Consider the following 115,343-nt stretch of genomic DNA (forward strand, 5'->3'; position numbering starts at 1 on the left):
AATTAGGTTTGAGTAAGCGAATCAGCCACTTAGTCTTACCATTAGGGATGTCACTGAATAGTAACGGGTCAGCAATGCACATGGCGCTCACCGTAATAACGATTGCCCAGATGTACCAAATCGATTTCAAATGGACGACCATGATCTATCTTGCAATCTTGGCCACTTTTATTTCCTTAGCCAATGCAGTAGTTCCTGGCGCAGGATTAGTTTCTTTAGCCATTATCGTCCCACAAATGGGGTTACCCATCGAAAGTATTGCTATTTTTGGTGGTGTCGAATGGCTAGTCGGGATGTTGCGGACGATCTTGAATGTCAATTCTGACGTCTATTCCGCAATCCTAGTGGCGAAATCAGTGGATGAAATTGATTATGAGGTTTTTGAACAGACATGAGTACGAAGAGATGATAAAAAACTATTAAAATAGATAAATATGTAAAAAAAATTATTCTATAGTTAAACCCCCTTGTGTTAGTTCCAAAATCTAACCTAGGGGTATTTTTGAAATGAGTCGTATGGGCTCGCTTTTTATTCGTAAATAAAATTCATCCCACCCCCACCATGAATTAAAAACAACATCGTTCAAATATTCACATCTCGATCAACAAAATTATATAACTGTACCAATTTAAAAAATTAACTAAAATAATCTCTGTTATATATGAAAAACTACTGAATTTTAGTGTATAATGTTGCTTAGTGCAATACGAGATTCCTTGAGTACCATGCTATAAATAAAAGATAACGCTTTTATTCGTGAATTTTCAATCAGAGTATTTGAAATAACGACAGGTAAATGGGAAAATGAAGCAAGGAAATGATTTAAATAATCGATAAATCATGGATAGTCACTAGATATTGTGAATGTTTGAATTATTTTATTTAGAAAATTTTTTGTGGATTGTTTGTATTGTCAAAAAAAGGGGGAGAACAAAGAAATGAAGATAGCAATTGCTGGAGCAGGTGCAATGGGGAGTCGTTTTGGACTCATGTTGCAAAAAGGTGGAAATGATGTAACGTTGATCGATGGGTGGAAAGACCACGTAGAAGCGATCAAAGAGAACGGATTGAAAGCAAACTTTAACGGAGAAGACATCGTTGTTGATATTCCAGTTGTCCTTCAATCAGAAATCAATGATGCAGAAAAAGTTGATTTGATCGTCTTATTCACTAAAGCAATGCAATTAGAAAAAATGCTGGAAGATATTCGCCCAATGATCAAAGACGATACAAAAGTTCTTTGTTTATTGAACGGGATCGGCCATGAAGATATTATTGAGAAATTTGTACCAATGAAAAATATTTTCATCGGGAATACGATGTGGACAGCAGGCTTAGAAGGTCCTGGTCGCGTGAAATTATTCGGTAGTGGTTCAGTAGAACTACAAAACTTAGGAGATGGACAAGAAGACGCTGCGAAAGCATTGGCTGATACGTTAGCTGAATCTGGGTTGAATGCGAAGTATTCAAGCAATATCCATTACTCGATTTACCGTAAAGCATGTGTCAACGGAACGATGAATGGCTTGTGTACGATTTTAGACGTCAATATGGCGGGACTTGGCAGCACTTCTACCGCTCATGAGATGGTTGTTGCAATCGTAAACGAATTCGGTCAAGTAGCTAAAGCAGAAAATATTGATCTAGATGTGGAAGAAGCAGTCGCACATTGCGAAACTTGTTTTGATCCTGAAACAATTGGTATGCATTTCCCATCCATGCACCAAGACTTGATCAAAAACAATCGTTTAACAGAAATCGATTATATTAATGGAGCAATTTCTCGTAAAGGGAAAAAATATGGAATTGCCACTCCTTATTGTGACTTCTTAACAGCGCTCGTTCATGCAAAAGAGCAGATTTTAAAGGCGAAATAGGAGGAACATAAGAATGGAAACGACAAACAAATTAACCCCAAAAATTTTCTTGAATAAAGTATTAGCCGGAACAGCAACTGGAATCATCGTAGGGTTGATCCCGAATGCTGTACTTGGAGCAATTTTAAAGTATTTTAGTGATTATCCTGTTGCAGTAACAATTTCACAACTTGCTGTGATTTTCCAATTAGCGACTCCTTTGATTATCGGCGCATTGATCGGTTTACAATTTGGATTGAACCCGATGCAAATGATGGTTGTGTCAGGAGCAGCGTTTGTCGGATCAGGTGTTGTACGCTTTATGCCTGATCTTGGCGAAGGTGGCGTTTATGTCGGCTCTGGAACTGGTGATATCATCAATACGATGATCACTGCTTCGATCGCTGTTGGGATGATCTTATTGATCGGAACGGCCTTTGGTTCAGTAGCAATCGTCTTAACACCGATCGTCGTTGGTGTAGGTGCAGGTCTGATTGGTTTCTATTTATTCCCGTTTGTGACATCTATCACATCAGCGATTGGTGAAGGAATCAACAACTTTACGACATTACAACCTATTTTGATGTCAATTTTGATTGGTTGTTCATTTGCCTTCTTGATTATTTCACCAATTTCTACCGTGGCAATCGGATTGGCGATCCAATTGAATGGCGTTTCTGCCGGAGCAGCAGCGATGGGTGTTGCTGCAACAACATTTGTCTTGATTGTTAATTCTTGGCGTGTCAACAAATCAGGTGTGACGATCGCTATTGCGTTAGGTGCAATGAAAATGATGATGCCTAACTTGTTCCGCAAACCGATCATTTTAGTACCATGTCTGATCAGTGCGGTCATTACTGCAATCCCTGTAGCAGTGTTTGAAGTTTCAGGAACACCTGCTTCAGCTGGATTTGGTATAGTTGGCTTGGTAGGACCATTAGCTTCTTTAGATGCTGGATTAAATATCGTGATGGTACTTGTGTGCTGGTTAGTTATACCAGTAGCAGCTGCACTATTCACACAATTTTTATGTGAAAAAGTCTTGAAACTTTATGACCGTGAAGAAGTCTTTAAGTTCTTAGGATAATCAAAAAAAAAGATCAAATAAGAAAGCCGCAAAGCAGAGAAATTTCTGCTTTGCGTTTTTTTCTTGAGAAGGATCTGCTGTAATCTGCTATACTGTCACTAAATGAAAGCAATGGATGAATGGGTCCAATAAGAAGGAGAATACATGAGAAATATAAAATTAACGATTGAATATGATGGGAAAAGATATTCTGGTTGGCAACGATTGGGGAATGACGAAAAAACGATTCAAGGAAAAATTGAAGCAATCATTTCGCAAATGACAGGTGAAACGATTGAAATCATTGGTTCTGGCCGTACAGATGCTGGCACACATGCAAGAGGACAAGTGGCTAACTTCAAAACGGCGAGTACGATGAGTCGAATGGAGATGTTAGATTTCCTTAATCGTTATTTGCCTAGAGATATCGTGGTGAAAGAAGTCGAAGAAGTGCCTGAACGCTTCCATGCCAGATACAATGCAAAAGGCAAAAAATATAGTTATTATGTCTGGAATGCACCAATCCCAACAGTCTTTGAACGGAATCACAGCTTTGACTATCCAAAACAGCTTGACCTGCAAAAAATGGAAGAAGCTTGTCAAAAACTAGTAGGCAAACATGACTTTATTGGTTTTTCAGCATTGAAGAAAACAAAAAAATCAACGGTACGTACGATTGAAGAACTGTCCATCCAACAAGAAGGCAATATGCTTCATTTTACATTCGTGGGGGATGGTTTTTTATATAAAATGGTCCGGATATTGATGGGCACGATTTTAGATATCGGTTCAGGCAAAGCAGAGTTGTCATTGATCGATACGGTTTTTGAAACGAAAATCAGACAGCAAGCAGGCGAGACAGTTCCCGCACACGCACTTTTTTTAGATGAAGTGTATTATTAAGATAAGCTAACAACAATTCAAGCCAGATGAGGTTGTATTTGGAATACCATTCAAGCAATTGGGCTTCCAATCGGACGAATGACACAACCTCTCTCTTGGATAGATAGCGGACGCTTTGAGAGGGGGAAACCCGATGAAGAAAGATGAGGAAATCACGACGCTCTATAATTTGATTTTAAACCCTAACACACGCGACTGGGAGCGAGAACAGCTAATCAAGGCGAAAGAAGAATTAGCAAGTTCTGGTTCTTTGAAAGAAGTTCTTGACCGATTAGAAGTCTCTTTCCGACCACTGGCATTAAGACAAAATCTGACGCCAGACGTCATGGATTTTTATTTGCGTATGGTAGGTGATCCGTTAGGTGAAGCGCAGTATGATTTTGCTCAACATGAGATAACCGATGCGACTGTGCAAGAACGAGCAGTATTTGCTGGCGGTTGTTTTTGGTGCATGGTGGAACCTTTTGAAATGCAAGAAGGGATTATTTCTGTCTTATCCGGCTACACAGGAGGGGATGTCGCACAGCCAAATTATGACCAAGTCAGTGGTGGCTACACTGGACATGTCGAGGCTGTGGAAATCATTTTTGATACTCGGAAAATCAGCTATCAGGACTTGGTCGAGATTTATTGGCAAGTGACTGATCCCACAGATGAATTTGGCCAATTCCAAGATCGTGGTGTCCAATATCGTCCAATCATCTTTGTCCAAAATGAAGAGCAAAGAAAAATCGCTGAAGCATCAAGAAAAGCGCTGAGTGAATCTGGGCGGTACGCAAAGCCGATTGTTACATCTATCTTGCCTGCAGAACCTTTTTGGCCAGCAGAAAATTATCATCAGCAATTTTATCGTAAGCAACCAAAACGCTACAAAAAAATAAAACAGACGCGCCATCAATTGGCATTTATGCAAAAATTAACGAAGGTGTGGAGAAAAACAAAGAATTGATGCAAAATGTAGTACAATTATGATAGCGTTTTCTGATCATAAGAGATTGTGTCTTTGAAAGAAAAACTATGCGGTATAAGCTATAAAATAGCAGAAAGTTATGTGATGTATTTTATTGATCTATTATAAAAGGAGTGAATGCGATGTACGTGGCGGATAAAACACGTTATGATAACATGCAGTACCGAAAGAGTGGACAATCAGGCTTGAAGTTGCCCTTACTATCATTAGGATTATGGCAAAATTTCGGCGACTATGATCCAATCAGTAAGCAACGTGAAATATTGCGAGGAGCTTTTGATTTAGGGATCACTCATTTTGACTTAGCCAACAACTATGGTGGACCTGCTGGGGCAGCGGAGAAAAACTTTGGGCAGATTTTTAAAGAGGACCTCAAACCGCATCGTGACGAATTGATCATTTCGAGTAAAGCTGGCTATTATATGTGGGAAGGCCCTTATGGCGATTGGGGTTCTCGGAAATCGATCATTGCCAGCTGTGATCAAAGCTTGCAACGGATGGGCTTAGAATATGTTGATATTTTCTATCATCATCGCCCAGATCCGGAAACACCCTTGGAAGAAACTGCTGAGGCGTTGATGCAATTGGTCCGCCAAGGGAAGGCCCTTTATATCGGTATCTCTAACTATAATGGGGCTGATACACAACGTATGACGGAGATTTTACGTAAGAAAGACGCCCCATTTGTCATCCATCAAATGCGCTACAATATGTTTTCAAGAGAATTGTTAGAAAACGATTTAGCGCCAGTTCTTGAAGAAAATGGTTTAGGAGCGATCACGTTCAGTCCATTAGCACAAGGCTTGTTAACGAATCGCTACTTACATGGTATTCCTGAAGACTCGCGCGCGCACCGAAAAGAAATCCCATTTCTTTCAGAGGAACAAATCGAGCCGACCTTACGAAAAATCAGTCGCCTGCAAGAAATTGCAGAGGCGAGAGGACAAACATTGGCACAAATGGCATTGGCTTGGAATGTCCGACAACCATCCGTTACGAGTGTATTAGTTGGTGCAAGCCGTCTCACTCAATTACAGGAAAGTGTCAAAATGATGGACTGTCTAGGATTTTCGACTGAAGAAGAAGCAAAAATCGAAGCAATTCTAGCAGAGTAATTAGAAAAAAATGAAGTCGGTCAACAAGAGAGAAAAAAGACACTAGCCTAAGTCCTTAGACTTTGGCTAGTGTCTTTTTTTCGGGGAAGATTTCCAGATATTTTACGTTTTTCGTATTAGCTATTTACCAGGATTTTTTGCCTGATATAAGAGCTTGCCTTCATGTGGTTCTAAGGTGAAGGATTCACTGTTCTGCAAGTTTTCTTTGGTTTCGTCTTGTTTCGCACTTGTTTCGGGTCGAAGCGGACTTGATTTAACATATAAAATAGGCGCAGCATTTTCAGGTTCTGTTGAACCTTCAAGAAAAGAGGCAGGTCTATCTTCTTCTTTTTTTATTTCTGGTATTTCTAAATCATTCACTGTAGGCAAGTCACTGGTTTCAATGACGTATTCCTGTAATTCTTGTTCATTTTCCAAGTCGATTTCTTTTTCGATCGGGATTTGATAGATTTCATCTAATAAACTTTTTGAAAAAAACCACCCGTCTTTTTTTTGTTTACTCATACTATTCCACACGTCCTTTTAATAAAAGAATAATTTTTCCCTAGGTAGCACCGATAACTAACAAAGCGCTACAATCAGCTATTTCATAAATATCGATCATGTTGTTCAAATCTAAATAGGTTTTTACTGGATATTTGCTTATTCAACTGCATTTAACTCTCGGATACGTTCGACTAAATTGAGAATGGTTCGGTGATCGTTGATTCTAGCATTTTGTAGTTCAAATAACATATAAATACAAAAGACTAACGCAATAGTGATCAAGCAATTGATGACTAAGAGATAAAAAAATTGTTTTTTTAAATAATTTCAGTTCATAAATACTGATTTTTTTGTATAAGTCCGGTTGATCAACAGCATTCTTTTTCAGTGAAATCAGTCTAAGCTGTTTGATGATCTGAATACTTAAGAATACTAAAAGTGTTAACACAACAAGAGACAAGATACTATTCACAAGCATAAGTCACGCCTCCTTTTTAAACTAGATAGTGATGGATCATCAAAAGATCTCCATGATTTTTTGTGAATTTTTTAGATTTTTGAAAAAAGCAAAGAAATGAATCTTTTCTGCTTTCGAAAATATAAAAAAGATGAATGGAAGGTTGAAATAAGTTAGAAATTCACAAAAATCATGGATTGATTTTTGTGAATTTCTGCTTATTTTTCAAGCTGAGTCTTTCGTTTCAGCAGGTCTAAGGTTTCTTTTTCCTTTTAGGTCTAAAATTAACGATTACGACAATACCAAGCAAAACAATAAGAGCAATCGTTAAATAGATCGGAAAAAGTGAACTGAGTGCACCACCTGTTTGTGGAATCCTTTTTGGGGAAGTTTGGCCCGCTCGAGCTGGACTCGTTGGGGGATCGATTCCTTCAACAGGGGAAACGAGTACACTTGATTTTGGATAAACAAATAATTCTTCTAAGCGAGTTCCTTCATCTGTAATGGCTGGCAATTGTACAACGACTGGTTCAGCTGGGGAAGCTAATTCATCATTTGCCAGTTCTGTGATCTCGTACAACCCTTCAGATAATGAAATAGTCGCTTGACCATTTGTTCCTGTAGTTATTTCGATTGGTTCGACTCCCGAAATTTCAGTAAAAGGGTCAGAGCTGTTATTACTAGGAGTAACCTTAACGATCCGATAACGAATACCAGGAAATGGCGCCAACGCTTGTCCACTTTCGTCTGTGATATCCGTTTCCAATTTGTCTGTTGGTTCAGCAGGTAAGAGATCCTTGTCGATATCTTGTGCTGAAAGTTTATATTTGACAATAGTCAGTTGAAAGTTGCCATCTTCGGCGTAGACAGGAATAGTCAAACCATTGAAAATAAATAGTAGAACGAAAAGAGAAATAAATAAAATAGAGTATTTGTTTTTTCCATTACTCATCTTTTTTCCCTCCTCCTTTTTTTCGCTCCATTCCTTCTCGAGAATACTTCACGCCTACACCAATCAACCCGACGAGCGCTAGACTTGCAGCGATAATCAATAGGAGCTGCATGATCGAGTTGTTACCAGCAAATGGCAATTCAGTGATCAAGTCATCTTCAGCGAAAAGGTGAACGACCATGTTGTCCGCATCTACCGTGACATCAATTTGTTGTTTCAATAATTCATAGCCATCCGGTGCTTTGGTTTCAATCAATTCATACTCTCCAAATGGAACATCTTCAAAGTAGATGCGGCCATTGGCATCGGTTGTCATCGTCTGAACAGCATCGCCTGTTTCTTTCTCTTGCAAGACGAATTCAGCACCTGCAAGCTTCGTCCCACCGACCAACTGATTTTCTTCATCGATATCTGGCTCTCCATCATTATTCTCATCTTGTGTTGTACCTGTTTCAAATTTGTACAAGTAGATATCCCCTAACGTGCTAAGGATCCCTAGATTTAAATGAGGAATATGGAAGACCGGATCTTCGCTTGTGGTCATTCCAGGGAGATTTTCTAAAGGTTCCGCAAGATATTCATTGGTCTTAAAATTCGTTTGGTGCGCTTTCGAATTGATTGCAGGATCACTACCGACCATCGGTGTGGTTACTGCAATCTCTCGCCGTTGGATTTTATCTTCGATTTGGAATTCAACCACATAGATTCCTTCTGGGAGATGTTTAAAGATGTATTTACCTTCAGCATCTGTTGTAATCGTTGAATTCCCTAATTCGTCAATCAACACATTGCCTTTAAGATCATGTTCCACAAGGACATCAGTGATTTCATCGGGATGTAATGAACTCGTGCGATAAAGTTTTACCGGAATATCTGGTAATAGCACCTCATCATTATTGAATAAACCGTCCCGATTTGTATCTTCCCAAACAATGCCGCTTAGATCACGTCCGTACACATGAGTGACTGTTTTTTGTGAATGGACAGGCAGATCAACGAGCGCATTCATGGTTGCAATATTTTCATAATGGTCTCCGGCTAGTTGACCGTCTGGCTGAACAGTGATTGACAAGGTCACTGTTTCTCCGACGGCTAGATTATCTTTCGTCAGCATGATCGCTCTAGCTTGCTGGATTTCATTTGGTGAACTACTTCCGGGCATATATTGCGACCAGCCCGACAAATCGACTGCATTCGGATTGATCGTATCGTCGAGTTCACTAGTTGTGTAGTAGAGTTGATACACACCTGTTGTGTCAACAGAAACGGAAGCAACTTCTAATGTACCATTGAAGGAAGAACCACGAGAATCCCCATTATACGGTAAGACATCCAACAAGCGGAAATCCTGCGCCAGCTGTGCGGCACTATTGGTTGCTGCAATCGTATAAGTGAAAGCGGTCTCCGCATCAGCTGAGGTCAAAGGCGCCATCTCATGATTGCCTTCCTCAATGGCTAACTTATCCACTCGCTTATTGATTGACAGGATCTGGATCAGTTCTTCGACAAACTGATCCTGGGAGGAACGGGATAACTCTGAGCGAGTATCTTGTAGGGACGGATCATCAGAAACCCACATTTCTCCGACGGTTCGTACAACAAGTGGTGGAGTGATCCCTAAATCATTAAAGGTGAGTTTGGACATATCGCTTTCTGCCAGGAAATTGACCTCTGTACCCGTAGCCAAGGGAGAATCTGGGAAGACCCAGCGCAAGGTTGTTGTCCCATCTTCATTTTCTGTAATGTATGGATCGGGTAACGGTTGGTCATGAGCATCTTTGGCTGAACCGGCTAGGTAATTGATTCCTACGGGTAACGTGGTGTTCAGTGCAGTATCATAGCTGATTTCTTCCGAGCCTTCCAAAGATCCTCGAACTTTTATAGCAATCGGCTCTGTTGTTTGGTACAAGGATTTTTCTACTTCCGTACTTGTTGTAATACCAAAGTCTTGAATGAAGGCATTGGTACCAATAACGAATGCTTGAGGTGCAGTTGTGGTATTATAAGGAACGGCAATGTCACTGCCATCTGCTTTCCAAACAGCAGGAATAAAAGTAGTCCCCGCGCTGCCAGGAAGGGAGCGAATAATTGTCCCATCGGCTTTTTTGAGTCCTGCCGAACTTAAAACAACGTAGGGATCTCCATTGGCATCTTTTGAACCAGGATCCCCAATAACGGTCACTGGTACCCCATTCCAATTGGTGAACCCTATTCCAAAATTCAGTGGAAATTGGAAGCGAACAGCTCCAATTTCCCCTGCTGTTTGAGCTTCTTCTACCGTAGGATACCAAGTATATGCTTCAGCAAGTTGAGTAGTAGTAAGGACAGTTAAACTAGGCATTGCCTCGCCATTATTTCTAACGCCATAGGTCAAATACGACCGTGTCGAATTATCGGGCTCTGTTCGTTGACTATAAGGTTGGCGCGAATCATCGTATCTGTACCCATTGGTATTCCACTGAATAATCTGATCCGCTTTCGAGTTATCTGGTGGACTGTTTTGTATGTGCCACCCACCAATATACGTCTTCTGTCCACGCATCAGCAGCGGTTTCCCAATGTTATTAGCCCAGCTATCAAGGCCAATATCTTGGTTTATCCCTACAGAACGTATATTAGTCACAGGATCAGGCAAAGGAAAATCAACGATACTTGGTCCAGAAGTCATCCCTCCAGGTGGGATATAAAAGCTACTGAAGTTCAAGGAGGCATTATTCGTTACTGTGTTCCCGTCATAAGTGAGTGATGGGATATTTAGATTCAACGTATAATACTCCCATTGATTGTCAACCATTAATTGCTTTAATTTAGTATCATCCCAATTGTAGATAAATTCAGCACTAACAAACGATTGATTGGTAAACGTATTTCCGGCAGTCGTATAGGTATATGGATTTTTGATTCCAACATAATTATCGATTTGCCAAGTTTCTTGATAGGTTCCTAAGCTAACTGTTATATCGCCAGAATCGAATACCCCAATTTTCGTTCGATCTCCTACTGGTTCGTTATAATAGATCATTTCGGTTTTCCCATGTGGCACAGCTAACGAATCTCTTAGTAGAGATGGATCAAAGGTATTCACATAGGGACTACCTGCGGAGGTTGCTTGCCAATTGGCATCAGATCGATCCGCATTTGTTACTGAAAAGAATCGCGTTTGAGCTGAGTCATATAGATTTGAAGCAACTGGAGAAATCGCTCCATTTTTTGTACTGGTAACGCTTTGTTTGAGATCAAAGCTGATTGGTCCTTCCGGATAGGCAGAGCCACGGATATCTCCTGGGATACGATCAGATAAATTATTTAATCGGATGACCAAACCAATATTATAAACGAGATCATCTTCTGTAGCATTAGGATCGTAGATTTGATAGTCCGTTGTTTCTCCTCGGATCAATTGAGCAGCAATCGATGAAGTAGAAGAGACGAGTGTTTCAGGAGCATCTAATGCAGGCAGTTGTTCATGAGTATAACTTTGATTAAATGTTTCGATTTGGCCAGTCGCTTCATTAAACGCATCAATGAGTTGTAATTCAAATGTCGGTTTCAACACTGTTCCGTTTTTTGCTGCGAAAGTGTTGATAGAGACTGGGACAAAGACTTGACCAGACTCATGGATCGTCGACTCGATCGCACCTTGAGAAATAACTGTACCATCGCCTTGCCCTGAATCAATAAAGGTTCCGTTGCTGATTTCGCCATTGATAAAAGGGGCACCATCTACTAAAGTGGATGTATTCGGCAAGGTACTGATCACCCGGTAACGAATGTTGGTATAGTTACTTGTCGGTAACGCTTGGATCGAAAAACCGAGACGATAGAAAATTTGATCATTTGAGCGGACAATGTTATTGTCCGGAGAACTATCATAGCCAGGATCATCATTGCTATCGAAGCTTGCGGTTCCTGTCGCCACCGTTAACTTTGCATCAGAGATCGTGACTGGATTCGTCGTTGTCGCATTGATTTCTTCAGCAGCATCTGCTGCTAATCTCGGTGTGACTAAAGAATCTTCTTCCTGATAATCACGTGCTAAAAGCTCATCTAGTTCTAAGTCTGTTTCTTCTGTTTCTACAACTAAGATATTTTCATTAGATGTATCTGCTTCAAATGGTGGGGGAGAGGAGTTACTAGGCGCTTCTTGATCAGGCGCTTCTGTTGCTTCTGTTTGTTCTTCTTGATCAGGCTCTCCTGTTCCCTCAGTCGGTTCTTCCTCAACCACACTTTCTTCAGAAGGCGGCTCGTTTGTCGTTATCGTTTCGTTCGTAGGCTCTTCTGGTAGCAACCATTGGAACAGGGTTTGATAATTTTGTGAGTAGACATCCGTCAAGACGATACTCATATCTTTAGCCGGTTCACGAAAGACAAGAGTGACGGGTTGATCTTTCACTAGACGCAAGTAAGTCATTGCTTGTGAATCGTCTTCGGCGGACGCTACCTGAATGACATCACTGGCTGTTGCTAATTCAACTGCTTCAGCTGTTGTTTCACTAGTGGATTCTGTTGTCTCATCGGTAGTGTGATCCGTTGCATCTTCTCCCGTGTCAGCCGGCAGGTCGCCGATGCCTAAGCGAAGTAATTCTTCGTCCTGCACAAAGGAATCAGCAGGGTAGAGAGGAATCGGTTGTTCTCTACCACTTTCGGAAAGGGAAATCGCATAATCTTCACTCGCTGGAAGAACGAGTAGGCGATTTTCGCTACTTCTAATCGTGATCATTGCGGGATCATCCGAAATTTGGGTATCTTTGGTCATCATTGTTTGGTCACTATTGGTGACTTCAACTAAAGTTGCATCTTCTTGGGCTCGAAGTAGTCCCCCTATAATAATGAGTTTAACGATTATACCAAGGATAACCGCTAAAGCAACGACTATTAACATCGGAGGTTTTACTTTGAGGCTAGAAAATCTAGAATTCATAGTAATCTCCTTTCAGTATGACTTTATGCTTGCTTCCATTTTTTGTAGAGAAAGCTTACTGTTGCACCAGCCACAATGGCGATAAGTGCAACTGAGATCAAAGCAGTTCTTCCCGTTCCGCCTGTAAAGGGTAAGCTTGTTTGTGGCCGGTTGAGAACAGTCAGCTCAATGGTGGCATCATCTGCGGTAGTTAAGTCAACGGTGACTTTTTGTGCTTCTTTTAATAACTCGTAGCCTTGTGGAGCGGTTGTTTCGACTACCCAGTAATCCCGTGAGACTTCACCATTTTCCACATAGTTATTGTCATTCGCATCTGTCCAATCTAAGGCTAATCCATCAAACGTAGCGTGGCCATTTTCATCGGAAGTCGTTGTTAAGAAGGTGACTCCTGTTGGTAGATTGGCATCTTCCGCATAACTATTTCCGTTACTGGCAATAAAGATTTTATTGTTTGCATTGCTTTCTGATATGGCAAGTTTGAACTCTGCACCAGCTAAGCCTTCTTCGCTATTTTCTTCAATTTTTTCAATATCAAAACCGCCGGTATAGTACTTTGGATTTGTCGTTTCTGGAGGCGTCGTACTTTTTGGGCGCTGCCCAGGAATCTGGTGATTGACGGTAAAGGTGTTTTCAACAATATTGTTCCAACCTTCAGGAACATGGGTACTCAATAAGGTCCGAATATCCGTATAACCGTTTGCTACCGCCCCTACTTTGCTCAACCCTGCCTCTGTCAAGGTAGTGGTTACTGTATTTGTACTACTTTCAAATGAAACGGTGTAATCCTCAGATGCCAAATCGATCCATTCTCCGCCAGCTTGTCTTACTTGCATTTTGGCGCTGTCAGGAATATAGGTCAGATCACTGTTCAGTTCGTCCACCATCGAAAAATTTGGTTGTACTAAATTGCTACCATTACGATAAACGATGGGTTGTCCTGCGACCATCTCAACCGAATCCACCGCATTCCCGGTTTCATCTAAAATGTCGATAGTACCTGCTTGACTTGCGATTTGCCAGAGACCGGCAGGGAGGTTCGTCGTTAATTCCCATCTAAAAGTCTGGCCAGCTTGTACCGAATCACCTTTTTTATCATTGATAGTCTTGTCTGGGTGAAGCAAATCTTCCAAAATGTTTTTGGGCTCAACTTGAACATCATAAATCAACGAAGATAGATCTGAACGGCTGGTTTGTGGAATATACACAAAGAATGGATAAACAGGCGTTTCAATCTTTTTTCCATCGGTAGCGGCTAAATCAGCACCTGTACGATTATCTGGCAATTCAGTAACTAAATAGATCCCATCATTGGCACGACCGGTGCCTAAATCAAGTATGGCTTTTCCTGTACTATCTGTTGTGATCGTCTGTGCAGTAAAAGTGGAATCGATTTCATAATCCGTTCCTAAGGTTTGTACTTTTGGATCGGTCAAAGAAGCGCCACCGTTTATCTTGTTCACACGCTCTACTTTAAACTGGATTCCAGGGATCAACTCTCGACTTGGATTGGTGACGGTACCGTCACCGCGAGGCTCTAGTTGGCTGAAATCAGTAATTGCGTATTTCCAAATCGTTAATGTACGCTGGGATGTTTCATTTGCTATTGCATTGTCCAAGGTTTCGGCATGGATGATTTGGTTATCCTGTAATAACAAATTGCTACCTGAAGATAAACCAGCGGATAATAACAAAGTGGTAAATAATAGCTTAGATAATTGTTTTACTGAAAAAAATTTTTTCTTCATGTTCTCCCTCCTCAACGATTAAGTATTGAATATTTGTTACCGGTTTTGCGCATCTATAGATAAGTGTATCGATTGAATGTCACTCCTTTTTTGTTTTCCATACATAGTTTAAGAGTAGTTGAATAAAGACAAATGATTCATAAAAGTTTCATAGATGACACTCTTATTATTAGAAAAAGATTAATTTTGCATGAGTAAATAAATATATTATAATGAATATAAAGTGGTGATTTAAAACCCCTCAAGAAAAAAAGAATCGATCTAAGCTTGTTTTCGCTTAGATCGATTCTTAAAAAAGTACGTACTTCAAGAACAGAAATTCATCGATAGAGTGAAAGGGGGGAGTCGTTCATGTGGTGCCTGTTTCAGACAAGTTTTCTTGATGAACGATGACCTGAACCTTTTTCCACATTTCTTGCAGTGCATTCAATTCAAATTCTCCTGTAAAATCTTCTTTAAAAATATAGACGATGATTCTTTGCAGTTGTTCAAATTTTTTTAAGCCGAGATCGTAATCTTTAGTTAAGGAAATTCTGGCTGCATGAACGAATAATCGCCAAATTCTAAAGCGATAATTATGCCTGTTAGGTTTTCTTTTTAAAACAAATCGAGTCGCACGCTCCACATTCAATTTGTTTTTTGAATTCAATGCTGTGTCATAATAACCGAAATAAAGTAGATCTAATACGATCGGATCAAGTTGTTCTTCGTGGTTTTTACGACGCAGTAAAAACTGTTTGAAAAAATATTCATATTCTTCGTACGATAAAGTTTCGGTGATCGAGGAGAAAAGCAGGAGCTCACCATTTGTCCATAAATCAATACTGTCTAAGTAATCTTTGATTTGCCTAATGACTAGAAGGAGCTGTTGGCCATTGCCTGTCCACTTGTTATACATAATTTCAGCACGTAAAAAAATATATCGATACTTCAGTTCATTTGTTTCTTTAAATCTTAATAACGCCTTCTTTTTTATTTTTTTTAAGGCTGTAGCATCCATTGCAGAGATTGCATCGGTCAGTTCATTCTCTAAGAGGCGTGTTTCAGGCATAAGTATAGGGATCACCGCTTCTAATTCACTCAACTCAATGCCAAGAATATGCAATAGTTTAAGAAAATTGATCAAGTTGATTTCTCCTTCGCCACGAACAAATCGGTAATACGTTGGACGTGTGATTCCAGCAGCGAAGATCGTTTTAGTCGATATTTTTTTCTTTTTCCGAATGGTATTTAAAATTTGACCTACATGTGCATAGTTATTCGATGTCTGGCGCATTGATCCCGCTCCTTTCTAGTAGCTATTGTGTGAGGAGTGTCCTTATTTTCTGAGGAAGTTGAATCTGGAACACCTTCGTTTGTTTTGAATAGAGAGTTGAGACTAAAGGTATAAATTGTTTTTTTCAGGAAAATTAAAAGAGTTGTGATACAAGGAGTAATAAACTTTTTGAATCAAGACAAAAAATAGACCCCATCACTTGTAGGCAATTTAATATTTTTATAGGATGTGAGCGACTGATTTCTTGGTCTCAAATTGATAGATGAAGAATGCCAGAGACATCTCTTTAAAGAAAAATCAGTCTATGGCATCTTTTTGAAAGCGCAAACATTTGTTTAATTATACATGAGAAAATGAGAAAAAAATAATAAGTGTCAAATCTGATACTTTTTAAGTTGTGATAAAATCAAATGTTTTTTTGAGCATTCCTTCAACGTTGAGCGACTATTTTTTGCTATTGACTCAGATAATAATTGAATACCGTAAAAAAAAAACTTAACAAAAACTTATATTGATTTGACGTTTGAACCGATTTCTTTTGCTTTTTTTAGAAAAGGAGTTTCAAATATGATACTAATTTCTTTTTTTGGAAAAAATGAGTATAAAGTACTAGAAAATGTAACTGTAAAAAAGGATGAACGCGATGGAAAAAAAATCCTCAGATAGAGACTTAAATTTAGGTAGTGTGCTGAACGAGATACGTAAAGAAAAGAAAATTTCAACAAAGGTGATTTTTAATGCAGGAATCACTCGTCCAACTTATTATCGTTTTGTACGTGGTGATAATGATTTGACTGTAACAAATTTTTTTAAAATCATTTCTATTTTGGGTTTAGAATTATCCGAGTTTCAAGGACTTTCTCCGATTTTTACAGAAGGATACAAAGCATTAGAAAAAAATTTGGCACAAGCAACTTCAAGGTTGGACTATAAAGAGATTGAAAGAATAAAAAATGAAGCACTCGACCTATTTAGAAAAACAGATGTACTGGGGTATCAATATGTGTATTGGCAAGGAATGGTCACCTTGACACATTTAAGGAATGAAAAGTCCTTGCTTTTGGACATCGCTAAACAAATCAGAGACTATCTCAATTCGATCGATCTATGGACAAACGTAGAATTAAAATTATTTGCTGCAATTGCAGAAACGTTAGATTTTGAAGAATACGATTATTTTTTCAAAAATTTTCTCAAACGTAGAGAAAATAAGTTAGAGGAAATCGATTTTGTTGTGCTGGATTTATTATATTTAGGATACTTTGAGACCGCATTAGATAGCAAAAATATCAAACATCTTGAAGAAGCGCTTGCGTTTATAGCAGCGCGTAAAACGAATCGATACAACTATCGATTTAGAGTATGGAAAATTTTTATTCGGGTAACACGCACTTATTTAAATAAAGATTATCTACAAGCGATTGAAGAATACAACGAATTACGGAGAATCGTTGAGTTGATTTTTTTTGAAGAACATATTGTTGAATTTGAACTGAAAACTTTAGAAAACTTATGGGTCAAGGTCAATGCTATACCTACAAAATTGTTGGACTGAAAAGCAATATAATTTGTAACTAAAAGGACGATATTCATGTGAATATTTTAGTTATGTCAGAAGTCAAAAAAGTAAGTGGAGCTAACAGAACTAGGGGTGAAGAGATGAAAACGGAAAAAATCCTGTTTAAAAATGAACGAATGATCGTGTTGGGAAGTAAGGAGCGAAAGAAGCTATTAAAAACAAAAAAAATGGTTGGAACAGTTATTGTTGCGAGTACATTTATAAATTATTTTGGCAATGCGATTGTTTTGGCAGATGAGTTAGGCAGTGAAATCAGTAGTCAGACGGAACAAGGATCGAATCAAGTGAATACCGAAGTGCCTGGAGAAACATCTGTAGAAACACCAGAAGTAGCGACAGATAACCCCGTACCAGTAACACCGGAAACACCTAAAGAAACGCCGGCACCAGTAACACCGGAAGCACCTAAAGAAACGCCGACACCAGTAATACCAGAAGCACCTAAAGAAACGCCAGGACCGGAAACACCAGAAGCACCAGAAGCACCTAAAGAAACGCCGGCACCAGTAATACCAGAAGCACCTAAAGAAACGCCGACACCAGTGACGCCAGAAGCACCTAAAGAAGTGCCGGTACCAGTAACGCCGGAAGCACCTAAAGAAACGCCGGCACCAGTGACGCCGGAAGCACCTAAAGAAATGCCGGTACCAGTAACACCAGAAGCACCTGGAGAAACCATTCCACCGGTGTCATCGTCAGCAACCACTGGTACACCAGAGCTGAACGATCGATTATCGAGTGAGACTACGTCAAATCCCATTGATTTTGAGAAAAGTGAGACCACTGAATCATTTATTGAAAAAATTGGGGAAGATGCTCGCGAGATTGCCAAAGAAAATGATTTGTACGCCTCGGTAATGATCGCCCAAGCGATTTTAGAATCTGGTAGTGGGACAAGCCAATTAAGTCGTACCCCCTATTATAATTTATTTGGGATCAAGTCAGATTCACCCAATCATTCTGTCGTATTTGAGACACAAGAAGATAATGGTCATGGGGAACTTTCAACAATCCAAGCAAGCTTTAAAGTCTATGATTCTTATAAAGAGAGCTTAGTCGATTACGTGAAACTCCTAAAAGAAGGATTGACATATGATCCTGAATTTTATTCGGGCGCATGGCGTAGCAATACGGAAACGTATCAAGATGCGACACTTTTTTTAACTGGGAGATATGCAACCGATATTTCATATAACGAAAAATTAAATGCGTTGATCGAAATGTATGAATTAGAAAAATATGATTCTGAAGCGACGGATGCCATTGATAATGCTGGCGATTACATGAAACCGCTAGAAGAGTACGTAGTAACCAGTAATTTCGGTATGCGAGGAAATGAATTTCATCGTGGGATCGATTTAGCTGCGCCGGCTGGCTCGCCCATTGTTGCAAGTCAGTCTGGAAAAATCGTTACGGCAGAATACCATCCATCATGGGGGAACTATGTAGTGATTGCTCATGAGGATGGAAACTTCACCTTATACGCACACCAAAGCTTATTTATTGTAAAAGCTGGACAAGAAGTGGCAAGAGGTAGTGTCATTGGCTATGTTGGTTCGACAGGGAATTCCACTGGCCCACATTTGCATTTTGAGTTTTCAACTAGTGTGAATATGACTCAATCTGATTTGGTGGATCCACTAAAAATATTTAATCAGTAAAGAGGTGTTTTATGAAATTTAAAGCAGAACAAGTCAGAAGGATCACTTTTCCAACCGCATCTTTATCTGGGTACAAAAAACAAGATGTCGATGATTTTTTAAAACATGTAGCAGATGATTATACAATAATGGAATCTGAAGAAAACTTGTTGGATAGTAAAATACAACTTGTTGAGATCCAAAAAAAAGAGCTGGCTCAAGAATTTGAAGAAAAAGAGAAACGCTATTTAGAAGAACTTGCTGGGAAAGATAAAGAAATCTCACAAATGTCAGCTAAGTTAAAAGAGATTGGTGAAGATGAAAACGAAATCAATTCGAAAAAAAGAAGCTTTGAAGATACGTTGATCATTGCACAAGATGTCGCTTTTAAAATTGAACAAAAAGCGAAAGTCGAAGCCAAACAGATCGTCACAGACGCATTAATCGAAAAAGATAGAATCGTTAAAGATGCGAATATTGAAGTTGTTAGAGTGAAAGAAGAGGCCTTTAATCTTTTAGCTGAAGCAAATGCAAACTTAAATGATGCGGATCGTCAGTATAAAAAACAAATGAAAGAGCTTGAATTGGAGAAATCTAAAGCAGTTGAAGATACCGCGAAAGAAATCGAGTATTTAGAACAAAAGAAGCAAATGATGTTGAAAGAAATCGAGGGGCTTGAAACAGATGCTAAAAATGTTCGTTTCCAAATCATTTCGGAATATCAACGTGCAATAAATAATTTATCAGATGAAAAGTGGCAACGTTGGATGAGCTCAGTAAAAAATTCGATCGATAATGTAGGTGAATGATTTGGAGAATGAAATGAATGGATCAAATGTAAAAAATATCACGTTTAAAACAAGTCTTTTTGGTGGTTATGCAAAATCAGAAGTCAATGTTTTTTTGGAGAGTTTTCAACAAGAGGTTGCCCGGTGGAATAAACAGGTTGAGGACTTAAAATCAGAAAATGAACAACAATCGAAAGAAATCGAAAATCTGAAGCAAGCCAATGAAATAGCTTCAGGGATTTTAACGGAAAAACTAAATATCATTGAGACTTTAAAAGAACAACTTTCTGAGCAAAAAGAGCTTGAAAAGACGCAAGAAATTATTAGACAAACGCTTGAGGAAGCTGATTTGTTCGCTCAAAAGCTGATTAAAGAAGCAGAAGAAAAACGCGACTTACTGTTGAAGAAAGCAGAAAATGAGCTTCTGCAAATGTATGCGCAAGAAGTTGAAGCGCAGGCGCAAGCAGAAAAAGAACTTGAGGAACAAAAGCGTCAACTGGCGAAAGAAGAGGACCGATTAAAAGGGATCAAAGATAGTTTGATCGACGCATTACTAGAGTTTGGAGAATTCCAAAAAAATGCCGTGCGTGAGTTCAATGACAATATCACGAAGTTAGATGGAAAACCAACAGTTGAAAAAAAAGCGATAATCAGAGAATTAAAACGAGTTGAAGGAAAAAAACGAACGATCAAGAAAAAAGCATAGGAGGGAGGAACGATGAGAAGCCCCAATAGTGCTTTTTGGAAAGAAAGAGTCGCAGAGTTAGAGGAATTGACGAATGAAAAAGTGGTATCCTTACAAATTTTAAAGGAATTAAGTTTTTTGAAAAAAATGGCTGAGTTTGAACTTAACGTAAGGAAATCCGAAAAATAGAGTGACATTTTATTCAAAAAGTCGTTTAATCGAACAGAATGTATGTTAGAAACCTTTTACATCGATAATTGACAGAAGCTGTTGTCAGTCAAAGAGGGAACCACCAGTTTATATTGGTGGTTTTTAATTTTGTCTGAAATCAAGACAAGGAATCAAGTTGATAAAACATAGTATTTCGTTATTTTATTAAGTGGGGATCACATCTATAGAAGTACAGATTTCAACTAAGTTTAAACAGCTGATAAAAGATTTATTTTTAAGCGTTGAAGTGAGTGCTTAGGAAACTGTCGTTTATCCTATCAGTTGGAAGCTCAGGAAATTTGTTGGGGATATTTGACTAGTGACTCCGCCAATAGAAAATAATGAAACAATATTTCTTTAAATATAACAAATGTATAAATAACTGATTCATTCGTGGTTTTTATATTGGGAGAAAATGAAAAAATAACCTTTAAAATAATAAAAAATAAATGAAAATTCAATGAAAATAAAACATAATTCTCAATTATATGCTTTTATTATGTTTTTTAACTACAGAAATCTAATCGAAACAAATGTTATTTAAACTGTTTTTACCATATTTTATCATTGTTTTTGCGGTATTAGTAATATTTGAACTTTTTTATAATAGTTATTTATATGTAAAAAGTATCATTTGCGAAACTTTCAAGAACGTTACGTATTTTATATATTATTCTTACCTCAGTTAGGAAATATAGCATCATCAAAAAATCTTAAAATGACAAGCGACTAAACCTAACACGATTAAATTTTTTTTGTATAAGTAGGAGGAAGAAGATGGATATGAAGAAAAATTCAAAAAGAAAAGTGTTATCAGGTTTATTGTTTGCAACGACATTATTATCAATCGGGGTCACTGCTGGGGGAGCAGTTCACTTTTTAGATGGAGAAATAGTAGCAGCAGAAACAGTAAATAATCCAGTAGCAGATACAACTTCAAAACGCTCATTAACGATTTGGAAGTACGCAGTAACAGATAACAGTGAATTAGGTACTCCAGGAGATGGGACAGCTACAAATCCAGAGAAAGATGTTATTCCAGGGATCAAATTCAAAGTGGAACGTGTCAAGAATGTTTCGGGGAAAGCTTCCTTGACCGATCCAAAAAAACAAGTATTAGGCACTGATTATACAATCGATAGTACCTTTGCTGCCCAAACGATCACAACAGATTCCAATGGTCAGGCAGTACTTGATTTAGGTACAGGAAAAGCAAATGATGGCATATACCTAGTCACAGAACTAGCTGATGACCGCACAGGTTCAGATCTAGCTGCAACTAACGGTAAAAAAGTAGAAACACCAGCAGCACCATTTTTCGTGTATGTACCTCAAACAAGCAGAACAGATTTGTCTTCATTGATTTATGATGTACAAGTTGAACCAAAAAATATTTTAGAGGATCTAATCGAGCCGGTTAAGATGATCAATGATGAAAAAGGTGATTCTGTACGAGCTGGAGAAGATTTTGAATGGGAAATGACGACAAATGTTCCTGCGGGATTATGGCAAGTAGCTAGCCAAGATGGCACGCTCGATATTTTAGATGCAAATGGGAATGTAGTTGATACCGTTGACATGGTGAAAGGCCAACCAATTATTTACCGCGATGCTTCAGGTGTATTAGAACCAAACTTTTCAATGGTCGATACCTTAGACAAGCAATTAACTTATCTGAAAGATAGTGCAAAAATGCAAGTACGCAAAGATGATGCAAGCGAATGGGTTGATTTAGCTGCAGCTGATTATACTGTTGCGTTTGACGAAGCAAGCAATACGCTAACAACGACTTTGACTGAAACGGGATTACAAAAAGTTGGAACTGCAGCTAATGGCTATACACAAATCCGCACGATCTTAGAAACGCATGTAGCGGAAAATTGGAACGGTATTTTAGAAAATACCTTCACGGAACATCACCAAATTCCTGGCCAAAAACCAAAAACAACTACACCACCGCCAACAACAAATCCAAAATACTATACAGGTGGATTTGACTTGAACAAAACAGCCGAAGATACAAAAGCGGCTTTGGCAGGTGCAGAATTTAAAATTGCATTAACTGAAAGTGATGCAAACAATAAGATCTTTTTAGCAGACGATGGCAAATCCTATGCAGAAGATGCAACATTACCAGCAGGCGTCAGCTATTTGACTTCAACTTCAGATAAAGACGGCAAGGCACAATTCAACGGATTAGCGTTAGATTGGGTAGATGCGAACAACAACAACTACGTGGAAGAAAATGAAGTAAGTCGTGACTACTGGGTAGTGGAAACGAAAGCGCCAGAAGGTTACGAATTACTAAAAGAAGCCCAAAAAGTAACAGTTACGTTGACAACAGAAAATGATGGAAATGTTGAATTAGATGTCGTTGACAAGCCTAAAACAAAGTTGCCATTTACTGGGGGACAAGGAACAACGATGTTAGTTGCGATTGCGCTAGGTGCAATTGTGATTGGTGCTGCAGTAGTTGTCATTGATAAAAAACGTCAAAAAGTTTAGTAAGCGCCATGGAAAGGAGTAATCAATGAATACTAGATTTTTTAGTTTTAAATTTAAGACTCCTCTGTTGGTAATCATTTTAGCGATTATACTTAGTATAGTCGCTAAAATTGCTATAGGGGGTCCACTTCTAGCAAAAGAAAATGCAAATTTAGTTGAAGTTATCAATAATGATCAGACCGTATTGACAAAAGACAGTCGACTGACAGAAGAGATGGCAACAGTCACCATCAAAAGTAATGAGAATCGTTTGCTTGTTTTACCAGCGAATGGGGATTATACAGTGGCGCTGTTTGAAGACGATCAAGAAAAGCCGCTTCAGACAACATCAGCTGATACGTTTAATCAAAACGATGAACTTCTTCGTTTGGGCATTGGGCAAACAGTGTCATCGACCACTGAACAAGCAAGTGAAGGACAAGTAGAAGTAACTACAAGTGATGCCGTCTCAGTCGTGCCACAGGAAGATCCCACTCATTCCGAGATCTACTTGCGTTTAGTCAAAGATGAGCCAATCACACTTGTTTTCCGAGACTTGAAAAAAGATCTCAGCCTTATAGCGACAGATGTCTATTCGCAAGAGTATCAGACAATGTTCCAATGGCTGAAACCAGTGGAGAACATTGAAGCGACGGTTGAAACTGAACAAAGCAGTCAAGTTGCTAATAGTAGCGAAGCAAGTAGCCAAGCAAATAGCAAAGAAGAAACGATCCCTTCTTCAACAACAGAGAATACGGAGAGCGTGACTAACAAAGAGGCGACAGAACCGGTATTAGAAGACATCGATTACAACAATGTCATCGTAGCAGATACGAAACCAACGAAAATGTCTTTGAATCAATTGTTAGAAAAAGCTTATCCTGCTGAAGATTCTTTAGTAACGCCTAAATTAATATCAGCAACCGCAGCTGATGCAGCAACATCAGGTGAAGGAATTATCATCTCGAATGCGAAGCTGGCTGTAAATACGGGGACAGCTACGTTTGATACAAATAATAATCCTGGTTACGACAGCTCTGCAACGAATAATATTGTTCGCTCGAATGACCAGATCTTGTATAAAATCGGCTTTTCTGTTCAAACATTAGCAAACAAAAATTATACGGATATTCGGTATCGTGTCGTTAGTGAGTTGCCGAACGCAGTGACTTTAGTGAATGGGAAAACCTTCATGAATGCTGAGATCGCTAATGGTAATTTACTTGATACCGCTGCGAATGATGGAACGAAATATTCGGAAGGTGTTATGGAGTCGACGATCAGTGATTCAGGACAAATTTTTGTACCTGTAGTGGTGAACACATTCGGCGCTGCGAATGGGACAAAGTTCAAACCAACTTTCAAGTTACAGATCGTGGATGCGTTAAACCAAGATACTGGAGAAGTCGAAACGTTTAATAAAAGTTACACGGTTGAGCAATTTAGTGTGCTAGATGTACTAGAAACAATCGTTTCATCTAAAGCATCAGTATCAGCTAGTTTGGTTCGTGGCGAACAAAGTGATTTTCAACTTTACAAACCTGGAGCAACGAACACTGATTTAGTTTATGATCTAGGGTTGACGATCCAGCTGACGAATTTAAAAGATCGAAGCAATGGTGATTTGAGAGGTTCGACGTATCCACAAGGCGAAATTTCGTTCAACATGAACCAAAAAGTCACGAGTACAAAAAATGGGACAATCACGACAGTCGATAAGAGTCTGTACGATTCAGCACAAACCCGCTTTTATTCAGTGACAAATGCAAATCGTTCGGCAGCGAGTTGGCAAACTACAAATCCTGGAGCAGCCTATGCAAGCACATTTACGCCTACAAGATTGAAAAATGCACTGGCTGTACCGCATGGAAAAACACAACAAGTGTACTATGCGCAACCGTCAGGTGATCGCACGAAGATCGGTGTATTCAATTCTGGCGATCTATCAGTCAGCTTAGGATCTTATCAAGAAACTTGGAAAGTCAAGAATTACGCTGGTATCAAAAACCCGTATACCTATACGACTGTGGGGAATGAGTATACCAATCAAGCGTTTGTCAGTGCTGAATTTATCTTCAATTGGTATGATGCCAAGCTGAAACAATTGATGGTTGATAATCAATGGGAACATTATACGTTGAATCTAAGTATTCCTTCGATAACCTATGATGGGAATACAGTAGCAAACGATGCAAACTTGAATTTCAGCAGCTATTATATCCCTCCTGGGGCGATGACAGCTGGGCCAAATATCGTTGATTTAGATTTGCCTGACCCTGTGACTAATATCCGTCCGCCGGGCTACAATCAAGATATTGGTTTTACTGACTGGGCCAATAATATGGGGAAACCTTTGTTGATGCGCGGGCAGAAGACATATATTGGTGGTTGGCACATTCAACAATATCTACCTGAAAATACGAAATCAGACCAAATATTTCAGTGGAATACTAATGGGTACAAGTATGATAATTCCCGGCAGCCTTATACGCAACGAACGGAGCCTGATAACTCTGCACGTTCGTATTTGACTTATGGTGTCAGGAAAAACGGCAATGCTATGCCTAGTTTGACGTTGACCAATACGACTAAACTTGCTGAGGCATACACCTGGTATCCTACGGTAGAAAAAGCACAAGCAGCTGGCGTGATCGGTGCAGTAAGATTCCAGTATCCGCTTGGTGACGTAACTTCCCTTAGTACTTGGAATGGTGTACCAGTTACAGTGATTGGAACCCCTGGATCAAAAGATAGTAATGGGAATCCTTATGTTGTTTTAAATGCAGCAGCGTTAAAGAAAGCCGATGATACAATCATTCGAAATCTACCTAATGGTGATAGTACGACTTTTATTCCTGCTTTTTGGAAAGCAGATGGCAGTGATGTGGAGGTTCCCTATAATACTAAGGGTGACACATTAGCCTTTAATATTGGAACCAATGCCTTTATCCAAGATTTTGGTATTACGACAAGTACGGAAGTTGCAAAGTCCTTGTACCAGACAACAGAGACCATTGATGTCAAAGTGCGAGGTTCATTGAAAGGCTCAACCGCGAATAATTATGATACTGCATTGAACACCACCCTGCCTAAAGGAATCAACTATATTGCGGGTTCGGCAAATGATGCAAGTGGTAAACCAATGGCTGATCCTGTAATCACTCAAAAATCAGATGGCACAACTGTCTTACGTTGGGTATTTCCAAAATCTTCGCTGGCAGTAGGAACAGAAGTCAATTTTAAAGCAGATAGTGATATTTCCAAACTGACGTTCAATGAGATGGGAATGGGGCAAGCGTTGAAGGTCGTCACAGTCGGTGAAATGTGGATATCTGATGACCCTAGTCTCAAAGATACGCGGTCAGAATTTTCACGATCTTCTCAAGATCAATTCAGCGAACAACTGCTTCAAGTCTTGACAGTTGATAAACGAGTGGATAAAACCGCTATCGAGACAGGAAATGCTGAGATGTCTCCATTAACGGAGAAGGATGCACAGACTGACTTCACTTATTCTATTACTTCAACGAATAATACAGTTGAAGAGGCACAGAAATATCGCTTGATGGATGTCTTGCCTTATGATGGCGATTCTCGTGGAACAGTCTTCCACGGTTCGTTGGAAGTAACAGACGTTTCGGTAGATAAAGCAGGCTATGAGATCTACTATACGACTAAAAAAGTCGATGAAAAAACGAATCCGAATAGCATTGATCTAAGTACTTGGACTAAATATACGCCAGGTACGACAGCTGTTGCCAATATCAAAAATGCCACAGGCTTTATGGTAACGAAGGATCGTATGGCACAGGGCGAGAGCGTTGAATTATCTATTCATGTCCGACCGGTGGATCAGTTGCCAGGGGATATTTATAAAAATGCGGCGACAATGAATGCCAAAATCGATCTGCCAGTTGAATCTCAAACAACGATGACTAAAGTATATGGACGTAATGTGACTGGTTTTGCCTGGGAAGACCTTGATCGCAATGGCTTATATAACTCAGAAGAACCGAAGAAAGCCGGTATTCCTGTGAAATTATATCGTACGAGTCTTGCAAAGCCCGACAAAATCACAGATCAACTGGTTGAGCATAACTTAAAAGGAACGAGCTTTGTTGACGAGAAAGGAAATTCAACTGTTTTAACGGATGCTGATGGCAAGTATGAATTTATGTATTTACCAGAAGGAAAATATGTCGCAGAGTTCCAAATTGGCGACCAAGTAGAAAAACATGAATTTTCTGTTACGACACCGATGGTCGGAAACGACCCATCCATCAATTCGAAAGCTAGTCAAACGACCTATCGAACGGGCGAATATGTCGCGGAACAATTGAGTAACTTACCAGGCATGATCACTTCAAAGGATAGTATCTATCATTTAGACTACTTGAACTTAGGGATCGTTGAAGCGAATTGTGATATTTATCTTTTCAAATATGAATCAGGTACAGCAGTAGATCAAGATAAAGATGGACAACCAGATGTTGATGGGGAGCATCAACTAGCCTCTGGCGTTTTACTAGACGGCGCAGAATTTGAGCTACATGAAAAAGCAACGGATAAATTGGTCCAAACGAATACAACAGATTCAAAAGGCCGAATCCACTTTTCAAAAATTCCTTATGGTGACTATTATTTGATCGAGACAAAAGCACCTGAAGGGTATGAGCTGTTAAAAGAAAAAATCGATGTAACTGTTGGGATCAAAGATCAAATCAAGTATGTTTTTGCAGAAGATGATGTTGTGACAAAATTACCGTTTACTGGTAGCACGGATATCATCCAAGGGTTATTGATCATTTCTGCAAGTTTGACATTAGTTGGTTTAGTAGGCTTAGGTGTGAAATATCAGTGGGATGAAATGAATCGCAAGAAAGCAAGGAGGAAATGATCATGAAACGATTAAGCAACTTACGTATATCTATTCGTTCACTTTTGCTTTTAAGTGTGATTTTCAGCAACTTGCTAAGCTATGGGTTCACCTCCCCTGTATTTGCAGATGAAGGGACTTATCAGCTGACCGTTGTTAAATATAAACTCTCTGCTAAAGAACTAGATAATGGATTATTGCCATCTGAGCCAAGTGATTCATTGACGACAGAGGTGAAAGGTGAAGATGGACGTACCTTAGACCCGTTTGCTGGGATAAGTTACCGTATCGTAAAAGTGACACCAAGTAATAATCAGGATGATCCTTTTACTGAAGTCGAAGGATTCCAACCAGTCGAAATCACTACTGATGCAAGCGGTCAAGCAACGGTTACATTGCCAAAGGGATTATATGAAGTCACCGAATTAAGTAATAAAGGATTGACGGTACCTGCGAAGCCGGTCGTAGTAGAATTGCCAATGGTGACAAAGGAAGGAAATCAAATCGATCACTTGTTTATTTATCCGAAATCCAGTGTGGTTGTGCCACCTACCAGTACAACGCCACCGGGAGCGAATCCGCCGGGTTCAAACCCGCCAACAAGTGAAACGACTAAAACGAGAATCCCGCAAACTAGTGGCAATATCGGAGAGCTATGGCCTGTCTATTTAACACTAGGATTTACTTTAATGATAGGGTTGATTGGAATAATGAACTTCCAACCACACAAAAAAGTAAATAAGGAAAGAAGAGGCTGAGCAATCTGCTGATAGTTATTTGTTAGGTGGATCGCTTTACGCAACGATTTCTAGTGATAGATAGAGGTTCCAGCACTTCTATAAGAATGATTTGAAAACTGTTGATGTAAACATATAAAGAAAATTGTATACACGAGGTACTAAGTAAAGAAAACGAAGAATGATCGATTCATGGTGTTTCTCTACCTAGTACCAGTGTATTCATATCGTTTAGTTTTTGTGTTTTTGAAAATGCATTAGAGAAAATGAGCGGCTAATTTATTTTCCAAAATATAAAAACAGGTGAAAAAGGAGGGGAAATAATGAATGAAAAGAAAAAAATCTCAGTGGCTTTTATTTTGGCGATTGTTTTGATTGTCGGTGGGACACTTACATTACTCTATCCAATCGTGGGCAATTATCTTGCAAATCGTGAACGTAGCTCAGCAACGATTGGTTATGATCACGCACTAGAGAAGTTGACCGAAAAAGATATCGAAAATGAGTTCGAACGAGCGAAAGTATATAATGAACGACTATTTCAACAACAACAAGGAAAGGCAGTCAATTTAAATGAACTAGACTATAAGACACTCGTGAATTCGGCTGGTGTCATGGGAACATTGGATATTCCTTCCTTGGATATCGAAAAAATGCCTTTTTATCATGGGACAGATTATCTTACATTGGATCGAGGTTTGGGACATTTTGAGAAAAGCTCGATTTCAATTGGTGGTGAAAACACTCGATCAGTGATTACAGGTCATAGTGGCGTACAAAACCAAGTGCTCTTTACGGATATCATCAATCTAAGAGTCGGAGATTTATTTTTTATCAATGTTTTAGGCAAGCGATTGGCTTATCAAATCGAATCTTTCGAAGAAGTTTTACCGACAGAAGTGGACAAAGTCAAAATCCAACCGGGCAAAGATATGGTTACTTTATTGACTTGTACCCCACCAGGAGTCAACACCTATCGTTTATTAGTGAATGGCGTAAGAGTTCCTTATGAAGAAGCATTGAACAAACCAGTCGTTAAACGAAACTTTTGGAGTTATCAAAACGTTGTATTAGGGTCATTGTCATTATGTTTCCTGATATTCGCATGCCTCGTTTTACGTTATCGTTACTTAGTGAAACGATTTCGTTCAGATAATCCAGAAAAAGTTGAAACAGCCCGTAAAAAATTACGGCGCTTATACCTACTTACAAAAGGCTTTTTCGTTACGCTAGTCCTGGCAATGACTGTTTTATTAGGCGTAGCAATTTATGGGTATACACAAATTCAAAGACAACAAGAAATCGGAACGATCAATATCGGAGAAAATAGTGAATTAGCTGACTATAATCTGAAAAAAATATCCGAAGCTTCCTATACTGAAGAAGATATTGCTAGTGTGAACCTTGGGAATTATTCCAATGCTAAAATCAACTTCCAACAGACCGTCAATGATTGGGGGATTGGTAAATTGATGATACCAAATGTTCAGATCGACTTACCTATTTTAGCAGGAATGAACAATGAGAATCTTATGAATGGTGTGGCAACGTACACAAAAAAGCAACAGTTGGGAATGGATAACTATGTACTGTTAGCACATAATATATTTGATCAAGATGTTTTGCTCAATCGTATTTCACAGTTGAATATGAAGGACAAAATCTATGCGACCGACTTCAAGGATCTTTACATCTACGAGGTCAGTTATAATGAAGTGGTAGAAGATACACAAGTAGAGTTGCTTGAATTGAAAAAAGCAGGAAGCAAAGCAATGATTACATTAGTGCGATGTGAAGGAGATATTGGTACGCGTTATCGCCGAGTCGTTCAAGGGAAATTGGTCAGTGTCAGAGGCATCAATGAGATGGATGAGACAGAGTTAGACGAAATCGGATTTGAGAAAAATAGTGAAACCATCGATGGGACAATCGTAAAAAATTCACCGATCGAGCCATTCAATGCAACAAGTATGATCGTGGCTTCCAGAGTCGTTTCAGACCCATTGCAAACGTTGATTCCCATCGTTTTTTTCTTACTTGTACCTGTGATCCTATTTAATATTGTTTAGTGGAGAGGGCGAGCTGTTAGACCTGAACCTATAGTATAAGGAGAGAAATAAATGATGATTAATGGAGTGATCCTGGTGATCATACTGGGGAATTTGTCTTATTTGACGTTTATCTTGATCAAGCAGATCCGATTATTGAATTTGAAACGTCGTGTGGCTGATCAGCCTCTTACACTGAAAAAGATAGGCATCTATCAAGACCAACTAATAAGAAAGCACATGTTTTCTTTAATAGTCGTTAATCTATTGATGAGTATTGCATTGGTTTTATGTGTGTATATGAATTTTGAAATACAAAATACCAGAATCAATGATCATAAAATGACCGTTGATTTATTAGAACGTATAAAAGAGTTGACGGATACATGAGAATAGTACTTCGATCGTTGTAAAGGAGGTCTGTTTAGGTGCTGATTTGGTCAAAAGGGGAACTGAAAGAAAAGAAAAGTAGAACACTTTATTTTTTGATTATCCTATTGATGCTAGGGGTTATTTTGTATGGAAGCATGCGCTATCGAATCCACAAAGTGCAGGGAGACTCAATGGATACAGCACTTCATTCAGGCGAGATGGTCATTGTTGATCGGATGGCGACGATTGGTCGATATGAGATTGTGGCTTTTGAAAATAAAAACTCAGATCAGTTAGTGAAGCGAATCGTGGGGGTTCCGGGGGATCTAGTTGTCATAGATGATCTAAATCTAACGTTATATCAAGGAAATACAAATAAAGCACCTGCGTTGAATTTTTTGATCAGCCCAGAATCGGCAAGTGAAATGAAAAATATCGAGTATATACCTGCGGACACATTTTTTGTTTTAGGCGATAACAGTAGTGTCTCGGAGGATAGTCGAATTTTTGGACCCATACATCGTAAAGAACTTGAGGGGCGAATTCTCTTTAAATAGAGAAATTTTAAAGGAGTTAAGGTTGAACATGACGAAAAAAAAGAAAGATGGTTGGTTTTTCTCGAAAAGTTTATTAGATGAAATCCATCAAATCGACATTGAAGATGAAGAGATAGCAGAAGAAACGGAGCAAAACCAGAAAAGCAACACTGAAGCAACAATTGGGTATACTTTTTTTACTGAAGAAAATAGATCGCTACAACGCTCGAAAGTTGAGTCGCCAAATCCACCAGAGGAGTCAACATATATTGATAAAAAACAAGCAGTATCTGCTGAATCTTTGGTGGCTTATCAATCGGTAAAAAGCGAAACAGTTAAGGAACGAGTTGATAGTAGCCATACAAATAAAAAACTTGAGGTCTTGCTGGATATTGATCGGTCAACAGGGGATAAACCACTTGGCCAAAGAAGGGTAGACCGCCATGTTGTAGCACAAGCAAATGTTAATAATGAATCAAGTGATGCAAAGCAAACAACAGCACATGTGGTTGAGCCTGCATCATCAGTTGAAACGAGTTTAGATACTGCAACTCGGCAAAAAAGAAGAAACAAACATGAGCAAGAAATCTTTTCTTTAACAGAACAAAATGGAAAACTTGTATATCGTAAAAAATAAGTTTTTCAGCAGTAACTCAAAGAGAATAGTTACTTCTATAGTATAGAAGGTTGAGGATCCCACGTGTGATTACAACCTTCTATTTTTTTGTTTATTTTAAAATACTATTTCTTTAGTTTTAGGGTATAAAAAGATACCGACTTCCTATGTCTATAGAATATGCAAAAAGCACATCGTCTTTTAAAATCAAAATCGCTTGGTCATAAAAGACGATGTGCTTTTCATATCTATAAAGAACATGCGCAACTAAATGACTCTACCGTAACTTTTTGTTGTACAGCAATCCCATCCTCAGTTGATCGAATAGGCTGAGGATGGGAATGTACGCTATTCTACAGGCATGAGAACGATTCGCCATACTTTATCCCATAACGTATTCAATCGATTGATTTCTAAAACGATTTTGTGCTCATCTTTAAAGATATAGATAATCATTTTTTTCAGTTTATCATACTTTTTTTGTCCATATTCATGACTGCCCTCAAGTACATGGGTAACGGCCACTAGAAACAAACGCCATAGTCGAAATCGATAGTTGAATCTGTTAGGGTTTCGATTTAGGATGAAATTTGTTGCAGATTCAACATGAAGGATGTCTCTAGAGTCTAGCGCTGTTTCATAATAACTAAAAAACAATGAATCAAGAATCCATGGGTCAAATTCATCTTCAAATCTTTTATGACTTAATAAAAAATTTTTGAAAAAATGATCGTACTCTTCAAATCGTAGTGTTTCTTCAATAGAAGAAAACAACCTCAACTCAATATTTGTCCATAAATCAATACTTTCCAAATGCGTTTTTATCTGTTGAACAACTTGTTCAAACTGTGCAGTGTCGTTCAGTAGACTTGCATAATTCAACGTTGCTTGCCAATGGATATAGAGATAGCCTAATCCATCTGTCTTGTTGAACATTTCCAACGATTCCTCTTTTATTGCCTTCACATCATGGCTATTTTTTTTTGATACAGCCACTGCTAACTTATTTTCTAAACTTTTATGTCCTTGTTTGATCAGGGGGATCAACTCTTCAAATTCAGTTAGTTCTATTCCAAGGATTTCAGTGATTTTGAAAAAATTGACAAGACTGATTTCACCTTCCCCTCGAACAAAACGATAGTATGTGGGACGTGTGATTCCTGAAGAAAAGATTGTTTTTGTCGATATTTTTTTCTCTTTCCGTATGTCGTTCAGTAGCTCACCGAGAGTAAAATCTTGATAACCATTGTTAGTCACTGATTATAGCCTGCCTTTCATCCCTGTATTTACGTAACAGTTATTTTCTTTTCATGATAAAGTTATTCAAAAATCGAGTATAGACGATGTTTATCACAGATGACCTGTTAATTATATTATATTTACCTTATCTATTAGTAATCTTATTTTACTTGAAAATTAATCAAAAATTAATAATAAGGTAGGTATTTCAATAGTTACAAACGTTATGTTTGACAAACGAAGTGAGATCAACAAAAAAGTCGCCACTTAGAGAGTCTAGAGTAGATGTTTTAAAAATAAAAAATCTAAGGTTCTGAAACAATTTAATCCCGCTATATTTAGGAAAAACAGCTGGAAAACGGTTGTTAGAAGGAGAATTTGTACGAATAGAAAGGAAAGAAGGATAAAAGCGTGGGCAAACAGGAAGATAAGGCAGGTAAGGTGATAAGTGAAATCTATTTCTATGATTCAAATAAACGCACACTAAAATTAGTGTGCAGAAGAAAAATCAGTGTGTGTTGAAACCGTTCTCTTTGAAAACCCTTTATTTATCAAGGAATTGAGTAATTTAAAAGTTGGCACGGTAATTGCTTATATAAAAGTGTAAGAATAAGAAAAGGAAGTGTTCGAAAATGGAAAAAAGAACAATCATGCTTGTCTGCTCTGCAGGAATGAGTACAAGTTTATTAGTGACAAAAATGCAAAAAGCAGCAGAAGAAAAAGGTGTAGAAGCAGACATCTTTGCAGTCTCAGCATCAGAAGCAGATAGCCAATTAGAATCAAAAAATGTAGACGTTTTATTATTAGGCCCACAAGTACGTTTCATGCAAAGTCAATTTGCTGAAAAATTAGCACCAAAGGGAATTCCATTAGATGTCATCAATATGCAAGACTACGGAATGATGAATGGTGCCAAAGTCTTAGAACAAGCAGAAACGTTGATCAATAAATAATAGAAAAAGAGGGAAGAAAATGGAAGATCAAAAAAATCTAGAAGCCATCATGGGATTGATCATGTTTGGCGGGAACGCAAAAAGCGATGCAATGGAAGCGATTGCTGCTGCGAAAAAAGGCGACTTTGAATTAGCAGATGCAAAAATCAAAGATGCAGAAGAGTCACTTGTTCAAGCGCATCATTCACAAACTGGCTTACTAACACAAGAAGCGCAAGGCGAACATATGGAAGTGACATTATTGACTGTCCACAGTCAGGATCACTTGATGACTTCGATCGCTTTTACTGATTTAGCGAAAGAAATCATCGATCTATATCGTCGAATTGAGGCGTAGATTTTAAAAAAGAAAAGAGGAGAAAGATATGGATAGCTTTGTAGCATTTATGGAAAAACATTTTATACCAGTCGCATCGAAGATCGGTGCGCAACGTCATTTAGTGGCAATTCGTGACGCGTTTATGGTCAGCATGCCATTGATGATTTTAGGCGCTTTAGCTGTTATGATCAATAACTTGCCAATTCCTGGTTTCCAAGAATTGATGAATTCGATTTTTGGCGGCGAAGCATGGAAAGGATTCGGTGCAGCTGCATGGAACGGAACGTTCGCGATTCTTTCTGTATTGATTGCTTTCTTATTAGCATATCATTTAGCAAATGGTTACCGTAAAGACGGCGTATCTGCCGGAGTGATTTCTTTAGGTTCATTTTTCGCACTAGGCGGCGCTCTAGGTATGAGTTCAAACGGATTATTTATTGCAATTATTGTGGGTATTATTTCAACAGAGATTTTTGTACGTTTAAGCGGAAATGAAAAATTGATCATCAAAATGCCGGACGGCGTGCCACCAGCAGTTGCGAAAGCATTTGCTTCATTGCTACCAGCAATGATCACGATCTCAGTATTTGCACTAGTCGCTGCGATCTTCGCTGCATTTGGTGTTGCTGATATTGTCGGTGCATTCTACACAGTAGTTCAAGAACCATTTATGGGTCTTGCTAACTCTTATCCATCTGCATTATTACTTGCATTTATTACACCGTTCCTTTGGTTCTTCGGACTTCACGGAGCAAACATGGTCGATCCATTGATGCAAACAATCAATGCACCAGCGATCCAAGCAAACGTAGAAGCGATTGCTAATGGACAAAACGCACCATTTATCGTCAACAAACCTTTCTTTGACAGCTTTGTCAACTTAGGTGGTACAGGTGCGACACTAGGATTATTGATTGCGATCTACTTAGTAGGACGTAGAAATAAACCTTATATGGTCGTAACAAACTTATCGATTGCACCTGGTATTTTCAACATCAATGAGCCAACGATGTTTGGTTTACCAATCGTGTTGAATCCAGTGATGTTCATTCCATTTATTTTAACACCAATGGTTTTAGTAACTGTTGCGTACTTTGCGACATCAACAGGACTTGTACCAGCAGCTACAGTAATGCCACCATGGGTAACACCACCAGTGATCGGCGGATTCTTAGCAACAAACAGTTTATCTGGCGCAGTATTATCTGCGGTCAACTTATTGATCTCAATTTTGATCTACCTACCGTTTGTTAAAGTAGCAACGATCCAAGAGATGAAAAAAGAAACATTAAAAGCTTAATAAAAAAGCGGAGAGCCAGTGCGTGCTCTCCGTTTTTTGCATTACTACTGTTATCGTTGCTATTTTTGGGAAAGCAACGTATAGTTTTTGTAAGCATTTTATTTCGTTAGGAGGCTAGTGTATGAATACTTTAGATATCCAAAAAAGGATCGAGCGATTCCAAGAATATGGTCGTTCTTTACCGGCTGCAAAAGTGTATTTTCGTGAAGACTGGGAGACGCTTTATTTTGATTTATTAGGCAAGCAGTTTGGGATGATGAGCCCAGAAGCAAATGAAAAAGCACTGATCACGCTAAAACATTTTCCTGAAAAAAATGAAGAATTGCGGAAGCTATATCCTGAGATCATTATTCCTGGTTACTATGCGAATAAGAAACATTGGAATTCGATCATGTTAGCTAAAGATGAGCTATCAGATGAAGAAATCGAAAAAATGATTTTGATTTCTTATGAATTAGTGCTAGCGAAATTCTCTAAAAAACAACAAGAAGAAATCAAACACTCAGTGATAGAAAAGGATTGAATCCTTGAATCGGCAGAAATCATATTTTAGTTGATAAAAAAGGTCTGGAAATAGGGGAAACCTATTTCCAGACGCTTAATAAGATTTGGGTATAGCTAGACTAGTTGATATCGATGATGTGACTCTACATTTTTGTCACAGAAATGATCAGCATCATCGGACGTCGTAATTCCTCTTTCATACCAGGCAAATCTAGCATGTGAGTAGGTGGCATAGGTTCCAACACATGGTTGATCTGAAAACCATTCGACAATAAAGTCTCAAGATAACTGGTGATTGTTCGATGATATTTTTTTACAGGAGAGCCTAAGAAATTCGTGTGGCGCTCGCTTTCGTCAAAATAATGATCAACCGGAAAGTGCATGATCTGGTCCTCTTCGCCATAAATCCAATCTTGTCGACCGTCTGCTGTAAAAACAGGATGTTCAACGGAAAAAAGAAATTGTCCATGCGGTTTTAGAAAATGATGGACATGTTTGACGAGTTGCGCCCAATTCGCCACATAATGGATAGCCAAAGAGCTGAATACGAAATCAAACGAGTCTTTCTCAAATTGAATCGTTGAAATATCGTCTTGTCGATAACTGATCTTGGGATCGTTGGTTCGAGCGCGTGCTTCTTCTAGCATTTTCTCAGATAAATCGACACCGATGATTTTTTTTGCTCCCTGTGAAGCGGCGTAACGACAGTGCCAGCCGTAGCCACATCCAAGATCAAGGACTGTTTGGTCATGAAGATCTGGAAAGATACTAGCAAGCGTTGGCCATTCGCCAGCACCTTGTAATCCTTTTTTGCTGCGAGGCATTTCTTTGTATTGGTCAAAAAATTGTTGATCGTCGTAAATATTTGTCATGATTGATTCCTCCATGTAATTTTTTAGTTGCTTAAACTACATGGAGCTCATCTCTTTTGTGTGCAATCATCTCGCTCACTCCTTTGACCCCTATTTTAGCTTAGCTCAGAAAAAGAAGCAAAAATTCAAAATCAATAAAAAATGATGAATCATTTATTTGTCGAACACATGGATAACGAATGGAGGGTGAAAAAGTTGAATACGTATAAATGGATCAGATTAAGTGAACATCCAGAACTGTTAAAAGAAACTGCCCGCTGGTTTTCTTCGAAGTGGGGGATTCCTGTTGCTGTTTATGAAGAAAGTATTCATGCGGGTATCGTTAAAAAGGACAGCATTCCACAATGGTACGTGGTTCTAGATGAAAATGAAGCAATTGTTGGGGGTGCCGGTGTCATCGAAAATGATTTCCATGATCGTCCTGATTTGGCTCCTAATCTTTGTGCCTTGTACGTTGAGCCAGAAAAACGAAAACAAAGGTTAGCGAAGTGGATACTAGAACAAAGCAGAAAAGAAATGTATCGATTAGGATTCAAAAAACTGTATTTGATCACAGATCATACGTCCTTTTATGAACGATACGATTGGTCGTTTTTGACCACGGTCAAGGAAGAAGGCGGAACATCCACCCGTTTATATCAAAGTGACACCATTGGATAAAAAGAGAAACGAGCCTGAAATAGTAGTGCCTTTGTACTTCCTATAACCGTATAAATGGTGTTCCAGAAGTAGCTCCTACAGAAATAAGCGTGAACCCCCAAAAATTTGAAGAACAATTTTTTGGGGGTTCACGCTTATTTCTCGGAGCTGAGCACTTCTGTCACAACCTCTTTGCTTGTTCTCTCCGTTGTTTCTTTTCATCGTAAATAAAGATATTCCGCACGATACGCAAGATGGGACGAGTGGTCAAAAAGATAGCACCTGCCAAATATAGGTAATTGCTGTAATAATCAGGGATTTTCGTGATCAAAGCAATACTTCCTAAGACATAAAAGATTCCTGTGAGTAAATCAACCGCTAAGGAAATCAATGTATAGCGGTTTTGGAAATACAGACGAAAACGCCGCCCACGAATCTCAATATCTTCTTCTTTGCCAATCTCGACATCATGGGTATTTCGTTTGATTTTTGGCATGTAAATCACCTAACTAATTTTTGTTCTAAGGTTTCAAGACAACTTTGATGTTTTTATCTTCTTTTTTATCAAAAATCTCGTATGCGCGAGCCGCTTCTTCTAATGGCATAGAATGAGTGATGATTTGCGTTGGATCAAATAATCCTTCTGCGATCATGTCATAAATTTTCGGCATCAAATGAACGACTGGTGCTTGTCCATGTTTTACATCGATATTTCGCATAAAGAATTCTTGAAGCGGATACGACGAAGCAGGTGTCATATATACACCAGTGATTTGAACCGTACCAAATTTTTTCACCGCTTTCGCTGCCATTTGGATTGGTGAAATCGTGCCACTTTGTAGACTGACTAGATTTTTAGCTTTTTCTTTTGTGGGTTCTAGACCATCCATTCCGACACAGTCAATGATGACATCTGCGCCACCACGAGCTAATTCGTATAAGTCATCTCCAGCTTGGTTGATATCATCTAATAGATATGTTTCGATTTGGTTGTAACGAACTGCTTTGTCTAATCGGTGTTTCACTGGATCAACAGCGATGACACGCTTTGCTCCTGCCATAACAGCAAATTTTTGTGCAAATAAACCGACTGGACCTGAACCCAAAACGACAACAGTGTCATCTTTTTTCACGCCAGCATTTGCGACACTCCAATAGGCAGTTGGCAAAATATCAGATAAAAATAAGACTTTTTCATCGGGCAAATCATTATCTGGAACGACAAATGACGTAGAATCGGCGAAAGGTACGCGCAGATACTCTGCTTGCCCGCCCCAGTGATTCCCATTCAATTTACCGAAACCGAATAAGCCACCGTACAATTCTTCTTGATTGGAATTGTCACACTGACTTTCCATGTGGTTTGCACAAAAATGACAATGACCACAACTAATATTAAAAGGAATAACGACACGTTGTCCTTTTTTCAACTTCTTCACTTCAGAACCAACTTCTTCAACGATCCCCATAGGTTCATGTCCAACGACGTAACCTTTTTCCATTACGGATTCCCCATGGTGATAAAGATGGAGATCAGATCCACAAATCGCTGTTGCAGTGATACGGATGATTGCATCCGTGGGTGCTAAAATCTTTGGATCATCGACATTTCTAATTTCCATTTTTTGCTTTCCTTGCCAAGTAACTGCTTTCATCGTAGTGCTCCTCTCCTGTTTTCGTTCATAATGCTAACAATAGTTATTTATAAATTCATTCTAAGGGAATCTCACTATTTTTCACAATGATACGCGCTTTTAGCTTTTGGAAAAAAGAGTAAAATAACTGTTATTAAAAAAAGAAAGTTGTAGATTTATCCAGTGAAAGTTATAATTATAGTAGTTGATTTTTAGTAAAATCAATCGTAAAACAACACTTTTTGTTGGAATAGGAAAGGAGAGAAATGAGAAATAATCGAATCATCAAAATAATTATAGGATTCATATGTACAGTTCTGTTGTTTTTTTTATCTATCGGAGGTAGTTTTTATACGGCTTTAGCCAACGAAGAATTCATGAATGAACAAATGAAACAAGCAAACTACATAGAAAAAGTAACGAGAGAGATCAATGGGCGTGTCCAGAGCTACCACCAAGAAGCTCGAGTTGCCCCAGAGGTACTTGCGGACAGTGTGTCCGAAGACTTGGTCAAAAAGAATATTGAATATTTTGTGAAAGAAACCTATCGGGACGGACAGCCAGAGTTGATCCAAGTGACCGAATTGGAAGAACACATCAAAGAGATGATCCATACATATAAAACAGAACATGACATCGATATTGAAGAAGGGGTCGCAGGTGAAGAATTAGCTTTACATATGATTATTGGCATTTTTGAACGAAGTGTGCAACCAAGCTATCTGTATCTTTTCATTCGAGGGATCAATGAGTTGAGGGAACAAGTCCATACCTATGCTTGGGTCATCGCTAGTGTGAGTGTTTTGATTTTCGTAGGCTTCATTTATTTGAATCCTGGTTCTATACGCTCGCGAATCAAGAAATTTTCGTTTAGTTTGGTTGGGGCAGGGGTGATAAGTTTAGCGTTTGCCGCCACTTTATACTATGCGCAAATTTTGCAGATCGAAGAACAGATGGATTCACTTCAAGACTTGATGAGAACGTATCTTACTAATTTTGCATTTGTTTTATTATTCATCGGCGGAAGTGAGATCTTAGTTGGTGGTTTCGCTTGGATCATTACGAAAAGAGAAAAAAAGAAAGCGAAGCAATGAGATATCAATAGAAAAAAAGATGAAACACCAAAAGTCCGCCACCTAGTTAAACAGGTGGCGGACTTTTTTAGACTGAAGCGGCTTGAAATAGCTATTTTTGAGGGACTATACCATACCCTCAATCAAACATTTTTTTCGCTGCACGCAACAATGTAGGGATATCTTTGTCATAGCGTGGTGTTTTCACCAAACGTGACATAGGAATACCTGCAAAATGGAATGCGGCAATTTCGCCCGAGCGGACAGCACTTTGTTCAGTAAAGATCATTTGATAAGGCTGTTCAACGAACTCACCAGTAAAGGCAAGGTTTGTTGAATGTTTAGGAATGACTTTTGGTCGATCACTTTTCGCACGATTGTTGAACAAAGCAGAAGCGTACGGCATGTAGACTGGGATATTATTGATGACACTATCGTAGATCTCAGTTTCCTTTTCACGAATATTCACTGGACCAGGATCAACTTTTGATAGCTGGCCAAGCAATTCTTCCAGCATTTCTTTCCCGTTCATTTTAATATATTCTTTGTCAACAAATTCACCACGACGTCTTGGGTATAAGAAGTAACCCCAAATAACTGTTTCATTCGGTTTTTGTGAGGTGAAATGTGGTTGGTGATGCACGACGACCGACATATTGACATCTTTATGACCAAGCGGGGTGATCGGTGTCGTTGAAATAAATGAATTCAACGCATTACCTGGTTCTTGTGTGGTGATACGTGTGATTTCGTTTAGCAATACATGATTTTTCGTTGTCAACGTAAAGCTGACCCATTCACTTGCGTCTCGGTCGGCGAAAAATTTATCTGGATTACCAAGATTATAAAATTTTTCACTGGCTTTTTTCCATAAACTTGAAGCAGCACCATAATCCATATTTTCCGCTGCTGGTGTTTCATAGTCGCCAAGTGTGGCAGAATCCGTAATTGACCCATTCGTAAATAATACACCCGTATCTCCGTCGACTACGACATGTTCTTCTTCTTGTGTTTTCGTATTGATCATTTTCAAACCTGTGACTGTGATTTCATCTTGCATCGCTGTTTCTTTGAATTCCCAATCAACCACGCGACGATTCAAAATGATTTTACAGCCTTGTTCTTTCAAATAGTTGATCAATGGTAACATGATACTTTCGTATTGATTGTAGCGTGTTCGATTAACACCGACTAAATGCTCGATTTGAGTAAATTCATAAATCATTTGGTGCATATAGCGACGTAATTCTTGTGCGGAGCTACGTGTCCGAAAAGCAAAAGTGGTTTCCCACATAAACCAGAAATTTGTTTCAAAGAAATGAGGATCGTCTTTGAAATATTCAGCGATAGTCACGTTATCCAATTTTTCTTCTTCTGAATCCGGCATAGCGATCAGTTTTGTTAGTAATACGCGATCTTTATTGTTAAAGCCTAATTTACCGCCATCAATGATTCCTTTACCGCCTTCCAATAACCGTGCTTTATCGAAAGTCGGATGTTTTGCATCAAAATCACGTGTATCTTCTTCCGCAGTCATGCCCGGTTCTGTCGCAGAAGGGATACGACTGAGTAAGTCCATCAAATCGACATACGTCCGGTAGTTCAACATACGTCCACCACGTGCCACGTATCCTTTTTGATTTTCTAAAGGATGATTTTTGTTCCAATATTCATCGGTAACAGTATCAACAGGAGCACCATCATTTGATCCATGATCATCCAAGGAGTAGAAAGTGATTTGGTCTCCCCGCCATTTTCCTTCTTGGATCAAATAAACAGCCGCTGCCATATTTGCGATACCTGCGCCAATCATAATTGCTTTCTTTTTTTGCATTGTCCGTTCCTCCAATATCTCCTCATTCATTGCGTTCAAGCGATGGGTCTAGATTGATTCGAATTCATCATAAAGGTGACTATCATCTTCTAGTAAGCCTGTTTTTTTGCCAAGATAAACAGCCCCTAAAGCGACTAATCCTAAGCTAATGCCTACTTTTAACCATTTTTTGTTCATCAAAAAAACCTCCTTTTGGTTTGTGAACTATTTCTACTTAAAAGCATAGAGCGTTTGAAAAAATATGCCAAATGATAGGGTAAGTGAGTAGCTAGGATTTTTGACAGTTTGCAGGAAGTGTCTGTTTTTCAGTGTGTTTTGTAATAGATTCTTAAGAAAGAGGGAAAGAAATTTTTTTGAAGACAAGTTATAATCTATTTGAATCAGAAAGGTGTGGGAAAAGATGAAGAGTCCAAAGGTAAGAAAAATAGGAAACAGTGTCGGTGTCATGTTGCCTAAGGAACTTGAGTTGCATGAGGATGCCATTTTGAGTTATCCGACAGAGGGCACAATTTTGATGATCGAAGCAAAGGAAGTGGTGAGAGACCGAGAACGTAAAGAAATAGAAAAAGCATTTGCTGATTTTTCAAAAGGCTTAGTAGTTTCCGAGACTGAAATGAAAGATACTTTTAGTACATATGGTTGGGGTGAGTAGATGAGTTGATCAATGAAGGGGAAAATGAATTATTTTTATCTGAAGAAAATATAAGTCATTTTGTCAGTACGATCTATCAAGCAATAGAAGTTATCTATCGGGTGTCAAGTTTTAGATCTATAGCAAATGAACTACCACTACAATCTACACTATATCTAAAAAAAGAAAACACAAGCATCCGTGTTTTCTTTTTTACTTAAACTGGACGAAACTCCTTACTCTTAGTAGGATAGGAGTAGAAGAAAAAGTGGGGTGTCAGGATGTTTAATGAAACGTTAGTCCATTTGTTGGAATGGTTGATTGCGGTTTTGAATGTTTTCTCGATTTTAGTCTTGCTTGTAGGTATTTTTTTAGTTTTAAAAAATTTGATGATGGAGCGTCCCTTGATCAAAGATTATGCGACACGTAATCGGCGGAATGCAGAGGCTCGAAAACTGCTTGCTAGTTATATTTTATTGAGTTTAGAGGTGTTGGTTGTTGCCGATATCATTGAATCTGTGATCAAACCAACTTGGACAGATATTTTGAAATTGGCATTGATCATCATCATTCGCACGATTATCTCTTATTTCTTGAATTTAGAAATAGCAGGACATGTATCGGATGAAAGAAGGGAAGTATGATGGAAATTAGCTGGATGACGCTTCTTTATCCATACCTTGAATGGCTCGTCTTGATTTTAGATATTTTCGCTATTGTGATTTTATTATGGGGAGGATTTCTTTCAATCAAAGATTTTTTGAAAGATTCCTTGAACCGGTCATTTAAACAGAATGAACGAGTCCATCAAAACAATGGGATCAAAAAAATGTTAGGTGGCTATATCTTGTTGAGTTTAGAGGTCTTGATTTCTGCTGGGATCATTGAGTCGATCATCAAACCAACATTACAGGATATTTTTCAGTTGGCTGCATTAGTGGTGATTCGTACGATCATCTCTTATTTCTTGAATAAAGAAATCGGCCCAGCGGATGTCTGAGAGTAATGGTCAAATGAAGAGAAAAGACAAGAGAATAAAGCTGTAACAGAAGAGTTCAGCGTCAACAATAAGCGCTAATCCCCAAAATCAGATGAACGATTTTCGGGACTTAGCGCTTATTTTTTAAAGAGTTGTATATTACTAAGACAATCGCCTAATGATGATTATTCAAACCAGCATTAGCTGTCCGATCTGTTTGACTTAATATAAGCCAAAACTAGCTAACCAAGCTAGGATCACTGCTAAAGGACCAGTTAATAATCGAGAGAAAAGAACCGCAGGTACACCAATTTCAACGGTATAAGGTTCTGCTTCGGCAAGGGTCAAACCAACTGGTGTGAAATCTGCGCCTGCTTGAGAGTTGATGGCAAAAAGGGCAGGCAAGGCCATCGCAGGGGCGATCGTTCCTTTGCCGATCTCCACACCGAGCAATACGCCAACGACTTGAGCAATAACAGCTCCAGGACCTAGAACGGGTGATAAAACAGGAATCGAACAAATCAGCGAAAGAATCACTAAACCGACGACACTGCCAGATAAAGGTTTGACACCACTTGCAATGATATCACCGATACCTGTGTAGTTGATAATTCCTACTAACATACTGACAAATGCCATAAAAGGCAAGATATTTTTGATGACGATATCAATCGTGTCACGACCTGCTTGATAGAAAATTCCGACGACATTCCCGACGGATCGACCGAGTCTATTGATCAGCCCTAAAAAGCCGCCTTGGGTTTCAGCAACTTTAGCTTTTGCTTCAGCTACCTGTTCTTTTTTCGTTGGCACAGGTTCTGCTACGGGTGCTACAGGAGTAGCGGTTTCGTCACCTGCGATCACGATATCTTCTAGTGTGACACCTGAAACAAAGTTCTTTTCGTTGATGAATTTCATTAGAGGGCCAGAAGGTGTGGTCGGATGCAAATTAACGGTCATCACATTCAACTTTGGATAGACGCCACAACGAGCTGTTCCTCCACAGTCGACAACCGCACAAATCATTTTTTCAGGTTCGACTTTTTCTTTAAAACCGTCAACGGCCTCTACACCTAGTAAATCAGCGATTTTTTGAGCAACTGGATGGACGCCGCCACCAGTGACTGAAGCGACCACGGTTTTTTCTTCTGTTGGTTGTAAAGTTAATGGACCTCCCCAACCTTTCGTACCTTGACTTACAATGACTTTATTGGACATAAATTTTCCTCCCTTTCGATGACAGTTTATTCAGCTGTTTCTTTCCACATGATTTTTGTCAATAATTCTGTAACGATACCGCGAATCGTAATGACAACCATTCCCACTAAAAAGTAGCGAACAGCTAAAGGCATCACGGATAGACCTAAAGTTGTCAATCCTGAAGCGATTCCCGTCCAGACAAAGAGTTCTCCAGCATTTGCGTGGGGAAATAGTCCAGTGATCGGGTGAACCAATGAAACAGCTGAATCATAGAAAGCGGGTTTTTGTTTCTCTTTTAAGAAACGTCCAAAAGAATAACACATTGGATTTGTTAAGAAGAAGACAGCTAAAAGGGGAAAGACGCTATAACGTAAAATAATATTTTTTGTACAGAATTGAGCGAATGCTGATACACGCTCTTCACCAACTAGAGCGATGAGAGCATTTACAAATGTCAATAAAACAATTAGGGTTGGAAGAATACCAGTGATCAACCCCATAAAGTTCTCGCCACCAGCATCAAAAACTCCGATAAAATTTTCTGCAATCGATACTAAAAAATCCATTACACTACCTCCAGTCTATTTTTTTCAATTTGGATCAATTGAAGTGCTTGTTCAAATGCTGCTTTTCTTTGCTTATTAGAAAGTAAGCTAAATGTTTCATTTGTTTTCTTTCCAATAAACTCTTTTTTCTCTTTGAATCGAGCGAATATTGTGATCCCTGACATTTCCCTACAGGATAGGATCAGGCCGTTTTGATCCGTTACTAATAAAAGAATCACGCCTCTTCCTAAATTAAACTTCGCTTTTGCGACTCCTACGCCTAAAAAAACAGTGTGGCGTTTTTTGATCTCGTTTAACTCTTTACGGTAGTTGATATGCTGCAAATAAGATAATAGGATCTGGATCACCCAACAAGCAGCGAGCAAGAAAATAAGTGATTTATATTGGAGCATCAGATAAATCTCCTTCCCTGTGTTATTTGTAAGCGCTTTATAAGTAAAATACTAAATTGCTAAATTGTGAAAGTCAACCATTAATTCACATATTCTTTATTATGGAACAAATGTGAACTTTGTGAATTTTGAGGAACATTAGGTAAAGATGAGGGTGTACACACTTTATTTTAATGTAAGCGTTGACAATTGGTAAGCAAACATTTTACTATTGGATTGTATCAAATGTTACGTCAAGTATATTTTGTTAAGGGAGAGCTGAGAATGACTATTTATCAACAATTATTAGAAAGAGAGAACCAAGGAGCACCAATAAAAATCGGAGTGATCGGTGCAGGTCAAATGGGCTTTGGTATGATTGCACAAATCGCTACGATTCCTGGAATGGCTGTAACAGGTATCAGTGATATTCGTCTAGATTTTGCACAAAGTGCAGCGGCGGCTTACCAAGCTTCAAGCACACGCCAACATAAAGTTTTAACAGTCACTGATTTTAAAGAAGTTATTTATTCAGAGGATGTTGAAGTGATTGTTGATGCAACCGGTGTACCAGAAGTAGGGGCGAAAATCGCTATGGAAACCTTGGTAGCTAAGAAACATCTAGTACTGTTGAATGTTGAAATTGATATTACCGTAGGTTCTTTGATGCACAAACTGTATCAGACAGCGAATTTAGTTTACACGGGGTCAGATGGGGATGAGCCAGCTGCGACAACGGAACTCTTCGAATTTGCCAAATCAATGGGGATGGAAGTATTAGTTGCAGGTAAAGGGAAGAACAACAAACTGAATATTTCTGCAAATCCGGATACATGCCGCGAAGAAGCATTGAAGAAAAAAATGGCACCTCATATGTTAGCTGCGTTTAAAGATGGTACAAAAACAATGGCAGAAATGAACTTATTATCAAATGCGATTGGATTTGTACCAGATAAAGTGGGAATGCATGGAATCGCTGGCGATCAAACTTCAGTAGTTAAAGATCTGGATATTAAAGAAAATGGTGGGATCCTTGATAAATTTGGGGTAGTCGAATATGTAGATGGTTTGGCTCCTGGTGTCTTTGTCATTGTAAAAGGTCAAAATGACGGAGTGAAGCATGAGTTGAATTATCTGATGCAAAAAGAGGGCGATCATCATCTATTATACCGTCCGTTCCATTTAGCAAGTTTAGAAACACCTATCACGATTGCCAAAGCGGTCTTACGAAATGACCATGCAATCGTTCCTCTTGGCGCACCGATTTCAGAAACTGTGGCAGTTGCGAAAAAGACGATCAAGGAAGGCGAGCGCTTAGATGGTATTGGTGGTTATAGTGTTCGCGGCGTGTTAGAGACGCATGTCGACATGGTCAGCGAAGGACATATCCCAATCGGTTTGATTTCAGGAGAAGTCGTAGCAAAACGCACGATCAAGGAAGGTACATTTATCACAGAAGAGGATGTTGAATTAGATCAATCAACGACAGTTTGGAAACTTAGAAAGCTACAAGATAGCATGTTCTAATCGTTGATTTTGGAGATAGTCAGCAATTTGAAGTGTGTTAAAATCAATAGTAATCAAGCATTCATACTATTGGAGGGATTCAAATGGGGTATTCAGATGACAAGCGATTATTAGTGGAACTCGCATCCATGTATTATAACGAAGGAGCCAAGCAAGAAGAAATCGCTAAAAAATTCAGTATCAGCCGCTCTCTTGTATCCAAGTATCTAGCAAAAGCACGTAGTCTAGGTTTAGTAGAGATCATTATTCACGATGATTTGATTCATCCATTCCAACGTCTAGAACAAAAGGTCCAAAAGAAGTATCAGTTGAAAGAGGTCATTTGTGTCCATTCGATTGGAGAAGAATCACTAAACAAACGATTAGGAATTGCGACTGCGAGATATCTTTCTAGGATCATCAAGGCGGATACAACGATTGCAATTTCAGCAGGCACGACGCTCCACGAAGCCGCAGTGATTTTTTCAGTGAAAAATCATCTGCCTAATGTACGGTTTATCCCTATGGTAGGAGGATTGGGTCGGGAGCATGTCAGTTTGCAATCCAATGTGATTTGCGAATTGCTTGCCAATAAATGTGGGGGGATCGCACTTGAACTCCATGCGCCGATCACTGTGGATTCAGCGGAAGCAAAACAGGTCTTTTTAAGTCAATCTTTTATCAAGAATGTGTTAGAAGAAGCTAAACATGCCGATATTTCCTTAGTTGGGATTGGGGGCACACCTGTCTATTCCACAATGACGAAAGCGTATTTAGCCAAAGAAGATGGGATGAAGGTTGACTTTACAAATGGTGAGATCATTGGCGATATTTGTTATAACTTCATCGATGAAGAAGGCTCTGTCGTAGACTGTGAATGGAATAAGCGTGTTTTGTCGCTAGAAATAGCTGATTTAAAGAAGATTCCGTTGAAGATTGCTGCTGCTGGAGGAAAAGATAAAATCAAAGGAATCAAAGCAGCTTTAACGAATCGTTTGATCGATGTGTTGATCATCGATGAAGATACTGCAAAATTTCTTTTAAATGAATATATCTGACCCCTATAGGCATAATAGAAGGAGAGCATAAATGGAAAAAAATAAATCGATGTCTATTGAAAATAGTGCAAATCTTACAGATGAAGATTTGAAGGATATTTTTTATAAAATGTGGGAGATCCGTTTTTTTGATGAAAAGGTAGATGAACTTTTTGCACGTGGCCTGATTCATGGTACTACCCATTTAGCGGTAGGACAAGAAGCGACAGCGGCTGGTAGTGGAGCAGTGTTAAGAAAAACGGATTGGATCACCTCTACGCACCGTGGGCATGGTCACACGATTGCTAAAGGGACTAATGTGAACGAAATGATGGCAGAGCTATTCGGCCGCACGACGGGAACGAATAACGGTAAAGGTGGCTCGATGCATATCGCCGATTTGGATACCGGGAACTTAGGTGCAAATGGCATTGTTGGCGGTGGCTATCCGATTGCTGTAGGCGCTGCATTAACCTCGAAAATGAAGGAAACAAATCAAGTTGCCTTGTCTTATGGAGGCGACGGTTCGACAAATGAAGGGAGTTTCCATGAAGCGTTGAATTTAGCGGCAATCTGGGATTTACCTGTCGTTTTCTTCATTGAAAACAATAAATATGGGATGAGTGGCCCGATTGAAAAAATGACAAGAGTCCAAAACTTGTCTGAACGTGCTAAAGCGTATGGGATAGAAGGTGTAACGATTGATGGGAATAACTTACTTGAAGTGATTGAAACTACCTATCAAGCGGTAGAAAAAGCACGCCGTGGCGAAGGACCTACGTTGATCGAAGCGTTGACGTATCGTTGGAAAGGTCATTCGAAATCTGATGCTAAAAAGTACCGCACGAAACAAGAAGAAGAGCAGTGGCGAACAGAAAGAGATCCAATCGAGCGGACCAAAAACACCTTGGTTGCTGCGGGTATCTTTACTGAAGAAGAAGCTGAGGAAATCAGAAAACAGGCAAAACAGTCGATTGTTGATGCGGTGAAATTTGGCGAAACAAGTCCGATGGTTGCAGTAGAAACAATGTATGAAGATGTGTATGCAGAGTAGGAGGAAGTCATGAGAGAAATTACTTATGCAGAAGCTGTGAAAGAGGCACTTTCTGAGGCAATGAGAGAAAACGAAGATGTATTTATGTTAGGTGAAGATATCGGAGTTTATGGAGGCGCTTTCGGCGTAACCCGTGGGATGGTTGAAGAATTTGGAGAAGAACGCATACGTTCTACGCCTATCTCAGAATCAGCGATCGCAGGGGCGGCTGTTGGCTCAGCCATGACTGGCATGCGCCCAATCTTTGAGATCCAATTTTCTGATTTTATTCTGATCGCACTGGATCAAATCGTGAACCAAGCGGCAAAAATCCGCTATATGTATGGAGGGAAGGCAAGAATTCCGTTAGTAATGCGTACACCTGGTGGCTCAGGGACAGGCGCGGCTGCGCAACACTCACAAAGCTTAGAAAACTTGACGGCGCATATTCCAGGATTGAAAGTGATCCAACCAGCAACGGCGTATGATGCTAAAGGTTTATTACATGCAGCCATTGAAGACGATAATCCAGTCATGTTTTATGAACATAAATTATGTTATCGTACCACATCAGACGTGCCAGCAGAAAAATACACGATCCCGATCGGCGTAGCAGACATCAAAGAAGTTGGGACAGATATTACTGTAGTAGCAACCGGGATCATGGTCCATAAAGCAATCGAAGCCGCGAAAATTTTGAAAGAGAAAAAAATCAGCATTGAAGTAGTTGATCCGCGCACATTAGTACCGTTAGATAAAAAAACGATCACTCGTTCTGTGATGAAGACGGGACGTGCGGTCGTTGTGACAGAATCAGTGAAACGAAGTGGCTTTAGTGCAGAATTGGCAAGTGTGATTGCAGAAAGTGAATCGTTTGATTTCTTAGATGCACCGATCGTTCGCTTAGCAGGGGCGGAGATCCCGATGCCATACCATCCTGAGTTAGAGAAAAAAGCTGTCCCGCAAGTAGAAGATATTGTGGAAGCTTGTGAAAAGATGATGGCGAAAAAATAGGAGGTAGATTATGGCTCATGAAGTTTTGATGCCCAAACTGAGTTCAACGATGGCCGAAGGTACGATTACAATGTGGCTGAAAAATGAAGGGGATGCCATTGCGATTGGTGATCCAATTTTTGAAGTGATGACAGATAAAATAGCGATCGAGGTAGAAGCATATGAAGAAGGCTATTTATTAAAGAAATATTTGAACGATGGAGAAAGTGCGCCAGTCAATTCGATTATCGCTTATATTGGTGAACAAAACGAAGAAGTTCCAGCACAGATGCCTGACTTCCAAGCAGAAACAACCATGGAGACTCCTACTGAAGAAGCAAAATCGACAGAGATTGCAGAGGATTCACCAAAAGAGGTCGAAACAACGATCATCCGGGCGACACCATCGGCAAGACGTCTTGCAAGAGAACGAGACATTTCGTTAGCAGAAGTGACAGGAACAGGTCCTAGAGGGCGAATCCATCTTAGTGATGTTAAAAATTTCACCCCTAAACAAGAGCAAGTTGTTCAAGAACAGCCAGTTGCTGAAAGTAATCTTATCCCTTGGAAACCATTACGTAAAGCAATTGCCGATAAAATGGTCGCAAGCAAAACAGCTATTCCACATGTGACGATGACAGCTGAAGTTGATTTGACGAAAGTGACTGAATTACGTCAGCAGCTATTACCGATGATCGAACAGAAAACCAACGAACGCATTTCTTATTTAGAGATTTTTGCCAAAGCGGCAATGATTGCTTTGCGCGACTTCCCGATATTTAACGCCCACGCATTAGAAGAAGGAATCGCGGTCTTTCCAAACATTCATCTAGGAATCGCAGTTGCTTTGGAAGATGGTTTAGTCGTTCCAGTCATCCAATCAGCTGAACAACTTGGCTTAGCAGACTTGACGACATCAATCAAAGAAAAAACGAAGAAGGCGCGAGAAGGCACTTTGACGACTAAAGAAATGACTGGCGGTACGTTTACAATCAGCTCTTTAGGACGGTCAAGAGTCAAGCAATTCAATCCGATCATCAACAAGCCTGAAGTCGCTATTTTAGGAGTAGGTGGCATCTACGATAAGGTCGTATTTGATCCAACATTGAATGAAGTGACCAATCGCTCATTCGTAGAATTGAGCTTGTCATTTGATCATCGTGTAGTCGATGGTGCACCAGCCTCCGCATTTCTTACCCAAATCGTTACCTTATTAGAAAATCCACTTGGGTTTTTATTGTAGGGATTGGAGGGACAAATGGAAGAAAAAACAGAGACTTTAGTCATAGGGTCTGGTCCTGGTGGCTATGTAGCAGCGATCAGAGCTGCCCAATTAGGTCAACAAGTGACAATTGTAGAAAGTAAGCATATCGGTGGTGTCTGCCTAAATGTCGGTTGTATTCCTTCGAAAGCACTGATCCATGCGGGACATACCTATCAAGAATCAAAAAATAGTCAGTATTTTGGCATCATCAATAAAGAAACGGAAGTAGACTTTCGTGCTGTGCAACAATGGAAAGAGAACAAAGTGGTTCGTCCATTAACGACCGGTATCCGAGGGCTCTTGATGAAGAATAAAATCCGTATCATCGAAGGCTATGCGAGATTCACTTCGCCTCATCGGGCATTGGTTGATGGGAAAAACGGACAAACAGCGATTGACTTTGACCATGCGATCATTGCCACAGGTAGTCGACCAATTGAAATTCCTGGCTTTAAGTATGGGGGGCGGATACTTGATTCGACAGCGGCACTCTCGTTGGAAGCGGTTCCTAAAAAACTAGTGATTATTGGCGGAGGCGTCATTGGGACTGAACTAGGCAGTGCCTATGCGGATCTAGGCGCAGAAGTCACCATTCTGGAAGGAACCGATCAATTACTGCCAACCTACGAAAAAGATTTAGTCCAAGTAGTCGAGGAATCCTTTAAGAAAAAAGGCATCAAGGTGTTTACGGAGGCGCTCGCAAAGGAAGTAAGCGAAACAGAGACAAGTATTGATGTCACTTTTAGCACAAAAAATGCTGAACAAACGCTTTCGGCTGATTATGTGTTAGTTACGGTTGGAAGAAAGGCGAATACCGCAGATATCGGCTTAGCAGAGGCTAGTGTATCCGTCGAGTCAAATGGGTTGGTGAAAGTGAACCAACAGTACCAGACAAGTCAAGCGCACATTTATGCAATCGGCGATGTGATTGCTGGACCAGCTCTCGCACATAAGGCAAGTTATGATGCAAAAGTGGCGGCAGAAGTCATTAGCGGGAAAAAGGTAGAAAAAGATTATCTAGCGATTCCAGCAATCTGCTTCACTGATCCTGAAATTGCAGTGGCTGGTCAGACACTTGCAGAAGCAAAAAGCCAAGGCTTATCTGTTAAAGCAGCAACATTTCCTTTACAAGCAAACGGGCGAGCATTGTCTCTGAATGCACCCGAAGGATTTGTTCGATTAATCGTTGAGCAAGAAACGGATACGATTGTCGGTGGACAAATCGTTGGTCAAGGAGCAAGTGACTTGATCGCAGAAATCACTTTAGCGATTGAAGCGAATTTGACGGTGGAAGATATTGCTTTGACGATCCATGGCCATCCAACGCTTTCTGAAACGATCATGGATGCGGCAGAATTGGCTTTAGGATTGCCAATCCATTTGTAATGAGAAAAGTAACTAATCATTTATTATCTAGGAGGGATTTTATTGTTAAAAAGTAAAGTAAAAGAAATTGGCGAATTAGTAGAAGCTTTTGAAGAAGAAATGCTTTTGATTTTATTTGGTCCCTCAGCCACAGAAGAATTAAAATCGATTTGTGTGATCCATGAAACGATGGATACAAAAAAGAATGTTCTTAGCCCAGGTACAGCGATCCAGTTTGGCGATACAAGTTACAAGATCACAAAGGTGGGCAATGCTGCCAATCAAAACTTTGACGAACTCGGGCATGTGTCGATTTATTTCCAAGAAGGCGAGAACGAAATTCTACCAGGAGCAATTTCTGTAGAACCGTCGATTTATCCCAAGTTAGCGATTGGTGATATGATAAAAATCGGCGGATAGCGTGATTGTGAGAGAAGTACACAGATTCGAAAAATAAGCATAGTTAAATAAGCCGAAATCCACAAGATCTGGAACAATTTTGTGGATTCCGGCTTATTTGGGTTGTTGGTTCGTTCTTTTTTCTCACGACCTATTTTTGACGAGTAGAATAATCGCTTGTTCCACTGTTTCGACGGAGATTGGAATGACATGGTCCATTGACAAAGCAACTGGTGTATAGAGGGTTCGTTCACACAACAAGCGATGAGACGGTGCAGTCGCAAAGTCGATCGCTTCTTCGTTTAATCGGTTGTAGATCATGGGTTCAACAGAAATATCACACGTCGTCACGCCTTCCAATGCTTCGCGATAGATCAGATATTTGATATCCGAATGCGTCACGATACGTACAGATAATTTTTGTTTATCTAAGCGTAAAATACCAGTTAATTCAATCACAAATGAGCGCAGACAATTTGGGTTGATCTTTAATTGATAAGGCAATGTGTTCGTCCAATCGCTAACAATCTGTTTTACTTCTTCAAATAACTGTCGTTGTTCGTCGGTCAATAAGTGAAATTTTTCTGGTAAGAACAATTGGTAGTTTTTCCACGCAGAACGCAGAATGCGGATCAAAGCACGCTCGAATGCTTTATTACCAAGAAAAGAATGGCCAAAGTGTTGCTCGAACTGTTGGATCAATTGTTTGGTCTCTGGATTATTTTCAATAAAGACTTGATGGAGTTGCGCAAAATCCTGCTCGATTGCTTCATAAGTAGCAAATCCATAATCACAGAGATTGAAGAGGATCAGAATAAAATAAAATTCATTTGGCTGAAAAAATTCTCTAAAAGGACTTTCTTCCCACGCAGCAAGAACAAAATCATAAATTGGCCTTTTTTTGATTTCATCAATGAAGGATTGATCGACAGATAGTGGAGAATTTTTTTGATAGAATAGGCTGATCAAAAAGCCTGTTTGTAAGATCTCTTGAGTATCGCGATCATAGATACGCCCACTTTTTTTAGTGACCGCTTGGATAAATTCCTGTGCTTGGACATCAAAAGAGGCAGGAACAGAGAACTCAGGCAACGTGCCTGTTCGATAACTCACATTTAGTAAAATCAAACGTCTTTCGATATCAGTGAAGCGAGGAGAGTGATATTCGATGGAGATATCACATGCTTGAAAGTAGTCTAATACTTGTTTCTTCAACGCATAGGCTTTGCTGACGGAAACAAACTCAAGCTCAGTCAGTTGGATATAATCAGGTTCATCTTCTAAGTAAAGAAGGCAGGTTTTTAAAAATAAAGACGGTCGAGAGATGCGTTGCATCAACTGGAAACGAGGAGTCGTTGGTTCGAAGTATAAAGAATAGGTTTCTTTTTCTTTTGAGTGGTAAATGATTTGGTCGCTCAGTTCTCTACTTAATGATTTGATATCATTCAACAAAGTTGTTTGGCAAACATGTAACAAAGTAGCTGTTGTTGGAAGATGGATTTCTTTATTTACATAAAACTGTCCGCAGAGAAATAGTTGGCGTAAGAGATTTTTCTCGAGATAATGTTCAATCATGGGGAATCCTCCCTATTTGTATATTCATGCACAAGCACTTAGCTATTATGCCATGTTTTTCGTAGATGTGCATCTATCATTTGATCGGTCTTAGCAAAAGTAAGCCTATATTTAATTACTATTGTTATTGTATCTGCTTTATCTAAAAAAATGAGGCTTTGATCGACAGAAAAAATCGAATTGAAAAAGAGATAGCGGGTTTCTTTCAGACGAATAAATGATTTTGTTTTCTTATTTTTGTTCGTGAGCTAAACGTTATAATCAATAAAACAAGTCATTTCTTGCTAAAAAGTTTAGCTGAATCGTTCGTTTTTCCGGGATAAAAATACAGAATAATCAGACTTTATTTTTTTTATCTTCAAAGAAAGGGGCGTTAAGAGATGTTATTAAAAAAAATTTTTAAAATTGGGGCGTATAGTCAAACACGTAAACTGATCAAGAAACAACAGCCGGCCGATTATTTCCTATGATCAGGTAACAAGAGAGGAGAAATACACAATGGATGATATGGATATCAAAGCCGTCTTTATTGGCGACAAAGCAGAAAATGGACAAGTTTATAAAATGTTATTGAACAAGATGGTCGATGAACATTTAGGTTGGCGTGAAAATTATTTGCCAGCTGACCTTCCCGCAATCAGTGAGTCAGACAAATCAAAGACATCTTATCTTGCGACACGTCAACATATGATGGAAGTTTTAGATGAAGTGAGTGAACGGATGCGCGCTGGTTCAATTCCTTGGCATTCAGCCGGACGTTATTGGGGACAAATGAATGCAGAAACATTGATGCCAGCTTTATTGGCATATAACTTTGCGATGCTTTGGAATCCTAATAATGTGGCATTGGAATCATCAATGGCAACGTCACAAATGGAAGCAGAGATCGGTGAAGATTTTGCTAAACTCTTCAGTATGCCGAATGGCTGGGGACATTTGACAGCAGATGGCTCGATTGCGAATTTAGAAGGCCTATGGTATGCACGTTGTATCAAATCGATTCCTTTAGCGGTCAAAGAAACGTATCCGGAAAAAGTAAAAGACTTATCAGATTGGGCATTACTTAATTTATCTGTAGAAGAAATTTTAGAAATGGTTGAAACGTTTACTGATGAAGAATTGGATCGTGTCAAAGCAGCTTCTTCAAGAAGTGGGAAACACATCCAAGAATTAGGTAAGTGGATCGTCCCTCAAACGAAACACTATTCATGGATGAAAGCATTGGATATTTGTGGTGTTGGATTGGATCAAATGATTGCGATCCCCGTGGATGACTGCTACCGAATGGATGTCCAAGTATTGGAGAAAACGATTCGTGAGTTAGCGCAACAACAAATCCCTATTTTAGGCGTAGTCGCTGTTGTAGGGACAACAGAAGAAGGACAAGTCGATCGTGTCGATAAAATCGTTGAACTTAGAGAGAAATTGAAAGAGGAAGGAATATATTTCTATCTCCACGTGGATGCAGCTTATGGTGGTTATGCGCGCTGTTTGTTCATGAATGAAGCGTATGAATTTGTTCCTTATGCCTCATTAGCAGATTTTTATCGAGAACATCATGTTTTCCACCACGAAGTGAAAATCGAGCGAAGTGTCTATGAAGGCTTCAAGGCAATCAGTGAAGCGGAATCAGTGACAGTTGATCCCCATAAGATGGGTTACGTTCCTTATGCGGCAGGTGGAATCACGATCAAACATAAAAGCATGCGCAATATCATTTCTTATTTTGCCCCTTATGTGTTTGAAAAATCCGTGAAAGCACCAGATATGTTAGGTGCCTATATCCTAGAAGGCTCAAAAGCTGGAGCAACAGCTGCGGCAGTGTGGACAGCTCATCACGTGCTACCGTTGAACGTCACAGGTTACGGTCAACTAATTGGTGCATCGATCGAAGCCGCACAACGTTTTAGAGAATTTCTTGGTCAATTAAGCTTTACAGTCAATGGGAAAACAATTGAAGTCTATCCGTTGAATCATCCAGATTTCAACATGGTCGATTGGGCATTCAAAGTGCAAGGCTGTACAGATCTAAAAGAAATCAATCGCTTGAATGAAAAAATGTTCGATGTGTCCTCTTATATGGACGGGGATGTGTACGATGAACGCTTCATCACTTCTCATACCACATTCACGCAAGCTGATTATGGCGATTCTCCTGTGGCATTTGTCGAAAGTATGGGTGTATCAAAAGAAGAATGGCAAAAAGAACAACAAGTCACTTTGTTACGTGCTGCGATCATGACCCCTTATTTAACGGATGATAACATCTTTGCTTATTACACCAAAGCCATCAAACACGCAATGGAAGAAAAACTAAAAGAAGTTCTTGCGTAGTTCTAGTGATAGAAAGAAGGATCGATCATGACAGACTCAAAATCTACAAAACAGCTGTCAACGTTAACATTTATTGGGATGACTTGCGCATTAGTCGCAAGCATCCGCAATATTCCTGATGTCGCTGCCACTGGTTGGACGATGTTGTTTTATATGTTAGTTGCTGTACTTTTTTATGCGTTTCCGATCTCTCTGATTTCAGGAGAATTTGCCGGGATGTTTCCTCAAAAAGGAGGGCCCGAACTATGGGTCTCTCAATCTCTCGGTAGAAAATGGGGATTTGTCGTCTCTTGGCTTTTATGGGTGCAGATGTTTCCCGGAATGGTCATGGTTGCCTCAGCACTTGCGCCTTTGTTTGGGAATATGGTCAATAATGTCCCATTAGGCTTGAATAGTAAATTTACGTTACTCGTGATCTTAGTCGTTTACTGGATCATCACAGTATTGAACCTAAAATTCGATATGGCAAAAATCGGAGGAAAGATCGGCGTCTGGTTGGGGTTATATATCCCATTGGCTTTGATGCTGCTGTTGGGTGTTGCCGCTTGGATCAAAGTTGGTATCATGCCAAATGGAACATTAGGAAAATTTTCGTGGGATCTACTCGTTCCAAATCCAAGCACTGCCAAATCATTTGTTTATTTTGCACCGATCATGTTCATTTTTACTGGTATCGAAATGTCTTCTGTTTATATCACTCGATTGAGCCATCCAGTTAAAACTTATATCCGCGGTATTTTCGCCGCCTTGGTCTTTTTGTTTGTAGTAAATACGTTGAATGCTTTAGTCGTCGCCAATGTCGTGCCAAAGGGCCAAATGGAATTGAACAACATTGCCCAATCAATTTCGATCGATTGCCAAATTCTTGGATTGCCACATATGATCGTCAATCTGTTTAGCTTACTCGTATTTGTCGGTGTCGCTGTCCAACTATCTGCTTGGGCTTCTGGTCCAGCAAAAACTGTCACAGAAAGCGCAAGAAAAGGAGCGTATCCTCCTCGCTTCAATTTTTGGAAAACCAATGAATTCGATGTATCCAAAGCAGTGATTTTGACACAATCCATTATCATTTCTGTATTTGCATTATTCTATTTGTTGATTCCTGGAGTCAATCAAGCATTTTTGATGCTAGTCAATGCAACGACAGTCATTTATTGTATTGTCTACATTATCATGGGCATCGCATTCTTACATTTTAGAAAAACAAATCCAGAGATTTCTCGTCCATTTCGGATTGGCAAAAAAGACGGAAAAGGAAATTTTGGGGCATGGCTGGTCGTTCTGATCTTATTTGCATCAATCGTTTTTTCTGTCGGACTTACACTAAAAGCCGGCACATGGATCAACTTTGTGGCTGTCGCATTGATCAGCGGTATTCTTTTTGTGGCGCCATTATGTATTGAAAAAATCAGAAAACCATCATGGGAACAAGAAATAAAAAACAAATTAAGTGAACAAAAAATCCAAAAACAATCGAAGTAAAAGAAGAAAATTTTGTTTAAAAAACAAACGCTGAAGCCAGCCTCCCATTAAATTACACTAATTATTTCATGTTTGCCTGAAATAATCGACAGGAGAAATCATCCCTCTTACGTATAATAAGTATATCAAATGAAATACAGGAGGGTAATAACAGTAAAATATATCAGTTAAACAAATCGACATGACGTATCTTACTATTGAGGTGAGAATAATGACAATCTATCCAGTCGAACAATTGATAACACAATCTGAAGGGACGTCTCAATTTTTAAGCACAGAGAAGAAAAAAGAGAAATTAACATCCGTCCATCCCTTAAAAGATAGAACTCATAAGAATCTTAGAGAACACCGAATGAATCATACACAAGGCAAGAAGCTGATACGAGCCAAGAAAGCCAGACTCCGGCCGACGAAAGATCAAGAACAACAACTGTGGCAGTCAGCTGGAACGGCTCGATGGGTGTTTAATTGGGTGTTGAATATGCAAGAAATGAATCATCGGTTTGGTGGGGGATTTCTCACCAACAATGTCTTACGAAAGCACGTCACTCAAATGAAAAAGCGACCAAAGTATGCTTGGTTGAACATAGTGTCAAATAATATTGCGAAACAGGCAGTAAAAGATGCCTGTTTCGCCTATCAAAAATGGTTCAATGGTCTTAGTGGAAAAAGTTGTCTAAAAGTCGAGAAGCCATGTTTTAAGTCCAGAAAGAAGACAAAACCTGCTTTTTATAATGACAATGTCAAATTAAAAGTAAAAGCAAAATCCGTTCTACTTGAAAAAATTGGGTGGATAAAAACTAGTGAACAATTGCCAATGAAGACGAAATATATCAATCCACGAATCTCTTACGATGGCAAGTATTGGTATCTTTCTGTTGGCATTGAAAAACAATGTGACACACAAAAACTAACTAATGAAGTACTAGGTATTGATTTAGGGATCAAAAACTTAGCTGTTGTCTCAAATGGCAAAATCTACAAAAATATCAACAAGACAAAGAAAATAAGAAAGCTTGAGAAACGTTTACGTCGGTTACAGCGTAAAGTTTCTCGAAAATACGAGATGAATAAGGAGGGAACCCGATTTGTCAAAACATGTAACATCTATAAATTAGAAAAGAACATTCGACAGATACATCGAAAACTAGCAAATCTTCGTCAGAACCATATTCATCAAACAACGACTGAGATCGTGAAAACCAAACCATCGAAAATCGTTGTTGAAACTTTGAATGTAAAGGGCATGATGAAGAACAAGCACTTAGCGAAATCAGTCGCACAACAAAAATTCTATGAGTTCAAACGTCAACTTCAATACAAATGTGAAGAGTACGGCATTGAATTCGTCGAAGCAGATCGATTCTATCCAAGTTCTAAATTGTGTTACGAATGCGGGCATAGGAAAGTGAACTTAAAACTGAGGGATCGTATTTACCATTGTGAGAAATGCGGGTATACAGCGGATAGGGATTATAATGCCAGTCTGAATTTAGCGAGTTATAGTGCTTGATCTACGGATTTCTGTAGAAACGGAAAATAGGATTCGTTGTATCCGAATTGACGCCTGTGGAGTGTTAAAACAAACGAGAGTAGCAAGTATGAAGCAAAATCGGACACGCAGAAACAGGAAACAAACATTAATCTGACAACTTGAATAGTTGGTTAGAAATATTTATAGATTTTTGACAACGGGACTGCCGATGACGTGGTACAAAGAAACTGCTGAACAAACAATGAAAACATTAAAGACGACCAAAGACGGTCTTGCCAATCAAGAACGTACCAGTCGTTTAGAAATACAAGGACGAAATGAAATAGAAGTAAAAAAGAAAGTGAGTCCGCTTCGGAAGTTTTTGAAGCATTTTACGGATTTGTTGATGATCATCCTGATGGTCGCTTCCGTTTTGAAGTTTCTAACGGGTGATTATATTGAAGGTGGGATTATTTTACTTGTCGTAGTAATCAATAGTTTTGTTGGCTATTGGCAAGAACGAAAAGCAGAAGAGTCACTCAACGGTCTAAAAAGTCTGATGAGCCAAGACGCAGTGATTTTTTCTGAAGGAGTCAAAAAAAGTATCCCAGCAACCGAGATCGTGCAAGGAGATATCGTTAGTTTAAATGCCGGAGATGTCGTACCAGCCGATATCCGTTTAGTTGAAACATATGGATTGATGATCGAAGAAGCTGCGTTGACCGGTGAGTCTGATGCGGTAGAGAAAATCAGTGATCCGTTAGTCGATGAATTAGGCGCAGGGGATCAGCTCAATATGGCTTTTTCTGGCACACTTGTCCAAGCTGGATCGGCGCTTGGTGTCGTCGTTGAAACAGGAAATACGACAGAGATAGGAAAAATCAATCAAGCGCTACAATCGGTTCAACAACAAACAACACCTTTAGTTCGTAAGATCCATCAGTTGAATAAGCAAATTTTTAGAGGGATCGTTTTCCTAAGCTTATTCTTGATTTTCTTTACCTCATTTAGATATGGGTTAGAGTGGAACTTTCTGTTTTCAACGATCATTGCATTGATCGTTTCCATGATCCCAGAAGGCTTACCAGCCGTATTGACGATGATCTTGTCTCTTGGTGTCAATGAAATGGCGCAAGAACAAGCCATCATCAAAGGGCTACCTTCCGTTGAGACACTTGGCTCAATGACGGTGATCTGTTCAGATAAAACCGGTACATTGACTAAAAATGAAATGACGGTTGTTGAGACAATGACAGAAGATGAGACACGTTTACTTGAAATCATGAAAAACTGTCAGGAAGTACAAACAAAAGATGAACAAGTAGTGGCATCTTTGAGTGGCAATCCAACTGAACTGGCTTTATTACGTTACACAGCTGAAAAGAATCTTCCCCTAAGAGAGGCTCTTGCCAAACTACCATTTAGCTCCAGCTACAAATATATGGCAACGATGCATGAAGAACAAGACCATGCAGTAGTGTTTGTCAAAGGAGCGCCAGAAGTTTTATTATCAAAATCTTCCTTGTCACAGTCAGAGCAGCAACAATGGATCGACCAAGCATCGCAACTAGCGAAAAAAGGGCAGCGAGTGTTAGGCTTTGCTTATAAGCAAGTAGCGATCGATCAGGAGTTAGTCCATAACCAATTGGAACAGCTGACATTTGTCGGTATTGCAGGCATCATTGATCCACCAAAAGAGAGTGCCATCCAAGCAGTAAGAGAGTGTCAACAAGCTGGAATCTCAGTGAAAATGATTACCGGTGACCATAAAGACACGGCGCAAGCGATTGCGGATCAAATCGGATTGAAGCACACGAGCAACGTTCTTGAAGGAATCGATATCGATCGACTTTCTGACCAAGAGTTAGCGAAAAAAGTAAGAACAGTCGATGTCTTTGCTCGAACGACACCGGAGCATAAATTAAGGATCGTAGAAGCTTTGCAAAAAAATGGCGAAATCGTCGGGATGACCGGTGATGGTGTCAATGATGCTCCAGCATTGAAGCGTGCGGATGTCGGGATCGCTATGGGGATCAAAGGAAGTGAAGTCAGTAAACAAGCCGCAGATATGGTCTTGGGGGATGACAACTTCCATACGATCGCTAAAGCAGTCAAAGAAGGCCGTCGTATTTTAGACAATCTACAAAAAACGATCAGCTTTTTCTTACCAACTTCCTTAGCGCAAGGGTTAGTGATCATCTGGGCATTACTTGTGAACCAACCATTGCCTTTGACACCAGTCCAGATCTTATGGGTCAATATGGTCACGACGATCACGTTATCCTATGCTTTAGGATTTGAACAAGCAAGCAAAGATACCATGAGTCGTTCGCCGAGAGACCCTAACCAAGGGATCTTGACCAAGTATAATGTGTTCCGGATTTTCTATGTGTCCCTCTTGATAATTATCCCAGCTTACTGGTTGGCAATGCGTTTTGAAGGACAAGCGTTGCAACAAACCGTTCTTTTACAAAACATCGTTGCGGCCCAAGCAGTTTATATGATCAATTGTCGTGAGCAAGTCGATGCTTCATTGAATAAAGGTTTTTTCCAAAACAAATTCTTGTTTATTTCATTAGGTATTTTATTTGTACTCCAAACTGGCGTCATCTATCTGCCTTTTGCACAACAAGTCATTGAAACAACGAGCTTGAGTTTCAGCCAACATTTACCGATCCTGGCAAACGTACTTCTATTATTTACGATCGTAGAAGTCGAGAAGCGAATCAGTAAAACATGGATCAAAAGAAAAGAACAAGAAGCATTTGCGGGCAATTAAGAATCGTCGATCGTTCAATAGGTAAAACTAAACAGGCAGTCTTTCTCTATATTTCTGTAGAGGAAGACTGCCTGTTTTATTGGCTCTTTGTCAATAAGGACTGATGAGTGCAATCAAGTGAAATCCGGAAGAAGAAGTGAACACTTCTTCTCCGGATTTTCTTCGTTATTTGACGTGAATGACTTGATTCGTCAAAAAGATTCGGATGCGCATGTTCTCAAATGATTTAAAGCCATAAGACACTCGTTTGAGTGTTTTGATGTGGGTGTTTTTTGCTTCAATTTTCCCATTAGAGTAAGGATAAATCAAAGAATGACGAATCCCTTCTTCATAGCTCAGAAGATTTTGTAGTTTTAGCCGAAATTCTTTATCTAATGTTTCTGGTAACTGATGCAAGAGAGTGAAAAATGACTCGTGGTCTTTGTCACGAAAGGCATCCGCTAGTTCATGGAACGCTTGATAGGCGACTTTCAAGGCAGTTGAAGCACTTAATAAACGGTCAAGCACCATGGCTTCTGTCAGGTAAGGATACTTTGGGGCACGAAAGCTACGCCAAGTTTTATATTCTGTGTGGTTGATATTCTTCCGATTTTTGGTGAGTAAGCGCCAATGGCTTTTTAATTTCCTTGGCATTGTCCGATTGCCCGAAGCAATCAGGCGTTTCATTTCACGGACACGAAAATCTTGGAACGCTTGATTCATGTGTTTGACCACATGAAAACGATCAATGACCAGTTTGGCATGAGGAAATACTTTTTTTGTTAGTTGAAAATACGCCGCATTCATATCAGTAACTAAATAGTCGACGTCAGATGGATTCACACATGTCTGGAAATAAGTGGTCAACCGAGACAATTTTCGAGTGGGTAAGATATCAACTAATTGCCCGGTTTCCCCATCGGCACAAATAAAACTCATCTTATCTTCTGAGGATACATGGGAACGAAATTCATCGACCATCAATACTTTGGGCAGGTGGCGCTTGGCTTGTTTTGGTAAATAGGTTTTTAACGACTTCAAAATACGCGTCACCGTTGGAATAGACACCTGGCAATGCTTTGCGATAAAAGATAAGGAGACCTTTTCGGTGAGTAAAGCAATGATTTTCATTTTTACATGCTCGGCAATCGAATGATTTGGCCGAACAAAATAGCTTTGGGCTGTCCAATGGGTATGGCAGTTTCTACAGTGATAACGTTGTTTCTTCAGCCGCATGATTAGCGGTAAATGGTTGAATTGATCGAAACGAATGCAGGTCATTTTCTTGCCATTTTTGACAATGACCGTTTTCCCCTTCGAATCTCTCACGGCAGAGCCACAAGTCAAACAAGCAGAAGTAGGAGGAGCTAACACTGCGTCAATAACTAAAGTATTGGTTTGATGGAACGTTTCGTAAGAAACATCTTGGATGGTTAAATATTTATCTGTTAATCGGAGCATTTTTTTGATAGAATTTTCCATAGAGCATATCGTCCTCTCAGTTGTTTATTTTGTGGTGATTTAATCATACTAGAGAACGATATGTTTTTTAATACCCAAAAAGAAAAAGTGGACTGACGAATCAGAATTGATTCATCAGTCCACTTTATTATAGAGCCGTTTTATTACTCAGTGTTAAACGCTTCTTTCACAACCTAGATAAACGGTGTTCAAGAAGCAACACTTCAATAATAAGCCAAAAAAATCAAAAATGAAAAAGCCATTTTCGATTTTTCTAGCTTATTATTCAGTGCTGAGCGCTTCTTTCACAACCTTACAAATAACTTCTAAATGTGAGTTCGGTCAATTGGTCGAGCTCATTTTTGGTTGGGATGGTGGAGATGTAAATGATTGGTATCGGGACTTGGTCGAGTGGGGTGTTCGAGACGAACAAGTCGTTTTTATGGAACGTTATATCGGAAAGTTGTGATAATTCTACTGGGATCAATTGCACTCGTTTGCCAAAATAATCATTTAACTCTTGTTGTAAAAAAGCTTTCCAAGAGGGTTCGCCTTGAAAGAAGAAATACAGGTTCAGCTTATTCGGACGAACGGATAGGATCGCTTGTTGGATCAAGAATGATAGAAGATGTAAAAAATATTCGTCTTCTTGAACAGGCAATTCTTGTTTCAATTGAGCAAGTAGTTCTTGTTTGAATGGATACAACTGTGGATATTGTCGTTCATATTCTTCTAAGAAGTACTGGTACTGTAAATTCAACTGTTCGATCAAAATCGGTGATTCATGGTATTTCAGCAGTAAAAGAATCAAGTTATCCGCAAGTTTCGTCTCGTTTAATTCTTCCAAATGCAAGGTATCAGCCAAATCTTGAACGAATTGTTTGATCTTGCCTGAAAAAGGATAACTTTGCAAGAGGTCTGCCACGGGTTCTTGGTATTGATTATTGTAATTCCAGCTTTCTAAAAAGCAAAAGAAAGCAAAAATCAATTCATCTTTTTGTAAATACACCCCTTCTAATTCATAAAGAGCAGTAAGTTCAGTAGTATAAACAGAGTAAAGGGCATCCTCAGGCTCAAAGAAAAAGTCATCGATCCGACAATTTGCTTTGACACGAATCGTGTTGATAAAAAACCAACATATCCCGAAAATCTCTTCTGTTTCAACAGAAAAAGGGGTTTGTTTCAGTCTTTTTAAAAAACGGAAATAATGCGTTTCATGAATGGAATAGTCTTCAAAAAAATAATTGTTATGGGTAAAGGGCATCAAAAGACGATGATAGAACAAGCGGATCGCATTTTCAGAACCGGTCATCGTGCTTGTATATTTTGTCAGCTTGATCTGTAACCCGTAAGGAACGAGTTGACGATTGACCTTTCTTGTATGGCGTTTCAACGTTTCATAAGAAAGTCCGTTGGCTGCTAAGAAATTCGTTGTCGAACATTCTTTTGTGAACAAAAGTTCCTTGATCAATTGCACACTGACGGATTGTTTTAGAAATAACTCCCATAGATCATTGGCAAGTAAATTTTTTTGATTGAGTAAACGGATCCCTGACTGATCACTATCGATCACCCAGCCTTCAGGTAATTGTGAACGGATCACTTGTAAATCGGAAAAAATCGTACGTTCCGTTGTATTGGTTTCTTCAGCAAGTTCATTGACAGTGATTTTAGGATGATTTAGCAGTAGTTCGATCAATGTGACTTGTCGTTGTAAATCTTTTTCAGTGATGATCTTGTGCATGAGCGAGTACATCAGACATCCCTCCTTCAAATCAAATTATAGCATAACCCTTGACGTGTATAAGCGGTTTCTTATAAATTTGACAATAGATAACAGAGAGATTTTATTGAAAGGTGTGAATGAAAATCAAAACAAAAATCGAACAATACAAACGCTTATTAGCGATCGCAGAAGCCGGTCTATTCTATGGGAAAGATCCCTTTGACGAGGAACGTTACCAAGAATTGAAATCGATTGCTTTATCTTTATTGAGTGATGGCGAAAAGGAAATCGAAGAACAATTGACTTTTATTTTAGAGAAAAATGAAGGCTATCCAACACCAAAAGTCGATGTACGTGCGTTTATCAAACGAGAAAATGAGATCTTACTGGTGGAAGATCATCACACCAAAGAATGGGCCTTACCAGGTGGATTTGCAGAAATTGGCTATTCGCCAAAGGAAAATATCGAAAAAGAGGTCAAAGAAGAAACTGGGCTAACGGTGAGGGTGGATCAGCTGCTTGCTATTTTTGATACAAATGCCCGAAAAGATCTCCCGCAAGCATTTCAATACTATAAAGTCATTTTCGGTTGTTCGGTTATCGAAGGTTCTTTTGTCGCGAATAACGAAACTTCAAATAGCGCTTTTTTTGCATTAGATGATTTACCTGCCCTTTCCCAAAAACGGACGACAGAAGAACAACTTGCCATCTTAGCTAATGGGATTTTACCTTATTTTGATTGATTGAGCTATTTTTTTGTTGCAAATGCAACAAAAATAAGTACAATAGAAGTACGACCGAAGGAGAGAGAAGATGGCAGAAATCATTAGAGAGATCGGGGCGATTGCCCGAGCGTTAGATTCGATCAGTAATATTGAGTTCAAAGAGGTTGCGCTGACAAGAGGACAGTATCTTTATCTCGTGAGGATTTGTGAAAATCCGGGAATCATTCAAGAAAAAATAGCAGAAATGCTCAAAGTTGATCGTACGACAACTGCCCGAGCATTAAAGAAGCTGGAAAGCAATGGACTGATTCGACGAGTGACTGATGAACAGAACAAGAAAAACAAAAGGTGTTATCCGACAGAGCAAGGAGAAGCACTCTATCCGATGATTATTCGAGAACATCATTATTCTACACAGGTCGCTTTGGCTGGTTTGTCTGAAGAAGAAATCAAGCAGTTGGAAAGATTATTGACACATGTAAGAAAAAATATTAGTGAAGACTGGAATTATGTGAAAAAAGGCAATAAGCGCCTGTATTGAGAGGGATGTTTTAGTGGAGAAACTAGAGATCAGACCGATTGCGCAGAGTGAAGCGACACTGCTTCAAGCAATCAGTATCGAAACGTACACAGATACGTTTGGTGAATATAATACGCAGGCAGATATGGCTGCCTATCTTGCAGAAGCTTATGACGTCCAACGATTGTCAAAAGAATTGATCAATCCAGAGTCTGCTTTTTTCTGGGCACTAGAGCATGAAGAAATTGTAGGCTATCTAAAACTGAATACTGGGAAGGCACAATCTGAAGAAATGCCTGAGGATCATTTAGAAATCGAACGGATCTATGTTCGGCCTCCTTATAAGAAAAAAGGGATTGGCACACATTTGATGAATTGGGCATTGAATCAGGCAAAATTACAGGAAAAAGCAGCTGTGTGGTTAGGCGTGTGGGAACACAATGAGCCAGCTCAAGCTTTTTATCGGAAACATGGCTTCATCCGCCAAGGACAACACGTGTTTTATATGGGCGATGATGCACAGATCGATCATATCCTAGTAAAAAAAATCAATGAGGTGTAACGAATGAAAAAATTTATAGTAGATCCATCTTTTTGGGAAGTCTTCCCGAAAGCTACGATCGAAATTTTAACTGTGGAAGGCATCAACAATCAAGTGGTTGAAGAAAACGAAGGAGAGTATTATGAGCGCTTGAACAACGCTGCTAAAGAAGCAAGAAATTATTTAACAGAAGAACCCTTCAGTCAAAATGAAGTAGTCGCTCAATGGCGTCAAGCATTTACACAGTTCAAAACAAAAAAAGGCGCACGTTCATCGATCGAAGCACTGCTAAAAAGAGCTAGTCAAAGTCGTGAATTTTTCCCAATCAATCCATTAGTTGATATTTATAATAGTATCTCTTTACGCTTTGGCGTGCCCTGTGGCGGAGAAGATCTAGCAAAAATCGCCGGTGATCTTCATTTAGGAAAAGCACAAGGTGGAGAAAGCTTCCTGCCTTTAGGCGCAGAAGTAGACGCTCCTGCATTACCAGAAGAAATCATCTACTATGATCATGAAGGTGCAATCTGCCGTTGCTTTAACTGGCGTGAAGCACAGCGAACGATGCTAACAGAAGAAACAACGAATGCTGTGTTGGTGATTGAAGCAGTCAACGAACAACAAGCGGAAGTTGCCAAAAAAGCAATGGCTGCTTTACAAGAGGACATTGAACGGACATTTGGTGTGACGAGCAATAGACAAACAGTGACGCAAGAACAACCAGAAATCACTTTGTAAGTGGAGGAAGCACCCGCTATCTTCAAATTAGGTAAACTTGAAGACAGCGGGTGCTTTTTTTCTTGATAGAGTTCACATGAAAATGAGTAACATTCGCACGATCTTCCTCTACTTACATAGAAGTCAGTTCCACTAAGTGTGTTTCCGCTTTCGTGCTATAATGAAAACAAGCTTTTATTTAGAGGAGGCGTTGTCAAATGATCCATAAATCTCGTGTCATGCTATATGTCGAAGATGTCGCATTAGTCAGTCGATTTTTCGTTGAGCAGTTAAAGGCAGAAATAGTTGAAACACTGGAATTACCGGAAGAATACCAAAGTATCGTCTTGCGTGTATCACAAGAGTTTGAGCTGGCTATTTTCCCTCGGACATTCGTTGAACGATTCTCACCAGAAGTATTAGGCCCACCACCGTCTATGATTTTCTTTACCGATAAGTTTGAAGAGTTTTATGAACAAATCGAAACAGCTGGTGAGATTTTGGAGAATAATGGCTTGTTGACGTTTAACTTTTCCGATCCAGAAGGAAATTTTTTTGTGATTGCCAAATTAGAATCGACAGAAAAAGTAGAGGAAAGGGAGGCAGAAGATGAAAGTCTCAATCACTGAAACACTAGAAGATTATTTCAAAAAGCAACGAATCAAAAAGAGTGATAAATTGAGAATGAAGAATTTGAAATCTGGGAAAGATCCTGCCAAAGGATGGAATAAAATGGTCGATACAGGATTAGGTGGGTTAAATTCTTTGGATTATCGTGGGAAAGGGAGTAATTTGCCAATCAGCCAAATCGATAATCAAAAATTTCGTGCGGAAGAACAAAAGCGAATCGGGAAAGAAACGCATAAATAGCGGTCTCTCCACCTGTTGTGTACTTAGTTTTATTTGTTAGTAATCGAAACATTCTTCTCTAAATGAAAGCGGAATAGCTAAACGCCAATGTTCGGATTTTTAATTAAATCCGAATTTTTTGTTTACTTATTTCTTGATTTGGGATAACATTAAACACGTTGTTTTATTAATAAATCTAATATAGTAAGAACTTTTTTATAAATGTTCGGTTTTAGGGGGATGGATGATGAAGGGAAAAATACTTTCCTACTTCGAGATTGACGCACTGAATACCACAGTGAAACGGGAGATATTGGCTGGTTTTACAACATTTATCTCTATGGCATATATCTTATTTGTCAATCCAACAGTGCTTGGAGCTTCAGGAATGGATGAAGGAGCAGTATTTACTGCAACTGCATTAGCGAGTGCGATCGGTTGTATTTTGATGGGTGTCGTGGCACGCTATCCAATTGGCACAGCGCCTGCGTTAGGAATCAATGCCTTTTTTGCTTACTCAGTCTGTTTAGGTATGGGGATTCCATGGGAAACAGCGTTAGCAGGGGTGTTTGTTGCTTCATTGATTTTTATTTTGATCACTATTTTTAAATTGCGTGAAATGATCATTGATGCCATTCCAACAGACTTAAAGTTTGCGATCTCAGGTGGGATCGGCTTATTTATTGCTTTTCTAGGATTGAGTGAAGGTGGATTGATCGTTGCGAATGAATCGACCCTTGTTGGCTTGGGTTCATTGAGTGTTGGTTCTACTTGGCTGACGATTTTTGGGTTGGTTGTCACAGCAATTTTATTAGTCCGACGCGTACCAGGCGGTATTTTTATCGGCATGGTGGCAACAACGATTTTAGGGCTAGTCACTGGACTGATTCCTATGCCTTCACAGCTTGTAGCAGCAGCACCGAGCTTGAAACCTACATTCTTAGTAGCATTGAAACACATCGGTGATATCAATAGCTTACAAATGTGGGTAGTCGTCTTGACGTTCTTGTTAGTGACATTCTTTGATACAGCTGGAACTTTGGTTGGTCTAGCAAACCAAGCTGGTTTCATGCAAGATAACAAAATGCCACGTGTTGGGAAGGCATTGGCTTCGGATTCTACTGCGATGTTAGCTGGTTCATTGTTAGGTACATCGCCAGTCGGGGCTTTTGTTGAGTCATCCGCAGGAATCGCCGTCGGTGGCCGTTCTGGCTTAACTGCGATCACCACAGGGATCTTATTCTTGTTCGGCTTGTTTTTCTCTCCATTATTATCAGTGGTGACTTCTCAAGTCACTGCACCTGCACTGATTTTAGTCGGGGTGTTGATGGCACAATCATTACGTCAGATCGAATGGGGAAAAATGGAGATTGCCATTCCTGCATTCTTGATCTTGATCGGTATGCCATTGACTTATAGTATCTCAGATGGGATTGCATTAGGCTTTATCTTTTATCCAATCACCATGCTAGCAGCGAAACGTGGCAAAGAAGTTTCGCCGATCATGTATGCTTTGTTCTTTGTCTTTATCGGGTTTATGTGGATCTTGAATGTTTAATTTGATTTAGGTGGAACTTGAGTATTCATTCGATTTTAAAGAGTGTGGGACAGTCCAGTCGTCCTTTCTCGAAAATAAAAAACGAGTCTGATTTTGATGTGTTTTTGTCAAAATTGGACTTGTTTTTAGTTATATACACACTTTTTATCCATGTGTTTCCCTAATTTCCTTAGATCTAGTACTATGAGCGCCAATCTGATATCACTCGCCCGTGTAAGTAAAAACGTTAGCACACCAAGTGAGCCTTTAGATGACCGATCACTGGTTCGACGAGGTTGTGACAGAATTGTTTTGACCTGAGCAGTAAGGTAGAAAATTGCTTTTTATATTTGACAATTTTTTAGCTTAATGTTGAAGGAGCTGGTTTGCAAACACCGTTTATTTGGTTTTAAGGTATGAAACAAAAATGAATTTTAATTTTTGTCCCACCCACAAATCGAACCGTTGAAAAATAAGGACTAGAATATGACGACATGAAATTAATCGATCTTTACGATAATAAAAGTTTAAAATATATGTGATCTTTTGAATACACTGATAAAAACTTTGCTAATTACGTAGCAGCAATCCCTCGTTTTAAGTTTATACGATTAGTCGAATTATTTAGTGATGAGGTAGTTCTAACGACGATTGCAAATTTCCTTGACTACGTACCTTATCAAAATTGATTAGAAAAATTCGTCCTAGCTTGGTTGCTAAACAGATGAAAGAAGATATTGTAAAACAAGTGATGATAATTGATCAATACAAAGACGACAAATATATTTAATATTATAATTATGTTAACTCGATAGATGATATTTGCTTGTCTAGTTATTTTAATGTGTTTTTTTAAGTTATTATATATAAAATAATATCTTTTAATAGGTTTTTTAAGCAAAAATGTCATTAAAACGGCATGTTTTGATTAATTTATTTTTTGCTCTACAAGTATGTTATTGTAATGATTGTAACAAATACAATTTGAGGAGTGGAAAAATGAAAAAGAAAATTACTGTTTTAGTTCTTAGTTCTTGCATGTTATTATCCACGTTGGTTCCAAGTAGTGTTGCATGTGCAGAAGAATTTATTGATGAGTCAACTGTAGTGAAGACTGTACATACTCCAGAGATGCCCCCTGGAGTTTACGCTGAAGTACATGAAGATGGAAGTATTTCTGTTGTAAAGACAGACTCCATGCTCAAAGCTAATGTATCTCGATGGGGTAGTTCAATCTACACGAACGTTGCAGTTTCTACTGGTGTAGCAACTAATGCAATTAATACAGCATTTTATTCAGGACTTGGTTCAGTATTGGGAATTTTTGGGGTAGTACCTATGTGGGCATTACAATCACTATTAAATGCGGTTGGTTGGTCTAACATGGGATCTAAACCTGGTGCGTCGGTCGCTAAACTTTGGGATAAGAATAAAAATGGGTGGATTGGATTCAATTTCCAAAGAGGTTACGATGCTGCTGGCAAAGAAGTGGCTACTAGGTATAGCACACTTTAATATATGAAATTAAAAAAATTTACTGAAGACCACCCATATTTAACCGTAATCTATTCGGGATTAATTGCAAGTGCATTTTGGATTACTGTTGAATATATCGTTAATCGAGACTTCAGACCTAGTGGTATTTATAGTCTAATATTTTATTATGTAATTGGATTATCTTCAGTAAAATTTAAGTCCAGAAAAAAATGAGTACTGAAAACCCAAAAATCATTAATTAATTGTTTAGTCCAACAGGGGATACCCTGTTGGTCTTTTTATGTATTCGTGATATACTTGGATTTTTAAGAGGTCAACTAAGTTGGGCAACAGGTTTTCAAAAATTTTCAAAATTTTTCGTGGGGGAGAATTTTTTATGGCAAAAATTGGTTATGCAAGAGTAAGTAGATTGGATCAGAATTTAAATCGACAATTAGAGCTTTTATCTGACTGTGATAAAATTTTTACTGATAAGTTAAGTGGAAAAGATACAAATCGAGTAGCGTTCCAAGAGATGATGAAATCTATTCGTGAAGACGATATTGTTGTAGTAACTGAATTAAAACGACTTGGACGTAATAATAAAGAATTAATGGAAACAATGAACTTGATCCAGATGAAAAAGGCAACATTTGAAGTCTTAAATCTACCAGCTTTAAGTGGGATCACTGATGATAACCTACGTCGCTTACTAAACGACTTGATTATTGAGTTATACAAGTATCAGGCAGAGGACGAACGTAAGTATATACTTGAAACTCAGAGACAAGGAATTGCACTTGCTAAAGCAAAAGGAAAATACAAAGGAGGAAAACCAAAGTACAGAGAAAATGATCCACGCCTTCAATTAGCATTCAAATTATTTTTGGAGGGATGTACAGATAAAGAAGTCGAGCAACAAACAGGAATTAACAGAAGGACCTTTAGAAGATATCGTACGAAATATGGTATTACAACTGAGTTGCGAAAGAGAGAATGATATGAAAATAGTAAATATAGAAGCTAAGATTAAGATGTTTAATTTACTTTGTTGGTTGGTGTATTTTTTACAGAACGGTATGAGTATTGACAATATGAAGAACTTTGTTCTTTTGACTACTATTTTGTATGTGATTTTTTTTATATTAAAATATATGATATTCAAATTTAAACGGAATAAAAATCAATTGAAAGTAATTTATGATTTAGAAGAGATTGATACAAAAAATAGTGCAGAGTATTTTGCAAATTTATTGAATCAGAATTTAACTTTTTTTTAAATGGGGAATGGGGAACTGGAAAAACAGTATATTTGAGTGAAGTACAAAAGTATAGTAATAAAAAATTTAACAATGTTAATTTGTGGAATGTAAAAGACGAAAGATCTGTTATAAGTATATGTTTTTCAGAACTTCATCCAATAATAAGTGTATTATCAAGATTATTGATAGTAGTAGCTGTCGTAGTATCAATTTTAGTTACACCAGCTATCAATTTGGATTTAGGAAAAATCCTGTCTGATCATTTTAAGAGTAATATTTTCTCGCAATATATAGTACCTATAGGAACTATATTAGCTTTGTTTGTTTCAGTATGGCAGTTTTTTAAATTTAAAACAGACAGTATGTATTACAAATTTTTTCAGTCTTCTTTATCATCATATTTTTTAAAAAATAAGGTATTAATAATAGATGATTTTGATCGCGTATCGAAGGATAAGCAAGAAGAATCTTATAAATTATTTAATAGTTTGAATGGTAAATTAGCTATAGTTTTTGTTGGGGATTATACACAGATAAATTTTAAAGAAGATAAGTACCTGCAAAAAATTATCAATCAAAAAATTGAGTTACCTTACAGCTTACATCCTAGTAATATATGGACCAACTATTTTAAAAAAATTGAAACTACTTTTTCGATAAATATTTCTGTAAATCTAATTGAACTCTTTATTAAAGAACAAAGAAACCTTAGAGAAAGAAAAATATTTCATTACTATTTGATAGAGGAATTAGAAAAGAGAAATAAGAAAGATATTGTCCAAATCGAGCAACAATTAATAGTTATCTATTTATATTTATTTTATCATAGTGAGTACAAAGAATTAGTTGATACTGGGGGAATCACTATTATTAAAGATCATTGTAACGAATTTACGGCTGTGATTAAAAGTTTATTAAATGACAATGATGAATATCCATCACCTTTTATAAGAAATAGAAAAGGATATTATCTTTATGAGAAAGTATTAAAACTGAAGTATTCTGAAGTAATAAAGCTTTTAAATGATACCAATATTAATGAGCACCTTATTTCCTATGGCTCATTAAATGATGAACTTTCCGAGTATATTTTACGAAATTATAAAAAACTTGATCGTGAAATTACAACAAAATTACGTGATGCGACTTTAGACAACATTTACAATAATAAATCTTCATATTTGTTGGAGTATATCATTTTGTTTGAAAAACAAATAACTATAAACAAAATAAAAACCATTGATTTTGAGGCTGTTATTGACGAATGGGAAACTATTTTAAATACTCATTCTTTCGATTTTACACAAAAACTATTCTTTTTTGAGAAGTATTTGAAAATAAATTTTGCAAACCTTGCTATATTATTTCCTAATCTAGATTTAGAATCCTTGGACTTCATAGATGGTAAAAAGAAAAGTATGTATTTTATTGTTGTATTAACTATAAATCAAAAATGGGATAATTTTGAATGGCAAAAACAGTACTGGGACGCATTAGAAATAATATTTAAGGAAAACTACCTAGAATTTATTTATATTTTAAAAAAACTTGGCTTGATTAAAATTAATTGGAAAACGAAAGTAATAAGCGTATGTACAAAAAAATATAATCATTTGACTGATTTAGAAATCAAAGGTTTCCCTGAAGCAGCAATGCGAATTACTCCTATGCTGACTAAAATATCAGATGAAAAATTTACTATTAATGAGTTCGAAGATAAGTTAGACATCTAATTCAAATATCTGTCAAGTAGAAACTTATGTTTTAATAGAAAGGAATCAAAGATATGGAATTTAAAGAAGAAGTTATACCAATCTATAAGAGTATTTCTATGCAAGTATTTAAAGCAAATCCAAAGGATAGTAACGAATTAGACATTCATGATATGGTAATAAAATCACTATACGTCGATTTAGTAGATAAAGCGGAAACAATAAATTATTTATATAAAGTTGGGCTAACTGATAATATTGGTATGATATTTCGTTCATTCTTAGAAGTTTATATATATTTAAGCTATATTCTGGAAAAAAATACTAAAGAAAGAGGGAAAGCGTGTTTTTATTGGCAAAAACATGTTGGTATTAAAAATTTAAAGAAAACATTTGACCATTTAGAAGTCTCTCAAAAAGAAAGATACAAAAATGATATAGATGTTGCATTACAAAAACAAAATAACTCTTCTTATCAGAACTTAGATTCATATGAAATATATATAAAAGGTAAAATAAATAGTTGCTTTACAAATAAAATGAAGTTAAGGGATAGACAAAATTGGTTTAATGAGGATGGAAATCATCGAACCATTAGACAGCTTTTTGAGTATATGGGTAATGAATTAGAATATGATAATTTTTATTCTCGCTATTCTCCGTCCTCTCATGGTTTAAGTGTTTTAGGACAGCTCAGAGTCTCTCCTCAATTGTTAGCTATTGAATCGTTTGATGACAAAGATATAATACTTTCTATGTTGAATGGGCATATTTTTGATATTACTAATAAAGTAATTACTTATTATAAATTAAATCAGGAAACAAACTCATATATTCAAGAAATTAAAAATATAGTTCTAACTAGCCAATCAAATATATAAGAAGCGGAGGTATAAGTTTTTATCCTCGAAAATATAAGGTGACATCTACGACAAATTGTTCTTCCATTTTTTTGTGAATGTCACCTTATTTTCGTAGAGATTGTTTCTGTGATCACCGTATAGGGATACATAGAAAAGTAAAAAGTGTGGCAGTGTTCCGAATGAAGTATTGTAAGGCTTAATTTACGCGTTTAAATTACAGATAAAACTACTAAATTTAACTGCTGTTTTGTTTGTGAATTTGGAGTACACTCTAAATGGACATGTTGATAGCAATTTGTACTTATTTCAATCAATAGTTTCTGTTTTAAGGCGCTAATCCATTGATTGAAACTTTCCCCACGCTCTTTTTTATTTCAAAATCCCGGATTTTAATGTTATCGGTAACATGCTCAAGTCTGTTTACTCTTGTTTTTGTAAGCGTTACAATTTCTATAAGAATAGGACAAAACAAATGGAGGAACATATGGAGAAAAAATGGTGGCACCAATCAGTGGTATATCAAGTCTATCCACGTAGTTTTCAAGATACGAATGGGGATGGAATCGGTGATTTAAGAGGGATTATTTCAAGGTTAGATTATTTAACGTATCTAGGGATCGATACGATTTGGCTTTCCCCGGTCTATGAATCTCCAAATGATGACAATGGCTATGATATCAGCGATTATGAAGCAATCATGGCTGAATTTGGAACCATGGCTGAAATGGATGAACTGATTGAGGAAGCCAAGAAATCTGGCATCAAAATCATATTAGATTTAGTCGTCAATCACACATCAGATGAACATCAATGGTTTATCGAATCACGCAAAAGCAAAGACAATCCGCATCGAGATTATTATATCTGGCGTGATCCAGTCAATGGTGACGTTCCTAATTCACTACGTTCGATCTTTAGTGGACCTGCTTGGGAATTTGATGAGACGACTGGTCAATATTATTTGCATCTATACAGCAAGAAACAACCTGATTTGAATTGGGAGAACGAGCGAGTCAGACAAGAAGTCTATGACATGATGAATTTTTGGATAGACAAAGGAATTGGAGGATTCCGCATGGATGTCATCGATACGATCGGCAAACTACCCGATCAAGAAATCACCAATAATGGACCTCGGCTTCACGAATACCTACAAGAAATGAATCAAGCAACCTTTGGCGATAAGGATTTGATGACGGTAGGAGAAACTTGGGGCGCAACGACAGAAATCGCGAAGCTTTATTCAGACCCGAAAAGAAATGAACTATCCATGATCTTCCAATTTGAACATATGATTTTGGACCAGCAAGCAGGCAAGGATAAATGGGATCTAAAAGCTTTAGATGTTTCTGAACTGAAACAAGTTTTGTCAAAATGGCAGACAGCGTTAGGTGATGAAGGCTGGAACAGCTTGTTTTGGAATAATCATGATTTGCCGAGAATCGTTTCACGTTGGGGGAATGATCAGGAATATCGCGTAGAAAGTGCGAAAATGTTTGCTATTTTATTGCACATGATGAAAGGGACTCCTTATATTTATCAAGGGGAAGAACTAGGCATGACAAATGCACCAATCCAGGACATCTCAGAAGCAAAAGATATCGAAACGATCAATATGTATCACGAACGTCTTGCATCTGGCTATCATAAAGAAGAGATCTTGCAGTCTATCAATGCGAAAGGTCGTGACAACGCGCGTACGCCGATGCAATGGGATGAAACAGCACATGGCGGATTTACGACAGGAACACCTTGGCTATCCGTCAATCCCAACTATCCAAGCATCAATGCGAAACAAGCAGTGGCAGATCCATCTTCGATTTTCCATACGTACAAACGCTTGATCGAGTTACGCAAACACAATGAAATCATTGTCTGGGGAGAATATGAATTGTTGGCAGAAACTCCAGATGAAGTCTTCGCATATTATCGGACACTCAATGAAGAACGTTGGTTGATCATCTGTAACTTATCTGAACAAACACATGAATTGACTGTTCCACAAGAAACAACGGAACTGATCATTGCAAACTATGACCGAGAAGTGCCTATGGGAGAAGTTGAATTACGTCCTTATGAAGCGTTTGTGGTGAAAATTGAGTGATGGATTGAGTGTCACATCTAGAAAATGGATACCACGCATATTACTTTTTGACGGCATATATGCTATCGTATGTATATGAAAAAACCAAGCAGAAGATGGTAATAGTGGATGGGTGATCTAAGCAGATCATCTATCCATTTTTTTTAGTGAAGGACTTCCTTGGAAATAGTGTCAAAGGAGATCGTGAAAGAAGCATTTTTAGGTGAGTGTTGAAGGTCAGCTTTTGGAATTTCGTTTATTCAGTTTTAAGGTTTGAAATAAAAATTAATTTTTTTTTTGTTCTAGACACCTATCCTCCTCTTTGACAAATCAACTAAATCATACTATGATATGTACGCTAACAGGAGGTGTAAAAATGGGGAAATCAATTGAACGGTCATTAGAAGAATGTCTGTTTTTCAGTGTAAAAAAACTAGATCGCATCTTAAATAAATTGGCCGATGAAGCATTCAAAAAAACTGGGCTTGCGCCAACGTATGGATTTATTTTGCTGATCCTAAAAGAAAAAAATGGGATTCCGCAAAAGGACATTGCACAAATGCTGTATTCTGCACCTTCCACAATTGCACGTTTCGTAGAAAAGTTAGAATATAAAGGCTATGTCAAAACAGTGACAGAGGGACGTCTTTCTCTCGTCTATTTAACAGATGAAGGTCGTGAATTTGTCAAAGAGATCGACAGTAGTTGGGATGAGCTTCATCAAGCCTATAAAGTTGTTTTAGGCGCTGCTGAAAGCGAACGCCTTTCACAAGAGCTGAATGAGGCGACCAATAAATTACAAAAAAAATAAAATTTTTTAAACATAACAGTTGCATGTACAACTAAACGTATGGTTAAATAAATACGAGAAAAATAAGTGACATTCGTCATATTGGAGGAAGAAGAATGGTAAAATTCAATGAATCAATCACATTTCCATCAGGTAGTGAGCTAAAAAATCGGTTGATGCTATCACCAATGACTACAGAACTTAGCTTTTTTAATGGAGTAATCACAAAAGATGAAATCGAATACTATGCACAACGATCAAAAGGATTAGGTGCAGTGATCACTGGTGCTGCCAATGTGCAAGATATCGGAAAAGGTTGGCCAGGTGAATTAAGTATTGCACACGACGAAATGATCCCTCGTTTAAGTGAATTAGCACAAGCTATCCAAGGTGAAGGTGCTAAGGCGATCGTGCAAATCTTCCATGGCGGACGTATGACGAGTCGTGCGACTTTATCCGGAGAACAAACAGTATCTGCTAGTGCTATTCCAGCAGAACGTCCAGATGCCGAAACACCTCGGGCATTAAGTGAGGAAGAAGTTAGCGAAACGATCCGAGCATTTGGAGAAGCAACACGCAGAGCAATCGAAGCCGGATTTGACGGCGTGGAATTACATGGAGCGAATACCTACTTGATCCAACAATTCTTCTCTCCTCATTCTAATCGTCGTGACGACCAATGGGGCGGAACGTTAGAGAAACGTTACCACTTTATTGAAGAATTATTGAAATCTGTCTTTCAAGCAGTTGAAACACACGCTAAGAAACCATTTATCGTTGGTTATCGTTTTTCACCAGAAGAATTTGAAACACCAGGTATCCGTTTTGAAGAAACGATTTGGTTGATGGAACAATTACGTGAAACGAAATTAGACTATCTACATGTTTCTTTGAACACGTATGACCGTGTAGCTCGCTCTGAAACGTATAATGAAAAATCAATTCTTGAATACGTCCATGAAGCGATTCAAGGAAAAATCCCGCTAGTCGGTGTCGGGAATGTCCGTAACCGTAAAGATGTCGAGTCTGTGTTAGCTCATGCTGAACTCGTGGCAGTTGGCCAACAAATGTTGGTAGATCCTGAATGGGCAGTCAAGTTATTAGAAGGTCGGGATGATGAATTTGTGACGAAACCATTTTCTGAAGCATACAAAGACTTGTATTTACCAAGTCCATTGTATAATTTCCTTGATCAACGTTATCGATCAACCATCAATATCTAAGAAAGAAGCTGAGAAAATGAAAGTTTTGATTGTTTTGACAAATGTAGAGAAATACGACAATATCGAGCGTCCAACAGGTTTATGGTTAAGTGAATTGACTCATTTTTATGATGTATTAGTCAAAAATAAGATCGATGCTGACTTTGTTAGCCCAAATGGCGGCTATGTGCCTTTGGAACCAAAAAGTATATTAGATATGGATCAAGTGGATTGGGCCTATTATCAAGATGAAGATTTTCGTAACCGTGCCTTAGGACAAACGTTACGTCCTGATGAAGTGAATCCAAAAGATTATGCAGCTATTTACTATGCGGGTGGTCACGGAACGATGTGGGACTTCCCAGGCTCAGAAAAATTAGCAGAGGTTGCTTCTGCGATTTACAAAGAGAATGGCATCGTATCAGCGGTTTGTCATGGCGTCGTAGGGCTATTGCCTGTCGTAGACGAAAATGGTCAGTCTATTTTAGCTGGACGTAAAGTGACTGGCTTCAGTAATGAAGAAGAGGAAGCGAACGGTACAACGAATAATGTACCATTCCTGACTGAAGATTCATTGAAAGAAAAAGGAGCAGATTATCAGGCAGGAAAAGCTTTTACTGAAGTGGTTCATGTAGATGGGCGTTTATTAACAGGACAAAACCCTCAATCTGCACACCTATTAGGAGAAAAAGTCGTTACTGCGTTGACGAAATAAAGCGAAGTTTGGAGAGGGGATCAATGATGGAAACACGTACCTTGAACAATAGTTTGACGATTCCTATACTTGGATTTGGGGTCTTTCAAATCTGGGATCAAGAGGAATGTGAGCAAGTCGTTTTAGAAGCGCTAAATGCTGGCTATCGGCTGATCGATACTGCGGCTGTTTATTACAATGAAGAAGCAGTTGGTCGGGCAATCAAAAAAAGTGGGATTCCCAGAGAAGAGATCACCATTACAACAAAGCTATGGGTCACTGATGCTTCTTACGAAGGTGCTTATAAAGCGTATGAGCGTTCGTTACAAAAATTAGGGGTAGACTACATTGATATTTTCTTGATCCACCAACCTTACAATGATTATTACGGCGCATGGCGTGCTATGGAAGAACTCTATGATGCAGGTAAAGTAAAGGCGATCGGAGTCTCCAATTTTTCCACTGGTCGTTTGACCGATTTGATTTTGAATCACCGCATCAAACCTGTCATCAATCAAATCGAACAACATCCGTACCGTCAACAAAAACAACAAAGAGAAACAGCCACACACTTTGACGTTGCGACGGAAGCATGGAGTCCGTTCAATCAAGGAAAAGATGGGATTTTTGATGAACCAGTTTTGAAAGAATTAGCTGAGAAATACAATAAAACTGTTCCACAGATCATCTTACGTTGGCAAACACAACTAGGGATCATCACGATCCCTAAATCTGTCCATGTGGATCGTATGAAGCAAAATATCGCCATTTTTGATTTCCAATTATCAGAAGAAGAATTGACTTTGATCGAACAGCTCGATCAAGCACCAGAGTCAACCGGACCTCGTGAACATCGAACATTAGTTGAAAATCTGCATAATATCTCGATTGATCAAGCGAATAAATAAGTATTATGTTGATGCGTTCAAAAGAGAGTGTAGGAACTCCGTTGATTTCCTTCAAATTGTTTTTTTCTACTGTGTATCTAATTTTCATAGTATACTAGGAGGCACAAAGATTGGAACAACAAGGAGAGAAAGCTGATGGATAATACAGCTCTTGCAAGATTTATTACCTCATTAGGTAGTTTAAATAATTATGGTAGCACGGTTTTACAAACGAAAAAAGCACTTGATCAAAAATCGACAAAACCGCTGAGACAAAACAAAGACGATATCGCGATTTTTACAGATGCATTAAAAGGAATCGATGTAATCAAAAAAATAGGATTCTCAACAGATGGGATCATTGCAGTAAATACACAGTTTGATTCACCATCAAATGAACAACCTGGTTTGCCCGGTCATTTGAGAAATGCTTATTACAATGAAGAGGATCGTATCGCTATTATTATCGATCAACAAAGTCAGGAAGCTTATTTGCCACCGGAGATCGTTACGCGAGTCGATATCGATCAAATCGTAGAAAGATTTAATGAGTCTAAAAAGGAAGAAAAAGATGCTTGGCGTGTCTTTGCACAATTATCAAAATTACAGGCGTTTCAAGACGGCAACAAGCGAACTGCGTTAATTGCAGCTAACTCGGCCTATGGAACATTTGAAAATGAAAATTACCTCACGCTTCCTTTCAATGATCTGGATCGAGTGGAATTTACATTGAATCTGATGCGTTATTACCAAGCAAAGACACCAACAGAGGAAGAAAAAGCGTTTGAACGTATGCTAGACACACTACCATCACCTAAAGAAAGAGAACTGGCATTACATGCACCTATTCAAGAAAATAAAAATTTTGATGCGAGTACGTATCGCATCAAAGAGCAATTGAGTAAACCAGATGTATCAAGAGAATAAAGATGAGAATAGAGACTTGTAGTGATCCAAAAGAATTGTTGGATGAACTGCAAGAGGTTGTGACAGAAGTGTTCAGCTCCGAGAAATAAGCCGAGAAACCCAAAAATTGTTCTTCAAATTTTTGGGTTTCTCGGCTTATTTCCGAAGGAGTTGCTTCTGGAACACCGTTCATTCGGTTTTAAGGTTAGAAACAAAAATGAATTTTATTTTTGTCCCACTCTCCGAACTACTTTGATTTGTATGAGTGTGATATTTATCAAATAAGGAGGGATTTCCTTGCATGATCAAAAATATTTTCATTAGTGAGTATCAAGTAACGAAGATTTTAGAAAATATTCAACTAAAACTTGAATTTCACTTTGCTTGAAAAAAGGAATTTCTAAATAAGGAACCTTGTTGTCTAAACACCACTGTCTTTTTATTTCCATATTTCTTAATATGTTTTGAAAACGTTTAGTAGTAGCACTTTTCTTGAAGTAGTGATGAACACCATGGTATTCAATAAAGTACCATTGATTATTTTGTTGAAAGGAAAGATCAATTCTTAATGGACGATTCTCGATTGTGGTAAGATTTTTGAACGTCCGCTCTCGATAATACTGAATATTTTTAGAGTTAAGTATTTGAGCAATAAGTTGTATCTGCCAGCTAGGTTGCGAGTGTGATAGTGGAAATTGTTTATACATTTTTTGTGCATTAGGATGATAAGACAAACTTACAATAAAAACTTTTTTCTTTTGATCATTGATATGAATAGAGGTATTTGTATGGATATGGATCTTATTCTGATAATGATAAGGGAGATACCAATCATAAATTTTTTTCATGATTTTTCCATTTTTTACAAAAGCAACGGTTACGATGTTGAAATTTTTCTTTGATATAAACTAGTTCATTCATAATTAATCAACTCTTTCTTATACATATATTTATGGATTTCCTTGGTAAATGGAGCTACTTCTACAATACCCTTTATACGGTTTTACGGGGAAAGAACAAACTAATGTAACAGTTCCTCATCCGATAGAATTTGTTTCTATGTAATCATATAATCGTCTTCTTCTATTTTGCTTCGGCAAAAAAGTGACTCTTGCAGAAAATAAATCGAAGTATTAGAAATCACCAGAGCAAGCTTTTGCAAGTATAAACTTTTTTAGAACCTCCCACTCCAAGAAGTTAGGTCAGTAGTGAACAGGTGAAAAAAGTGTTGAAAATTAGTCCCCAAAAACTATTAAATTTAGAAATAAGCATGTCGGCTAAATTAAAGGTTGTAAAAAGCAACAAATCATATCTTCCAAAGTAAGAGAGATAGCAAAGAAGTGGTTAAGAAAATCAGCTGCTGTTTTTTGCATCATTTCTCTTTTATGAGTATAATATAATCAAATATATGGTGATATCGAAATATTTTGAGGTTCTTTCACTCAACAGGAGGAGATAGTGTGAAAACAAAAGAGAAAGCAAAAAAAGGAAGAATACAAGTCGGAATTGATAAAGAGCTAAAAGAAAACGCAGAACAAATATTAGAAGAACTTGGTTTGAATGCGACAACAGCAATCACCATCTTATATAAACAAGTTGTATCAAGAGGTGAGTTTCCAATGGAAATAAAATTGAATGAAGAAGAAAGACAAGCAATCAAGTTGCGCCAATTAACACAAAGTATGCCTGTTACATTGCTTGATACAGATGAAAAGCTAAATGAGTGGCTAAATGAATACGAATGAAATAGTCACAGTTTATGTAGCTTACGCTGACAAAGAAGGTGGAAAGAAAAGACCTATATTGGTTATACAAGATAAAAATGACTGTATTGAATTTTTTAGTATCACTAGCCAATATGAACATAAGTCAAAAAAGATAAAACAAGTATATTTTCCTATCAAAGATTGGAAAAAGTCAGGTCTGCATAAGGCTTCTTGGATAGATGTTGGTATGCTAAGAGCAATACCTAAAGGAAATGAAAAAATAAAATACGCCAAGGTAGGTACGCTAACGAAAGAAGACGGGGCTCGATTGATTGAATTCATCAAAAATTTACAACAAAACGAGAAGTTGTAACAGAAGTGCTCAACTCCGAGAAATATGCGTGAAGCCCCGAAAATTGCTCTTCAAATTTTGGGGTTTCACGCTTATTTCTGTAGGAGCTACTTCTGGAACATCGTTTATTCGGTTTTAGGGTATACAAGGTGACTAATGTCCCAGAATTTTTTCTACTAAAGTAGCTGAGCTAGGGAATATCACAAAAGAAAGTATAATAATAAGTGAGAGGAAACACGATTGATCCAGCGCCTTCAGATGGCTATTCTTCTAGTAGAATTAACGAAAATAAATAAAAATAATTGATATAAAATAAACGAATAAAAAATAGGGTGAATATAGTTTATAATGCAAGCGTATTATATAAATATTTACATACCTATTTTTTAGAGAGGTCTCTATCTACATAAATAATCGAATAAAGAAGGAATAGCTATGGAATACGAGGTTGAAGTCAGTCAGGCAATTCGAAATGTATTTACGGCGAATCAATCAAAAAAGTATCAAGAAATAATTATCTATAAAGTACATGAGTATTTGACGCACGATTTTTATCGAATCAAACCCGTTGAGATGTCTGTAAAAGAATCGATTTATGAAATGAAAATCCATTTATGAAAGGAAAATTTCCGTATTGCTTTTAGGATAAATGAGAAAAAGGTTCAGGTTTTTTATATTAGTCAAACGTTGAAAAAAGAACGATTTGATAAAGAAGTGAATAAAATAGTTGTTCGTTCAAACAAAAAACACTGAGTGACTAAATCTATGAAAAAGGTAGAGAAATAGTAAAATGAACATGATTTATAAAAAGCAATTAAAACAATTTTTGAAAAGAAACGTTAAGTCAAAGGACTGTGTCACTTTAAAAATCCTTACCTTCAAAAAAGATCGCTCGATACGCATCACGTATGACCAAGCACGATACAGTATTGTCGAAGATGGGTTTGAAAGGAGACAGTATCAGTTTGACTCTTCAGATGAATTAAAAAAAAAGGTGATGAAACTAGCAGATATCGAATTTAAAAAGAGCCACAGGCTTTATACGCAATTAAAGAAAGAATAAAAAAGCCACCATCAGAATATAAATAAAGCAATTGGCACACTGTTTATACTCGCTGTTTCCTTTACTGATTGAAACGTTTTCTAAGAAATGATACTCTAAGGATAACAGATGAAAAAGAGGGGAATATCATATGAGGATCGTAATCGTCGGTGGCTCATTTGCGGGCATTCAGGCAGCTGTTTCATTGCGTAACGACTGTCCGGAAAGTGAGATAATCATTATTGAAAAACAAGGGCGGATAGGGTTTATCCCGAATAGTGTCAATTTGATCTTGAAAGGGGAATTCCACGAAGAAGCGCATCATTATTGGATGACAAAAGAACAGTTGGCTCAAGAACATCAAGTAGAGGTACGAACAGAAACAGAAGTGGTTGCTTTGAACAGCGATAAAAATCAAATCCAATTACAAGACGGTGAGCTGCTTCACTTTGATTATCTTGTGATTGCGACAGGCTCACATCAACGCTTCCGTTTTAGTACGCAAGAAAATGATACGATTTGGACGATCAAAGATCCTAAAACTTCGCAAGAATTCCAACAACGCATCAGTACATCGAAAAAAATCGCAGTGATCGGTGCAGGACAAGTAGGCTTGGAGTTGATTGAAGGATTAGCAAACTTAGGAAAGGAACTTCATCTATACGAAAGCCAATCGACGGTTTTATTCCGCTATTTTGATCCAGAAATGATCAAGCCACTGTATCGTGAGCTGAACGATCGAGGGATCCGATTTTTCTTAAATGAACAAGTACAAGAAATCATTGAAACAGAGCAAACAGAAATCTTCACGGAAAATAGAAGTGAAACGTATGATTTGGTTTTGTTAGCGAATTACACTCGTCCAGATAATCAATTATGGGAAGAGTCACTTCAATTGAATGACGATGGGACGATCTGGGTCAACGACTACCTTCAAACGTCACAGGAAAATATTTATGCGATCGGCGATGCGATCCAAGTGACTTATCGACCCACACAAGAAAAAATGTACGTCTCTTTAGTGAACAATGCGATCCGAACTGCGAAGATCGCTAGTAAAAATATCAGCGGGCAACTAAAGAAAGATCTAGGCACCTATCGTCCAATCGGCAATCACTGGTTTGGCCATTATTTTGGCAGTGTCGGGTTAACAGAAAGTGAAAGTATTTTTTATCCTGGCAAAATAAAAACACACTATCTAACGACTAGAGCCTCGGCGACGAATCAGGAATCGATCAACATAAAAGTATTGCTGACGGAAGATGGAAAACTGATCGGCGCGCAATGCCATAGTCAAGCTGTGATTTTCTATCTCTTAGACCGACTGACGTTAGCAGTTGAGGAAGGATGGACACTCGCAGATCTAGAAGCGCGCGAATTCTTCTTTCAACCTGAGTTTCGAGCGCCAACAGCTCTTGTAAAGGTGGTTGATCCTTTCGATGAAGATTGAGGAATTTTTAGAAAAAAAAGAACAGATTCAGATTGAACTATTACGAATGCTTGTATTAGAAGGTGGTTCTGCCTCAATCAATGAACTGCGATCTCATGTGAAATTATCAAAATCTGCCTTCGACCAGTATATTGATGACATTGAAATGATCGGTCGTATGATGAAAACGAAAATTTCTGTCCGAAAAAATGAATTCCAAGTGGTGCTTGATTTAGACGAGCAGACGAGTCTAGAAAAAATCATGCTTTTTTTAGTCCAGCAAAGTGTGAAATATCAGATCCTGACGTATTTACTTGAACATCAACAAGCTTCCAGTGTGCGCTTGGCAACAGCTTTTACGATCAGTGAATCTTCTGTTTTTAGAAAGATCAAAGAATTGAATCATCTCTTGAAAGAGTTCTCCTTGCAGATCAAGAATGGACAGATCCAAGGAGAAGAGCTACAGATCCGCTATTTTTATTATTCCTTGTTTCAATTTTTCCCAGAATCACAAAGACCGCAATATTTACAAGATACACCGGATAAACGCCCGTTGACGGTAGGATTGGCGCATGTCCTCAATACAAGTTTTTCTCCCCAATCATCGATAAAAATCGCGACATGGATCGGTATTACAAGAAAAAGACTCCTGTCAGATAAGATGAAGTTTCAAGCAACAAAAGAAAAAAAAGATTTATACCAAAATGATCAGTTGTACCAAACGATTCATCCAGTCATTTCATTGTATCTCAGCCGAACGGCCGCTGATGTCACAGCTTATGAGTCTATGCTATTTTATAGTTTTCTTGTTTCTTTTTCTGTATTGGAGGAGGAAACATTTTATCAATATGACTTGACTCGTAGTAAAAAGTTGCCAACAGCTGTTTTGGATACGTATATTCGCGAAACGATGCTATGGCATTATCGACCTAGACGACTAAAAATCAAAGAAGAAAAAACGATCGGGTATCATTTGGCACAAATCAATAATGAATTATACTTTTTTTCCGGCTATTTAACGATTTATGATCAACAACATCTACTCACGCAGCAACAGCGTATGTTGGGGGATTCATTGAGTCAATTACTTGATCGCTTGAAAACGACTACCATTGAGCAGCTGCCTATGAAAAAATTGACTGATCAAGTTCTAGATAACTTGATGAGTCAATATGCGAATATTTTGATGATGATTGATTTCTATATTGAAAAATCTGTGGTCATTGGCATCGACCTGCAATCCTTACCGATTTATCGAATCGCTTTTCAACAATTTTTGATTCGAGAACTAAAGGGGATCAGTGGGATCGTGATCGAAGAAGTCCAACCAGAAAAAAGCTATGATTTTGTGATCACCTTTAATCAGGAAAAAAAAGGACAGGAGTATTATTATCTGTCTGAATTTGCTTCAAGCTATGATATATCAAGGTTGAAGCGCAAAATTGAGCGTGACAAAAAAGCTAAAAATTAAAAAAACTGTCAAAAAAAAGGTAAATTGCTATTTTTTTGGCAGTTTCTATTCCTTAAATGGGTGTACCATAAAAGTAGTTAAAGAAAGCGTTTGCAGAAAAATGGAGGAGATCATAATGACAGAATCTACGTATATCATGGCAATTGACCAAGGGACGACAAGCTCACGAGCGATTATCTTTGATAAAAAAGGAAGACACATCGGTAGTTCGCAAAAAGAATTCACTCAATATTTTCCACGCGAAAGCTGGGTAGAGCATGATGCGAATGAAATCTGGAACTCCGTACAGTCAGTTATCGCTGGTGCATTCATTGAATCCGGTATCAAACCAACACAAATCGCAGGTATCGGTATCACGAACCAACGTGAGACGACAGTGATTTGGGAAAAAGACACAGGACGTCCGATCTATCATGCAGTGGTTTGGCAATCACGTCAATCAGCAGATATTGCCAACAAATTAAAAGAAGACGGACACCAAGAATTTTTCCATGAAAAAACTGGTTTAGTCATTGATGCGTATTTCTCTGCTACTAAGATTCGTTGGATCTTAGATCACGTAGAAGGCGCACAAGAACGAGCGGAAAAAGGCGAGTTGATGTTTGGAACGATCGATTCTTGGCTTGTTTGGAAATTGACAGATGGACAAGCGCATGTAACCGATTACTCAAATGCAAGTCGTACAATGTTGTTTAATATCCATGACTTGGATTGGGATCAAGAAATCTTAGATTTATTGAATATTCCACGAGTGATGTTGCCGAAAGTGACATCAAACTCAGAAGTTTACGGTTATACACAAGGCTATCACTTCTATGGTAGTGAAGCACCAATCTCTGGTATGGCTGGAGACCAACAAGCCGCATTATTCGGTCAGATGGCTTTTGAGCCAGGGATGGTCAAAAACACTTATGGAACTGGTTCATTTATTGTGATGAACACTGGGGAAAAACCACAATTATCTAAAAATAATTTGTTGACGACGATTGGTTACGGAATAAATGGAAAGGTTTACTATGCGTTAGAAGGAAGTATCTTTGTCGCTGGTTCCTCCATCCAATGGTTGCGTGACGGCTTACAAATGCTACAAAAAGCAAGTGATTCAGAAGATGCAGCGAAGCGTTCGATAAGTGAAGATGAAGTATATGTTGTACCTGCCTTCGTTGGGCTTGGAGCACCTTATTGGGATCAAGCAGCACGTGGCTCAATGTTTGGTCTAACACGAGGAACGACGAAAGAAGACATCATCAAAGCAACCTTGCAATCCATTGCTTATCAAGTTCGCGATATCATTGATACGATGCAAGATGATACAGGTATCAAGATCCCTGTGTTAAAAGTCGATGGTGGTGCAGCGAACAATGAATACTTGATGCAGTTCCAAACAGATATTTTGAATGTACCGATCCAACGTGCTGGTAACTTGGAAACGACAGCATTAGGCGCTGCCTTCCTTGCAGGTTTAGCAGTTGGTTATTGGAAAGATACAGATGAAATTCGTGAATTTTATGAAGCAGGCAAAATTTTCGAAGTAGAAATGCCAGAAGAGCGTAGAGAAAAACTTTACACTGGCTGGAAAAAAGCTGTGAAAGCGACTCAAGCTTTTGAGTAAAGGGAGGGAACACAAGATGTTTTCAAGAAAAACAAGACAAGCTAACATTGACCACATGAAACAAGAAGAATTAGATCTTTTGATTATCGGTGGAGGAATCACTGGTGCAGGTGTAGCGATCCAAGCAGCTGCTTCAGGTATCAAAACCGGTTTGATTGAAATGCAAGACTTTGCGGAAGGAACTTCTTCACGTTCAACCAAATTAGTACATGGCGGTATTCGCTATTTAAAAACGTTTGATGTTGAAGTAGTAGCAGACACAGTAGGTGAGCGAGCAGTAGTACAAAGTGTCGCTCCGCATATTCCTAAACCAGATCCGATGTTATTACCGATTTATGAAGGAGAAGGTGCCACAACCTTCAACATGTTCTCAGTAAAAGTTGCGATGGACTTGTACGATAAGTTAGCCAACGTGACAGGAACAAAATTTGAAAATTATACGCTAACGCCGGAAGAAGTCTTAGAGCGCGAGCCATTCTTGAAAAAAGATGGGTTAGCAGGTGCTGGAGTTTACTTGGATTTCCGTAACAATGATGCACGTTTAGTGATCGATAATATCAAAAAAGCGGCAGAAGACGGAGCGTATTTGGTCAGCAAAATGAAAGCCACTGGTTTTATCTATGATGGCGATCAAATCATCGGTGTCAAAGCTCGTGACTTGTTAAGTGATGAAGTGATTGAGATCCGAGCAAAAATCGTGATCAACACAAGCGGCCCATGGGTAGATAAGATCCGCAACTTGAATTTCAAACGGGCGATCTCACCAAAAATGCGTCCGACAAAAGGGGTACATTTAGTCGTAGATGCGAAGAAATTACCTGTGCCACAGCCAACTTACTTTGACACAGGAAAACAAGATGGCCGCATGGTCTTTGCGATCCCTCGTGAAAACAAAACGTATTTTGGAACGACAGATACTGATTATCAAGGTGATTTTACGGACCCTCAAGTGACACAAGAAGATGTGGATTACTTACTAGACGTGATCAATCATCGTTATCCAGAAGCAAACATCACTTTGGCGGATATCGAATCAAGTTGGGCAGGCTTACGTCCATTGTTGATCGGGAATGCGGGTTCTGACTACAACGGAGGAGACAACGGTTCGATTTCCGATAAAAGCTTCCGTAAAGTCGTGGATACAGTGACAGATTTCAAAGAAAACAAAGTATCCCGTGTAGAAGTGGAAGATGTATTGAATCATTTAGAAAGCAGTCGTGATGAAAAAGCACCGTCGACAGTTTCACGTGGTAGCTCATTGGAACGTGAACCAGACGGACTAGTGACTCTATCTGGTGGTAAAATCACTGATTATCGCAAAATGGCAGAAGGTGCGATGAAGTTGATCCGCCAACTATTAAAAGAAGAATATGGCGTAACAGCGAAAGAAATCGATTCGAAGACCTATTCGATCTCAGGCGGTGATTTTGATCCGACGAAACAAGAAGAAATGGTCCAAGAATATACAAAAATCGGTATGGAAGCTGGTCTGGATGAAAAAGACGCTGCATATATCGCAGACTTCTACGGAACAAATGCGAAACATATCTTTGAATTAGCAAAAGAAATGAGTCCTTATCCAGGATTGACCTTGGCTGAATCTGCACGTTTACGCTATGGATTAGAAAATGAAATGGTCTTAGCTCCAGGTGATTACTTGATTCGTCGTACGAACCATCTCTTATTTGAAAGAGATCAGTTAGATGCGATCAAACAACCGATCATTGATGCGATCGCTGCATACTTTGATTGGACAGACGAAGAAAAAGAACGGGAAACGCAACATTTAGAACAACTGATCGCTGAATCAGACTTGCGCGACCTGAAAGGAGAAAAATAAAATGAATGCAGACATGACCCAAATCATGGGGGAATTTATTGGAACAATGATTTTGATCCTTTTAGGGGACGGCGTATGTGCGGCAGTTAATCTAAATAAAAGTAAAGCGCAAGCTTCTGGCTGGATCGTCATTGCATTTGGCTGGGCAATGGCTGTAACGATGGCAGTCTTTATTTCAGGATTCATGGGACCAGCTCATTTAAATCCTGCGGTAACACTTGGAATGGCAATGACAGGCGCAATCGGTTGGAACTTAGTCTTTCCATTCATCATTGCCCAATTACTAGGTGCAATCGTTGGTGCGGTACTCGTTTGGTTATCTTACTTGCCACATTGGTCAGCAACAAAAGACCAAGGGGCAATCTTAGGAACTTTTGCGACTGGACCAGCAATCCGCAACTATCCAGCTAACTTTATCACAGAATTGATTGGCACGTTCGTGTTAGTTTTAGGATTATTAGCATTCGGTCAAACTGAATTTGCTGGTGGAACAAATGTATTTGCTGTTGGCGGATTGATTTTAGCTATCGGGCTATCATTAGGTGGATCGACAGGATATGCGATCAATCCAGCTCGTGACTTAGGTCCACGTATTGCTCATGCGATTTTACCGATCGCTAACAAAGGTGGCTCTGACTGGGGGTATTCATGGGTGCCGATTGCTGGACCAATGGTTGGTGCAATCGTCGCAGTTGGTATGTACACGTTGATGGTTTAATGAATTAGATTTTCTATATGAAAAAAAACGATTCTCATCGTTCGCTATTCGCGGACAGTTGAGAATCGTTTTTATTTTTTAGTCAAAGTAAGAAGAGAGCCAGCTACATCAAGCTTTGATAGATAGCGATGATCTCTTCCACATTCGTTTCTCTTGGATTTCCTGGAGTACAGACATCGTTGAATGCATCTTCTGCAATTTGTGCAATATCCGCTTCTTTGACACCTAATTCAGAAATCGTGGCAGGGATACCAACTTTTTTCGATAAAGCATCAATCGCTTCACACGCAGCATCACGGATATCCTCGATTGAACGAGACGCTGTATCCTTGATTTTCAACGCCTTCGCAATTTCCCGATATTTATCACCTGTAAACTCTTTATTGTATTTCATGACCGTTGGCAATAAGGCAGCACAAGCGACTCCATGGGGAATGTCATACCATGCAGACAAAGGATGCGCCATGCCATGGACAAGACCTAAGCCGACGTTTGAAAAGCCCATCCCTGCAAGGTATTGCCCCAATGCCATATCTTCCCGACCTTTTGGATCACCCGCAACGGAATCGGCCAAGCTACGACCAATGACCTCAATTGCTTTGAGGTGGAACATATCGGTCATTTCCCACGCACCTTTAGTGATCAAACCTTCGATTGCATGCGTCATCGCATCCATACCAGTTGCCGCACATAAGGCTTTCGGCATCCCCATCATCAGATCGCTATCAACAAAGGCAACGATTGGAATATCATGGGGGTCGACACAGACAAATTTACGTGAACGCTCTTTGTCTGTGATCACATAATTGATCGTGACTTCAGCCGCCGTACCAGAAGTAGTTGGAACAGCTAAAATTGGTAAACTTGGCTGTTTCGTATCTGCCACGCCTTCTAAACTACGGACATCAGAAAACGTTGGATTTGTCACGATGATCCCAATCGCTTTCGCTGTATCGATCGGTGAACCTCCGCCAATTGCCAGGATTACATCGGCTTTCGCCTCTTTTACGAAACTCACGCCGTCTTTTACATTCTCGATCGTTGGATTAGGCACGATACCATCATAGATGTCATAGGCGATTTCTGCCTCATCTAATAATGCCGTCACTTTGGTCACTATACCGATTTTGACTAATTCTTTATCAGTGATGATGACCACTTTTTTGAAATTTCTTGCTTGGATCTCTGTTGGAATAGCCGCGATTGCGCCTTTTCCATGATAGGATGTTTCATTTAAAATCATTCGGTTTGCCATTTGATTTACTCTCCTTTACGTGTATCGGTTTCAGGAATCATATATTCCGCTGGGTAACGTAGTTCTTTGAAATAGTAGATCCGATCTTGCTGATCAAATGTCCGCACGACACGGCATGGATTGCCTACTGCTAAAGAATTGGGTGGGATATCTTTCGTGACGACACTTCCGGCGCCGATAACAGCATGATCACCGATCGTTACACCAGGAAGGACAGATGTATTTGCGCCGATCCAGACATTATCGCCAATCGTCACTGCTGCCCCAAACTCTGCTTTGTACTCTTGCCGTAAAACGGGATCTAAAGCATGTCCTGCGGTGTAGATCCCCACATTTGGCGCGAGTAAGACATCTTTGCCGATCGTGATCGGCGCAACATCTAATAATGTGCAATTATTATTGGCTAAAAAATTTTCTCCGACGGTGATATTGATGCCATAATCGCAATGAAACGGTTGTTCCACAAAGAGTTCATCCCCTGTTTGTTTAAACATTTTTTTGATCAATTGCTGACGTTCTGCTAATTTTCGGGGATGGATATGATTGAACTCATAAAGCAGATCTCTCGTAGTTAAACGAAGCTGCAATAATTCTTCCTCTTGGCGATAGACCTCACCAGCAATCATTTTTTCGACAGTTGATTTCATTCGTCACCTCACGATTGCTAATCGTTCAAATAACCAGTACGTGGGACAACTCCAAACGCATCAGCAAGTAATTTCAAATTGTCATCTTCTAACGTCTGTTTGATCCCACCTTGTGCCATGACGATCGTATAGACTTGGGCAGCTTTTTCGGCTGTTTCAATCAAGCCAAACGTCTCATCCATGTCTTTCCCAGAACCATAGATCCCGTGTTGTGGCCAAACGACTAAACGTGTTTCTTTCATTTTTGCAGCAGTTGCTTCACCGATTTCATTTGAACCCGGAACTAACCATGGAATGACTGAAATACCTTCAGGGAAAACAACTAAGCACTCGGTACACATTTGCCATAAGGTACGAGTGAATTCTCGTTCAGAAAGTGGATGGCTAAAAGTCATTGCTAACAAATGTGTCGCATGGCAGTGCATGACGATGCGGTTATCTGGATCGACACTTAATCGAGCGATATGGCTCATGAAATGACTTGGTAATTCAGAAGTCGGAACAGCATCAGGTGCTAATCCCCATAAGATGTCGATCGCATGTCCGTCACCCGTCACACGAATCAAGCCAAGATTTTCTTCGGGCGCTTCTTGCATATTTTTAAAATACTTTCCAGATCCAGTCACTAAAAAATACTTTCCGGCTAATTGTTGGGCATCAAAAGCCAATGGCAGTGTCCGTAAGACTTTTGTAGGATCGATAAAAGGTAATACTTGTGCTTCTTCTAGTAAATAGGTGATATTGCCACCATTACGTTCATCCCAGCCTAGCCGGTACATATTAGTTGTCGCTTGAATCATTTCTTTTACAAAAGGAGCATGGAGCATCGCTAATTTTTTCACGAGTGAGACCTCTTTTCTTTTATTCTTATGATAGAAGGAGCGTAGCGTATTTTTATCTTGTAAATAAACAGAAGAACCTTGGGAATCCGTTGAACAGATTCGCGAAGGCTTCTGTTAGGAAGATGGAGGTGAGTGTTGTGCAAGGAGCTGACCTTCAACATTAAGCTAAAAAATCGTAAAATATGAGGAGCTATTTTTAAATTTTCTATCTTACTGTTCAGGTCAGACCGCTCCTCTTACAACCTAGATAAACGGTGTTCGAAAGCCAGCTCCTTCAATAGTAAGCCAAAACGTGAAAAAATATGAGGAGCTATTTTCTCACGTTCTGTCTTACTACTTGGAGCTTAACGGCTTTCTCACAACCTCTTACTCAATACCTCTTTCTCATATTGTAAGACTTCTTGGTACCAGTCCATACCTACTGGGACATTGTTGATTTCACAGAAGTAATTCCAAACGTCTGCGTACGGGAAGTCTTTTAATTCTTCGGTGAAGGCTATACGTTTGGTGAAGTCGAAGTTGCGTTCGGCTTCTTTTAATTCTGCGATTGGTTCAAGCATCGCTTTCAGTAATGATTTTTGTGTATTTCTCGTACCGATTGCCCAAGCGGCGATCCGGTTGATGGTAGCGTCGAAGAAATCAAGACCGATGGCTGTTTTTCCGAGTAAGTCGTTGCGAACTAACTCTTTGCCGATTTCTTGTAACTCGTCGTCCATGATCACGACATGATCTGAATCCCAGCGTACAGGGCGAGAGACGTGAAGCATGATTCCTTTAGAAAATAGGGCTAAAGAAGTCAGTTTGTTTGAGATGACTTCGGTTGGGTGGAAGTGGCCTGCATCTAGACAAATCAGTTTGTTACGTGTCAATCCATAGCCCATATAAAATTCATGTGAACCAACGGTGTAAGCTTCTGCACCAAGCCCAAATAATTTAGATTCGACAGCATCTTGTGTATATTCTTCATTGATTTCTTCTGAGAAGATCTCATCTAAAGATTCCATCAGGCGTTGGCGTGGAGACAGACGATCGATTGGATTGTCTTTCATTCCGTCAGGCATCCAGAAATTATCGATACATGTTTGACCGATTTCTTTCCCCATATACTCGGCGATTTTACGAGCGCGTTTCCCATGCTCGATCCAGTAATCTCGAACTTCTTTGTCTGGATGAGCAAGTGTCAATCCGTCTTTCATCATTGGATGAGAGAAGAAGGTTGGATTGAAATCAAGTCCTACACCTTGTTCTTTTGCCCATGCGACCCATTTCTCGAAATGTTTTGGCTCAATTTCATTCAAGTCGACTGGTTCATCTGTATCTAAGTACATGGCATGTAAGTTCAACTTGTGCTTGCCGGGGATCAATGAAAATGCTTTTTCTAAATCTTGTCGTAATTGTTCAGGCGTATGTGCGGCACCTGGGTAATTACCAGTCGCCATGATACCACCCGTCAACTCTCCATCTGGTGTTAAAAATCCTTTGACATCATCGCCTTGCCAGCAGTGCATCGAAATCTTTACTTCTGCGAGTTTTTTTAGGACGGCTTCTGTATCGACACCGATACTCGCATATTTTGCTTTGGCTTCTTCGTAACGCTCTTTGACATTCATCATGATTCAATCTCTCCTTTTATATTAAAAATTCTTTATATCTAGCTAGTGCCTGTGTCATTTCCTCTGTGTGTCGAGGGTGGAACGTGGTTAATGAAACGGAATCTCTGATTGCTTCACGTGCAAGTTGCAACGTGCCATAGCCCTTAGTAGCAATCATTTGGACCATGAGATTGCCAATAGCAGTCGCTTCATCTGGTCCTGCTTCGACTTCGATATTGCAAATATCGGCTGTCAGCTGATTGAGGAAGGTGTTGTTTGAACCCCCACCGACAATGTGTAATTTATGAAATTCTTTTCCGGTGATTCGTGCTAAGTTCTCTAGTTCGACGGCGTAGCACAAAGCCAAGTTGTCATAGATACAACGAGCCAGCTGACCAGGGGTTTGTGGAATTGTTTGGTTTGTTTCTTTACAATAATCTTGTAATTCTTGAATCATATTTTTAGGGTTCAAGAAGCGTGGATCATTGACATTGATCAACTGTTGGAAAGGCGCTTCTTGTGCGGCCATTTCTGCTAATTCAGCAAAGCTGTAGGCGCCATCTTGCAGGCGGGCTACTTCTTGGATCAACCACATCCCCATGATATTTTTTAGGAAGCGAATGGTTCCTTGGACGCCCCATTCATTTGTAAAATTAGCATCAAAAGCTTCTTTCGTGGAAATCCCTTCAGGAATCTCCACGCCCATCAATGACCAAGTGCCAGAACTGATGTATGCCCAATCTTTGCCAGTTGCTGGTGTGCCGACGACTGCTGAAGCTGTGTCGTGAGATGCAATCGTGATAAAAGTGGCTTTTGGCAGATCATATTTAGGAAATTGTTCTGTTTGCAATTCTCCTAGAATCTGTCCTGGTTCTGTGATCCGCGGGAAAAGCGTATCATCGATACCTAAAACGGCTAAAATATCGGGGTCCCATTTCCGCGTTTTTAAGTTCAGGAGCTGCATGGTCGAAGCATTTGTTTTTTCAGTGACCGCTTTTCCTGTGAACAGATAGCCGAGTAAATCGGGCATCAATAATAAGCGATGGACATTTGCTAACGTTTCCTTTTCTTCAACGAGTAATTGGAAAACTGTATTGAATGGTTGTAGTTGGATGCCTGTTTTTTGATAGAGTTTGTCTAGTGGCATCTTTTGGTCAAAGTGCGCAATTGCTTCTTTCGTGCGGTCGTCCCGATAGCTCGTCGGTGCTTCGAGCAAATTGCCATCAGCATCTAATAAGCCATAGTCAACGCCCCAAGTATCGATCCCTACATAACATTCGGTGATTCCTTGTTGCTTGGCTTTTTCAAATCCTTTTAAGATTTCTGTGACTAAATGTGTCAATGGCCATTTTGCGACACCATCGACTTTTTCAAATCCATTTTTGAAGCGATGGACTTCCTGTAACTCAAAATTGCCTAATTCGTTCAGATTGGCATGGATCAAGCGACCGCTAGAAGCGCCAATATCGATTGCAAGATAATTCATCAACATTCCTCCAGTTTATTTTTGTCTAAATCATTGAAAGCTAGGCTTCATTTGGGAGCGGATCCTTTTTAAAAGCAAGGAGAAGAAAAAGAATACCTAACCCGGTCATCAAAATACAGCCATTGATAAAGATATTTTGTAAGGCATCCGAACCGATACCAAATGTTTCCAATAATTGATGACCATACGGCGAAACAAAATTGCCGATATTTGCTAAAACGAGAATAAAAGAAGTGGTACTTGCTTTTGCTGACTGTGGCACTAAACGAGTGGCATCGTTGAAGATGTAAGGAACAAATAAGGCAAATGCGATACCATTGAGTGCTGCCCCTATACCGATCATCCATAAATGATTGGCTGTCAAGATGAGGAACAAGCTTGCTGCCATGATGAAAAAAGAAATGGGTAATGTCCAACGCTTCAATCCTTTGTAAATCAAACCGAATAAGAAGCCAGCGACCATATTTGCGATCTGCATAAAGGAAAGAAGTGTGCCTGCATCTGATTCTGTTCCGAGATTTTCAGTCACGATGAACGTAGAAAGTTTGACGACAACGATCATATAGAAAATGCAGAGAAAGAAAATCAAAATGCCATACATGACGGTAGTAGGTCGAAGTGTGCCTTTTGCTGCTGTTTCTTTTTCAGAACTAGTAGTTTCTTTTTTCTTTGACGGTTCGGGTACAAAAGCCATAAATAAGAAGATGATCGGGATGGTGATCAAGTAAACTAAGAATGCTTTTTGCCAGCCAAAAGTAAGAAGACGTCCGGCAGTAAAGGTCATGACCGCAGCTCCGAGACCTTGAAAAGCGGATTGGAAACCAATCAATGTGGCGGCTTCTTCGCCTTCAAAAAACTCACTGATCATACTAACTGCCAACGAATTGAATAGACCAAATCCAGCGCCTAATGCTGCGCGAGAAATCATCAATAAGTAAAAATTGGCTGTGAAGACAGGCAATACGCCAGCAACGCCAGCGAGCAGTAATCCGAGCAAGACTGTTTTCTTTTGTCCAATGCTTTTTGCGATCAAACTACTTAAAGCAATAAAAATCACGACGGTCAGTTGAGGGATCGTCATCAGTAGTTCGACAGAAGAAGCGGATTGGTCATTGAAGTAGCCCAACATCATCGGTAAAGCGGAAGCAATCGCGGTATTTGACGTTAAGACTAAGGAAATGGACAACAGCGACAGTTTCATCAACCAGGTCTTTCTCATAGCTTGTTCCTCCAGATGAAGATGTATTTGTTGCACTCATCATATCTTGTAACCCTTTTCACAACAATGTCAGTATGTTACTATATTGGTGTCAAATTTACATATAGAGGGGGAGGAATATGAATCCATACGTGCAAAAAATCTTTATGCCGTTTACCGCAGAAGAGTTAGAGCAACAAAAGACAGGACAATGGATCAAGGAATTTGAAGGAGAAAATTTAGACGAACAAGACCAACAATTTAAATTAGACGACCACCATCTTTTCCAAGAAAACAATATTTTGATTCGACAACATCGACGCTTCGCTCATTATCCACTACATTCTCACCATTTTTTAGAATTCAATTATATGTATTCCGGTACTTCCGAACAGATCGTCAACGATTTGCCTATCACGTTGAAAGAAGGACAATTATTACTTTTAGATACGAATAGCCGCCATGAATTATTGCCTTTAGGTGAAAAAGATATCTTGCTGAATTTCTTATTCAAGACGAATGATATCAACATCAATCTTCTTAAAAAAATCGATAATCGGAGCGGGGGCTTGACCTATAATTTTTTAATGAACGCAATCTTAGAACCCGGCTATAACGAAACCCATCTATTGCTACATTTAGCAAAAGAACCTGAGATCCAACTCACACTGGATCAAATGATTTTAGAATATTTTTCCCAAAAGCATTTAGGCAATGAAATCATGAATGCTTTTTCTCAAGTGTTATTTTTACAGCTTTCTAGGGTGTATCATTCGCAATTAGCAAAAATCTATAAAAAAGATGGACAAAGCAATTTGATGATCAAGATTTTGCAACGAATCGAGAGCCAATATCAAACATTGAACCTCAAAGAATTAGCAGAAGAATTAGGCTATAACCCAAATTATTTGTCTAATCTGATCAAGCAACAGACCGGTAAATCTTTTAAACAACTGATCACAAATCAACGGTTACACGAAGCGCATGATCTGATTCTATCTACACGTTTTTCAATCGAAGAAATTGCGACCAGTGTCGGTTTTTCCAATAAGACTCATTTTTACAAAAAGTATCGAGAATACTTTGGTGACACACCGATTGCCGTTCGGAAACGTCGTTGAATATCATATATACATAAAAAGCCAACTGCGAAACACTGATAAAGCGTGAATCGCAGTTGGCTTTTTTTATTTGTTAAAAGTGATTTATTTCAACTTAGCTAAAGCAGCGGTTGGTACTTGGCTCTCATCGATCGATGTTGGTCCAGAGGTCACTCGTTTTTGACTCACTTCCGCTTTGACAAAGCTGTTTGGTTCTAATGGCGTTGGATTTTCTGAGGCAACCGTATAAGGTAATTTGATCGTTTTGCCATCTTTAGTGACAAAGGTCAATTCATAGTCGTAGGCTTTCCAATTCCACATCTTCTCTCCGCTATCACTCAACGCATCGGTCAATGGTGGTACTGTTTCTGGGACTTTTGCATAGGCCACTTGGCTGTTGTAGGTTTGATCATAATATTGATAACCTTTGTAACCACCAAATAATAACAATAAGAGAGCAATTGCTCCAATCATTTTTTTCATCTCATACACCCTTTTCTGTTGATTGATCTATCCAGATTATCGCTGATTGCTTCCTCGTTTGAAAAGCGAAAAAAGTGACAGTTTTGAAATATCACTAAAAAGTTCGGTTGTTATTTATTGGGCGTTCATTTGACAATCTGGCAAACGCTTGCTATAGTAAAAAGGAAAAATAAATAAAACCTAGATGAACGAGGTATTTTGATGAGTGTAGCAGGTATTTAATCGAGTAAGTTGAATAGCCAATAAAGCAGTAGGCTTATTTGGTGTGCTTATAGATGATACCTGTCTGAAACAATTTCCTGTAATCAAATCAAGGGGAGGACATGTCTTATTTAAGCTGTGTCCTGCCCTTTTATTCTATTTTTAGGTCTTTATTTATTTTGGAGATAGGTATCTCTTCAAGAAAAGGAGAGAATATGAATCATACAATCGAACAATTACAATTTGAACAAATCAGAAAAGAAGTGATTTCTCGAGCAATCGGCGATCACACAAAAAAACGTCTGGCAGAGATGTCCATACCGACCAATCTGCAGACGGTAGAAACAAGGCAAACAGAAACAAAAGAAGCCCGTACGATCCTAGAGAGCAATCAGCATGTGCCATTTATGGGGCTGACGCGAATTGCTGCATTGACGGATCAAGTAAAAAAAGGGTTCATACTAACACCGGCTGAATTGATTGAATACGCTGATTTTTTGCGAAGCAGTCGAATGATCACACGTTTTTTTGAAAAAAATCAATATCAGACCCCGTTACTCTATGCTTATAGCAAGTATCTACCAGATCTACAATCTGTCGAGGAACTGATTTACGAGCAAATCAAAAACCAACAAGTCGCAGACGAAGCATCAAAAAATCTGCGTAAAGTACGTAAACAGATCCAAACGATCGAAAAAGAGATCCAAGATCGTTTAACGAAGTTCTTACGTCATCCATCGAATAAAGAGATGATCCAAGAAAGAATGATCGTTCAAAAGGGTGAACATGCGACGATCCCAATCAAAGCGAGTTATAAAAATAAAGTAGCCGGAACGATCATCGAGCAATCGAATAAAGGAACGACGGTGTTTATCGAACCAACCGCAGTTGCCAAAGCAAGCGCGCAACATCAATTACTAAAAGCAGAAGCAATTGCTGAAGAATACCAAATTTTAGCTAGTTTGACTGGTGCTTTAGCTGAAAATGAACAAGCGATCGACCAAATCATTGATACAGTCACTGTTTTAGATATCATTTTCGCGCGTGGAAAATACAGCCGAGAAATCAATGGCATCACACCGATCGTCAACAAATCAGAGCGCATCCACCTGAAACAGGCGAGACATCCATTGTTGTCAGAAAAGGCTGTTCCCTTAGATTTTGATTTAGGAGCAGATTATCGCGGATTGGTGATCACTGGCGCTAATGCTGGCGGGAAAACCGTTGTTTTGAAAACTGTTGGATTACTGACGTTGATGGCGATGTTTGGCTTACAAGTACCAGCCAAAAACGGTACTGAGCTTGCTGTGTTCGATGAAGTATTCGTTGATGTAGGCGATCAACAAGATCTAGCAAATGCGTTAAGTACTTTTTCAGGACATATGCAAAATGTCGCGCAGATTTTGAACAAAGTGGGTAGAAACACGTTGGTCCTGCTTGATGAGATCGGAAGTGGGACAGAGCCGACTGAAGGGGCGGCTTTAGCGATTGCGATCATGTCCGCCATGTATGAAAAAGGTGCGTTAATGGTCGCAACGACTCATTATGGTGAAATCAAAGAGTTTGCTGAAAAGCATGAAGACTTTGTCCCCGCAGCGATGGCCTTTGACCGTGAAGCCTTACAACCGAAATACCAATTACAAGTAGGGAAAACAGGGGAGAGCCAAGCGTTGTGGATCGCTAAAAAAATGAAGATGTCTGAGACCTTGATCCAGCAAGCGCAGCAGTATCTTACAACGAAAAATTATTCAATCGAAAAACGATTATTCAAACAGAAAAAGAAAAATCAAGAAGCGCCAAAAGAGGAGAAAGTCTTATTTTCAAAAGGCGATCGAGTATATGCAACACAATTCCAAAAAGAAGCGCTAGTCTTTGAAGATACCGGTGAAGATACGATCGTGATTTTTATCGATAAGCAAAAAGAAACGGTCCTGCGACAACGTGTCGTTTTGAAAATGAGCGCAGAAGAGTTGTATCCTGTGGGGTATGAGATCGATCATTTGTTTACAGAATTCAAAGACAGAAAATGGCAACGAGACATCGATCGCGGCTCAAAAAAAGCGCAGAAAAAGTTATTGAAAGAAGCACGTCAGCGTCAGGCTGAACGAAATGATACGCTGGATAAAAAGTAAATCGTCTATTTAGATCGTTGAATGAACATGATCGGACAGTCACATATAGGGAATTAATTGGTTCATGATAGAAAATAAGGTAAAATAGATGAAATGACATGATGGGAGTTGTTAAGTAATGAATGGAGCATCTGATTGGCGAAAAGAGATTCGCACAATTCCGAATATCCTATCGATTATAAGAATTCTTTTATTGCCCTTTTATTTGTATTTTATGAGCAAGCAATCCTTCTATTTGGCTGGATCGATCATCATTTTTTCAGGAGTTACTGACTTTTTAGATGGCTTTATTGCACGAAGATTTGATCAGGTCACTGAACTGGGAAAAGTGCTTGATCCAATCGGTGATAAACTGACACAATTAGTGCTGATCATCTCAATGGCATGGGAACGACCTTATATCTGGCTGGTTCTAGTATTGTTTATTGTGAAAGAAGCGTTTATGTTGATTGCGGGAATCGTCGGGTTGCGCAAACAGATCAAATTGGATGGAGCAAAGTGGTATGGTAAATGGGCAACAGCGGTGATTTACATTGGAATAATCCTGCTGTTACTTTTCCCGAATATTCCTGAAGGATGGGTCATGGTGATATTTGGGCTCATTACGTACTTCTTGGCTCAGTCCTTTGTGTTGTATGCCTTGGAATATCGTAAAATGCTAAAGCGTAAGTGATGTATTGAAGTTACTGATGGCGCATCATTATTTGCGGTCGGAACAAACTCAAAGTAAAAGAATAGACAGAAAATCAATCGAGGTCGAAACTGACTAAGATTGATTTTTTTGTTTGATTCCAGTAGGAAACGGCGAAATTAGTTGAAAACTAGGTACTGAGATATCCAAGCATAGATGTAGCTAGGTTTCAAGAGCGAATATTTCAAGGAGTTAGGCAATATGTGGAGTTGAATTTAGACAGATAAGATTATATGATTTTGTTGTAATCTATTTGAGGAATAGGTAGTTTACAAGGTAAGTTCTCAAAACAAACGATCGCACGTACATAGGTTAAGTTTTACGATAAAAGAAAAAATTTAGAAAGGACGGTGACTGATGGAACTAACTGATATTCAATCGAGTGAGGAATACTTAAAACATTATCGGGAATTTACGGAAAAAAGTTTTTCGACTGATTATCCACTGCTAAATTCTTTTTATAAGGAACTACATACTCGTTTTTTAACTGTCGCGTCAAAAAAAGGCAGTCCCATATTTGACCAATTACGCGAATTGTTAGTGATCGATGCCCAGTTACAGATACTTTATGAAATGGCAGAATATATAGAAATGCTGAAATTTGAAATGAATGAAGAAAAAATCATCGAAATGATCAAGAACGACAGCCAATCTTATTATAGAGAACGAGTAGGCCTAACGAAAAAAGATCCGATTCCACGTGGTTTGATTTATCTGAGTGAAAAATAAAAATCAATTTTACTTATATGATTCGAGGTATTCAGGTCTACGTAGATCCGACATAGCTCCAATGCATAGCATCAGCGATTGTTTTCGACCTAATCTTGTGATGATCACCAGATATTCTGAGATAGATTCAACGACAAATAGGAGGTTATGACAGAAGTTCTTAGCCCCGAAAGAAGCATGAAACCCGAAAATTGTTCTTCAAATTTTGGAGTTTCATGCTTCTTTTTGAAGGAACTGCTTCTGTCTTTCTCCCTTTTTGTCATATGAATCGCTTGTTTTTTAGCAGTAATGAAAGCGATGATCACTACCGCCAAATAATCGTTGGCTCTTCAGGCTGCACGAGTCTCTCGCTTTCTGATAAGAGGAAATCTACCGCAGAGGCGCCAATTTTTTGAGGAGCGAAGTCAATGGTCGAAAACGATAAGATCTCACTATAAGGTAGATTTCCTTCGCCAATGATCGTGAAATCTTTTTTATGGATGAAGCCGGCTTGTTTCATGCCAAAAATAACTCCGGCCGCCGTGTCATCACCATTGACATAGATCACCTCGGGAATAGAGGATCTAGCAGAAATTTCTGCTGCTAATGCTCGCCCGTCTTCATAGTTTTCGATCGTAGTGAAGTAATGTTCGCCTTCGATTGCTTTGCCAAAATAAGCTTCATAAGCAGCCAATTTATTTTTGGTTGTCTGGCTTTGGTCAGCGCTGCGTTTCGTGGTAAACATGACCTTAGAGATTCCACGAGTATGCAAAGTGGAAAATAATTGATCATAGGCTTTTTTTCGGTCTGGATAAATCATCGTTAGTTCTTCATTGTCCATTTCTTCAGTAGAGACGATTTTCCCTTTGAAGCGAAGCGGTTCGAGTAAATGATCATTTTTTGTTCGTGAGGTCAGTATGAGTCCGTCGATCATTTTTTGCTCTAGGAGTGTGTAATAATTGCTTTCTGTTTCTTCTTCGTAATAAGTAGGGAGTAATAATACTTGATACCCTTTACTTTTTGCCTGATACAAAATACTGTCCACTAGTTGACTATAGCAAGAACTATTGTAAGGTAAGGTGACTCCTAAAGTAAACGTTTCTCCTTTACTTAGCTTGACAGCATTGCCGTTCACTACATATTTTGTGTCTTCAATGACAGTTTGGACTTTTTTTCTCAACTCACTGGATACGTAGCGGTCATTGTTGAGTACTCTTGAAACAGTTGATTTGGATACGCCAGATATTTTTGCGATTTCTCGAATAGTAACGATGGGGATTTCCCTCCTTTTTTCTCTTGACTTGGGACGCGTCCCAGTAGGTATACTTGGTTTGAAAGGTGGTAATAAAATGTCAATCAAAATGATAGCAGTAGATATGGATGGAACATTTTTGAATGATCAAAAAAAATACAATGAACCTCGATTCAATCGACTTTTTCAACAATTACAAGAGAAAGGCATACGATTTGTTGTAGCAAGTGGCAATCAGTACTTTCAGTTGCGTTCTTTCTTCCCTGAGCTTTATAAAAGTATAGCATTCGTAGCCGAAAATGGGGCAAATATTTTAATTGGTGAAGACCATGTGTACAACGCAGAACTAAGTCACGAAAAGATCGTGCAGACGTTAGACGTGTTGGAGGAATTAGCGCCAATGAACTTGATTTTATGTGGAAAACAGAGTGCATATATCTCAAATACGGTGTCTGAAGAATTATTTGAACGTGCAAGTTTTTACTACCCGCAGCTAGAAAAAGTAGCGGATTTATATGCGTTGACTCAAGAGAAAGATACGATCTTCAAGTTTGCTTTATCATTTGATGAGCAGGAAGCCGCAGAAAAACTATCAGCCTTGAAACAGTCTTTAGGTGAGGGCTTGATACCAGTTTCTAGTGGTCATGGAGATATCGATTTGATTATTCCTGGTGTCCATAAATTAAATGGGTTGCAGTTGTTAGGGGAAAAATGGGGGATCCTTGATGATGAGATCGCGACGTTTGGTGATAGTGGGAATGACATTGAAATGATCCAACAAATCAAACACAGCTTTGCCATGGAAAATGGACAACCAAAGATCAAAGAAGCAGCTTCAACGATTATTGGTTCAAATAATACAGAAGCTGTTCTTGATACGATCCAAGCAATCATAGAGGAAAGCTAAAAAATATTCTGTTAGTCTACTGGACTACAAGAAATAAGCACCACAAACCGAAATAGGTTTCTATTTTGGTTTGTGGTGCTTGTTTCTTGGAAGTACGTGGTTATTTTTTGATAATCATATTGATGGCTTGTTCCATTTTTTTTGCTTGTTCGTCGGCGCTGTTTTCTGGATGTTCCAAACAATTTTTTAAATTTTCAGCAACGATCATTCCCATCACGCGATCGATGCTAGAGCGAACAGCGCTTAATTGAGTAATGATATCGATACATTCTTTTTCGTCGTCAATCATTTTTTGTATTCCACGAATTTGTCCTTCCGTACGTTTTAAACGATTTAGGATTGTCTTATTATCAATAGTCATCATGGACCTCCAACTTAGTTTTTTTAAATAATACCCTATATAGGTATCATTTGCAAATATAGACTGTTTTTTATTTTTGGATAAAAATTAAATAGTTGACAATCCAGGTTTTTTCGTGTTGAATATACCCCGTAAGGTATTTACGAGGTGGGAAAAGGAGAATATTTAATATGGCATTATTTCAATTTGGTCAATCAGTGACAACGAAGGATTTACAAGAAAAATTAAACGGGGACATTCAACTGGTGGATGTGCGATCGCCAGAAGAATACCGGGGAGGGCATATCAAACAAGCGAAAAATGTTCCTTTATATCGAATTACTAGCTATAAAGGTAATAAACAAGACCCAGTGTATGTGATTTGTCAGTCAGGAATCCGCAGTAAACAAGCGGCAAAAGAATTGAAAGAACTTGGGTATCAGGTAATCAATGTCCGTGGTGGAATGAATCAATGGCTTGGACAAAGAGTTGGAGGGAAATAAGATGAAATATGTGATCGTTGGCGGTGTCGCCGGTGGGATGTCTGCGGCTACTCGGTTAAGACGTTTGCAAGAAGATGCAGAAATCATTGTTTTTGAAAAAGGTTCGTATGTTTCTTTTGCTAACTGTGGTCTTCCGTATTATCTTTCTGGGGAAATCAGCGAAAGAGAAAACTTATTGATCCAAACCCCCGAAAGTTTAGCTGCACGCTTTCGCTTAGATGTACGCGTGGAACATGAAGTGACAGCGATTTTTCCAGAAACAAAAGAAATAGAAGTTTCTCATGGAGGAAAATCTCATAGAGAATCGTATGACGCTCTTTTGCTTTCTCCAGGAGCTAAACCTTTTATTCCAGAAATCACAGGTTTATCTGAAGCAAGAAATGTCTTTACTGTGAGAAATGTTCCAGATGTTGATGCCATCATGCAAAAATTAAAGGAACACCCCCGTAAAGCAGTAGTTGTCGGTGCAGGTTTTATTGGGATCGAAGTTGCAGAAAACTTAAAAAAACGTGGCCTTGAGGTAACGATCGTGGAACGTACACCACAAGTCGTACCGACGCTGGATGAAGAGATGGCTTGTTTTATACAAAAAGAACTAGAACGTAATGATGTTCAGGTTTTGACTGATTGTTCCGTTACTCGTTTTGAAGAACAAGGAAATGTGCTTCGTTTAGCAAACGGTGAAAGTTTAGCATCCGATTTGACGATTCTTTCAGTCGGTGTTCAACCGGAGAGTCGTTTGGCTGAAATGGCTGGCTTGAAACTAGGATTACGTGGGGGCATCGTCGTAAATGAGCATTATCAAACGAGTGACCCTGACATCTATGCAGTAGGCGATGCGATTCTCGTAAAACATCAAATCACGAACGAACCTGCATTGATCTCATTAGCTTCGCCTGCAAATCGTCAAGGCAGACAAGTCGCTGATAATATGGCTGGGCATCCAAGGATCAATCAAGGAAGCCTTGGGACTGCGATTGTTCGAGCATTTGATCAAACCGCTTCATCAACCGGAATCAATGAGCGCCAAGCAAGAGCAGCAGGTTTATCGTTTCAAGTAGTTCATGCTTCAGGGAAAGACCATGCTGGTTATTATCCTGATGCGACGGACTTGTTGTTAAAATTGGTCTTCAATCCACAAACTGGGGAGATTTATGGTGCCCAAGGAATCGGTCAAAAAGGTGTAGATAAACGAATCGATATTCTTGCTACAGCTATTAAAGGGCATTTGACGGTCTTCGATCTTCCGGAATTAGAATTATCTTATGCGCCACCTTTTGGTTCAGCGAAAGATCCAGTGAATATGTTAGGGTATATCGCGATGAACGTCATCGAAGGATTGAGTGAGATGGTGCAGTGGCATGAGTTACCAACTGAACTAGCGCAAGGTAAACAATTACTTGATGTTCGAAATAAAGAAGAGTGGCAAAAAGGGTATTTCCCAGAGGCAGTTCATATTCCTTTATCAGAACTACGTCATCGTTTAGGCGAGTTGGACAAAGCGCAAGAATATATTGTTAGCTGCCATAGTGGGTTGCGTAGCTATTTAGCAGAAAGAATCTTGAAACAAAATGGTTTCACTGTAAAAAATCTAGATGGTGCCTTTTATCTATACCAAGCAATCCGGCCAGAAGAATTAAGTTATCCTCAAGCATAGCATTTTTTTGGTAGCCTATCTGTCCTATTCACATTTATTAGACAAATCAAGTCAATTGTTTATAGGCCGTTCCTTTGTTTTTTTCTATAATAAACAATTAGTGAAAGCGAAAGGAGAAGGCAGGTATGCACAAAACAAAAGTATTTTTAACTGTGTTAGTTGCCAGTAGTTTTTGCCTCTGTCAGGAGGTACGTGCAGAAGAAAGTCCTCAAGTGGCAGAAACGAGTGAGTCACAGGATGTCGCTAATCAGTCCCTAAGCTCGACAGAAGCATCTCTTGCGGAAACTGAGCCGGAAGCTTCATCCGAGGAAAGAAGTCGTTTGGCGGATTTGGAACAACATCGTAAAGAAGTCGAAGAGACATTGGATCAAGCAAAGAAACAGTTGCTCGAAAGACAAGAGGAAATCGATCAAGTAATACAGGATCTAGCGACACAAGCAGAGAATGATCGTGATCAATTGAAAGAAAAATTAGCTGAAAGTCGCGCAAAAGCGGAAGCGGCGAAACAGAAAATCGAGACAGCTACCCAAAAAGCAAACGAAGTGCAGACCGAGTTGCAAGATTTAGCAACCGCTACTGTTACTTCATTGGATCAAACGCAGGCGGATATTCGAGCTGCAAGTGCGGAAATCCATGAAAAAGCAACAGAAGCTCAAGAGGCAATGGCTGATTTTGAAACGAGAAAAGCAGATATATCTGCCAGTATCCAACGAATCAAGTCGACCTTGAGTTCTGCTGGGGAACGGTCGGTTCAGGCGGGAACTGTTGCTGAAACGCAAACCAAAGAAGTGGAACAACAATCTGCAAAGACATTACCTAAAACGAATGATCGGCAGATAGGTTATTTGCCTCTAGTAGGAAGTATGTTGCTTCTTGTTGCTTTTGTCGGTGCAGTTTATAAAAAAGAGTTTGAGTAAATGTAGTGGCCCTAAAAGTTAGACTAAAAATCTAATTTTTAGGGGGATTCCATAAATCTCGAACTCTTTTTTATATTTAATTATTTGATAGAGTTTATATTTAATTATTGGTCTATATCATAAATGTAGGTTTGGAAATAAGTTTACATATGTTTGTTCGTTGTTTGCGCTAGTTTTATTTGATTTTTAGTGGGTGTGAATTTCTTCTTCCTATTTTTGTTCATAAATGGTATACTCGTTTTGTTGTTTTTTTAGATATTTTCTAGAAAATTTTCAAAAATAAGAAAAGCTTTTTTAAGCAAGAAATAGGAGTGGGAGAATGAAAGCATATATGCAACGAATGGGTCGATCATTGATGTTACCGGTAGCTGTGTTGCCAGCAGCTTCTTTACTTGTTGGGATTGCCAACTGGTTAGTAGGGGTAGGTATCAGTAATGTAGGAACGACTTTCTTGATGAATGCGGGATTGGCGATTCTTAACCACCTTGCCTTATTATTTGCGGTGGGTTTGGCATTAGGTATGTCAAAAGATAAAGACGGTTCAGCTGCTTTGGCGGGATTGGTCGCTTACTTGATACCACAAACTGTTTTATCTGCAGATTCAGTACAAGGTTTATTACAGTTAGGAGATATAACTGAAGTCAATCCAGCTTTCAATACAATGGACAACAATGTATTTGTAGGGATCGTCGCCGGTCTAGTAGCTGCTGCGATGTATAACCGATTTAGTCAAGTGAAACTACCGATGGCTTTATCATTTTTTAGTGGCAAACGATTAGTGCCGATCATGTCGGCTTTAAGTATGTTAGTGATTTCTGTTGTTTTATTATTTATTTGGCCGAGTGTTTACGATGTGCTTGTTTCCTTCGGTCGAGGAATCTCGCAATTAGGTTTTGTTGGTGCGGGCCTTTATGGGTTCTTTAACCGTTTGTTGATTCCAACAGGCTTGCATCATGCGTTGAACTCTGTTTTTTGGTTTGATGTGGCAGGAATCAATGATATCGGTAATTTTTTAGCAGGCCAACAAGCTTTAGATAGTGGCACAGCAGTGATTGGTCAAACAGGTATGTATCAAGCGGGCTTTTTCCCAGTCATGATGTTTGGTTTACCTGCTGGAGCATTCGCTATCTACCAAAGTGCGCGCCCAGAAAAGAAAAAACAAGTTGCTTCCTTGATGCTTGCTGCGGGTTTTGCCGCATTCTTCACAGGCGTGACTGAACCTTTAGAATTTTCATTTATGTTTGTCGCATGGCCATTATATGTCATCCATGCCATTTTTACGGGTATCTCATTAGCAATCAGTGCCTTTTTCCATTGGACAGCTGGCTTTGCTTTTAGTGCCGGTTTTGTCGATTACTTTTTGTCATTGAAGAATCCAGTCGCTAACCAGCCACTGATGTTGATCCTTCAAGGGATAGTTTTTGCACTGATCTATTACTTTGGTTTCCGCTTTGCAATCAGTAAGTTCAACTTGATGACGCCTGGAAGAGAAGCCTCTCTTGGAGAAGAAACGCCAGATTTAGCTCCTAGTGAAAATGACTTTACTCATCTAGCAAGTAAGATTTATGAAGGTTTAGGCGGTAGTGAAAATGTTGCCGTCATCGATAACTGTACGACACGATTGAGGTTACAAGTCCAAGATACAGGAATGATCGATGCAGATAAAATCAAACAGACAGGTGTCCCTGGGATGAAAATCATCGATAAAACCAACGTTCAAGTGATCGTTGGCACACAAGTACAATTTGTCGCAGATGAAATGCTACGCTTGCAACAGGGGCAAATAACACCAGTGTCTAAGAAAAAAGAAGAACCAGTAGAAGTAAAGGAGCTTCTTGATCAAGAGGTAGTGATCTATGCACCATCCAAAGGGGAAATAGTACCAATCACTGAAGTGGCTGATCCAGTATTTTCCGAAAAAATGATGGGGGATGGCTACGCAGTGATTCCGCAAACAGCCGAAGTATTCACCCCGGTTGCTGGTACGATCATCAATATTTTTTCAACCAAACATGCGGTTGGCATCAAGACAGAAAATGGCACAGAAGTCTTGTTGCATATGGGAATCAATACTGTTGAGCTGAAAGGTGAGCCATTTACGCTATTTATCAATGAAGGGCAAAAAGTAGCACGAGGACAATTGATTGCTGTAGTCGATTTGGAAATGTTAGAAAAAGCAGGTAAAAAATCAGATATCCTTGTCGTATTCACTAATAGTCAAGAAATAGATAAGTTGCAACTAGACAAACGTTCAGCAGTCCAAGCAAATGAAGTAGTTGGACAAATAGTAAAAAAAACGAATGAACAATAAAGAGTGATGACAAAAGTCGTCCGCAAAAAAGCCGAGAGACCCGAAAGCGATGTTTCAAATTTTGGGTTTCACGGCTTATTTTCTTGAAAAATCACTTTTTTGACACTGTTTGTTCGACGTTGAAAGAGCGAGTGCGTGAATACGTTAGATCAATTTAACAGCAGTTCCGCTACATGTGACCATCAACATACCATTGTCGCTACCTAATACTTCATAATCCATTTTCATACCGATGATAGCATCTGCACCTAAATCTTCCGCTCGGCGCGCCATTTCTGCAAGAGCTTCTTCTCGAGCAACTAATAATTCATCTTCATAACTTTTTGAACGTCCACCAAAGACATTGCGAAATCCCGCACCGATGTCTTTTAAAACGTTGATCCCTGTGATAACTTCACCAAAAACAATCCCTTGATACGCCTCGATTGGGCGGTGCTCCACACTACCTGTTGTTGTAATGATCATTTTGATCACTCCTTTCTTTTAAGCAAAGTATAGCAAAGTTACAATTGAAATAGTACTTTTAGCTGTGACTATAATAAAAAAACTGATGTTGCTCATATCGCTTTATTTCATTAACCGATAAGAATGCGCTATACTAAAACTAGAACGAAAGAAACCCCTTACAAAAAAACATATCGATGTTGCAAAGGAGGAATACGAGTTGAAGAAAAGTATTTTACTGCTTTCACATAGCAAAAAAGTAACAGATGGCATCAAAGAAATGATTGAACAGATGCAACGATCCGAGGAAGTGGCCATTTATTCTCTAGGTGGGATCGAAGATGATCAAATCGGTTCTGATCCAACTAAGATCGTTGAGGCAATCAATCAATCGCCAGATTCTGATGCCTATTTAGTGTTTGCTGATATCGGAAGTGCGGTTTTGAATGCCGAATTAGCGAAAGATCTGCTTGAAGAAGCACAACAAGAAAAATATCGACTCGTCGACGCACCTTTTGTTGAAGGCGCTTTTGCCGCAGCAATCACTGCTGGAAATACAGACGATATCGAACAAATCATTCAAGAAGCACAACAATCTGGTAAGAAAGGGTGGGAATAGTATGAAGAAAATCATGAATGAACCTGGAATGATCGTAGAGGAAATGTTAGAGGGGATCGTGAAAAGCTATCCTGAGCTGGTCCATCGTGTCGAAGACTCACGTGTCATTGCGAAAAACCAAGAGCAAAAACAAGTAGGGCTTATTTCTGGTGGAGGAAGTGGTCATGAGCCTGCTCATGCTGGTTTTGTTGGCGAAGGCATGCTAAGTGCGGCGATTTTAGGGGACGTGTTTACTTCTCCTACCCCCGATCAAATCCACACAGCGATCAAAGCAGCAGATCAAGGCG

Annotated in this window: 104 protein-coding genes (2 of these 104 only partly in view); 76 read left to right on the plus strand and 28 right to left on the minus strand. The window is 38.9% G+C overall.

Annotated features, from left to right (window positions below; all coding sequences use genetic code 11):
* The 6 genes from IGL24_RS01650 to IGL24_RS01675 all read left to right on the plus strand — a co-directional run.
* Window positions 1-395, plus strand: the final stretch of a protein-coding gene (locus IGL24_RS01650; protein ID WP_207114761.1) for a dicarboxylate/amino acid:cation symporter. It extends 820 nt beyond the left edge of the window; the window shows 395 of its 1,215 coding nt (coding positions 821-1,215); its start codon lies off the left edge, out of view; the stop codon is at window positions 393-395.
* 544 nt (window positions 396-939) lie between these two features.
* The gene (locus IGL24_RS01655; RefSeq protein ID WP_207114760.1) at window positions 940-1,878 is read left to right on the plus strand and encodes a 2-dehydropantoate 2-reductase; all 939 of its coding nucleotides are present in this window, start codon (window positions 940-942) and stop codon (window positions 1,876-1,878) included.
* 13 nt (window positions 1,879-1,891) lie between these two features.
* Complete coding sequence (locus IGL24_RS01660) at window positions 1,892-2,944, plus strand: PTS sugar transporter subunit IIC (protein WP_207700061.1); 1,053 nt, start codon at window positions 1,892-1,894, stop codon at window positions 2,942-2,944.
* A gap of 144 nt (window positions 2,945-3,088) precedes the next feature.
* A complete protein-coding gene (truA, locus tag IGL24_RS01665) occupies window positions 3,089-3,826 on the plus strand; it encodes a tRNA pseudouridine(38-40) synthase TruA (RefSeq protein WP_207700062.1) in 738 nt (245 codons plus the stop codon).
* Window positions 3,827-3,959: 133 nt separating this feature from the next.
* Window positions 3,960-4,775, plus strand: a complete 816-nt coding sequence (gene msrA / locus IGL24_RS01670) for a peptide-methionine (S)-S-oxide reductase MsrA (RefSeq protein WP_207700063.1) — start codon at window positions 3,960-3,962, stop codon at window positions 4,773-4,775.
* A 143-nt stretch (window positions 4,776-4,918) separates the two neighbouring features.
* Window positions 4,919-5,911: an aldo/keto reductase gene (locus tag IGL24_RS01675; protein ID WP_207700064.1), complete on the plus strand. Its 993-nt coding sequence runs from the start codon at window positions 4,919-4,921 to the stop codon at window positions 5,909-5,911.
* Window positions 5,912-6,031: 120 nt separating this feature from the next.
* On the opposite strand, the gene IGL24_RS01680 is transcribed toward IGL24_RS01675, so the two are convergent.
* From IGL24_RS01680 to IGL24_RS01700, 5 genes are all read right to left on the minus strand, one after another.
* Window positions 6,032-6,415 (minus strand): hypothetical protein, encoded by a 384-nt coding sequence (locus tag IGL24_RS01680; RefSeq protein WP_207114755.1) that lies wholly within the window; start codon window positions 6,413-6,415, stop codon window positions 6,032-6,034.
* 692 nt (window positions 6,416-7,107) lie between these two features.
* Window positions 7,108-7,806: a pilin N-terminal domain-containing protein gene (locus tag IGL24_RS01685; RefSeq protein ID WP_207700065.1), complete on the minus strand. Its 699-nt coding sequence runs from the start codon at window positions 7,804-7,806 to the stop codon at window positions 7,108-7,110.
* Window positions 7,799-12,727: a SpaA isopeptide-forming pilin-related protein gene (locus tag IGL24_RS01690; protein ID WP_207700066.1), complete on the minus strand. Its 4,929-nt coding sequence runs from the start codon at window positions 12,725-12,727 to the stop codon at window positions 7,799-7,801. The genes IGL24_RS01685 and IGL24_RS01690 overlap by 8 nt, the downstream gene beginning before the upstream one ends.
* A gap of 23 nt (window positions 12,728-12,750) precedes the next feature.
* Window positions 12,751-14,472 carry a SpaH/EbpB family LPXTG-anchored major pilin gene (locus IGL24_RS01695; RefSeq protein WP_207700067.1) on the minus strand — a complete coding sequence of 574 codons (1,722 nt, stop codon included), beginning with the start codon at window positions 14,470-14,472 and terminating at the stop codon, window positions 12,751-12,753.
* 349 nt (window positions 14,473-14,821) lie between these two features.
* Window positions 14,822-15,748, minus strand: a complete 927-nt coding sequence (locus tag IGL24_RS01700; protein ID WP_429966280.1) for a helix-turn-helix domain-containing protein — start codon at window positions 15,746-15,748, stop codon at window positions 14,822-14,824.
* A 643-nt stretch (window positions 15,749-16,391) separates the two neighbouring features.
* Between IGL24_RS01700 and IGL24_RS01705 the strand changes: the two genes are divergently transcribed.
* From IGL24_RS01705 to IGL24_RS01760, 12 genes are all read left to right on the plus strand, one after another.
* Window positions 16,392-17,303 (plus strand): helix-turn-helix domain-containing protein, encoded by a 912-nt coding sequence (locus tag IGL24_RS01705; RefSeq protein ID WP_207699748.1) that lies wholly within the window; start codon window positions 16,392-16,394, stop codon window positions 17,301-17,303.
* A gap of 104 nt (window positions 17,304-17,407) precedes the next feature.
* Complete coding sequence (locus tag IGL24_RS01710) at window positions 17,408-18,988, plus strand: peptidoglycan DD-metalloendopeptidase family protein (protein ID WP_207699749.1); 1,581 nt, start codon at window positions 17,408-17,410, stop codon at window positions 18,986-18,988.
* Window positions 18,989-18,999: 11 nt separating this feature from the next.
* Window positions 19,000-19,776, plus strand: a complete 777-nt coding sequence (locus tag IGL24_RS01715; RefSeq protein WP_207699750.1) for a DivIVA domain-containing protein — start codon at window positions 19,000-19,002, stop codon at window positions 19,774-19,776.
* 13 nt (window positions 19,777-19,789) lie between these two features.
* Entirely contained in the window at window positions 19,790-20,461 is a 672-nt protein-coding gene (locus IGL24_RS01720; protein WP_206855560.1) for a DivIVA domain-containing protein, read from the plus strand.
* 12 nt (window positions 20,462-20,473) lie between these two features.
* On the plus strand, window positions 20,474-20,629 hold the full coding sequence (locus IGL24_RS01725) for a hypothetical protein (protein WP_207699751.1): 156 nt from the start codon (window positions 20,474-20,476) through the stop codon (window positions 20,627-20,629).
* A gap of 798 nt (window positions 20,630-21,427) precedes the next feature.
* Window positions 21,428-23,155: a SpaH/EbpB family LPXTG-anchored major pilin gene (locus IGL24_RS01730; RefSeq protein ID WP_242699734.1), complete on the plus strand. Its 1,728-nt coding sequence runs from the start codon at window positions 21,428-21,430 to the stop codon at window positions 23,153-23,155.
* Between the two features lie 25 nt (window positions 23,156-23,180).
* Window positions 23,181-28,031, plus strand: a complete 4,851-nt coding sequence (locus tag IGL24_RS01735) for a SpaA isopeptide-forming pilin-related protein (RefSeq protein WP_207699752.1) — start codon at window positions 23,181-23,183, stop codon at window positions 28,029-28,031.
* Window positions 28,032-28,033: 2 nt separating this feature from the next.
* Complete coding sequence (locus tag IGL24_RS01740; protein ID WP_429968376.1) at window positions 28,034-28,768, plus strand: pilin N-terminal domain-containing protein; 735 nt, start codon at window positions 28,034-28,036, stop codon at window positions 28,766-28,768.
* Window positions 28,769-29,070: 302 nt separating this feature from the next.
* A complete protein-coding gene (locus IGL24_RS01745; RefSeq protein WP_207699754.1) occupies window positions 29,071-30,816 on the plus strand; it encodes a class C sortase in 1,746 nt (581 codons plus the stop codon).
* Window positions 30,817-30,867: 51 nt separating this feature from the next.
* Window positions 30,868-31,185 (plus strand): hypothetical protein, encoded by a 318-nt coding sequence (locus IGL24_RS01750; protein WP_207699755.1) that lies wholly within the window; start codon window positions 30,868-30,870, stop codon window positions 31,183-31,185.
* 38 nt (window positions 31,186-31,223) lie between these two features.
* Window positions 31,224-31,724: a signal peptidase I gene (gene lepB / locus IGL24_RS01755; protein ID WP_207699756.1), complete on the plus strand. Its 501-nt coding sequence runs from the start codon at window positions 31,224-31,226 to the stop codon at window positions 31,722-31,724.
* A 28-nt stretch (window positions 31,725-31,752) separates the two neighbouring features.
* Window positions 31,753-32,340 (plus strand): hypothetical protein, encoded by a 588-nt coding sequence (locus tag IGL24_RS01760; RefSeq protein ID WP_207699757.1) that lies wholly within the window; start codon window positions 31,753-31,755, stop codon window positions 32,338-32,340.
* 327 nt (window positions 32,341-32,667) lie between these two features.
* Here the strand turns inward: IGL24_RS01760 and IGL24_RS01765 are convergent, their stop codons facing one another.
* Window positions 32,668-33,576 (minus strand): helix-turn-helix domain-containing protein, encoded by a 909-nt coding sequence (locus IGL24_RS01765; protein ID WP_207699758.1) that lies wholly within the window; start codon window positions 33,574-33,576, stop codon window positions 32,668-32,670.
* 614 nt (window positions 33,577-34,190) lie between these two features.
* On the opposite strand from IGL24_RS01765, the gene IGL24_RS01770 reads away from it, so the two are divergent.
* The 4 genes from IGL24_RS01770 to IGL24_RS01785 all read left to right on the plus strand — a co-directional run bounded on the left by IGL24_RS01770 (window position 34,191) and on the right by IGL24_RS01785 (window position 36,653).
* The gene (locus tag IGL24_RS01770) at window positions 34,191-34,511 is read left to right on the plus strand and encodes a PTS sugar transporter subunit IIB (protein ID WP_206855584.1); all 321 of its coding nucleotides are present in this window, start codon (window positions 34,191-34,193) and stop codon (window positions 34,509-34,511) included.
* 19 nt (window positions 34,512-34,530) lie between these two features.
* Window positions 34,531-34,848, plus strand: coding sequence for a PTS lactose/cellobiose transporter subunit IIA (locus IGL24_RS01775; RefSeq protein ID WP_019723249.1), 318 nt, complete (start codon window positions 34,531-34,533; stop codon window positions 34,846-34,848).
* Between the two features lie 28 nt (window positions 34,849-34,876).
* On the plus strand, window positions 34,877-36,130 hold the full coding sequence (locus IGL24_RS01780; protein ID WP_206855586.1) for a PTS sugar transporter subunit IIC: 1,254 nt from the start codon (window positions 34,877-34,879) through the stop codon (window positions 36,128-36,130).
* A 121-nt stretch (window positions 36,131-36,251) separates the two neighbouring features.
* Window positions 36,252-36,653 (plus strand): MmcQ/YjbR family DNA-binding protein, encoded by a 402-nt coding sequence (locus IGL24_RS01785; protein WP_207699759.1) that lies wholly within the window; start codon window positions 36,252-36,254, stop codon window positions 36,651-36,653.
* Between the two features lie 124 nt (window positions 36,654-36,777).
* Here IGL24_RS01785 and IGL24_RS01790 read toward each other — a convergent pair whose 3' ends face one another.
* Entirely contained in the window at window positions 36,778-37,506 is a 729-nt protein-coding gene (locus IGL24_RS01790; RefSeq protein WP_207699760.1) for a class I SAM-dependent methyltransferase, read from the minus strand.
* A gap of 195 nt (window positions 37,507-37,701) precedes the next feature.
* Between IGL24_RS01790 and IGL24_RS01795 the strand changes: the two genes are divergently transcribed.
* Complete coding sequence (locus IGL24_RS01795; protein ID WP_207699761.1) at window positions 37,702-38,166, plus strand: GNAT family N-acetyltransferase; 465 nt, start codon at window positions 37,702-37,704, stop codon at window positions 38,164-38,166.
* A gap of 160 nt (window positions 38,167-38,326) precedes the next feature.
* Here the strand turns inward: IGL24_RS01795 and IGL24_RS01800 are convergent, their stop codons facing one another.
* Both IGL24_RS01800 and IGL24_RS01805 read right to left on the minus strand, forming a co-directional pair.
* Window positions 38,327-38,641, minus strand: coding sequence for a YrhK family protein (locus IGL24_RS01800; RefSeq protein WP_206855597.1), 315 nt, complete (start codon window positions 38,639-38,641; stop codon window positions 38,327-38,329).
* A gap of 25 nt (window positions 38,642-38,666) precedes the next feature.
* Complete coding sequence (locus IGL24_RS01805) at window positions 38,667-39,800, minus strand: alcohol dehydrogenase catalytic domain-containing protein (protein WP_207699762.1); 1,134 nt, start codon at window positions 39,798-39,800, stop codon at window positions 38,667-38,669.
* 245 nt (window positions 39,801-40,045) lie between these two features.
* Between IGL24_RS01805 and IGL24_RS01810 the strand changes: the two genes are divergently transcribed.
* Complete coding sequence (locus IGL24_RS01810) at window positions 40,046-40,873, plus strand: hypothetical protein (protein ID WP_207699763.1); 828 nt, start codon at window positions 40,046-40,048, stop codon at window positions 40,871-40,873.
* Between the two features lie 118 nt (window positions 40,874-40,991).
* Here IGL24_RS01810 and IGL24_RS01815 read toward each other — a convergent pair whose 3' ends face one another.
* Window positions 40,992-42,716: an oleate hydratase gene (locus IGL24_RS01815; RefSeq protein WP_429968377.1), complete on the minus strand. Its 1,725-nt coding sequence runs from the start codon at window positions 42,714-42,716 to the stop codon at window positions 40,992-40,994.
* An 18-nt stretch (window positions 42,717-42,734) separates the two neighbouring features.
* Complete coding sequence (locus tag IGL24_RS01820) at window positions 42,735-42,863, minus strand: methanol dehydrogenase (RefSeq protein ID WP_206855610.1); 129 nt, start codon at window positions 42,861-42,863, stop codon at window positions 42,735-42,737.
* A gap of 223 nt (window positions 42,864-43,086) precedes the next feature.
* On the opposite strand from IGL24_RS01820, the gene IGL24_RS01825 reads away from it, so the two are divergent.
* The 3 genes from IGL24_RS01825 (at window position 43,087) to IGL24_RS01835 (ending at window position 44,317) form a co-directional block, all read left to right on the plus strand.
* Window positions 43,087-43,338 (plus strand): AbrB family transcriptional regulator, encoded by a 252-nt coding sequence (locus IGL24_RS01825; RefSeq protein WP_207114744.1) that lies wholly within the window; start codon window positions 43,087-43,089, stop codon window positions 43,336-43,338.
* 260 nt (window positions 43,339-43,598) lie between these two features.
* Window positions 43,599-43,961 carry a DUF1622 domain-containing protein gene (locus IGL24_RS01830; protein ID WP_207699766.1) on the plus strand — a complete coding sequence of 121 codons (363 nt, stop codon included), beginning with the start codon at window positions 43,599-43,601 and terminating at the stop codon, window positions 43,959-43,961.
* Window positions 43,961-44,317: a DUF1622 domain-containing protein gene (locus tag IGL24_RS01835; protein WP_206855616.1), complete on the plus strand. Its 357-nt coding sequence runs from the start codon at window positions 43,961-43,963 to the stop codon at window positions 44,315-44,317. Before IGL24_RS01830 ends, IGL24_RS01835 begins: the two co-directional genes overlap by 1 nt.
* Before the next feature lie 201 nt (window positions 44,318-44,518).
* Here the strand turns inward: IGL24_RS01835 and srlE are convergent, their stop codons facing one another.
* The 3 genes from srlE to IGL24_RS01850 are packed head-to-tail and all read right to left on the minus strand — an operon-like array spanning window position 44,519 to window position 46,454.
* The gene (gene srlE / locus IGL24_RS01840; RefSeq protein WP_207699767.1) at window positions 44,519-45,514 is read right to left on the minus strand and encodes a PTS glucitol/sorbitol transporter subunit IIB; all 996 of its coding nucleotides are present in this window, start codon (window positions 45,512-45,514) and stop codon (window positions 44,519-44,521) included.
* 26 nt (window positions 45,515-45,540) lie between these two features.
* Window positions 45,541-46,062, minus strand: a complete 522-nt coding sequence (srlA, locus tag IGL24_RS01845) for a PTS glucitol/sorbitol transporter subunit IIC (RefSeq protein ID WP_207114740.1) — start codon at window positions 46,060-46,062, stop codon at window positions 45,541-45,543.
* Entirely contained in the window at window positions 46,062-46,454 is a 393-nt protein-coding gene (locus tag IGL24_RS01850) for a transcriptional regulator GutM (RefSeq protein ID WP_207699768.1), read from the minus strand. The genes srlA and IGL24_RS01850 overlap by 1 nt, the downstream gene beginning before the upstream one ends.
* 264 nt (window positions 46,455-46,718) lie before the next feature.
* Between IGL24_RS01850 and IGL24_RS01855 the strand changes: the two genes are divergently transcribed.
* The 7 genes from IGL24_RS01855 (at window position 46,719) to IGL24_RS01885 (ending at window position 54,051) form a co-directional block, all read left to right on the plus strand.
* Window positions 46,719-47,960 carry an NAD(P)H-dependent oxidoreductase gene (locus tag IGL24_RS01855; protein ID WP_207114738.1) on the plus strand — a complete coding sequence of 414 codons (1,242 nt, stop codon included), beginning with the start codon at window positions 46,719-46,721 and terminating at the stop codon, window positions 47,958-47,960.
* A gap of 83 nt (window positions 47,961-48,043) precedes the next feature.
* Window positions 48,044-48,997: a sugar-binding transcriptional regulator gene (locus IGL24_RS01860; RefSeq protein WP_207114737.1), complete on the plus strand. Its 954-nt coding sequence runs from the start codon at window positions 48,044-48,046 to the stop codon at window positions 48,995-48,997.
* Between the two features lie 31 nt (window positions 48,998-49,028).
* Window positions 49,029-50,030: a thiamine pyrophosphate-dependent dehydrogenase E1 component subunit alpha gene (locus IGL24_RS01865; protein ID WP_207114736.1), complete on the plus strand. Its 1,002-nt coding sequence runs from the start codon at window positions 49,029-49,031 to the stop codon at window positions 50,028-50,030.
* Window positions 50,031-50,039: 9 nt separating this feature from the next.
* Window positions 50,040-51,023: an alpha-ketoacid dehydrogenase subunit beta gene (locus tag IGL24_RS01870; RefSeq protein WP_207114735.1), complete on the plus strand. Its 984-nt coding sequence runs from the start codon at window positions 50,040-50,042 to the stop codon at window positions 51,021-51,023.
* Window positions 51,024-51,033: 10 nt separating this feature from the next.
* Window positions 51,034-52,245: a dihydrolipoamide acetyltransferase family protein gene (locus IGL24_RS01875; RefSeq protein WP_207699769.1), complete on the plus strand. Its 1,212-nt coding sequence runs from the start codon at window positions 51,034-51,036 to the stop codon at window positions 52,243-52,245.
* A gap of 15 nt (window positions 52,246-52,260) precedes the next feature.
* Window positions 52,261-53,652, plus strand: a complete 1,392-nt coding sequence (gene lpdA, locus IGL24_RS01880; RefSeq protein WP_207699770.1) for a dihydrolipoyl dehydrogenase — start codon at window positions 52,261-52,263, stop codon at window positions 53,650-53,652.
* A gap of 42 nt (window positions 53,653-53,694) precedes the next feature.
* Window positions 53,695-54,051, plus strand: coding sequence for a PTS glucitol/sorbitol transporter subunit IIA (locus IGL24_RS01885; RefSeq protein WP_206855637.1), 357 nt, complete (start codon window positions 53,695-53,697; stop codon window positions 54,049-54,051).
* A 123-nt stretch (window positions 54,052-54,174) separates the two neighbouring features.
* On the opposite strand, the gene IGL24_RS01890 is transcribed toward IGL24_RS01885, so the two are convergent.
* Entirely contained in the window at window positions 54,175-55,605 is a 1,431-nt protein-coding gene (locus IGL24_RS01890) for a DNA-binding protein (protein ID WP_207699771.1), read from the minus strand.
* 498 nt (window positions 55,606-56,103) lie between these two features.
* On the opposite strand from IGL24_RS01890, the gene tdc reads away from it, so the two are divergent.
* The 4 genes from tdc to IGL24_RS01910 all read left to right on the plus strand — a co-directional run bounded on the left by tdc (window position 56,104) and on the right by IGL24_RS01910 (window position 63,674).
* Window positions 56,104-57,939 carry a tyrosine decarboxylase gene (gene tdc, locus IGL24_RS01895; RefSeq protein WP_207699772.1) on the plus strand — a complete coding sequence of 612 codons (1,836 nt, stop codon included), beginning with the start codon at window positions 56,104-56,106 and terminating at the stop codon, window positions 57,937-57,939.
* Between the two features lie 27 nt (window positions 57,940-57,966).
* Entirely contained in the window at window positions 57,967-59,421 is a 1,455-nt protein-coding gene (locus IGL24_RS01900) for an amino acid permease (protein WP_207699773.1), read from the plus strand.
* 211 nt (window positions 59,422-59,632) lie between these two features.
* Entirely contained in the window at window positions 59,633-60,934 is a 1,302-nt protein-coding gene (locus IGL24_RS01905; RefSeq protein WP_242699735.1) for an RNA-guided endonuclease InsQ/TnpB family protein, read from the plus strand.
* 190 nt (window positions 60,935-61,124) lie between these two features.
* Complete coding sequence (locus IGL24_RS01910; protein WP_207699774.1) at window positions 61,125-63,674, plus strand: HAD-IC family P-type ATPase; 2,550 nt, start codon at window positions 61,125-61,127, stop codon at window positions 63,672-63,674.
* 165 nt (window positions 63,675-63,839) lie between these two features.
* Here the strand turns inward: IGL24_RS01910 and IGL24_RS01915 are convergent, their stop codons facing one another.
* Window positions 63,840-65,135 carry an ISL3 family transposase gene (locus IGL24_RS01915; RefSeq protein WP_207115953.1) on the minus strand — a complete coding sequence of 432 codons (1,296 nt, stop codon included), beginning with the start codon at window positions 65,133-65,135 and terminating at the stop codon, window positions 63,840-63,842.
* Between the two features lie 292 nt (window positions 65,136-65,427).
* Window positions 65,428-66,870, minus strand: a complete 1,443-nt coding sequence (locus IGL24_RS01920; protein ID WP_207699775.1) for a helix-turn-helix domain-containing protein — start codon at window positions 66,868-66,870, stop codon at window positions 65,428-65,430.
* A 113-nt stretch (window positions 66,871-66,983) separates the two neighbouring features.
* Between IGL24_RS01920 and IGL24_RS01925 the strand changes: the two genes are divergently transcribed.
* The 18 genes from IGL24_RS01925 (at window position 66,984) to IGL24_RS02010 (ending at window position 83,622) form a co-directional block, all read left to right on the plus strand.
* A complete protein-coding gene (locus IGL24_RS01925; RefSeq protein ID WP_207699779.1) occupies window positions 66,984-67,583 on the plus strand; it encodes an NUDIX hydrolase N-terminal domain-containing protein in 600 nt (199 codons plus the stop codon).
* A gap of 70 nt (window positions 67,584-67,653) precedes the next feature.
* On the plus strand, window positions 67,654-68,106 hold the full coding sequence (locus IGL24_RS01930) for a MarR family winged helix-turn-helix transcriptional regulator (RefSeq protein ID WP_206855655.1): 453 nt from the start codon (window positions 67,654-67,656) through the stop codon (window positions 68,104-68,106).
* Between the two features lie 13 nt (window positions 68,107-68,119).
* The gene (locus tag IGL24_RS01935; RefSeq protein WP_207115979.1) at window positions 68,120-68,647 is read left to right on the plus strand and encodes a GNAT family N-acetyltransferase; all 528 of its coding nucleotides are present in this window, start codon (window positions 68,120-68,122) and stop codon (window positions 68,645-68,647) included.
* Window positions 68,648-68,650: 3 nt separating this feature from the next.
* Window positions 68,651-69,361, plus strand: a complete 711-nt coding sequence (locus IGL24_RS01940; RefSeq protein ID WP_206855661.1) for a B3/B4 domain-containing protein — start codon at window positions 68,651-68,653, stop codon at window positions 69,359-69,361.
* Window positions 69,362-69,558: 197 nt separating this feature from the next.
* Window positions 69,559-69,969, plus strand: a complete 411-nt coding sequence (locus IGL24_RS01945; protein ID WP_207115978.1) for a glyoxalase — start codon at window positions 69,559-69,561, stop codon at window positions 69,967-69,969.
* Complete coding sequence (locus IGL24_RS01950; RefSeq protein ID WP_207699776.1) at window positions 69,950-70,210, plus strand: hypothetical protein; 261 nt, start codon at window positions 69,950-69,952, stop codon at window positions 70,208-70,210. Before IGL24_RS01945 ends, IGL24_RS01950 begins: the two co-directional genes overlap by 20 nt.
* Before the next feature lie 226 nt (window positions 70,211-70,436).
* The gene (locus IGL24_RS01955; protein WP_206855667.1) at window positions 70,437-71,747 is read left to right on the plus strand and encodes an NCS2 family permease; all 1,311 of its coding nucleotides are present in this window, start codon (window positions 70,437-70,439) and stop codon (window positions 71,745-71,747) included.
* A 978-nt stretch (window positions 71,748-72,725) separates the two neighbouring features.
* Window positions 72,726-73,241: a hypothetical protein gene (locus IGL24_RS01960; protein WP_429968378.1), complete on the plus strand. Its 516-nt coding sequence runs from the start codon at window positions 72,726-72,728 to the stop codon at window positions 73,239-73,241.
* A 358-nt stretch (window positions 73,242-73,599) separates the two neighbouring features.
* Window positions 73,600-74,202, plus strand: a complete 603-nt coding sequence (locus IGL24_RS01965) for a recombinase family protein (protein WP_207115975.1) — start codon at window positions 73,600-73,602, stop codon at window positions 74,200-74,202.
* 1 nt (window position 74,203) lies between these two features.
* A complete protein-coding gene (locus tag IGL24_RS01970) occupies window positions 74,204-74,482 on the plus strand; it encodes a hypothetical protein (RefSeq protein ID WP_207700470.1) in 279 nt (92 codons plus the stop codon).
* A gap of 32 nt (window positions 74,483-74,514) precedes the next feature.
* On the plus strand, window positions 74,515-76,197 hold the full coding sequence (locus tag IGL24_RS01975; RefSeq protein ID WP_429966281.1) for a P-loop NTPase fold protein: 1,683 nt from the start codon (window positions 74,515-74,517) through the stop codon (window positions 76,195-76,197).
* 53 nt (window positions 76,198-76,250) lie between these two features.
* Complete coding sequence (locus tag IGL24_RS01980) at window positions 76,251-77,057, plus strand: DUF5677 domain-containing protein (RefSeq protein WP_207115377.1); 807 nt, start codon at window positions 76,251-76,253, stop codon at window positions 77,055-77,057.
* A 466-nt stretch (window positions 77,058-77,523) separates the two neighbouring features.
* Window positions 77,524-79,143 (plus strand): glycoside hydrolase family 13 protein, encoded by a 1,620-nt coding sequence (locus IGL24_RS01985; protein ID WP_207699834.1) that lies wholly within the window; start codon window positions 77,524-77,526, stop codon window positions 79,141-79,143.
* A gap of 355 nt (window positions 79,144-79,498) precedes the next feature.
* A complete protein-coding gene (locus tag IGL24_RS01990; RefSeq protein WP_206855670.1) occupies window positions 79,499-79,933 on the plus strand; it encodes a MarR family winged helix-turn-helix transcriptional regulator in 435 nt (144 codons plus the stop codon).
* A gap of 95 nt (window positions 79,934-80,028) precedes the next feature.
* On the plus strand, window positions 80,029-81,135 hold the full coding sequence (locus IGL24_RS01995) for an NADH-dependent flavin oxidoreductase (protein ID WP_206855671.1): 1,107 nt from the start codon (window positions 80,029-80,031) through the stop codon (window positions 81,133-81,135).
* A 16-nt stretch (window positions 81,136-81,151) separates the two neighbouring features.
* The gene (locus IGL24_RS02000; protein WP_206855672.1) at window positions 81,152-81,829 is read left to right on the plus strand and encodes a type 1 glutamine amidotransferase domain-containing protein; all 678 of its coding nucleotides are present in this window, start codon (window positions 81,152-81,154) and stop codon (window positions 81,827-81,829) included.
* 26 nt (window positions 81,830-81,855) lie between these two features.
* Window positions 81,856-82,716 carry an aldo/keto reductase gene (locus IGL24_RS02005; RefSeq protein ID WP_207699838.1) on the plus strand — a complete coding sequence of 287 codons (861 nt, stop codon included), beginning with the start codon at window positions 81,856-81,858 and terminating at the stop codon, window positions 82,714-82,716.
* 135 nt (window positions 82,717-82,851) lie between these two features.
* Complete coding sequence (locus tag IGL24_RS02010; RefSeq protein WP_207699833.1) at window positions 82,852-83,622, plus strand: Fic family protein; 771 nt, start codon at window positions 82,852-82,854, stop codon at window positions 83,620-83,622.
* A gap of 299 nt (window positions 83,623-83,921) precedes the next feature.
* Here the strand turns inward: IGL24_RS02010 and IGL24_RS02015 are convergent, their stop codons facing one another.
* On the minus strand, window positions 83,922-84,449 hold the full coding sequence (locus tag IGL24_RS02015; RefSeq protein WP_242699749.1) for a hypothetical protein: 528 nt from the start codon (window positions 84,447-84,449) through the stop codon (window positions 83,922-83,924).
* Window positions 84,450-85,061: 612 nt separating this feature from the next.
* Here IGL24_RS02015 and IGL24_RS02020 point away from each other — a divergent pair.
* The 9 genes from IGL24_RS02020 to IGL24_RS02060 all read left to right on the plus strand — a co-directional run bounded on the left by IGL24_RS02020 (window position 85,062) and on the right by IGL24_RS02060 (window position 93,771).
* Window positions 85,062-85,346: a type II toxin-antitoxin system RelB/DinJ family antitoxin gene (locus IGL24_RS02020; RefSeq protein ID WP_206855675.1), complete on the plus strand. Its 285-nt coding sequence runs from the start codon at window positions 85,062-85,064 to the stop codon at window positions 85,344-85,346.
* Window positions 85,333-85,680 (plus strand): type II toxin-antitoxin system PemK/MazF family toxin, encoded by a 348-nt coding sequence (locus tag IGL24_RS02025; RefSeq protein WP_086335391.1) that lies wholly within the window; start codon window positions 85,333-85,335, stop codon window positions 85,678-85,680. The genes IGL24_RS02020 and IGL24_RS02025 overlap by 14 nt, the downstream gene beginning before the upstream one ends.
* A gap of 414 nt (window positions 85,681-86,094) precedes the next feature.
* Window positions 86,095-86,277 (plus strand): hypothetical protein, encoded by a 183-nt coding sequence (locus IGL24_RS02030; protein ID WP_242699748.1) that lies wholly within the window; start codon window positions 86,095-86,097, stop codon window positions 86,275-86,277.
* A 172-nt stretch (window positions 86,278-86,449) separates the two neighbouring features.
* Window positions 86,450-86,722, plus strand: coding sequence for a hypothetical protein (locus tag IGL24_RS02035; RefSeq protein ID WP_207699832.1), 273 nt, complete (start codon window positions 86,450-86,452; stop codon window positions 86,720-86,722).
* A gap of 130 nt (window positions 86,723-86,852) precedes the next feature.
* Window positions 86,853-88,151, plus strand: coding sequence for an FAD-dependent oxidoreductase (locus IGL24_RS02040; protein ID WP_206855684.1), 1,299 nt, complete (start codon window positions 86,853-86,855; stop codon window positions 88,149-88,151).
* Window positions 88,141-89,601, plus strand: coding sequence for a helix-turn-helix domain-containing protein (locus IGL24_RS02045; protein WP_206855687.1), 1,461 nt, complete (start codon window positions 88,141-88,143; stop codon window positions 89,599-89,601). Before IGL24_RS02040 ends, IGL24_RS02045 begins: the two co-directional genes overlap by 11 nt.
* A 115-nt stretch (window positions 89,602-89,716) precedes the next feature.
* On the plus strand, window positions 89,717-91,213 hold the full coding sequence (gene glpK / locus IGL24_RS02050) for a glycerol kinase GlpK (protein ID WP_206855691.1): 1,497 nt from the start codon (window positions 89,717-89,719) through the stop codon (window positions 91,211-91,213).
* A 16-nt stretch (window positions 91,214-91,229) separates the two neighbouring features.
* Complete coding sequence (gene glpO, locus IGL24_RS02055; protein WP_206855693.1) at window positions 91,230-93,053, plus strand: type 1 glycerol-3-phosphate oxidase; 1,824 nt, start codon at window positions 91,230-91,232, stop codon at window positions 93,051-93,053.
* Window position 93,054: 1 nt separating this feature from the next.
* The gene (locus IGL24_RS02060; RefSeq protein ID WP_010736418.1) at window positions 93,055-93,771 is read left to right on the plus strand and encodes an MIP/aquaporin family protein; all 717 of its coding nucleotides are present in this window, start codon (window positions 93,055-93,057) and stop codon (window positions 93,769-93,771) included.
* 103 nt (window positions 93,772-93,874) lie between these two features.
* Here the strand turns inward: IGL24_RS02060 and fucO are convergent, their stop codons facing one another.
* The 6 genes from fucO to IGL24_RS02090 form a co-directional block, all read right to left on the minus strand.
* A complete protein-coding gene (gene fucO, locus IGL24_RS02065) occupies window positions 93,875-95,026 on the minus strand; it encodes a lactaldehyde reductase (protein ID WP_206855694.1) in 1,152 nt (383 codons plus the stop codon).
* A gap of 5 nt (window positions 95,027-95,031) precedes the next feature.
* Entirely contained in the window at window positions 95,032-95,673 is a 642-nt protein-coding gene (locus tag IGL24_RS02070; RefSeq protein WP_206855696.1) for a sugar O-acetyltransferase, read from the minus strand.
* A gap of 17 nt (window positions 95,674-95,690) precedes the next feature.
* Window positions 95,691-96,515: a rhamnulose-1-phosphate aldolase gene (gene rhaD, locus IGL24_RS02075; protein ID WP_206855698.1), complete on the minus strand. Its 825-nt coding sequence runs from the start codon at window positions 96,513-96,515 to the stop codon at window positions 95,691-95,693.
* 356 nt (window positions 96,516-96,871) lie between these two features.
* Window positions 96,872-98,128 carry an L-rhamnose isomerase gene (gene rhaA, locus IGL24_RS02080; RefSeq protein WP_206855700.1) on the minus strand — a complete coding sequence of 419 codons (1,257 nt, stop codon included), beginning with the start codon at window positions 98,126-98,128 and terminating at the stop codon, window positions 96,872-96,874.
* A gap of 16 nt (window positions 98,129-98,144) precedes the next feature.
* On the minus strand, window positions 98,145-99,593 hold the full coding sequence (gene rhaB, locus IGL24_RS02085) for a rhamnulokinase (protein WP_429966282.1): 1,449 nt from the start codon (window positions 99,591-99,593) through the stop codon (window positions 98,145-98,147).
* A 40-nt stretch (window positions 99,594-99,633) separates the two neighbouring features.
* Window positions 99,634-100,812 (minus strand): MFS transporter, encoded by a 1,179-nt coding sequence (locus IGL24_RS02090; RefSeq protein ID WP_206855705.1) that lies wholly within the window; start codon window positions 100,810-100,812, stop codon window positions 99,634-99,636.
* Between the two features lie 119 nt (window positions 100,813-100,931).
* On the opposite strand from IGL24_RS02090, the gene IGL24_RS02095 reads away from it, so the two are divergent.
* Complete coding sequence (locus IGL24_RS02095) at window positions 100,932-101,912, plus strand: AraC family transcriptional regulator (protein WP_206855708.1); 981 nt, start codon at window positions 100,932-100,934, stop codon at window positions 101,910-101,912.
* An 84-nt stretch (window positions 101,913-101,996) separates the two neighbouring features.
* Here IGL24_RS02095 and IGL24_RS02100 read toward each other — a convergent pair whose 3' ends face one another.
* On the minus strand, window positions 101,997-102,374 hold the full coding sequence (locus tag IGL24_RS02100) for a DUF1093 domain-containing protein (protein ID WP_206855711.1): 378 nt from the start codon (window positions 102,372-102,374) through the stop codon (window positions 101,997-101,999).
* A 416-nt stretch (window positions 102,375-102,790) separates the two neighbouring features.
* Here IGL24_RS02100 and IGL24_RS02105 point away from each other — a divergent pair, with 416 nt between their 5' ends.
* From IGL24_RS02105 to IGL24_RS02115, 3 genes are all read left to right on the plus strand, one after another.
* Window positions 102,791-104,707 (plus strand): endonuclease MutS2, encoded by a 1,917-nt coding sequence (locus IGL24_RS02105; protein WP_429968379.1) that lies wholly within the window; start codon window positions 102,791-102,793, stop codon window positions 104,705-104,707.
* A 118-nt stretch (window positions 104,708-104,825) separates the two neighbouring features.
* Window positions 104,826-105,380 (plus strand): CDP-alcohol phosphatidyltransferase family protein, encoded by a 555-nt coding sequence (locus tag IGL24_RS02110; protein WP_206855728.1) that lies wholly within the window; start codon window positions 104,826-104,828, stop codon window positions 105,378-105,380.
* A gap of 375 nt (window positions 105,381-105,755) precedes the next feature.
* On the plus strand, window positions 105,756-106,127 hold the full coding sequence (locus tag IGL24_RS02115) for a DUF7006 family protein (RefSeq protein ID WP_206855731.1): 372 nt from the start codon (window positions 105,756-105,758) through the stop codon (window positions 106,125-106,127).
* Between the two features lie 304 nt (window positions 106,128-106,431).
* Here IGL24_RS02115 and IGL24_RS02120 read toward each other — a convergent pair whose 3' ends face one another.
* Complete coding sequence (locus tag IGL24_RS02120; RefSeq protein WP_207699837.1) at window positions 106,432-107,379, minus strand: LacI family DNA-binding transcriptional regulator; 948 nt, start codon at window positions 107,377-107,379, stop codon at window positions 106,432-106,434.
* 76 nt (window positions 107,380-107,455) lie between these two features.
* On the opposite strand from IGL24_RS02120, the gene IGL24_RS02125 reads away from it, so the two are divergent.
* Window positions 107,456-108,265, plus strand: a complete 810-nt coding sequence (locus IGL24_RS02125; RefSeq protein ID WP_206855734.1) for a Cof-type HAD-IIB family hydrolase — start codon at window positions 107,456-107,458, stop codon at window positions 108,263-108,265.
* A gap of 100 nt (window positions 108,266-108,365) precedes the next feature.
* Here IGL24_RS02125 and IGL24_RS02130 read toward each other — a convergent pair whose 3' ends face one another.
* On the minus strand, window positions 108,366-108,626 hold the full coding sequence (locus IGL24_RS02130) for a metal-sensitive transcriptional regulator (protein ID WP_206855737.1): 261 nt from the start codon (window positions 108,624-108,626) through the stop codon (window positions 108,366-108,368).
* 170 nt (window positions 108,627-108,796) lie between these two features.
* On the opposite strand from IGL24_RS02130, the gene IGL24_RS02135 reads away from it, so the two are divergent.
* The 4 genes from IGL24_RS02135 (at window position 108,797) to nagE (ending at window position 113,993) form a co-directional block, all read left to right on the plus strand.
* Window positions 108,797-109,108: a rhodanese-like domain-containing protein gene (locus IGL24_RS02135; RefSeq protein ID WP_206855740.1), complete on the plus strand. Its 312-nt coding sequence runs from the start codon at window positions 108,797-108,799 to the stop codon at window positions 109,106-109,108.
* Between the two features lies 1 nt (window position 109,109).
* Window positions 109,110-110,765 carry an FAD-dependent oxidoreductase gene (locus tag IGL24_RS02140; protein WP_206855743.1) on the plus strand — a complete coding sequence of 552 codons (1,656 nt, stop codon included), beginning with the start codon at window positions 109,110-109,112 and terminating at the stop codon, window positions 110,763-110,765.
* Between the two features lie 125 nt (window positions 110,766-110,890).
* Complete coding sequence (locus IGL24_RS02145; RefSeq protein ID WP_206855746.1) at window positions 110,891-111,682, plus strand: LPXTG cell wall anchor domain-containing protein; 792 nt, start codon at window positions 110,891-110,893, stop codon at window positions 111,680-111,682.
* Between the two features lie 319 nt (window positions 111,683-112,001).
* Window positions 112,002-113,993: an N-acetylglucosamine-specific PTS transporter subunit IIBC gene (gene nagE / locus IGL24_RS02150; RefSeq protein ID WP_206855748.1), complete on the plus strand. Its 1,992-nt coding sequence runs from the start codon at window positions 112,002-112,004 to the stop codon at window positions 113,991-113,993.
* A gap of 144 nt (window positions 113,994-114,137) precedes the next feature.
* On the opposite strand, the gene IGL24_RS02155 is transcribed toward nagE, so the two are convergent.
* Window positions 114,138-114,458 carry a heavy metal-binding domain-containing protein gene (locus tag IGL24_RS02155; protein WP_207115401.1) on the minus strand — a complete coding sequence of 107 codons (321 nt, stop codon included), beginning with the start codon at window positions 114,456-114,458 and terminating at the stop codon, window positions 114,138-114,140.
* 199 nt (window positions 114,459-114,657) lie between these two features.
* Here IGL24_RS02155 and dhaM point away from each other — a divergent pair, with 199 nt between their 5' ends.
* Window positions 114,658-115,056 (plus strand): dihydroxyacetone kinase phosphoryl donor subunit DhaM, encoded by a 399-nt coding sequence (gene dhaM, locus IGL24_RS02160; RefSeq protein ID WP_206855754.1) that lies wholly within the window; start codon window positions 114,658-114,660, stop codon window positions 115,054-115,056.
* 1 nt (window position 115,057) lies between these two features.
* Window positions 115,058-115,343: the 5' portion of a dihydroxyacetone kinase subunit DhaK gene (gene dhaK, locus IGL24_RS02165; protein WP_206855756.1), read on the plus strand. Its footprint extends 698 nt past the window's final position; only the first 286 of its 984 coding nucleotides appear in the window; its start codon is at window positions 115,058-115,060; the stop codon falls past the right edge of the window.

The sequence above is a fragment of the Enterococcus sp. DIV2371 genome, assembly GCF_050498525.1.
In the GTDB taxonomy this organism is placed as follows: Bacteria; Bacillota; Bacilli; order Lactobacillales; family Enterococcaceae; genus Enterococcus_B; species Enterococcus_B mangumiae.

Coding starts and splice junctions, on each gene's coding strand:
- IGL24_RS01915 (WP_207115953.1), bottom strand. CDS start 65,135: ATGGAAAATTCTATCAAAAAAATGCTCCGATTAACAGATAAATATTTA.
- IGL24_RS01805 (WP_207699762.1), bottom strand. CDS start 39,800: ATGAAAGCAGTTACTTGGCAAGGAAAGCAAAAAATGGAAATTAGAAAT.
- IGL24_RS01695 (WP_207700067.1), bottom strand. CDS start 14,472: ATGAAGAAAAAATTTTTTTCAGTAAAACAATTATCTAAGCTATTATTT.
- IGL24_RS01995 (WP_206855671.1), top strand. CDS start 80,029: ATGGTAAAATTCAATGAATCAATCACATTTCCATCAGGTAGTGAGCTA.
- IGL24_RS02005 (WP_207699838.1), top strand. CDS start 81,856: ATGGAAACACGTACCTTGAACAATAGTTTGACGATTCCTATACTTGGA.
- IGL24_RS01875 (WP_207699769.1), top strand. CDS start 51,034: ATGGCTCATGAAGTTTTGATGCCCAAACTGAGTTCAACGATGGCCGAA.
- IGL24_RS01660 (WP_207700061.1), top strand. CDS start 1,892: ATGGAAACGACAAACAAATTAACCCCAAAAATTTTCTTGAATAAAGTA.
- IGL24_RS02035 (WP_207699832.1), top strand. CDS start 86,450: ATGAACATGATTTATAAAAAGCAATTAAAACAATTTTTGAAAAGAAAC.
- IGL24_RS02070 (WP_206855696.1), bottom strand. CDS start 95,673: ATGAAATCAACTGTCGAAAAAATGATTGCTGGTGAGGTCTATCGCCAA.
- IGL24_RS01800 (WP_206855597.1), bottom strand. CDS start 38,641: ATGCCAAAAATCAAACGAAATACCCATGATGTCGAGATTGGCAAAGAA.
- IGL24_RS01830 (WP_207699766.1), top strand. CDS start 43,599: ATGTTTAATGAAACGTTAGTCCATTTGTTGGAATGGTTGATTGCGGTT.
- glpO (WP_206855693.1), top strand. CDS start 91,230: ATGTTTTCAAGAAAAACAAGACAAGCTAACATTGACCACATGAAACAA.
- IGL24_RS01690 (WP_207700066.1), bottom strand. CDS start 12,727: ATGAATTCTAGATTTTCTAGCCTCAAAGTAAAACCTCCGATGTTAATA.
- IGL24_RS01685 (WP_207700065.1), bottom strand. CDS start 7,806: ATGAGTAATGGAAAAAACAAATACTCTATTTTATTTATTTCTCTTTTC.
- IGL24_RS01655 (WP_207114760.1), top strand. CDS start 940: ATGAAGATAGCAATTGCTGGAGCAGGTGCAATGGGGAGTCGTTTTGGA.
- IGL24_RS01775 (WP_019723249.1), top strand. CDS start 34,531: ATGGAAGATCAAAAAAATCTAGAAGCCATCATGGGATTGATCATGTTT.
- srlA (WP_207114740.1), bottom strand. CDS start 46,062: ATGGATTTTTTAGTATCGATTGCAGAAAATTTTATCGGAGTTTTTGAT.
- IGL24_RS01950 (WP_207699776.1), top strand. CDS start 69,950: ATGAAAGTCTCAATCACTGAAACACTAGAAGATTATTTCAAAAAGCAA.
- IGL24_RS01850 (WP_207699768.1), bottom strand. CDS start 46,454: ATGCTCCAATATAAATCACTTATTTTCTTGCTCGCTGCTTGTTGGGTG.
- IGL24_RS01810 (WP_207699763.1), top strand. CDS start 40,046: ATGAGAAATAATCGAATCATCAAAATAATTATAGGATTCATATGTACA.
- IGL24_RS02100 (WP_206855711.1), bottom strand. CDS start 102,374: ATGAAAAAAATGATTGGAGCAATTGCTCTCTTATTGTTATTATTTGGT.
- IGL24_RS01965 (WP_207115975.1), top strand. CDS start 73,600: ATGGCAAAAATTGGTTATGCAAGAGTAAGTAGATTGGATCAGAATTTA.
- IGL24_RS02090 (WP_206855705.1), bottom strand. CDS start 100,812: ATGAGAAAGACCTGGTTGATGAAACTGTCGCTGTTGTCCATTTCCTTA.
- IGL24_RS02105 (WP_429968379.1), top strand. CDS start 102,791: ATGAATCATACAATCGAACAATTACAATTTGAACAAATCAGAAAAGAA.
- IGL24_RS02130 (WP_206855737.1), bottom strand. CDS start 108,626: ATGACTATTGATAATAAGACAATCCTAAATCGTTTAAAACGTACGGAA.
- IGL24_RS01910 (WP_207699774.1), top strand. CDS start 61,125: ATGACGTGGTACAAAGAAACTGCTGAACAAACAATGAAAACATTAAAG.
- IGL24_RS01785 (WP_207699759.1), top strand. CDS start 36,252: ATGAATACTTTAGATATCCAAAAAAGGATCGAGCGATTCCAAGAATAT.
- glpK (WP_206855691.1), top strand. CDS start 89,717: ATGACAGAATCTACGTATATCATGGCAATTGACCAAGGGACGACAAGC.
- IGL24_RS01860 (WP_207114737.1), top strand. CDS start 48,044: ATGGGGTATTCAGATGACAAGCGATTATTAGTGGAACTCGCATCCATG.
- IGL24_RS02045 (WP_206855687.1), top strand. CDS start 88,141: ATGAAGATTGAGGAATTTTTAGAAAAAAAAGAACAGATTCAGATTGAA.
- IGL24_RS01735 (WP_207699752.1), top strand. CDS start 23,181: ATGAATACTAGATTTTTTAGTTTTAAATTTAAGACTCCTCTGTTGGTA.
- IGL24_RS01865 (WP_207114736.1), top strand. CDS start 49,029: ATGGAAAAAAATAAATCGATGTCTATTGAAAATAGTGCAAATCTTACA.
- IGL24_RS02135 (WP_206855740.1), top strand. CDS start 108,797: ATGGCATTATTTCAATTTGGTCAATCAGTGACAACGAAGGATTTACAA.
- IGL24_RS01870 (WP_207114735.1), top strand. CDS start 50,040: ATGAGAGAAATTACTTATGCAGAAGCTGTGAAAGAGGCACTTTCTGAG.
- IGL24_RS01940 (WP_206855661.1), top strand. CDS start 68,651: ATGAAAAAATTTATAGTAGATCCATCTTTTTGGGAAGTCTTCCCGAAA.
- IGL24_RS01835 (WP_206855616.1), top strand. CDS start 43,961: ATGGAAATTAGCTGGATGACGCTTCTTTATCCATACCTTGAATGGCTC.
- msrA (WP_207700063.1), top strand. CDS start 3,960: ATGAAGAAAGATGAGGAAATCACGACGCTCTATAATTTGATTTTAAAC.
- IGL24_RS01955 (WP_206855667.1), top strand. CDS start 70,437: ATGAAGGGAAAAATACTTTCCTACTTCGAGATTGACGCACTGAATACC.
- lpdA (WP_207699770.1), top strand. CDS start 52,261: ATGGAAGAAAAAACAGAGACTTTAGTCATAGGGTCTGGTCCTGGTGGC.
- IGL24_RS02145 (WP_206855746.1), top strand. CDS start 110,891: ATGCACAAAACAAAAGTATTTTTAACTGTGTTAGTTGCCAGTAGTTTT.
- IGL24_RS01890 (WP_207699771.1), bottom strand. CDS start 55,605: ATGATTGAACATTATCTCGAGAAAAATCTCTTACGCCAACTATTTCTC.
- IGL24_RS01820 (WP_206855610.1), bottom strand. CDS start 42,863: ATGAACAAAAAATGGTTAAAAGTAGGCATTAGCTTAGGATTAGTCGCT.
- IGL24_RS02010 (WP_207699833.1), top strand. CDS start 82,852: ATGGATAATACAGCTCTTGCAAGATTTATTACCTCATTAGGTAGTTTA.
- IGL24_RS02025 (WP_086335391.1), top strand. CDS start 85,333: ATGAATACGAATGAAATAGTCACAGTTTATGTAGCTTACGCTGACAAA.
- IGL24_RS01855 (WP_207114738.1), top strand. CDS start 46,719: ATGACTATTTATCAACAATTATTAGAAAGAGAGAACCAAGGAGCACCA.
- IGL24_RS02125 (WP_206855734.1), top strand. CDS start 107,456: ATGTCAATCAAAATGATAGCAGTAGATATGGATGGAACATTTTTGAAT.
- IGL24_RS01945 (WP_207115978.1), top strand. CDS start 69,559: ATGATCCATAAATCTCGTGTCATGCTATATGTCGAAGATGTCGCATTA.
- IGL24_RS01740 (WP_429968376.1), top strand. CDS start 28,034: ATGAAACGATTAAGCAACTTACGTATATCTATTCGTTCACTTTTGCTT.
- IGL24_RS01815 (WP_429968377.1), bottom strand. CDS start 42,716: ATGAATGAGGAGATATTGGAGGAACGGACAATGCAAAAAAAGAAAGCA.
- IGL24_RS02140 (WP_206855743.1), top strand. CDS start 109,110: ATGAAATATGTGATCGTTGGCGGTGTCGCCGGTGGGATGTCTGCGGCT.
- IGL24_RS01905 (WP_242699735.1), top strand. CDS start 59,633: ATGACAATCTATCCAGTCGAACAATTGATAACACAATCTGAAGGGACG.
- IGL24_RS02115 (WP_206855731.1), top strand. CDS start 105,756: ATGGAACTAACTGATATTCAATCGAGTGAGGAATACTTAAAACATTAT.
- IGL24_RS01980 (WP_207115377.1), top strand. CDS start 76,251: ATGGAATTTAAAGAAGAAGTTATACCAATCTATAAGAGTATTTCTATG.
- IGL24_RS01700 (WP_429966280.1), bottom strand. CDS start 15,748: ATGCGCCAGACATCGAATAACTATGCACATGTAGGTCAAATTTTAAAT.
- IGL24_RS01705 (WP_207699748.1), top strand. CDS start 16,392: ATGGAAAAAAAATCCTCAGATAGAGACTTAAATTTAGGTAGTGTGCTG.
- IGL24_RS01960 (WP_429968378.1), top strand. CDS start 72,726: ATGAAAAAGAAAATTACTGTTTTAGTTCTTAGTTCTTGCATGTTATTA.
- rhaA (WP_206855700.1), bottom strand. CDS start 98,128: ATGATGAATGTCAAAGAGCGTTACGAAGAAGCCAAAGCAAAATATGCG.
- IGL24_RS02155 (WP_207115401.1), bottom strand. CDS start 114,458: ATGATCATTACAACAACAGGTAGTGTGGAGCACCGCCCAATCGAGGCG.
- IGL24_RS01780 (WP_206855586.1), top strand. CDS start 34,877: ATGGATAGCTTTGTAGCATTTATGGAAAAACATTTTATACCAGTCGCA.
- IGL24_RS02000 (WP_206855672.1), top strand. CDS start 81,152: ATGAAAGTTTTGATTGTTTTGACAAATGTAGAGAAATACGACAATATC.
- tdc (WP_207699772.1), top strand. CDS start 56,104: ATGGATGATATGGATATCAAAGCCGTCTTTATTGGCGACAAAGCAGAA.
- truA (WP_207700062.1), top strand. CDS start 3,089: ATGAGAAATATAAAATTAACGATTGAATATGATGGGAAAAGATATTCT.
- IGL24_RS01790 (WP_207699760.1), bottom strand. CDS start 37,506: ATGACAAATATTTACGACGATCAACAATTTTTTGACCAATACAAAGAA.
- IGL24_RS01825 (WP_207114744.1), top strand. CDS start 43,087: ATGAAGAGTCCAAAGGTAAGAAAAATAGGAAACAGTGTCGGTGTCATG.
- IGL24_RS01715 (WP_207699750.1), top strand. CDS start 19,000: ATGAAATTTAAAGCAGAACAAGTCAGAAGGATCACTTTTCCAACCGCA.
- IGL24_RS01900 (WP_207699773.1), top strand. CDS start 57,967: ATGACAGACTCAAAATCTACAAAACAGCTGTCAACGTTAACATTTATT.
- fucO (WP_206855694.1), bottom strand. CDS start 95,026: ATGGCAAACCGAATGATTTTAAATGAAACATCCTATCATGGAAAAGGC.
- IGL24_RS01760 (WP_207699757.1), top strand. CDS start 31,753: ATGACGAAAAAAAAGAAAGATGGTTGGTTTTTCTCGAAAAGTTTATTA.
- IGL24_RS01675 (WP_207700064.1), top strand. CDS start 4,919: ATGTACGTGGCGGATAAAACACGTTATGATAACATGCAGTACCGAAAG.
- IGL24_RS02015 (WP_242699749.1), bottom strand. CDS start 84,449: ATGAAAAAAATTTATGATTGGTATCTCCCTTATCATTATCAGAATAAG.
- IGL24_RS02095 (WP_206855708.1), top strand. CDS start 100,932: ATGAATCCATACGTGCAAAAAATCTTTATGCCGTTTACCGCAGAAGAG.
- IGL24_RS01920 (WP_207699775.1), bottom strand. CDS start 66,870: ATGTACTCGCTCATGCACAAGATCATCACTGAAAAAGATTTACAACGA.
- IGL24_RS01680 (WP_207114755.1), bottom strand. CDS start 6,415: ATGAGTAAACAAAAAAAAGACGGGTGGTTTTTTTCAAAAAGTTTATTA.
- IGL24_RS01985 (WP_207699834.1), top strand. CDS start 77,524: ATGGAGAAAAAATGGTGGCACCAATCAGTGGTATATCAAGTCTATCCA.
- IGL24_RS01770 (WP_206855584.1), top strand. CDS start 34,191: ATGGAAAAAAGAACAATCATGCTTGTCTGCTCTGCAGGAATGAGTACA.
- IGL24_RS01745 (WP_207699754.1), top strand. CDS start 29,071: ATGAATGAAAAGAAAAAAATCTCAGTGGCTTTTATTTTGGCGATTGTT.
- IGL24_RS02040 (WP_206855684.1), top strand. CDS start 86,853: ATGAGGATCGTAATCGTCGGTGGCTCATTTGCGGGCATTCAGGCAGCT.
- IGL24_RS01750 (WP_207699755.1), top strand. CDS start 30,868: ATGATGATTAATGGAGTGATCCTGGTGATCATACTGGGGAATTTGTCT.
- IGL24_RS01930 (WP_206855655.1), top strand. CDS start 67,654: ATGGCAGAAATCATTAGAGAGATCGGGGCGATTGCCCGAGCGTTAGAT.
- IGL24_RS01990 (WP_206855670.1), top strand. CDS start 79,499: ATGGGGAAATCAATTGAACGGTCATTAGAAGAATGTCTGTTTTTCAGT.
- IGL24_RS02110 (WP_206855728.1), top strand. CDS start 104,826: ATGAATGGAGCATCTGATTGGCGAAAAGAGATTCGCACAATTCCGAAT.
- IGL24_RS01970 (WP_207700470.1), top strand. CDS start 74,204: ATGAAAATAGTAAATATAGAAGCTAAGATTAAGATGTTTAATTTACTT.
- rhaB (WP_429966282.1), bottom strand. CDS start 99,593: ATGAATTATCTTGCAATCGATATTGGCGCTTCTAGCGGTCGCTTGATC.
- IGL24_RS02060 (WP_010736418.1), top strand. CDS start 93,055: ATGAATGCAGACATGACCCAAATCATGGGGGAATTTATTGGAACAATG.
- IGL24_RS01730 (WP_242699734.1), top strand. CDS start 21,428: ATGGATATGAAGAAAAATTCAAAAAGAAAAGTGTTATCAGGTTTATTG.
- IGL24_RS01720 (WP_206855560.1), top strand. CDS start 19,790: ATGAATGGATCAAATGTAAAAAATATCACGTTTAAAACAAGTCTTTTT.
- IGL24_RS01725 (WP_207699751.1), top strand. CDS start 20,474: ATGAGAAGCCCCAATAGTGCTTTTTGGAAAGAAAGAGTCGCAGAGTTA.
- nagE (WP_206855748.1), top strand. CDS start 112,002: ATGAAAGCATATATGCAACGAATGGGTCGATCATTGATGTTACCGGTA.
- IGL24_RS02030 (WP_242699748.1), top strand. CDS start 86,095: ATGGAATACGAGGTTGAAGTCAGTCAGGCAATTCGAAATGTATTTACG.
- srlE (WP_207699767.1), bottom strand. CDS start 45,514: ATGTCCAATAAAGTCATTGTAAGTCAAGGTACGAAAGGTTGGGGAGGT.
- IGL24_RS01710 (WP_207699749.1), top strand. CDS start 17,408: ATGAAAACGGAAAAAATCCTGTTTAAAAATGAACGAATGATCGTGTTG.